An 82,614-nucleotide genomic window follows, 5' to 3' on the forward strand; every position below is an offset into this window, starting at 1 on the left:
GGGCAAATATCATGGGTGAATTGCAGAGAAAGCTGATGCTTTAAAAAATGTTCAATGTTGATCCATTCATCCTTAGAATTTCGAATGGATTTGCAGGAAGCGCAGATGGGGATTAACTCTTGTGTTGGCTGACATGTCGAACAGATGCTTGTGATCCCCGACATCTTAGTTCCTTCTATAAATACACCCAAATCATATAGAGAAATTATAAAAGCAGCTTCTAGGTAATAATCAGAGAGCAGCGGATAGATTTCCAAACGAAAGATTCGCGTCCCTTTATAGGCGGTTTGTATGATGAACTCAGAGGTATAAATCTGTTGCTCTCTGCGGAGTATAATTTTCACCGAATCATAAAGCTTGGCCCATTGATCGGAATCGATGATCACATCTTGCAGAAGCTCCGAATAATAAGCTCCAATCCATTGTTTGTGAGGGGAGAGGCCATATTCATGACTAAATGCTTTCCACTTCCTGTTGGTGAACTGGATAACTCCTTGGCTGTTGATGACCACTGCATTGTGTGGCAGATATTCAAGTGAATGGATAATGGAAGATGATAAGCATTTTGACAAAAGTCACCGCTCCCTCCTAGAGATCCTTCGGGATGACATGCTAATTAAGGGGGTCAGACGGCATTACATCAGACACTTGTCACCTGAGTCGCCTCTTATCGTCACTCTAGCCATATGATATAATCGGATAATACATAGTAACACCAATTATATACTTTTTTGCGTTATTTTGCAATAGGTAATTACTTAAATAAGTCTTTTTTTATTTTTTTGTGAAGGGCGGTTTACGGATGCAGACCATATACGAACGTATAGAGTACTTAATTAAGCAAAAAGGTCTCACCAAGAAATCATTCTGCGAGCAGCTAAATATAAGCACAGGTAATATGGGAGATTGGAAGCGGGGCAAATCTACTCCGGGAACACATAAATTAATTGAGATCGGCGCTTTTTTTCATGTAAGTCTGGACTGGCTTATTTTAGGTAGAAATACATCTGAAATATTGAAAGAGAGCAATGAGGACTATGATTTCGGAGAAGCGAAGTTGAATGAAGATCGAACGAATGAATTGCTTCCAGAGGAAAAGGAATTCATTAAAGAATACTTAGCATTCACTGAATATCGTAAGCAGAAATGGGCCGACGAAAATTCTTAAATCAACGCCTTTACATTTTGGGGAAGTACATTTATAATAATGAATGTTGACCTCAAACAAAGTTTTATGTTTTATCTCACCGCGCGGTAGTGGTGGAATGGCAGACACGCTATCTTGAGGGGGTAGTGGGTGTATACCCGTGGAGGTTCGAGTCCTCTCTACCGCATACAGAATGACGAAAGAAGCCTTGCGATGCAAGGCTTCTTTTTTAGTGCTTAACGAGCAATCAAAAAGCTGTATTTTCGTATAATGGATAATGACAAAAAGGATACTGACCGCATATCACCTGGTGGGCTGAGTGATGTGGCCAGTATCCTTTTTTAAAATTCTTATTGAATGGATTATTTCAGAAGCTTGGAGATATAGGATTCGATCTGCTGAGGAGTAGTTTTAGGAGCAAAACGCTTAAGGACACGGCCTTCTTGATCCACCAGGAACTTGGTGAAGTTCCATTTCACGCTTTTTGAGCCTAGAACACCAGGAGCTTCCTTCGATAAGTATTTGAATAATGGGTGTGCTTCATCGCCTTTTACATCAATCTTCTCGAACATTGGGAAAGTTACCCCATAGTTAATCTCGCAGTATTCTGCAATTTCATCACTTTCGCCAGGCTCTTGGCCAGCAAACTGATTGCTTGGGAAACCAAGTACTTCGAATCCACGATCCTTAAATTTCTCGTACACTTCTTGAAGCCCTTTATACTGAGGCGTAAACCCACATTTGCTAGCTGTATTCACAACAAGGAGTACTTTACCTTTGTACTTGGACAATGATTCTTCTGCACCCCGAAGAGTGTTGACCTCAAAATCATAAATACTCATGGATGCCACCTCCTTTGTAATTCCTAATTTTAATTTATCACAATTTAATTTTACACTATTTATGATGGGGAGCCAAATAAGAAAAATCTATGATTCATTAACGCCCATTCGGTTTATCAAATCACAGCAAAATGAATGATCATAAATTAAATGTATCTGTATATATTTTATGGAAATAATGACTGAATAAAGGCGTTGATCAGAAAAGAGCAATAAATAGCCTCCGTGTTAGGCGTCTTTGGTTGACATCACTCTTAAAATTCTTTAATATGTCTAAGTATCTGAGAATATGTTGCGTGTGCAATTTACAACCAAAAATTTAAATAATGGGTGATGAAGATGTCTTACAGACCGAATATTACGAATGTGACCAAAGCCAGCAGCAACGATAAGGAAGGATTGTACGAGTTCATTATCAAGCTTGCTGATGGAACGGAGTGCCGTGCGTTTTATAATCGGTTTCCGGAATGGAAAATGACGAACATCAGCCGCCTGCTTAAAACTCCATGTCCAATTTGCCGCAAAGATTTCATCTGTAAATGCATGGAGGCATTCACTGCTGATTTCGAAGGACAAATGATCGGTGATCAATGGATTGAAAAGGCAATTGCTGAATAATTAAAGAACGGTACATGTTGGCGCGGGATTCTATCCCGCGTTTTTGTTTACCCAAAATATGCGATACACTTATCTTTATAGGGAGGGGGAGCTATGAACGAGGAGCTGAACATTATGCAAAATAAGTCCATTGTGTTGATTGATGGGGTGTGTCATCTTTGCCAAGGTTTGATTCGTTTCATCATCCCGCGTGATCCCAAGGCTAAATTTCTATTCGCCCCTTTACAAAGTGAAATTGCCGCTAAGCTAATGAGTGAGGCTGGACTTCAACCTGGGCAGTTGAACACAGTTGTATTGCTGGAGAACGGTGTGTATTATACAGAGTCGGCTGCTGTACTGCGGATTGCACGTAGATTGAGATGGCCTTGGCCTGTTGCGTATTTCTTCATTATAGTGCCGCGCCCAATACGGAATATCCTTTACCGCTATATTGCAAGGAATCGTTACCGTTGGTTTGGGCGCGATGAGCAGTGTCTGCTTCCGACACCGGAGATCAAACAAAGATTTTTGTAATCCGGGATTTGGTTAGATGTTATAATGTAACCATAATTTGGTATATTTAAGGACATTTAGCGAGGGGTGAAGGGATGTTGCGAAAGGCAGGGCTTTATCTATTAATAGTTATGCTAGTTTCTTTAGGTACGATGGGAACGGTATCTGCAGATGCTAAGCTCAAGGTAATGGTGAATAATTCGAGCGTGAATTATGGCGTGCAAATCGTCTCTGGACAGACGATGGTTCCGCTGAAGGCTTTTGAGAGCTTCAAGAATACTTCTATTCAGTGGGAAGCCCGTACAAAGCAAGTAACGATCGTTAGAGACTCCATGAAGATTAAGCTTGATGTAGGTTCTCGAACGGCGTGGAAGAACTCTGAATCTGTACAACTGGATGCGACTGCTAGCATCATGGATGGAAGAGTTACGGTGCCGCTGAGATTTATTGCGGAAGCTCTTGGAGCAAGAGTAACGGTAGATACTACTACGAATACTGTCTGGGTTCAGGAACGTGCAAATACGAAGCTTGTACAGAATTATAATAGTAGGGACTTGGTTGTTTCCCGCATTGCTGCTTTACAATTCCCGGTTGATGAAAGAGAACCGTCTCGATTAACAGGTGATAATGAAGCGTTGTCTATGTCGTATTATTTTCCTGAAGGCAGATCTGATGGATATTTCATAATCTATGGGCATTTTGTATCGTATTATGAGATTAAAGACAACATTAGAACAGTCGTATGGGAAGCAGATTTGGACAATTCGAAAGAGGCTGATAAAAAGGATTTTACCGCGATATTCGGACACCCCATTGCGAAGGAATATGGTAAAGCCCCTGTTTTAGCCCCATCCTATGCCTATTATTATACGAGTGTATGGGGAAGTCAGATTATTTGCGGAATCGATAATGCGGATGGAACGACTAAAGTATCAGGGAAGTCGCTGAACTGGGAGAACAACAAGCCCTTTATCGTGGCTATTCCCGGCGAGACCAAGCTTTAAGCGCTCTACAAGTCATATAAAATATGGAGATGAATTATGAATAAAGGGAAGCCCAAGGGATTTATGTTGTTCAAGAGATACGTGATGATGGTGCTTTAACGGTGCCATTGTTGTTATTCGGTATGTCCTTATGCTTACTTTTTGCGATTACAAGAATTCGTATATATGCGACAAAAAATCAGGATCGCGTGGTGAGAGTGGAAGAGCAGTTTCGCTATTTCCGTCTGACGGGCAAAGCTTTGAATCCAGAGCTTGAAATAGCCCAAATTATAGCGCTACGCTATGCGGGTGATGATGAGTTTCCAGCACTGTGTCAGCGGGCGGTGAAGGAGAAGCTCAACCCTGCCGATATTCGGTCTGCCATTAAGAACTGGCGCGAAGATAAGATGAGAGTATAGTATCCAGCTAGTGTGTGAAAAAACTTATTGCTGCCTTCTTATATATATGCTACTATAGCTGTAAATTAAAGGAATAGTAACGGAAGCACCGTTCAATTACCGTATCCACGGTTATTGTCGGTGCTTTTTTTGCTGTCTTTTTTTGAGGCAATAATGGATTTCTTCTTATCGAAAGGAGCGTGGTTTCATGGCGGCAAGGATTGTGCTCGCAGTGCGTGAAAGTCAATATATCGAACCATTATTGCACTATCTTCATCACAGTGAGTACGGAGAAATGCTGCGTATTACGGCTTTTAGCCGAATGGATGCTTTTATCGAATTTATGAGGGGAGAGGACATCCCGGATGCTGTTGTGGGGGACTCTTCTTTTATTGAGGCTTGGCTAGTAGAGGGGAAAAGCACCGTTCCATGGGCAGTTTTGAGTGAGGATGGAGGTTATCTCAGTAAGAGGACTAAGAGTCTGGGAGGGGGAGTAATGATTGACAAATATCAGTCGCTTCCTTCCCTCTTGGGAGCAATTCTCCAGTTATGTGAAGTCCAAAGAGGTAGAGGAGCTTCTGTGCTAGATGAAACGCTGTTGCTGGGGGTTGTCTCTTCTAGCGGCAACATGGGCAAAACGACGATAGCATTGAATATGGCGAAGCAGCTTGGTGAAATGGGCCTTTCGGTGTTTTATCTGAACCTTGAGAGTGTAGACAGCAGTGGGTTGTTTCTCCGAATCCCTGCAGGTCATACGCTTGGACTAGAGCGGCTGCTATATGAAATAAAGGCCAATCGAGACAAGGATGAAGCGGATACGATCGAATTAGGACAATACTTCATTAGATATGATCACCTCCGAACTGCTGCTTTCAGACCAGTTATTAATGTGAAGGAAATGCTACAGATGACTTTGCAAGATACGCTCGATTTGTTAGAGCGGCTGGTTGCGGAGAGAAGCTTTGATGTTGTTATTGTGGACACCGGCAGCATCGAGGAAGAGCGTGCGAAAGCTGTGTTACAGCGAAGTGGGATTCTACTTTGGGTCCTGAAAAATGATGATGTAAGCATGTGTAAGACTATGAGATGGCTGTCGCATTGCACCAATCCTAACTCTGGCATGTCCCCCCATGTGATGGACAAGAGTAAATTTGTAGTGAATTTTGCAGTGGATAGTTTGGAAGAGTGGGTGCCTCCTGAAGGAATTATCATTGAAGGCGTATGTCCCTTTATCCCATCATGGACGCTGCAACACCGTGAGGAGCTCTTTTTGAACTCTCCACAATTTCAGCGGGAAATCTTACAGTTGTGCAAGCGGATTGTAGAGCCAGCACTCCCATTAGTTTTTACCGGGAAGAACTTGCATGAATGAGGAGATGTTCAGGGCGCTGCGTAGTGAGATTCGTGCAGGGCTTGATGTGACTTCTGCAGTAGGGAACCGTGAACTTACTGGGTTTATCGAACGAACGATTCTAGAAAGTGAAAGTCTCCGTTATTTAACGGCGCAGGAAAAGCATGAGCTAGTGAAGAGATTGTTTGATTCTTTCCGAGGATTGGATGTGCTTCAGCCATTAGTAGATAATCCGGCGATCACGGAGATTATGATCAATAGTCATACTGAAATTTTTATAGAAGAGGAGGGTCAGATTCGTCGTCTTCCTTTGGAATTTGAGTCCAGCAGCAGGCTGGAGGACATTATCCAAACGGTAGTATCCGGTGTTAACAGGGTAGTGAATGATTCCTCTCCTATCGTTGATGCTCGGCTGAAGGATGGATCCCGTGTGAATATTGTACTTCCGCCAGTCTCGCTGAAGGGACCAGCGATGACCATACGTAAATTCCCGGAGAAGCCGATGACGATGAATGAATTGGTGAGCCGTGAAGCTTTAAGCCGTGAAGCAGCAGAGCTTCTTCAAATCTTAGTAGCAGCTAAATACAACATTTTTATAAGCGGCGGAACGGGCTCGGGAAAGACCACCTTTCTAAATGCGTTATCTCAGTTTATCCCTTCACAGGAGAGGGTCATCACAATAGAAGATTCTGCTGAACTTCAGATTGTAACGGTGCCAAATCTTGTTTCCCTGGAGACTAGGAACGCGAATACGGAAGGTAGAGGGGAGATTTCCATTCGAGATTTGATTCGTTCTTCACTGCGGATGAGACCCAATCGAATTGTTGTGGGTGAGGTACGGGGAGCGGAATGCCTCGATATGCTACAGGCGATGAACACTGGACACGATGGAAGCTTGTCCACAGGGCATAGTAACAGCGCGCACGATATGGTCAGTCGACTGGAGACGATGGTGTTAAGTGCTGCAGACTTGCCGGTAACGGTTGTTCGTCAGCAAATCTCATCGGCGATTGATATTTTCGTACATTTGTCCAGGCTCCGTGATCGTTCTAGGCGAGTGATGGAGATTAGTGAGGTTGCGGGCCTAAAAGACGGAGAAGTGGTTTTGAACCCTCTATATGAATTTCAAGATTCCGGTGAGCGAGAAGGACGGGTACAAGGGGGGCTAGTTTCTTGTGGAAACCCGCTTATGCATACAGCAAAACTTAGAATGGCTGGTGTAACCTCCTACCCGTTATCACAGGCTGAATTCTGAATTCTAAAAGGGGGAAGAGGTAGTGCTGAAGATTAAGTTTGCTAATGAAAAACCTAAGGAAGCTGATTCCAGAGGCCATTCATTATTGCCGGATTATACGGTATACGAGTTGACCTTGGTACAGAAAACTTTGGCTATTGCAGTAGGTGGTTTGCTGCTGTTTGGAGTGGGATATCTTTTTTATCATCATTGGATACTGTCGTTACTACTTATGCCGGGTGGACTGTATGCACCTCGTATGCTGCGTAGTTATTTGCTGAAAAGACGCCGGAGTTTGCTTAATTTGCAGTTTAAACAGACGTTATTTTCATTGTCTTCCTCACTCTCAGCAGGGCGATCGGTCGAGAATGCTTTCCGGGAAGCGGTCCAAGACTTACGTATGCTGGACCCGGAGGGGGGCGGCGATATGATCTCGGAGCTAAATATTATCTGTACGCGCATGGAATACGGTCAGCCAGTGGAGGAAGCGCTTCGGGATTTCAGTGAAAGAGCAGGAATGGAAGATATTGAGCGGTTCGCTGACGTGTTCACTGTATGTAAACGTACAGGCGGCGATCTGGTAGAAGTTGTGCGCCGTACGTCTACGATTATAGGAGAGAAGCTGGATATTCAGCAAGATATTGCTGTAAGCATTTCACAGAAGAAACTTGAAGCGAAAGCGCTGTTAATATCTCCACTAATCATGGTGATCTTTATGAGTTTGACTGCTGGAGACTATATGGAACCTATGTACACGGGGGCAGGTATAGCGATATCAACGCTTGCACTAGTAGCTTTGTTTTTATGTTATCTCTGGACTACTAAAATAATGGACATTCCGCTGTGAAGGGGATGAAATCATGCGATGGCTATGTGCAGTAGTCACTATATTTTTACTTGTTGTCTGGGCTCTGTTACGAATTAAATGCGGAAAAAGATATGAAGGATTAAGAGAACTTCCTATGGAAGGATTACGACTTCGGAAGCTGGGTGAACCGCTGCTGCTGCTCATTGAGAAAAGCGGCATCGCCAGTCGTTTTCCATCATTGATGTTCAGGATTCAACGTTCCCTGCAGCGAATTTATGGGATGCGTTACAGTGCAGAACGGACCCTGCTGTTCATGGGTGAGATGCTTAGCTACAGTTGGTTGTTACTTGTGGGTGGAAGTTTGATCACAGGGTTTAGCGGCGATCAGACAGGTCTGATTCTAGGTTTTTTCTTGGCGGTAGCTCTACCAGCTGCTATGGTGAGTGATTTACATAAAAAGGTGAGGGCGAGAGAGCAGAATATTATGCTCGAGCTACCAGAACTTCTGAACAGCATTGTATTGCTGGTAGGAGCAGGTGAGACCGTACAGCGGGCGATTATCCGCTGTGTGGAGAGCCACCGAGGTGATGTTAATCACCCATTGTATAAGGAGCTTAGGATCATGACCAGTGAATGGGAAGGAGGGTATTCATTTCAGCAGGCATTCGAGAATTTCAGCAAGAGATGTGCAGTGCAGGAGGTATCGTTGTTCACGACGACGGTTCTTCTGAATTATCGCAGAGGTGGAGCGGATTTTGTGTTATCGCTACGCGATCTCTCGCGGATGCTGTGGGAAAAACGGAAAGCTATCAGCCGAACGCGAGGGGAACAAGCTTCCTCTAAACTAGTCTTTCCGATGGTAGTTATCTTTTTAATAGTAATTGTACTGGTGGGAACGCCAGCATTCATGATGTTAAAAATGTAGGAGGGTGAAACTAATGATGACGACAATGTTGGGTAGTGTGAAGAGTTTTTGGGAGGACGAGGAAGGTCTGGGGACACTGGAAATGATTCTGATTATTGCTGTGCTGATTGCGGTCGTTCTTTTGTTTAAGGATAAAATTCAGGAAGTAGTGGAGGCTTTGATTAAAACTGCGGGAGAAAAGAGCCAGGAAGTATTCGAGTGAATAAGCTTAAGGACGATCGAGGCAGCTTTACTATTGAAGCTTCAATTCTATTACCAATGGTCATGTGTATTACAATGCTTCTTCTGTTCTTCTGTTTGTATAGCTACCAGAAGTCTATGCTCCTGCAAGTGGCCTCAGGGGCTACTGAGCGTGCGGCTTACAATTGGGACAACAGCCATAAAGAGGTTTCTGGCTCCTATGCTGCTGGTGAGTATGACTCCCTTTATTGGAGAATTGGAGACGATGCTTTGCTAGCCTCTTTATTCGGCGGAAAAGCTGGAAGTGATGGCGCGACAGTAGAGCTACCTGGTGAAGTGTCAGAGGAAAGTGATCTGCCAGTGCTTAAACTCAGACATTCGTCCTCTATGATTCCGAATAATATGCCGGGGAATTTGAACTACGCATATTCACTTGCCGGACGGAAAGTAAGCGCTGAATTAAATCGTCTACTGCACTTACCTGTACTTGATGAAGTTTTGTCTGATGAGGCAAAGCCAACTGTAAAAACTCAATCTATCATCGCTGAGCCTGTTGAGTTTATCCGTACGGTCGACCTGATGCGTTACTTCGGGGCTAAATTCAAGGGAGGCTCAGAGGGTACTAGTGGGTCTGGAGTCCAAATGGAGAAGAAGGATGCATCCGCGATGATGACCAAGCTTCAGGGTAAGTGAATATTTCCTTGCTAGTGGATCATGTATCTATTGAAGGTTGGATAAGGAGGGAGGTTTTGATGAGGAGCATCTTTACTAGTTGCCTTGTTAACTGTAAGAGTCGAAAGAAACAGAGGCAGGGTAAGGGCAAAACGGAAGGTTCAGTCTCAATTTTTTTAATCATGGTACTGGCTTTCGTCTTTCTATTTACCGCTGTGCTGATTGACTATGCGCGGATTGCAGCCTTCAATGTTCAGGAGGAACGTCTAGTGAGGGCTAGTGTTCGCTCTGTAATGTCATCTTACGATGTTGAGCTACGAGAAAAGTATGGTTTATTCGCCTTTGGAGAGAGTGACGGGGATATGCTGCTGTCTCAGGTCCTCAATGATAATATGCATAAAAGTGGTAGGAGTGACGCATTTAATCTTGTACCCTTCGCATTGGAATCGTCATCTTTGGAATGGAGCAGGCCGCTGGGTAGCTATGATGTTGTGAGTCGACAAATACTGGAGGAAATGAAGTATAAGGCTCCGGTGGATTTTGCTTTGGAATTGGCAGGTAAATTCAAGCCGATGTCAGGAGTAATGGCAGAGGCCTCACGGGCTACTGAATTACTCAGTAAGCTACAGCCGTTATATGACGAGCGGGAAGAGGCTTTGGATCTTATGTTAGAGCAGAGAAGCCAGGCTGCGGAAAGTGGAAGAAGGTTACATCAATGGATTATGAATCCGCCTGCAGAGTCCATTTCTGCCAGTTCACTCGGAAGTATGCAATCGGCGGCGGATATTCCCGCACAGTATAGTGACTATCTGGGGAAATATTACGATGATCTTTATCGTGATAGTAAAAAGCCTGCAAAGTACACCTATCAATTGTCTCTCTACCGGAGTCGGACTACTGAGATGTTATCGCGGCTTCCTACCATATTAACGGCTTTTCGTGAGGATCATGAAAAATCAATGGAAGGAGCGAAAGAAGCATTAAAGAAGGCACAGCAATTAAATGACGAGATGAGAAATGTATTGGAACAGTCACGAATGAAAGGGGTGGATCTATCAAATGATCCTGCTAATGACTGGGATATTCCGGCGAGCTCAGGTGAGATAAGCTCAGACCCGCTTAAAAAGCTGCGTGAGCAGGAAGATGCACTGATTCTCTCTTCAACTGATTTAAGTCAGATGGAGAATAGTATATCCACGCAGCAAAGCGCTTACAAGGCCATTGAACCGATCGTAGCAGGAATGTCGGGTGTGCTGTATGAAGCTTTGAGTGAATATGGTGACTCCTATCAAATGATCTCTTCTGTTCTTGAAGCTTCACGCGTAGTGAATAACTATCTACAGAATTACGGTAAGAAGGGAAGTATTATCGTTAGTGATTTGGCTTTAATCGAACAGCACCGTAGCTCAGATAAAGAGCGTAAGCAATTGGAGAGAGAAGCAAAATCGAAGCTGGGTGAAGCGAAAGCATTGCTTGATAAGATTCGAATGATGGGTAACGGAGTGACAGATTCTCTGAAAAGCTATCAAACACTTCGTCAATATTACGAGGAGAATATTGCTTTTAATAAGGAATTAGTATCAGATCCACTTGTTAAATCTGAAGTAAGCACTAACCCATATACTGCTGGGAGTTCGGCGATGGAGGATATGGACGGAATCTATGAAGCGATGGGTGGCATTATGGGAGGAGCTAGAGATAGACTTTTTCAAACGGAGTATTCTGCTCTCTATTTTCAACATTTTGACGTTTCTAAGTTAGCTACTCTAGCACAAGGTTCTGAGGGCACAGCTGAACTTACAGACCAGCTAAAACCACAAGCACAAGAGCTGGAATACATTCTTTATGGATTCCATAATCCCGCAGGAAATGTAGCTGCAGCGTATGCTGAAATATTTGCCATGCGGCTGTCTATTCGAACGATGGAAGGTTTTATTGAGAAGGCAAGCTTAGGAAACCCATTGGCCGTTCTGGCCGCGGCACTGTTGTATGGTATACAGCAAGCTATTCAGGATATGTTGCTACTCTGTGAGAAAGATTCGATTCCTTTGTCCAAATACTTGCCGGCGCAGCTGACTTATCGCGATCATTTGCGTCTGTTCATGATGCTGCATGGAGGCGGGAATGTTCAATTATCTCGGATGCTGGCTCTCATTCGACTGAACACAGGAATAAATCCAGATGAAAGAAGTACGTATGTCTCATCGAATATTAAGCTTGGAATGCGGCTATGGTTTCTGCCGGGTATTGTGAAGCTATTGGATTATAGCGCTGGGTATTCTGGAGAAGTGCAAGGTAGTACATATATGAGAGCAGTGCAGGCTGATTTTTCATACTAGCAGGAGGTTGGTAAGGATATGGGGGACGGGTACCGTATTAGGGGGAAGACGAAGGAAGAAGGCAGCATGGTAGTAGAAGCGGCAATGGTTCTTCCGATCTTCCTGCTGTTTGTTTTGTTCCTAATTTCTATCGTACAGATGACCTTGTATTCGACAGCCTTACAAAGCACGGCATCCGATACTGTAAAATCTATTTCAACGCATATGTACCCGGCAGCTTTGGCAGTGCAGAAATGGGGAGCAACAAGCGAAGCTGGTGCTGATCCTGTGAAGGGTGGCTCGGATCTATCCTCTGGCAATCAAGCTGAATCAAATTGGACGATTCCTCGCTTGTCACTTACAGATTGGGGCAGTAGTTATGCAATGTCATTACCTAAGCCGCTGAATGAGTGGGTCATGTCAGCTTTAGAGAAGGGCGAGGGACCTCTGCAGAAGCTGCAGGCTGAGACCTCTGAAAGTGTACTGGATCTAGCGGTTAAACCCCTATTAAAGCCGTATCTGTCATCAGACTTGTTGGATTATGATCGAATTCATGTATCCAATATTATCGTGCCTGAGTTAAAGAAGGGTACCCGACCTTACTTTGGATTGGTTGTTAGCTATGAGCTACCAATGAAGGTTCCCTTTCTAAACCAATGCATTGTACTTGAGGCAAGCGCTGTTGAACGTCTTTGGATCGGGGACACAGGAGAAGGTTCGAATAAGGGCAACGACGGCACTGGTAAACCAGAGGATTTCATTACAGTTCTGGAAAAACCAAATCCAGCTGTAGCCAATAAGCAAGGTAAAGTTCGTGCCAAGATTCCGCCGAATGCTTCCGCTAGCTTATCCGTTTTTTATAAAAGCGGGGGAAGTACTGCTAAATATTTAGGCTGGAAACAAGCGGATGCGGAAGGATATATCGAGTGGGAGTGGAAAATTGGTGTGAATACCACACCGGGTTCGTGGCCATTTGTAATTCAGCTCAATGACGGTAGATCTATTGAGGTGATGTTCACAGTAGTGAAATGAGTGAAGGCGAAAGGAGTGTAATCCATGGTGGAGTGGGCATTCTGGGGATGTATGCCGTTCCTGGCAGTTGCATTTATTACGGATATAAAGTCGATGAGAATACCAAACTGGATCACTGTCTCAGGCTTGCTTGCTGGTCTGCTTACTCAAGCGCTGATGAACGGCTGGGATGGACTGCTGAAGGCTGGTGTGGGTGCCGCTGCAGGATTTGCAGTGCTTCTGTTCATGCATTTGATAGGGGCGGTTGGTGCGGGCGATGTTAAGCTTTTTGCCGGGATCGGGGCGTGGACAGGAACACTGTTTACATTGCAGATCGTGATGTACTCCGTTTTGTTTGGGGCTTTAATAGGCTGGCTAATTGTCTTAAAGAGACGGGAGACAGGCAGGCGTACGCGTAAGATCTTTAACACAATTTCCGGATTTATATTATTGAAGAGTTCATTCCTAGTAAGAAATAAAGATAGTGAGCTGTTGAGATTTCCCTTCATGCTGGCTGTAGTCCCTGGTACCATTTGCGCTTATCTTTATTTTTAAAATAGGAGGTGATGATGCTTGTTGTACGGATTATCCCGTGACTTTATGCAGCAGGACGGTATATATATGATGCTTGGCGAACCAGAAGGGATGCCGGTGGGTAAGCTTAATATGGTTCAAGCTCGTATGCTGATGAACACTGATATTCCTCATCATTTAAGGTTGTTACTTAGGGAAATTGATTTAAAGGTTACGATGGAATATGCTGTTCTGCGTAAAAAAATGCTCAGTCATTTGCTCAAAAGTGAGAAGTTGAGCATGACCTCATTTTTTGGATTACTTCTGCAAATTGCGCAAGGGATGGAAGATGGCAGGTTATATATGCTTCGGGCGGATCAGTATGCTTTGCATGAAGATTACATTTTTATTGAAGGGTCATTGCAGAGTGGTAAGGTATATCTCACCTACATCCCTGTTCAGGGGAATGAGCCTGCTTCTAGGCTGAGAGAGTCCATCAAATCGCTGATCATGGTGATGATGGCTTCTATCACAGAGCTTACTGGGAGTGGTGTTCAAAGAGTACTGCAATACTGTGGGGAAGAAGAATTTACACCAGCGGGCTTAAAGGGTCTTCTCTCAGAGCTATTGACAGAGGGCGACTCTAGTAGAGGACAATTCAGTAGGAACGCAGAAATGGCATATTCATCACCTAAGATGACAGAAGTACGTCCGGCAGAGCCGGAAAGACGAATGCAAGAGAGAGTAAGGGAACTGTTTGTGAACGAGGTAGCTGCTCCCCTGAAAAGAATAAGTGAGCGGAACGAGGAGGAGGGTCTGCATACGCAGCAGAACTCAGCTCCGTGGTTAACCAGCTATTCCAGTACGAATCTTAGGGTGAAAGAAGAGGAGGGGGCTCTCCGGTCTACAGATGATAATGAGTTGACGAATTCACAACCCTCAAGCTCAAGAACCTATGTTATTCTAGGGTGCTTATTGGGTGATGCATTACTATGGAAGTTCCTATATCTGAATAACCCAAAACCGATATGGCTAGCCGTTTGTGGGATCGCAACGATTGCCTTGGCTACTTTTAGCTGGATGGTATGGAGCGAAAGGATAAGATTTGGAAGTGGTGAAGAAAAGGAACATACGAGTGAGGATTCTGAAGATACAAACCGGAGTCCAACTCGAAGAGAACTGGAGTGGAATTTCGGTAGGAATCCTGTGACCTCTGCGCGTCCTGCAGCAACGATTCCAAAGGTAGATCAGTATCCATCTAACCCATTATCTAACATTCCGTCTGTGCGATCTGAATCAAGGAAAGAGGAGGATAGTTCTGTAATACCACCAGGTCCAATAGCCCCAACCGCTTTATTATCACGGGAGGAAACACCTGAGCAAGACAAACGCAAGGAGAAGCTAGCTCGAAATGTTCCTTATCTCAAAAGAAGCGATGAGGAAGAGGCGGAGTCGGAAACCATTACGTTAAACCGAACTAGCTTTATCATTGGCCGATCGGCAGAAGTAGCTCAGTATGTAGAAAGATCGGAAGGAGCTTCAAGAGTACATGCGGAGATATCTAGAAGCCCAAGCGGATACGTACTAAAGGATCTCGACTCCAGAAACGGAACGATTTTTCAAGGGGAAGCCATGATCCCTTATAAAGAGTACCCGCTGTCAGAGGGGACCGTATTCAAAATTGTAAAAGGAAGCTACACATTCCACATGGGATGAAGAGCGCAAGCAAAGAGTGTTGTTTCTGCTATTTTTGGCCTTTCAAGTCTTCTAAAGCGGTTTGAAGTGTAGGGAAGGTAAAGTTAAAGCCCTGTTCTAATGCCGCGGATGGAAGGACGCGTTGTCCTTTGAGCAAGATCTCAGACAATTCACCTACTGCTGCTTTTAATAGGAAGGCAGGTAGTGGGAACCAATGTGGCCGTTTATACACTTTGCCAATCGTTCTCCCGAACTCTTCGTTCGTAACCGGATGTGGAGCAGTCGCATTAATAGGTCCGGAAATTGCGGGATTCTGAATACAAAAATCAATCAGACGGACGATATCAGTCAGGTGAATCCAGGAAACCCACTGGTTTCCCGTTCCGATGTTACCACCAAAGCCTAGTAAGTAAGGTAGCTTCATTTTTGGGAAGGCACCGCTTTCATTGCCAAGTACAACACCGGTACGCAACTTGATCATACGGATACTCTTGTATGCTTCATCTGAAGCTTCTTCCCATGTCTTAACCACGTCAGAAGGGAAGTCCATGACAAGGGCTGGTGATGATTCATTAAAGGTATCTTGCAAAGAGGTTCCGTAAATAGCCACAGCTGACGCCTGAATGACTACAGGAGGTTTGTAATTCAAACGGGCGAGTAGCTTAGCTGCAGCGGAAACGGCCCAAAGACGGGATTGCATAATTGCTTTTTTGCCGCTCTGACTCCAACGTTGGCTGAGAGAAGCTCCAGCAAGATTGACCAAAGCATCCGCATTTTCCACGGGTGTTGAATCAGCGTTAAGGCTGTCCCATGTGTGGTAACTTAGCTTAGGATGATATGGGGTAGCTTTAGGTAGATTGCGACCGATGATTGCAATTTCATTTCCTGCCAGTAGCCAGTATTTTGTTAGTTCACTGCCAATAAAACCGGTGCCGCCACATATTACATATTTCATAAGGTTGGCCTCCGTTCTGAACGCAACATCAGATTATCAATCACTTTAACAAATGGTGATAAGCAGAGTAGTCGATTTTATTCTTTTCAAGAAAATTGACGAGGAAACGATTGTCACGCCGCGGTGTGGCGACTATGTAACCTTTAATGCAGTGATCACGAGTAACCTCTTTCGCATTACTTTCCACAGCGATCTTACCGATCTCGGCAGCAATAGAATGCTTGGCAATATCGCGAAAGGGACTAGGCACAGGTTGAACAAGCTGGTCTAAGAAAGCTTTTGATTCATCACTCCAGAGTGAACGGCTGCGTTCCACCCAGTAATTTTGCCAGTCCAGCTTTGATTTTCCATCGGCTTTCGGTAATACCTTTAGGAATTTCCGGAACATAAAAAAACCGCCGATACACATGGAACCCAGCAGCATAAATGTCCAGAAAGCGATAGAGTTCATGAACCAATTGCTCGGTGTTGCGGATAATAAACCAAGTCCTGATTGGATAGACATGCATACACCACCTTTTGGCAATGAGTATTCTCACATAATTTAATCTCATATTAAAGTATAGCTTATTTCCAAAGTTTTGCGAAGCAGAACCCAGCATATTGACCTTGTCTAGATTTATTTTTCTGATCACGGTAGAATAGGGGGTAATTCGTGAAGGAAAGAGGGAAGAAGTATGCTGAAAATAGGTTCACACGTGTCTTGCTCGGACAAGGGTCTTTTGACCGCAGCAAATGAAGCAAATGAGTATGGTTCCAGCTCATTTATGATATATACAGGAGCGCCACAGAACACGCGCCGCAAGCCGATTGATGCCATGTATCCCGTTGAAGGAAAACTAGCAATGAAAGAAAACGGTGTGGAGGAGATTGTCGTCCACGCACCTTACATTATTAATCTCGCTTCCTATAAAGAGAATACGTATCAGTTGGCCGTTGATTTCTTACAAGAGGAAATCCGCCGTACGCATGCGCTTGAGGTCAAGCATATCGTATTACATCCGGGTGCATTCACTGATAAGGATGCAGAATACGGCATCCAACGGATTGCAGATGGACTTAATGAGGTTCTTGGGGGAACAAATGAAACTGAAGTTCATATCGCCCTAGAAACTATGGCTGGTAAGGGAACAGAGATCGGGCGCAGCTTCGAGGAGATTGCTTCTATTATTGATAAGGTTGAACATAACGAGCGTTTGTCCGTATGTCTTGATACTTGTCACATTCATGATGCTGGCTATGATATTGTTAATGATTTGGATGGCGTTCTAAACAAGTTTGATGAGATTATCGGCTTGAATCGTCTTGGGGTTATCCATATCAATGACAGCAAAAATCCATGTGGAGCAGGTAAAGACCGTCACACTCCAATTGGTTCGGGGTGGATCGGCTTTGATACGATTAACAAAATCGTCCATCATGAGAAATTGACAGGTCTGCCATTCATTCTTGAGACGCCATGGGTTGGTAAAGATGCGAAGAATCAGCGTCCGATGTATGAGGTAGAGATTGCTTTGCTCCGTGGTAACGTAGCTGAACGATTTGGACCGGAGTTTATAGAAGACGTTGAAAAACTGCGTGAGTTTTTTGCTAATAAGGAGATCGATTCCCGTCAATTTGTGCTTAATGTCTGGGAGATGCTGAAGAACGATGCCAAGGCCAAAAAAGCTGATCCACGTGAACCGCTGGAGCGTCTATATGATGAAGTCATCGCTGCCGAGCTGTTCCCGCAATTGAGCGAGGAAGCCATTAATCATCGCTTGATTGCATGGTTAGCAGGCAAGTAAGTGCTCGTTCACGCATAAGTTAGACTTCAGATTGCACATGTAGATGAGAGGATGGGATGAGAATCATGGAATTACACGTAAAAAGAAACAATTCGTCAGGTGTTGAGTCTTATTCCAACCGGGCGCGTATGCTCATTTCTTGTCCTGACGGACCGGGAATCGTGGCGGCTGTATCACACTTTTTGTATCAGCATGGCGCGAATATTGTGCAATCGGATCAGTACACAATGGATCCAGATGGCGGAATGTTCTTCATGAGAGTTGAGTTTGACCTTCCTGAATTAGGAGATCGTCTGGAAGAGATACGTTCTTTGTTCGGCGGTGTGGCTGAACGTTTCAAAATGAACTGGAAAATTTTTAATGTTCGTCATAAGAAAAAATTAGCCATATTTGTCTCTAAAGAAGACCATTGTCTTGTGGAGCTGCTCTGGCAGTGGCAAGCTGGTGATCTGGAAGCCGACATCGCTCTCGTCGTGAGCAACCATTTGGATATGAAATCGTATGTCGAGTCCTTCGGAATTCCTTTTCATCATATTCCAGTTACAGCTGATACTAAGGCTGAGGCGGAAAAACGTCAGCTTGAGGTCATCGGAGACGACATTGATGTTATAATTCTGGCCCGGTATATGCAGATTATCTCGCCGTCGTTTATTGAGCACTATCGCCACCAAATTATTAATATTCATCACTCCTTCTTGCCAGCCTTTATTGGAGGTAATCCTTACGCTCAAGCGTACCAACGCGGGGTAAAGATTATCGGAGCAACTGCTCACTATGTTACAGAAGAGCTTGATGGTGGCCCGATTATTGAACAGGATGTACAACGGGTTAGCCACAGTGATGATGTTATCGAGCTGAAGCGGATTGGACGCACCATTGAGCGGGTTGTTCTGGCTCGTGCGGTGAAATGGCATATCGAAGACCGGATCCTCGTCCATCAAAATAAGACAGTAGTGTTTAAATAGAGGGTTATTTTCCGGTGAGAGCCTATGGTATGAACCTGAGTGCTTTTACAGGAAACTCTATAATCTAATAGTTTCTAAATTTCTACAGGTAAAAAAGCATTTTACCAGCAGCTTGGCTATTTACGCCAAGTTGCTTTTTGTCGTTTTTCAAAACTGTGTTTTTGAGGAGGTGGAAGGCTTGGCTTTACAGCGTAGGCAACTGTTGAAACGCAATTATTTCTTCGCAAGTCTCATATTGATTACTGGAGTCGGAGGACTGCTAGGCTATGATCTCTACTTCAAGCCCTACGTATTATCCCGAACTGTGGTCAAAATCAAGGTGGAAGGCGGGGAGCTTCTTCCCAAAAACTATGAGCTGAAAGCAAGTGATTTATATCTGGATTCTGTTCAGACCAAGGATATACCTTCAGGTGTAATTACAGAAATCGCACAGGTGGAGCACAAAATTACGAATGTAAATCTGACCAACGGAAGTATTTTGACCGCATCCTTAGTGGATGTTAGTGATTTAGAACCCCTAAAGGATGAAGGGATCTTTCCTATACCGAAGGAGGCCATCTACGCCATCAATGGTTCACTGCGCAGCCGGGATAAGGTAGATATTTATCTTGTTGATGGAGACCGGGAGAGGCGGAGTGAATCGCTTAGTCCAAATAACAAGAAGAAAGAGGAAGAACTGATCGTGCAGAGCCCAATTAGCGAACCTGCAAAGGAGGTGTTTATATCTGGAGTCACCGTGAATTATGTGCGAACCGAAGACAATAATGATGTGCTGGATTCAGAAAAGGGCAATAACAATAATCGTTTCACTTCGACTGGCAAAGTGGCGACACCAGAATTGAAGTTGAAGAAAAGTGATGGCGAGCGGCTTGGACAATTTTTGGAGCAGGGAAAGAAGCTGTGGATCGTACGGGTCGTCGAGTAGGAGGGAAGCGTCTTGAAAATATTTAGTTTAGGCATAGATCAGTTAACCATTAATGATATCAAAAATGCAGGATTTATTGTAATCACACAAAGTGTACTTCCTGATCCATCTCATGCAGGAGGGCATATGCTAATGGTTACCAGTGACCAGATTCAAGCTCAGTCACTTAGCGAACTGCGCCGGAATTATCCGAGCTCAACGATCCTATATGTATATTTGCAAAAGGGAATCAGTGGTTACCAAGCTGTACATATGTTGTGTGAAAGCTTAGGAATCTATTTTATCCCTCCTCGTTCTACCTCGTCAGTAGTGATAGAGAAGATTCGCTTTATTCTAGACGAGGATGGGGAGGAACGAAGTAATCTGGTTGGTTTTTTTGGATCTGGTCCGGGGATCGGCTGTACTAGTGTAGCCAAACTGTTCGCAAGACGAATTGCCGCGGCAGGCTTTCGTGTTATTGTCCTTGGACTTGATTTATATGATCCCGGATATGACCGCAAAGCGACCATTAGTCTGGATAGGCTTCGATCAAGGCTTACAGGGAAGATGATTCATGATGAGGATTTTGAGCAATTGATTAAGCAAGATGGTTACTCGTATCTCCCAGGCAATTACGATTACTTGAGTGCACAAGATTATCAGGAGGATGAGATTGAATATTTTTTGGCTAGGGCGGGGGCAAATGCAGATGTTGTTATTGCTGACTTCGGCTCTATTCCGGAAAGTGCTGCATGGTATGTCGGAATGCACAAATCGGCACTGCGTATGATCGTCACTCATCCAAAGCATGAATACAGACTTGAACCTCTACTAGAGCTTGCTGGGCATATGGATCTACGTCCACATGATTTTCAACTAATTATTAACCGCAATAATGTGGAAGAAATATCTTCTCCTAAAAATCTAGCGCTTCGCTTTGGGACTGAAATCTTGCTGGAGCTACCGTATTACCAGCCCTTGCAGGAAAGCTTACCACTAGGCAAAAAAGAGCTGCAGCATGTGGATGATAAGGTACATTCTCTGCTCGTGTCCATGAGCCTGGCGCCAGAAGCTAAAAAGAAAGGTATATTCCTATGAATGGAAATCAACTGAACCGTCCGTTGTTCTCTCTAAAACAAAGTATCCTACGCATGAGCAAACCGGGCAAGGAAGACTTTTATGCATTTTTGCAAAAAATGAAAAACGATATGAACGAAGGGCTGGAACGTGAGGATGATGCTTACTTCGAGTTAAATGCGAAGGCGCTAATTGGCGATCCGCAGGCGGTTAGCTTTTTTATGAATGAGATAGAGAAGTACTTGCGGAAGACACCCTTTACGGGCAAGGTTCCTGAAGCATACCGAACGGCGGCAGAAGCGCTTTATCATGAGTGGAAGGGCTTTGGTCCGGCGTATCGTTGGTTTACTGATCGTGCCTACAGTGAGTCAACCGGACTACAGATGATCGGAAAGCAGATCTTTTATAACCACAAAGGCGAGTTTGTAGCTTATCCATATGAGATGCCTTCACTAGATCGGGTTGAACAGTTAAAGCGCTCCTTATTAAAAAGTGATCCCAACAAAAAGCTGAACAAGGACAACCCTTCAGTGGAGTTTAAAATGGATGACCCGCTCTGGCCTGGTCGATTTATTAGGCTTGCCATTTGGGTATCCCCGAGAGTATGGGATGGCTTCACCACAATATCGTTACGGCGGCAGGTTGTAGAGTTTCTGAGTCTAGAAGATCAGGCGGGTACGGAATGTATTCCTGCGGAAGCGGTTGAAATGATTCGGGCGTTATCATCTACCTTTCGCAATACCATTATTGCGGGCGCTGTAGGCTCGGGGAAAACAACCTTTGCAAATACAATCGTCGGCGAGCAATTGCTTGGATCTTCATCATGTATGGGTGTAGTGATGATAGAGAAGCATCCAGAGTCGATTTTACCTTACCAGATTAAAGGTCACCGAATTATTCCAATCCAGGCTGCGAATGAGGAATTGATGGAGGTAGGGGTAGAGTCACTGCGGCATGACCCAAACATTTTGTATATGACGGAAATGCGTTATAACGAATGGGAATTTTATCTATGGAGTGGGGAAAAAGGGTATGACGGCATCACCGGAACCTTCCACACCGTTGATTCGGAGGATATTCCTTATCAAGGCGCTTTTGCCGTGTCGACAAGGATTGGCGGGAGCCTTAAGGGGCATTTGATCTCTGCACTGAAATCATGCGAGCTGGTCTTTATTTTGGAAAGTGTTCCGAACGGGAAGAAGCGGTTAACGCGAATATCGGAAGTCTTTTATGACGAGGAAAAGAACTCTGTATTTGCGAATGATCTGATGCGCTGGGAACTCCAAAAGATGTGTTGGTCCTATAATGACAAGCTGACGAAGAACCTGATTCTGAAGATGACTAGGAAAAATGAGCAGGCAACACAGTTGCTCCAGAAAGAGCTGGGACGGCTTGCAACAGCACAACCAATGGATCAGCCTATCAAAGAAAGCTTGAAATCTAAGATCGTTCTTAACGAGTGAGGAGGTGAAACCGTGAATTTATTATTGTATATTCTTCGTTTTGTCCTTCATTTGTTGATTGTGTGGGGAATGTGGCTGCTCATTAAACCGCTAATCGAACGGCATTTACGGCAGGTAGGTCAGAAAGTCGATTTTCGTATCAAACATAAAATGGGTATTTTTGGTAGAAAAGTTAGCTCGGTAAAAAAAAGGCTGTGGCTCTACCGTCATCTAGATAATCTTTTATATTTTGTACACCGAAAGTATGAGCCGGGAATTAGCGTTATGCGTTTTATCATGCGTACAGCAATAGTGTTTATCGCGGTTTTTCTATCAGGACTACTGACGCTAAGCGAGCTTCCTGGGCAACTGAGTTTTAACAATCCTTTTCTGGAGGGGATAACTTTTAATGAAGGGCGTTCGATTCAAGGGGCTTGGAGATTTCCGCTTTTTATGGCTGTGATTTTTGCGACGATTCCTTATTTCCGTATGAGATACATCTACGCACAGAGGAAGGTGCATGGAAGCTATGATTTACTCGATGTCGTCAAAATCTCCACCAAATTCACTCACTTGTCGGTAGATTCCGTTCTCGATCGGACAGCGGATTTTCTTACGGATAAGAATGTGCTGAAGGGTCCCTTGAAGCTGCTAGGGGCTGCATTTTCCAATTACAGTAATGAGAAGGAGCTTGTTGAGGAAGCCGGGAGATTTTCTAATGCGATTGGCACTACCTTCGCCCTAGAATTTATATCGGATCTGCTCTATGCGGAGAAGGAAGGGACCCGTTATTTAAAAAGCTCGCTGATGCTATTAAACCGTTCTATGGAGCAACAGAGGGAAACGATTTTGACTGTGAAAGCGGGAAGTAGAGATGCGATTAGCCTTGGCTTATACGGTAATCTTCTGGTGCTGGTATCAACGGTTGGAACCTTTATGTACATGCTGAAGCCTGATATCTATTTCCAATTGCAGTTTGAGACTACAGTAGGACTTTCTTTTTTGATGGTGATCGTCTCCGGTCTTTTTATTTCTTTTGTGATCAGCACTATTCTCGCCAGACCTAAACTGGACTACCACTAAGGTGATGAGCTATGGACAGATTGTTACTATTAGTTACTGTAATCGGGATTGTATATGTCGCATTACTTGTCTTTGTAAGCAGTAGTAGTAAACAGGAAAGATATCTTGTCCGATTAGGACTACGGTGGAATAAGCTTGGGGAACGGGTGCAGGGGGATAGACTTCAGCAATTATTGAATGATTCTGGTTTATCGATTTCGGCCCGTAAAATTACGCTTTTCCGTTACTCAGCAGCGCTGATTTATTTAATAACTCAAGTCGTCAGTGATTTCATTCGTTCTAATTCTTTTTCTATCTATGCCCCTCTAATTGCTCTACTTATTCTCATAATTAGCAGTCCGATGCGCTACCTTCCGTTTGGCTGGGTGCTTGCATGGCTTCATCAAAAAACGGTTATAAAAAAAGACGGTGAGCTGATCTCTTTCATCCGTCTATACGAGAATAATCGGCTACGCAAGCGCGGATATGCGCAATTTGGCACTTTTTGCGGGAGTACGGCTGGACATTTTCAATATATACGTCAGGACTTGTACGAGTTGTCAGAACGAGCAGTAGATGAGGGTGTGGAGGGGGCGATTGAATGGTTTTGTGCAAAGTTTCCGGATAATCATAGTTTTATTAATGACATTCGGTCCATTTTGCTGGCTACTGAGGGTATGGACGACGACACAGAAGCGGCGAATTATTTGCGTGAGCAAGGTAAGATTATCTCCAAAATCTCCAGTGATCAGTATTTGAAAAAGTGGTCTTTTATCGGTGATCTATCTACGATCATTAATGTTATCCCATCGATTGCTACTTTTTTGATGATCGTCGCGATGGCGATGCAGTACATTTTACTGATCAAAGGGAATTTTAATGGGGTCGGCATGTTCCAGTGAAAAATTGTATATTCAATATTATTTAAAAAATATAAAATAAAAGGGAGATTTTAACATGAAAAAGGATGCTATTTCTACAGGTTTGTTTATCGCTATCGGATTTTTGTGCGTGGCCATCGTAATTGCCGTTTTGATTCCTGTAGTTCGAGAGGTAATTGATGCTACGGATGATAATAAACCGACGATTCCGGGTGTGACATTTATTCAACCGCTGGATTCCAGCCAAACTGCAACTGCTCGGGTCTTAACCCATACTTCGGTTTAATTCGATTATGAAGAAAGACTCTATCTCCATAGCAATGTTTCTGGCTATTGGCTTTGTGATCGCAGGGATGTTTATCACAGTAGCTACGCATATCATTGGCAGCAGTCAAGACGATATCATCACACATACTAAGCAAGTAGAGCAATATTAGAAGGAGGCGTTTCTATTGAAGGAGACCGTCCTCCGGGCATTATTCATGTGGCTTGTCCTGTTTATTATCCTGCAGCCTATTTTCACCTATATCGATTATCTGCTAGATTTGCAGGTCAAAGCTAATACGTCCTACATCACACAAAAAGCTGCAACGGAGGGGATGGTCACAGCGTCTATGCGGAACGAAGTGATTTCAAATCTGAAGGCGATTGGGTTCTCAGAGGGTTCTATAGAAATTACAAGTAGTACGGATACCATTCAAGAACGCAAACAACGAATTGATGTGTATGTAACAGCACCGCGGATAAATTTGTTTCCTTATAACTTTTCCACAGTTTCGCAGCCTACCCGATATTATGGGCATGGGTCAATTATGAGTGAATATCTTGATTGATTAAGGGATGATCCTAATTTATGGATTACATTATTAAGCTGGCATTTGTCCTACTGATCTTTATCTACTCCTGGTTCTTTCAGATCCAGAATCAGGAGTGGGACATGCTGCGCAGCATGCTAAAAGATGCAAACAATATCGCTGTTCACGATGCCGCACAGGAATTAGATGAAACTGAACTCACACGAGGTCGTCTAATTATCGATCCCGCGCTTGCTTACGATAATTTTCAGCATGCCTTGCAGGCGAATCTTGGGCTTGATAACGGTCTTTCTCCCCAAGTAGGCAGCCGTTTTAAGAATCAAGTAAAGATCGTGAAGTTCGATATTGTTGATGATTCCGATGGAGTGACTTTTCCACTTTTATACGAGGATAGTGAATATGGCATTACCAAATACATAAAGGGTCCCTCGGTTATTGCCGTCATTGAGACGGAACATCCGCTGCTGATCTCCAGAGCCAAAACACAAGAGCCAATCAGAGTACCTGCAGTTCAGGAGTATAAGTTCAATAAGTAGGAAAAATCCAATTGAGACTAGGGAGAGATTTGGGATGAAGAAGAGAGTTGTAAAGGCGACTTTGGTATCGGCAATGTTATTTAGCGTGGTTTTGGGGCAGGGAGTGGTTGCAAAAGCGGAAACGGTTACATCTGTAGTTACGGCTAAGCCAACAGCGACCGTGAAACCTACAGCAACGCCGGCGCCTATTTTGAGGGATAACCTGTTTAAATTTGGTCTAAAAAAAGAAATGGATCTTCCAGTAACAATCAGTGCTGGAGGATTAACGTACACGTTAGAGAAGCTGATGTTTTACGATGTAAAGTCTAAAGAAGCACAATCTCTAATGAAGATGTATGGTTATTCAGATCGAATTTATAAAACACCTACGAAATATATGGTATGGACTAAACTTACCATTGAAAATAAGGGCAGTAAAATCATTCAATTAAGTGCTAATGATTCGAGTCCAAAATGGCATTTTAAAATAGATGGTTATAATCTTCTTACACCTTCACCTAAAAATAAAATGCAACAATTTAACAATAAGGAAGCATTGTGGAATTGGGTGTTGAAACCAGGTGAGAAGCTATCTAGCTATCAGATGTATGGATATATTAAAGACCCTAAAGAAATTTCTATATATCTTAATGTTGGAGGCAATTTTGAAGAAAAATACATTGTTAAACTTTCAGGGGAGTAGTTTATATGAAGAAAACTTGGATTGTATTGCTTACAGTTATACTTATTTTTCTATATATTCCACAGAACATTAAGGCTGCTAATTCACAAAGTAAAACAGTGGCAATACCTTCAGAAGTTCTTAATGGGTCTGCAAATGCTCAAAAATCTTATTACTTAGATCTTCCAAGTGGAGTATCCAATTCGGCAATTGATGTCTCTTCTCTTAAATATAATGGCTCTAATCAAAAAGTTGCTCTTACAATGGAGAACGGGAAAATAAAGGTTACTTTAAAGGGCGTTGAAGCAAAACAACGAATAGATAATTTACTCGGATATTATGGATCGTTTAAGACCCTTTTTTTTACGAATCCTGGTAATTCTATTTGGCGATATTCAGACGGTGTAAGATGGCAGATAAATGAATGGGACCCATACATTAATGGTCAAAAACATTACGATAAAAATGGACAAGGTAGTGGTACACCTAGAAATGATCCACCTGATATGACGGTGGTAACTCAATCAGCAGTATCACGTTCAGGAATTAAATGGTACGACCAAAACGTGAATTCGGTAATAGATTCATCTCAAATCATAGAATCAACAGTCAAAATAGTTGTGCCTAAAGAAACACTTTCAGAAACATATGTTAATCATAATATTGTAAATGGGAATCAATTTATTATTTATTACAAAACTGACGCAGCTATGCAAAATTATAATCTTGAACAATTAAGTCCGAATTTTGACAAAAGTGGTTATGCATTGGGTAGACGTTATAAAACGGACTTAAGCTACTACTTTACAGGTTCGGCTAATGTGACTACGTATAAGTATAGTGGAAATGTCTCATTTGACTACACCCTCCCAACAGAACCGACCCTTACTGGTACGGTAACTCTAAATAAACCTAATCCCAATCCAACAAAATTGGGAGATAAAGATGAACCCGTACAAATTTCATTAGTGGGGCAGCTGCAAGGTTACAATGATGCTTCGAACATTGACGAGTGGGTGTTCTATGCTAAAGAGAAAGACAGGAACAATACACTCAAAACGAAAAAGGAGTCTGCTAAGACATTTAACGTTAGTACTTTGTTTGACTTTGAGATCAAAAAGTCGAGTGTAACGGGCGAACATTTTACTCAGGAATATGCTTTAAACGTTCTCGTCCGCTTTAAAAAGCCAATCGTCACAAAGAATGGAACCATCACCTCTCTGGAACAGCCTCTACAGATTTCAGCAGGTGTTTATAAAAACAATCCTCAAGTTACTTTTCCTCCCAATCCAACCATTCCAACAGAACCTGAAGGAAAGCCACCTATTGCAAGAATATCAACAGCTAGATACATAAAAGCAGGGTCTGATATGCTCGTTAGTGGAAATGCTTCCTATGATCCGGATGGATATATCACTGACTATGCTTGGAGCACATCTGGAGCCCAGGGAGAAATCGGAAATGTCCCAAGGGGGTATGTATGGTATACCATAGAGCAAGTTGGAGAGACATTTCCTATAGCTCTCACAGTCGTTGACAATGATGGACAAATAGGTAGTACAAGTACAGAAGTTACCGTCATTGAGCCCAAACCAGCAGCAATTATAAATATAGAAGGAATACTTAAACAAAATCGTAAAACGACATTGTTCAATAGAAGCCAGAGTCCAACACGCTTTCCGTTAATACCATCGAAAACACGAGTTACCATCACTGCTGTATCTGGCGGTACGAATGCAGATATTAAATATAGTGGTACATTATCTGAACTTGAAAGCAAAGACATCTTATTAAAAAAACCTGGAAAATATAAGGCTGCGATTTATGTGGAAAATACGCTTGGGTATTCTGATAGTGATGAGATTACTTTTGATATTGTGCCAGATGAAGCGCCGTACAACTATTTTACTCTGCCTGGAGTGGTATATCGAAGTCCTGATTACGGTAATAAAGCGGTGGTTTCATTGGATGATATCTCCTATTCGCCTGATAAAGATGTAGTGGGTCGGAGACTCTGGGAGTATCGCTATGATTCGAATAATGACGGGAGTTTTAGCGGAGAAGCATGGGTGATTTTCAGTAATGAGAACAAAGACCGCTTAAATTTAGAGCTGAGCGAGGTAGGAAAATATGAAGTCCGACTTACTGTGTTTGAAGAGTTTGGTCAACCAACCATTGATGAGTTTGTGACAGAAGCTGATCGGAAATCTACAAATTCAGATGGACAAAAGTTAAGCTCACGGATTGTAGAAGTGAAAAATCGAGCGCCAGAAGTTGATTTGTCCTGGTAGGAGAGGTGCTTAAATGAAGAAAACAAAAGAAATACTTTCACTAGTAATTATAATCTCTATCCTATTCGGAGTTTTTCCTAGTCAGGGAGTGTATCTTCAGACAGCAGAGGCTGCGACGGGTGATCCTAATTTCATCACTTATAAAGATATAAATATACCCGCTGACGGTTCGTATACTGATGCCGGTTGGCAATATGGTACTCTTAGTGGGACAATAAATAACCAAAAGCTAACGAATATTAAATTTAATCGTACCACTAAGCAACTTACATTTGACCTTAGTTCGGATGCAACATTGACTTTAGGAGTAAACTTGACTCCTTCACAAAGTGCTCTAGATTTACGTGTCGTTCGAGCAGATCTCTGTGTATCGGCAATTCCAGAGGGAAGACCATTAGATTTACCACTCCACGAATATGGTTGCCCGAGCCACTGGTCTAGTCCAAATACAAATTGGGACCCGTTGTATAAGAGTTGGTTTAAAGGACCGTTTTACCCGAATACATTTGAACATACATTTAATCTAGTGACAGATGTTCCTTACTACAACTATACGGGGACTTTAGGTTACGGTGAGCTTCCAATAGGATTAGTAATTAACTACAGTTTTGGTGCAGGTCAACAGGATTCATTTGGTGGATTTAATCCAGATAAAGGATATGGAGGTCCGTACATTGGTCATAGTTTTCAAAGAGTATTTCCTTTGATACCTAATAGTCCACCTACCATTTCGTTAAATACACCTAATAATCAAGTCCTGCAGAACGAGCCTGGACGAAACACACTTAACATCGAGGGATATGTCCACGATCCAGATAATGATGATCTTATTGTAAGCGCGGAAATACCAAATGTATTTTATAGGAAGACGGTAGTCTCTCAAACGAAAGGATATCAGTATTTCTCTATCCCTGTAGACGCTGTAGCTGATTCGATACCGCCAGGTAATTACACGATGACTGTAAAAGTAGCGGATCCTTCAAATATGTCGGAATCCGTGAATATGACCTTTAAAGTTACAAACAGACTGAAGCGAAACGCTTTTGTTCTCGTTAATAGTCCTATAGAGAATAGCGGCACCACCTATGAAGATTATGAGTGGGATGCTAAGTACACTGATCGAGTGAGATATGATCATGATCCGAATTATTTTGATAACTCAATGGGGATTATAGGGGATTCGGGACTATGGAGGACGAGCCTTTACACTTCATTTCCGTATACCGGACAATATGTAGTGAGTTATCAAGCTAAGGATATACCGAAACAGGATGCTCGCTTTGCTGAATATCAGATGTGGAGTAAAGATGCCGCATCTACGATGAGTTTTAAAGTCCATCGCAAGCCAATCGCGCTTTTTTCAGCCAGGCTTATCAATGGAAATGTTCAATTAATAGATTCGTCCTACGATTTAGATCATATTACAAGTTCTGATAAAGGGATTATGCAGTGGCAATGGCAATATAAAAAGAGTGTTGATGAGATGTGGATCGACGGGCAGCCACCTGGGGGAGTTTTTGAAAAGGACAGTTACGACATCCGTTTAAGAGTCCGTGATGTGGATGGAGATAATGGAATCGGTGTATGGAGTGATTGGTGTCAACGTACTGTGGGGAATGCGTCTGTTAATCTACCACCCGTTGCGTTATTTACCGTTGATCCCAATATCGTTTCCTATCGTAAATCTACGACCATTATAGACAAATCTTTCGATCCAGATAATGATCCATTAGATATATATTACTGGACTGTAATCAAAGACGGATGGAATAAAGTATGGGAACATTGGGGTGGGGCGACAACACCGCCGAATATCGCATCATTCGGTGAAGGCAACTATCAACTCAATCTACAAGTACATGATAATCGTGGTTTGTGGTCGGATTGGTACAGTCAAAATGTACAGGTAGTCAATCATCCACCAGCTGCAGCATTTACAATGCCTAACGAAATTTACCGCGATACGATTATCACGATGGATAATTTAACACCAGATCCGGATGAAGATGGAGATGTTTTATCTTATGCCTGGAATGCAAAGTTTAATGACTCTCCTTACTACTGGGCGGGAAACAACCGTTATCAATCTATGACCATTCGGGATCTTATTAATCGTAACGGTATCTCACATAAAAAGGCCATTTCTGATGGCTGGGAAATGCAGCTTCAAGCTTCTGATGGAAGGTTAAGCTCTTATGCGACCCGTACATTTATGGTTAAGAATCATGTTCCTGTTGCTAAGATTAATGGACCTTCATCCGTAAATCAGTATGATACAAAACAATTTACATCAGGGGATATCGATGAGGATATATCAGATCAAGGTTCTTTAGAATACTACTGGAAAGTAACGAACAGTACTGGTGAAGTGAAATCATATCTTACTCGCGATATTATGCTTACCTTCTCAGATCCAGGGGTATATACGCTAGAACATTGGGCAATCGATCAGATAGGAGATAAGTCGAATATCGCTGGATTGCAAGTCCAAGTGAAAGAAAACTTGGCACCTACTATGACTTTAACTAGCCCTACAGGTACAGCAACAAACCCATCTGTGATTGATTCGGAACAAGGCGATCCATTAATTAAATGGACTTACGCAGATCCGGAAAATGATTCACAAGAGAAATACAGGTTAGAGTTCTTTACAAAGGATGGTCTATTGGTCTCCACGATAGAAAATCCGGATCCTACTGGACTGCTCAGACAATATCAAATCCCAAATAATACATTTGAACGGTTTGAATACTTTACAGTGCAAGGTCGAGCATACTCCAAATTTTCATGGTCAGATGTATCAAATGAAAAAACATTCATCATCGATAACGCACCTAAGCCGGGATTCACTCTGATCACAGATACTGGTAAAGATTCGACTAAGGTACCGATCTACCGGACGGACGTTCTGAATATTAAGAGTACCGCAACTGATCCAGACGAACCAAAAGGAGATACATTAAGCCATAAGTATTTCATAAAACAATCAAGTGGAACAGAAGCCCTAGCAAGTACTCAAAAGGACTTCACGAAGCAGTTTAGTAGTAATGGTGTATTCACCTTTAGACAGCTTGTAACCGATTCTCTGGGGCTGTACCGTGAAATTTCACATAGTGTAACAGTCGTGAATAGAATTCCAACAGTTAATATTACGTATCCAACCAGTACGGACTCGTCAAAACCAACGATCGCAAGTACACTCACACCGATCATTAAATGGGATTATCAAGATGAGGACGGAGACCTGCAGCAACGTTATAAGGTGCGAATTATTAACTTGGCCACCGGTGCAATCAAGGTACAATCTGGTGAGCAAGTATCAAGCGCTAAGCAATGGCAGATTCCAGCCGGTTCTCTGATTGAAAACGAGAAGTATGCTGTAGAGGTTGAAGTTTTTGATGGGTTCAGCTGGAGTAATGTTTCTGCGCGTAAATACTTCATGGTGAATCTATTAAGTATAAAAGGTGGAGTGAAGCATACCGAAGAGTGGAATAATAACCGCAAAGGTTATAACTTGAAAAAGAGCGGCAATGAGGAGAGTCCAAGAGGATACAACGTTTTTTGGGCAGGAGAACGTTTTGTTCTGCAAGGTACAGCAACAGGTCTCCCGGATACTGTGCAAGTAACCATGAACGGAGGGTTCACTACGCAGCTCAGCCCGACTAACGACGATAAAACCTTCTGGACAGGTGAAATGTATGATAGCTCTTTTGAAAAGCTACTAGATGGCCCTGTTACTTTTACCTTTACGGCTCAGAATGCGTACAACACCAAAACGGATACAGTTACCGTTGTTATATCATCGGATTGGTCGGAGTATTTCCAGAGTCATCGAATTAAGTAGAGTAGGAGCCTATATCACCCCATCTTTTTTGCGTGACTTCACAGGATCATGTTAATGTTGAAGCATTGTATCAAACATTATAGGGGTAGGAGATATGATTCGAGAGTTAACACCAGCGGAAATGAAATCAATCTTGAATTCGATGAATAGGGAACAGCATTTTTTATACTATTCATATCTAACAGCTCGTAAGCATAATTCGGTACACTATGGACATTTTACTGACCAGGGGGAGCTGCTGGGCGTATTGGCCTTTTTAAGGGGGCTCCCATTCTATGCTTTTTCCGTATTCCCTGTGGAGAAGTCATTTTGTCTCCGGTCCGTGCTTTCATTTATGAAAGCACAACTGAATTTACCTGACAATGCTGTCGGTAATGTAATCGTGAATGAAGAAGTTATGCCTGTACTCGCTTCACAGCTTGAGCTTGTTAAGTCTCCCAAAAAGCTGCTTTTAATGAAGCATATTCATCAAGAAGCGTTGCCGCCGGTGGATACAAGCGTTTTACATTTGGGTTCCCCTTATTTTGAACTCATTGAGTCGAAGATGGCCGATTTAGATACAATGGCTTTTTCAAAAGAAGAATTACAGTATTCGTTCTATGGTGTGATGGAACAACGAGAGCTGATTGCGGTAGGTGGATACCATATTTATAGCGAGGATTACGTTGAATTGGGGAACATTGGAACGGATATAAGATGGAGAAGGCAAGGCTACGGAAAAAAAATCTGTGCCGAGCTCACCCGAGCGGGGAGAAGGGTTACCTCTAACGTGTATTTGAATGTCCTTGAGGAAAATGTAGGAGCAATTTCTTTATATCAATCCATCGGTTATGAGCTCATGTGCAAACAGAACATGGTTGAATTTGTTATTTGATGGTTAATGAAAAAGGACTAAGCGGATTTAAATCCGCTTAGTCCTTTTTCACAAGTATAGAACCTTTTATACGACCCCTTCAGTCCGGTCTTCATTCATTCGCATCATTCGTGAGGCAACCGAAGTAGTATGTAATGGTAAAGAGGATGGGCGCGCAGATGCTCTCTGAGCTCTACGTAAATAATAGGATAGCTTGCCAGTAAAAATCTTATGTGCACAGAGTGAAAGAGCGAAATCTTCCGGTGTAACGAAGCAGGAAGGCTTATTCACAGGCTGAACTGCAGTTTCTTCAAATAAAGAGGCAACGAAATGGGAACAAAAATAAGCATTTTCTCTATCGATTTTAATATTCAGAAGCACACCGATTAATCCCAAAAGATGGTATTTATAGCGTTCCTGATTTTGCATCATCCCTTGGACGTGATTGTACATCGTATCGTATTCCTCAGCGCTAACACGCAACTGATAGATGGAGCAATTAGCGCTGCTATAAAAAGGGTCGATAAAGTTCTCCTGGATTAGTCCTGCCACGAATGGATTGTGCATTTTTTTTCTTCCGAAGCTGTATACCTCCCGCAGTTCACAGTCAAAGGCGATCGAAGCATGATTCAGATCGGCTTTTGTAAACCACTTAATAAAACCACTAAAGGCCGTACCTGTACCGGTAAGCACAATAAAAATGTCCTTATTCGAACTCATGTTCAAAGTTCCTTTCCACTAGGAAATGTTGGGTAATGAATGAAAATTATGCTTAACTAACTCCATCTTACTGCATATTTGAGCATTATAAAACAAACTTTAGTCGTATTTAAAAACTAGACCATAGACTAGTGCAACTTTGGCTTGTCTGATAGTTCTTGTGTGTATATAAATACGTCGATATTGCAAAACATAAGCTGTTCAAATAAAGAGTTTTTAAAAACAATTGGAATTGCTTCCACACTAATGATACAATAAGAGTCAAAATGACATTCTTGAGATTTCAGAGGAGGAACTATTAAATGAGTGAACAAGAACAAGCGATTCAAAAGGAAGAAAACTCAACTGTAGATAACCTGTCCATTACAACGATTCGTACTTTGGCGATTGACGCCATTGAAAAAGCAAACTCCGGCCACCCAGGTATGCCAATGGGTTCTGCACCAATGGGTTACCAATTGTTTGCAAAAACAATGAAACACAACCCTGATCATCCGATATGGGTAAACCGTGACCGTTTTGTATTGTCTGCAGGACATGGTTCTATGCTTCTGTACAGCTTGTTGCACCTTAGTGGTTATGATCTGCCTATGGAAGAACTGAAAAATTTCCGTCAATGGGGCAGCTTGACTCCGGGTCACCCAGAAGTAGGTCACACCGCTGGTGTTGATGCTACAACCGGTCCACTTGGACAAGGTATTGGTATGGCTGTTGGTATGGCTATGGCTGAAGCTCAATTGGGAGCTACCTACAACAAAGATGAACATAAAGTGATAGACCACTATACTTACGCTATTTGTGGTGATGGTGACCTAATGGAAGGGATCTCTTCCGAGTCCGCTTCACTCGCTGGTCATTTGAAACTGGGCAAATTGGTTGTATTGTATGATTCAAATGATATTTCCCTTGATGGTAAATTGAACCTTTCCTTCTCCGAGAACGTGGCTCAACGTTTTGATGCTTATGGTTGGCAAGTACTGCGCGTTGAAGACGGAAATGATCTTCCGGCTATTGCCAAAGCGATTGCTGAAGCGCAAGCTGAAACTAGCAAACCGACTTTGATCGAAGTGAAAACTGTAATTGGTTATGGTAGCCCTAATAAACAAGGTAAAGGCGGCCATGGCGGTACTCACGGTTCCCCACTTGGAGCTGAAGAAGCTAAGCTGACCAAAGATTTCTACAAATGGGTATACGAAGAAGATTTCTATGTACCTGACGAAGTTCGTGCTCATTTTGCAGAAGTGAAGAAAAACGGAATCGCAGCTAACAAAGCTTGGGATGACAAATTTGCGGCTTACAAAAAAGCATATCCAGAGCTTGCTGCACAATTCGAAACAGTAATCAACGGCGATCTTCCAGAAGGCTGGGATGCTAACCTTCCAACTTACACTACTGAAGATAAAGCAGTATCGACTCGTGTAGCTTCCGGTAGTGCGCTTAACGGTTTGACTGCTGGTGTTCCTCAGCTTGTGGGCGGTTCTGCTGACTTGGAAAGCTCCACAATGACGCATTTGAATGGTTTGACATCGTTCACACCAGAATCTTATGATGGCCGCAACATCTACTTCGGCGTACGTGAGTTTGGTATGGCTGCTGCAATGAACGGTATTGCACTGCACACGGGTCTTAAAGTATTCGGAGGAACATTCTTCGTGTTCACAGACTACCTGCGTCCAGCCATCCGTTTGGCTTCGATCATGAAATTGCCAGTAACCTATGTACTGACACATGACAGTATTGCAGTTGGTGAAGATGGTCCTACGCATGAACCAATCGAACAATTGGCTTCCCTGCGTATCATCCCAGGTCTGACTGTTATTCGTCCGGCTGATGCTAACGAAACTTCTGCAGCATGGGCTTATGCAATGGAAAACAAAGAGAATCCGGTTGCTTTGGTTCTGACTCGTCAAAACTTGCCAATTCTTGCTGGAACAGTTGATGGCGTTCGTGAAAACATCAAACGTGGTGGTTATGTTGTCTCTGATTCCAAGAATGGCACTCCACAAGCACAACTGATCGCTACTGGTTCTGAGGTACAATTGGCTGTTAAAGCACAAGCTGCTTTGGCTGAAGAAGGTATCGATGTTCGTGTAATCAGCTTGCCAAGCTGGGATCTGTTCGAAAAACAAGATAAAGAATACCGTGATTCCGTAATTCTTCCAGGTGTTAAGGCTCGTCTTGCAATCGAAATGGCACAAACCTTTGGCTGGGAACGTTACACTGGTGACCAAGGCGATATCCTCGGCATCACTACTTTCGGCGCTTCCGCACCTGGAGACAGAGTAATGAAAGAATACGGCTTTACTGTCGAGAATGTAGTTAGCCGTGTGAAGGCACTTCTGTAATTAACTGAATAATCATTAGGGGGAGAACAAGTAATGAGTCAGTTTAACAACGCAACGATTGAAAAAGCAGCCAATGTATATTATGGCGGACAAGTAACAAGCCGTACGGTAATTTTGCAGGATGGAACTAAGGTCACACTTGGTATCATGTTGCCTGGTGTATATGAATTTGGTACGGATGGTCCTGAAATTATGGAGATTCTGTCCGGCGATCTTAAAGTGCTGCTTCCCGGCACTGAGGTATGGCAGGAGATTAAGGGAGCGGCAACGTTCAATGTTCCTGGCAACTCTAAATTTGCGTTGGAAGTATTTGAAGTAACTGATTATTGCTGTTCTTACCCGGCTCTATAGGTTTTTGAAAATCATAAAAAACAGCAAAGCGGCGGTTCTCCTGTTATTGGAGAGTCGCTGCTTTTTGTTTTTGGTGGTGATACAGAGTCAGCTGTGTCCGATAGTGATGACTGTGTTTTTGTGCTGCAAAAGTCACTCTAGCATATTTCCTTTAACAAACAAATGCATGTATAGAAAGAACACCTCACACATTTGAATAGTCATGTTTGAGGTGATCGTAAATGTTTCTAACTAGAGTAGGTTTTAGTTTTGAATTTATTTATCGGATACAGTAGAGCCCATTTTTTGTCCGATCCACTCTTCATAGCATTTCACTACAGCGGAGAGATCTTCATCGCCATAGCCTTGGGTAAACCCAGCTTGGAACATGCTTTTGGCTAGTCCCAGCATTGGAGAAGGGACGCCTGTGAAATCGCTGTGGGCGGAGGCTAACTTCAAATCCTTTAACATTAATGCAAGGGAGAACTGATTGCTGAAATCATTTTCTATGATTTTACGGCCTTTAAGCTCTGCTTGTTTGCTACCCGCAGAACCAAGCTGCACTAGTTCAAGGAACTTGTCAGCTGGAACACCTGATTTTACAGCGATAGCGAATCCTTCAGCCAGGGCAACGTTGTGAATGCCGACCATAGCATTATGAGCCAGCTTGGCTACAGCACCACTGCCATTCTCACCCATATGTATCAGCTTTTTGCCCAACGTATCGAAGATATCGCGATGCTGTTCTATGACTTCAGCACTGCCGCCAACCATGAACACCAGGGTTCCTTCAATAGCTGCCGGCTTGCTTCCAGTCACTGGCGCGTCTAGGAAATGTCCACCGCGAGCTTCTACAGCAGTGGCAATTTCGTGAACTAGTCCTGGAGAAATTGTGCTGGAATCAATAATTAAGCCGCCTGGCTTAAGCGCATCTAGAATACCATCCTGACCGTAAAACACTTCACGAACCGAATCATCATTACTGATCATGGTAATAATAACATCCTTACCTTCAGCGGCAGCACGTGGCGTAAGGGCAGTCTGGGCACCTTCTGCTTCAAGAGGTTTACATTTAGCTGTAGTACGGTTGTACACCGTTACCTGAAAGCCGCTACGAAGCAAGTTGGAAGCCATCGGAGCTCCCATTGTTCCAAGTCCGATAAAACCGATTTGTTTCATTTGTATAGCCACCTTCCGTTTTCTTCATTCTATCACGGCACTTAGGCTAGCACCACAGCTCAGCCATGCCTAATGATGCGGGAAACGCTTCCATGAAACTTTCGAAAACTTGGTTCTAAAGCCCGGGATGTGCCCTAAGACCTTGCCAGTCAAGGCAAATTAAAGTATCCTAATTATAAAGTTGTAACAAGCGGTTTCAAATTTAAAGAGATAAACAGGAGGTTTCCATTACCGATGTCTAAGAAGATTAATTTTGACTACACCAAAGCCCTTTCATTCTTCAACCAACAAGAAATTGACAACCTTGCCGCTCCAGTTAAGTTAGCGCACGAACAGTTGCATAATAAAACTGGTGTAGGTTCCGACTATCTTGGATGGATTGATCTTCCATCAGCTTATGATAAGGAAGAATTCGCACGCATTCAGCAAGCCGCAAAGAAGATCCAGAGCGATTCCGAAGTACTGATTGTAATTGGTATTGGTGGTTCTTATCTGGGAGCACGCGCAGCGATTGAAGCGCTCTCGCATTCTTTTTACAATAACCTTTCTAAAGATAAGCGCAAAACTCCAGAAGTTTATTTCGCTGGTAATAACATCAGTTCTACATACATCACGCATTTGCTTGATTTAGTAGAAGGCAAAGACTTCTCCGTGAACGTAATCTCCAAATCAGGAACTACGACTGAGCCAGCCATTGCTTTCCGCATTTTCCGCGCAGCTTTGGAGAAGAAATATGGTAAGGAAGAAGCTCGCAAACGTATTTACGCTACTACAGACAAGGAAAAAGGTGCCCTTAAGGAATTGGCTACTGAAGAAGGCTATGAATCCTTCATCATTCCAGACGATGTAGGCGGACGTTACTCCGTATTGACACCTGTAGGCTTGCTTCCAATTGCTGTTGCAGGTATTAACATTGAAGAGATGATGCAAGGTGCTGCTGCCGCTGCGGATGAGTTCAATAATCCAGATGTAGCTACTAACCAAGCTTATCAATATGCTGCAGTTCGTAATGCTCTGTATCGCAAAGGTAAGACAACTGAAATCCTCGTGAACTATGAGCCTTCCTTACACTTTGTATCGGAGTGGTGGAAACAATTGTTTGGCGAGAGCGAAGGTAAGGATTTCAAAGGAATTTATCCTTCTTCCGTTGATTTCTCTACGGATCTACACTCCATGGGTCAATTTATCCAAGAAGGTAACCGTAATATCTTTGAAACGGTAATCCAAGTAGATCAAGTGGCTCATCATGTGACCATTGAGAACGATCCTGACGATCTGGATGGCTTGAACTTCTTAACAGGAAAGACTATGGATTTCGTAAATAAGAAGGCTTTCCAAGGTACAATGCTTGCGCATACAGATGGTCAAGTACCTAACCTTATCGTTACTATTCCTGATCAAACACCATACACATTTGGTTATTTGGTTTACTTCTTTGAAAAAGCTTGCGGCATCAGCGGTTACCTGCTCGGTGTTAACCCATTCGACCAACCAGGCGTTGAAGCATACAAGAAGAATATGTTTGCGCTACTTGGCAAACCGGGTTACGAAAAAGAAAAGGCAGAGCTGGAAGCAAGACTTACAGAATAGTATTGCAGCAGTATTTTAGAGACCATTCATACTAGTGTAAGTCACCAGGAGCAGTCCATAGGTAATCCAATACCGGGACTGCTCCTGACATTATATGAAGATATCATATGTATATAAGGACTGGAATAATTATGTTAGAACAATATCGAACGGTGCGCTCTTCCGGTTCCAAGGAAGTCGTAATCCGCAAATCTCGCTTCATTGGTTATGTTATGCCAGTTGAGAATGAAGAAGAAGCATTGTTGTTTATCGAAGACATCAAGAAGAAGCATCGGGACGCAACGCATAACTGTTCTGCTTATGTGATTGGGGAGAGAGACGAAATCCAGAGGCAATCGGATGACGGGGAGCCGAGTGGAACAGCCGGCAAACCGATTTTGGAAGTAATTCGCAACCAGGGAGTTAAAAATGTCGCAATTGTTGTTACCCGTTATTTCGGAGGCATTATGCTGGGTGCCGGAGGGCTGATTAGAGCTTATACGGATGGGGCAGTGCTTGCGCTTGAAGCAGGAGAAGTAATCACCCGTGTGCTAAGACGAGAGGTATTCGTAGAAATTGATTACACTTGGTTAGGCAAGGTTGAGAACGAACTTCGGGGAAGAGGTATTCAGACCGGCGAGACTTTGTTCACCGATAAAGTAACGTTGTTATGTTTACCGCGAAATGATGAGGGAGACGCATTTATGGCATGGATAACAGATCTAACCCAAGGGCAAGCCTTGGTAACAGAAGGGCGGCGGATTTACTACAGCGAAGGGGATTAGGTATATGGCAAGGAGAGCAGTGGAGCAGGAGTTGTCGAGGGAAAGAATATTAGAGGCCGCTAGGCATCTGTTTATTACCAAAGGGTATCGAGCGATTTCAATGCGAAGCATCGGTCAGCATTTGGGATATAGCCACGGCTCTCTCTATTATCATTTCAAAGAGAAGGCGGAATTGTTCTACGCCATTGTTGTCGAAGATTTTAATCATGTAGCTACTTTGCTTGGCCAAGTAATGAATAAACCACCTGAAGAAGGTATGACTCGAGTAGAGCAGCTAATCATGGAGTTTATAAGGTTTGGAATAGATCATCCTTATCAGTATGAGATTATGTTCATGATTCGTGATGAAGAGCTGCTGGCTTATTGTAGGGCAGAGCAGGGACGATGTTTTGATTTGTTCTCAAGTATTGTACGCCGTCATATGAAGGAAGAGGGATATGTGTCCGAGGATTGGCAGAACGTGCCGCTAACCTTGTTCCTATCCGCTCACGGATTTATATCTTATTATATCCAAGATAAAGTATCATTTGAGGATGTAAAAGAGGCAGCATCAGCTCATATCAAGGTTTTATGTCGCAGCCTTTAACATGCTGTTTTTTTTATAAGTTCACACTTTAAAGCTGTGCATTGGTATAACGCTACTTCTCTGCTTGATCAAAGTAATATTTAATTCTAGTTATATTTTAATGGCCGCTCCGTAGCAATAACGGAAGCGGCCATTAATTGTTTATCCCTCAATAATTTTTAAGAAACATTGTCTACGTCTAGGTCCATCAAACTCACAAAAATAAATACCTTGCCAACGTCCAAGTAATAGTTCGCCATCATGGATGATTATGCTCTGGGAAGGTCCGGATGTAATAGACTTAAGGTGGGAGGCAGTATTGCCTTCAGCATGTCGATACTTCGGATGCTCCCAAGGGTAGACTTCATCCAAACGCATCAGAACATCATGCCTCACATCAGGATCTGCATTCTCATTGATTGCAATTCCTGCGGTGGTATGTGGACAATAAACTACGATTACCCCGCTACGCACCCCGCTTTTTTTCACAAAAGAAATGACTTCACGAGTAATATCCCGTAATTCATCCCGTTTCGTTGTAGTAATCTCCAGTGTATGCAGCATAATCATTCTCCTTCCTGTGATGTGCCACTTTTTCCTAACCTGTGTTATATATATTTTACCCCAAATTCACTTGAAAGTAATTGACGACAACGAGAAGGATTTGGTAAAGTAGTAATAATATAAAACCAAGTATGTAAATAGGAATAATTAATGGAGATGGTGGTTAGTATACCGACCGGTTATCCGGAGGTGGGAGGGCAAAATCATTGAATTCGCTGCTTAGACACAAAGGTTGGACTTGGGGTTTCCGAACTACAATTTTGCTCTATTTTGTAGTATTGATCGTGCTGCCTATACTTGGGGTCTATTACAACTCTTTTTCACTGGGTTTCGGTAATTTTGTGGAAAGCATAAGTGATCCGATTGCCTGGAAGTCGGTGCTGTTAACCTTAAAGCTGGCGATCATCGCTACTTTAATTAATGTCTTTTTAGGAACAATGATTGCCTGGGTTCTTATTCGTTATCAATTCATTGGTAAAGCATTGCTTAATAGTCTTGTGGATTTACCATTTGCACTGCCGACGGCAGTTGGTGGTTTGATGATTTTGCTCTTGCTCGGACCTGGTAGTCTTATCGGCAAGGCTGCAGAAGCGCTTGGTTTTGAAATTGTTTTTCATCAACCAGCAATCGTAATTGCTATGGTCTTCGTAACCTTTCCTTTCGTGATTCGGGCGGTTCAGCCCTTGCTGGAGGAACTTGATCCTTCCGAAGAGGAAGCGGCATATACAATGGGTGCCAAGGGAACTAGAGTCTTCTGGCATGTTATTCTCCCCTCTATGGCTCCTGGGATGATCAGCGGTGGAATGCTCGCCTTCTCGCGGGCGCTTGCTGAATTCGGCGCTGTAGTCCTCGTAGCAGGCAATATTCCAGGTCGTACACTCGTATCTTCTGTTTTTATTTTTGGTGAAGTTGAAAGTGATAATCCGGTTTCCGCAGCAGCGGTTTCTGTCATTCTCTTGACCTTATCTTTTCTCATTCTTTGGCTCATTACTATGCTGCAGATGCGGGGGAGACGCTCATGAGAAAATTGTGGATCGGACTCACCTACTTGGTGTTTTTTCTGCTAATCGCTGCACCGCTAGGGAAAATGGCTATAGGTGCCTTTAGTGAAGGATTTGGTGGTTTCTGGAATGCTCTGACTAGGCCTGAAGCGCTGCATGCGCTTATGATGACTGGGCTTGTTGTGATAGTAGTTACGTTATTAAATACATTGTTCGGAATTATGATGGCGCTGTATCTTGTCCGGGCGAACTGGATAAATAGACGTCTAAAGGGCTTACTCAACAGTATTGTTGATTTGCCTTATGCTGTGTCCCCTGTCATTGGCGGGCTGATGATTGTCCTGTTGCTGGGACCAGATAGCGCCTTGGGTGCGATTTTTGAAGGGATTGGGCTGAAGATCGTCTATGCGATTCCCGGAATGATCATTGCCACCTTGTTCGTAACCTTTCCTTTAATGGTGCGTGAGGTAATGCCGGTGCTTCAGGAGATTGGTTCACAGCAGGAGGAGGCTGCTTCTACACTGGGCGCTCGTGGCTGGACAATTTTTTGGAAGGTGACTTGGCCTTCAATTCGTTGGGCGGTTGTGTATGGGGTCATCCTTACGGTGGCTCGTTCACTAGGAGAGTTCGGTGCAGTGCTCGTGGTCTCGGGTAACATTATGAACAAAACCCAGACGGCGACGACGCTAGTCTATCAGGATGTTGAGAATTTTAATGTAACGGCTGCAGGAGGAATAGCGCTAGTTCTGGCTGCATTTTCCGCAGGTCTACTGTTGTTGATGGAATGGACCAAGAGAAGAAAGGAAGTGCAGTAATATGCATGTTGAAGTGCGGGGATTAAATAAGCATTTTGGAGATTTTCATGCGGTCAAAGACGTCAATTTCACCATTACAAAAGGTCATCTGATCGGACTGCTCGGTCCGAGTGGTGGCGGTAAAACCTCGATTCTTCGTATGCTCGCAGGGCTGGAGACACCGGATAATGGCGAGATAATTTTTCATGGTCAGACAGTTAACAATCTTCCTCCTCAAGAGCGCGGGATCGGCTTCGTTTTTCAGAACTATGCATTATTTAAGCATATGACTGTTTTTGATAATATTGCTTTTGGATTAAAAGTTAAAAAGGCCAGCAAAACTGCCATTCGTGACCGTGTTATGGAACTGGTGGAGCTTACCGGGTTAAAAGGCTTCGAGAAGCGTTATCCGCATCAGCTATCTGGTGGACAACGTCAGCGTGTGGCCTTTGCCCGTGCACTTGCGCCTGAACCACAGCTACTGCTCTTAGATGAGCCGTTCGCAGCAATTGATGCGAAGATCCGGCAGGAGCTGCGCGCTTGGCTACGTGAGCTGATTGAGCGTGTTGGCATCACTTCCATCTTCGTAACGCATGACCAAGACGAAGCGATTGAAGTCGCGGACGAGATTATGATCATCAACCAAGGACAGTTGGAACAAAAGGGTACACCTTGGGATATTTATAAGGAGCCTAAAACACCATTTGTGGCAACCTTCATCGGAGAGTCGACACTGATTGAAGATGCATCTGAGGTGAAAGGCTTTAAAGGTGCTGGAGACGGTAAGCCTACCAAAGCACTTATTCGTCCTGAGTATATTGAAGTGGGTAACCTGCATGAGTTCAAGATGGCTTCAGCTACGGAAAAAGGCGTCGTAAAGCATCTGCATTTCCGTGGAAGCGAATGGCTCGTTGAGGTTGAGGTTAATGGTCATAAGCTGGTTACTTACCGTTCCTTGGAGAAAGAAACATTGCAGCCGGGACAGGATATCTCAGTCCTTGTGCACCGCGCTTACCTGTTTAATGATGAGCGAAGCTGGATCCAGGAGAACAACCTAAAAGAAGATCCGATGCCGATTTTTATTTAAAAATAAATAAAATGATTTTCAATTTTTTTGAAGAGTAGCGAATGTGATGAGGAAGGATTAGAGGAACTGATGTGAAGGTATGAAGTAATGAAGTGGAAGTTTGGAACTGTAGGAGCGGAGCGACCGCCTTTGGTTCCGGATTTAATCCGCTGAGGATATAAAATCAATAAATCTGGGAACAACAGCGGCCGAAAGTCCAAACATTCCGCGTAATTACGGCAAATACCGAACGTTGGTTATTAGAACTTGGCTTAATCTTTGGAGCTACTTTCAAAGAAATATTTAAAATCATTATCTCGAAGGATGTGGGCCGCAATGAATTTCAAAAGGAGCAGACAACTGCACGGATGTTTTGCTGCCCTAATGCTGGCCATACTCACGCTGGCAGCAGTCGGTTGCGGGAATGAGAAGGCGATTACGACGATGGCAGATCCTTCGAAGCAAGGGGATGTCACGCTGGTCGTTGGCGCATACAGTGTGGCTAAGGATGCGATGGAAGATATTTTGCCGTTATTTGCAGCGCAGTGGAAAGCGGATACTGGGCAGGAGATTAGTTTTCAACAGTCTTATGAAGCCTCCGGAACACAGGCACGTGCAATCGTAGGCGGGTTCGAAGCGGATGTTACACTGTTAGCCATGGAAGGTGATGTCGAGAAGCTGGTTAAGGCTGGACTCGTAGCGCCAACGTGGAGAGAGCAGGGTGAACAAGGCATGGTGACACGTTCGGTAGTCGCACTTGGTACCCGTGAGGGAAATCCCAAAGGAATTCACGATTTTGCGGACTTAGCCAAGCCAGGGGTTAAAGTATTATACCCAAATCCCAAAACATCCGGTGGTGCGCAGTGGGATATTAACGCGATCTATGGGGCTGGTCTGAAGCTGTCAGAGGAGCAAGAGGGCGTTAAGGATCCAGCAGCAGCCAAAGCTTTTTTAGAAAGTGTACATGCCAATGTGGAGTCTCTGGATAAGAGCGGACGTGCATCCATGGCTGCCTTCGAGTATGGAGTGGGTGATGTCATTGTCACCTATGAGAATGAACTGCTGGCCCGGATTGCTCAGGGTGTTAAATATGAAGTCATTATTCCTAAAAATACAATGCTGATTGAGAATCCAGCGGCTGTCGTAGAGAAGTACGCGGATAAGCATGGGACACGCGCGGCAGCAGAAGCATTAGTTGATTTCTTGATGACACCACAGGCACAAGAGGTCTTCGCAAAATATGGATTTCGTCCCGTAGATAAACAGGTCTATGCGGAGAACAAAAGCCGTTACCCCGATCCAGCGGGTCTCTTCGATATCCATTATTTAGGGGGCTGGGATGAGGTGCGAAGCACACTTTATTCCAAGCGGGGGATTTGGTATCAGGTACTTGCCGGAATATAGGCAGAGGTGTATGAAAAGAGTCATCCTAGCAGGTCTTCTGCGCAAGGGATGGCTTTTTTTGGTGAGCATCTTTAAGATAGACATATGGTAATTTAAGACTTCCTTGATGGGAACTGAAGGAGAGATAGATTATGGATACGTTGGTGTTTTTGGGTACTGGGGATGCCATGGGTGTTCCTCGGGTATATTGCAGCTGCGAGACCTGCACAGAAGCAAGGGAGCATGGGAGCAATACAAGGCTGCGTTCCTCTGTACTTATAGATAATGGCAGTGACTTTCTAGTGATTGATTGTGGGCCAGATTGGCGACGTCAGATGGAGGCGCAGGGAGTACGGAATATGCGAAGACTGCTGGTGACGCATGCTCATTTTGATCATATTGGTGGGCTACCGGAATGGGCAGATGCTTGTCGATGGACGGGCATTAAGGGTGAACTTTATACTCCAGCAGAAGTTATTCCTATTATCGAACGGCAATACCCTTGGCTGCGAAATCACATCGAGATGATTCCCTGTGATGAAGGGATAGAATTGGACGGCTGGAAGATAGATACCTGGAAAGTAAATCATGGCAAGAATGGATATTCGTACGCTTTTCGGCTAGAGAAGGAGGACTACAAATGGGTGTATTGCCCAGATTCCATATCTCTAGGGGCTGAGGAGACACGCCTGATGCACGGAGCTGATTTGCTGGTGCTTGGTACAAGCTTCTATTACGAAGCGGCGGAGCTATCCACTCGTTCTGTGTACGATATGACGGAGGCTGCGGAGCTGCTGCAAATTGTGAAGCCTAAAAAGGCAGTATATACGCATATGTCACATGATGTGGATCTGAGAAAAGCATATATTTTGCCGGAGAATGTTACACTGGCACAGTCTGGGACGAGAATTCCACTATACAAAAACCCATTCTCTTCACTTTAGAAGAGAATGGGCAAGTAGAAATAAACGGATTAAACAGTTAATTGTTCTGGTTCATTTAAAGGGTGACGTCCGCTTACCCCAAGCATGACTAAGGAAATAATGATGAGTATTAAACAGAGTACAAATGAATACCGGTAACCTACAATACTGGCTAAGCCCCCGCCAACAAGACTCCCAATCAGTCTACCGATCGTGGATGAATTAGAATAAAGCGTGGATGCATACCCAGGCATGTTTGGGAGCAGATCCTGGATGTAGCTAATGCCAATCGCTGATATCACAGCAACGAAAACGGCGAGTAGAACTTGGGCTGCAAGCATCTGCCACATCGCGCCTGAGAAAATGACAACGAGATAATATGCTCCTCCTAAAATGGCCCCACACATCATCAAGGCTCGGTTACTGTACTTCGCACTGAGTAGACCGAGCATAATCATAAATGGAATTTCCAGCGCAGCACATATACTGCTGACTAGACCGACATCACTTGTCGATCCCCCTAGATTGTTTGTAATAAAGAGGGCCGTATTGATGCTGCTCGTCCAGTGAGCTACATACATGAGTATCAGAATCAGAAAAGGCAGCAGAATATTGCGGTTCTGACTGAGCCGGAAAGTTTTCACTTTTACTTCAGCCTTGTTGCTGCTCAGCTCTGTATCTGTATTTGATTTGAGAAATAAGAAAACGAGTAAGGCAACAAGCAGGAATACTCCGATCGTACCCGTGAAAATCCCCTTAAAACCAACAGCAGCGATTAGCAGAGTACCGATTAAAGGACCTGTAATAAAGCCGAGAGAGAAGGCAGAACGTAAGGTGGAATTAGCAAACGCAGTATCCGTAAAATTGCTCTTATTCACTGCTTCTCTAGCGATGGCGAACAATTGAGGCATCCCTGGTGCACCGAGGGCGGTGAACACAATCATGTAGATGAACAAGATCGTGAAATCCTGAATGAGCAAGTACCCGCTATAAGCCAGCGCATTACAGAGTGTGGCCACAAGGTAAATGTTTTTTCGATTTAAGCCGAGGTCAGAGCGTCTCCCGATTAGTGTACTGATCCATATTCCGGCAATTAACGTGGTGGCTAGAAAAACGCCAAACAATCCGACAGATACGGCAAGCTGTTCCGTGAAATAAATGGATAAGAAGGGTGAACTGAGTGAAATCCCCATACCCTGAAGTAACATACATAAAAAGAGTAAGGCATAAGAGGGAATTGAAAATAGTGCAGTAAGTCTTTTGATCATGTTGTAAAGTTACTCCTCTATTTTTTGTTAAGATAGTCAAACTGGTTCTAGTATACATGAAAAAGAAAACAACAATCAGCCTGTTGATGTCCCTTTTGTGATTTCTATTTCATCCTGTATTCAGAAGCAGGTATATGCTTTATAATCAGAAAGTATTGCCGTCTTATATTTACATATATAGAAATTATCAACGATAGGAAAGGGAATGTTAAGTAGCTAATAGGGGAGAGGATTGATTTTTTTGAAGCAGAAAGGTGTTTTCTCAAGATTAAGTACATACATGTTAAGGCACAAGCTCTTATATACGGTTTTATTATTTACTACTTTATTTGGGATTGTTCTGGACTTAACAATTGCTTGGCTGCTCTCAGTAATTACGGATGCGGCAGTTAGACTTGATGTGAAAGCTTTTAAAGGGCTGGTTATATTCGGATTAATCTACTTATTAGTGAGCGCAATTAATGGTTTCATCGATCGATATCTCAAAAATAAAATTTCGGCCAAGATCAGAAATGAGCTGCGGCTAGATATGATGCGACATGCTTTAGCTCTTCCTCAGTCTTATTTTGACCGGAATCACTCCGGGGATTTGTTGTCCCGCTTTACTAATGATAATCAATCTGTGGGTAATGCTACCGGTGAGGTAATGATTGATTTAATCCGTAACCCTTTGCTTGCTCTCGCGGCTTTTGGTTATTTGCTCTATATTAACTGGCTACTGGCATTGATCTGTTTTGCAATGGGGCCTTTGATGTTCCTTACGGGAAAAATCTTCGGTTCAGCGATGCGTGAGAACAGTGTGAAGATTCAGACTAATATGAGCAAGATTACTTCCTTTTTGCATGACATTTTAGGCAGTAGTATGGTGTTTAAATCCTTTAGCATCGAACGCAAACTAATGAAGCAGTATCAGGAACATAGTGAGAATATCACTTCCGAAGAATTAAAACGGGGAAGAATTGAGGGAGCTACTGGCTCGTTCTCCTCTTTTCTGGGAAACTTTACGTTTCTTCTGGCGTTGGTCGTTGCTGGTTATTTTGTGGCAAAAGGATCACTTGAGGTCGGTGCGATGATTGCTTTCATCCAGCTCATGAATTATTTAGTGATGCCGTTCTCGGCATTGCCAGGACTGATCAATTCGATGCAGCAATCACTTGGGGCGGCGGGACGGATCTTTGAAGTGTTGGATAGCCCTGTAGAAGTGGAGGCTTTACCCGAAGCAGCTACGAAGCAGCCTGAATTTGAGCGTATGGTCATGTCCTCGGTATCCTTCTCTTATCCGGGAGCGGAGAGACATAGTTTGAACAAAATCAGCTTAGAGCTTCATAAAGGGGCTCAAATGGCAATTGTGGGACCGAGCGGTGGAGGGAAATCTACGCTTTTTAAGGTACTGCTTGGGTTATATGAACCTGATGAGGGTGAAGTATTTATAAATAATGAGAAGACAAGCGAGATGAGTTTAGCTAAACTTAGGAGTCACTTCTCTTATGTTCCACAAGATTCCGGGCTGTATACAGGAAGTATCCGTGATAACATCCGGAATGGAAATCCAGATGCAGATGAACAAGAAATTTTGGAAGCTTTGCGACAAGCGAACGCTTATGATTTTGTAATGGAGTTGCCGGAGGGCCTTGATACAGATATCGGTGAGGAAGGTTCGCGCCTGTCTGGTGGACAACGCCAGCGACTATCGATTGCAAGAGCGATTCTTAGGAACTCTCCTATTCTATTGCTGGATGAAGCTACTGCTGCGCTTGATAATGAATCGGAGAAGCTGGTGCAGCAAGCGATTCGTAAATTAATGGGAGACAAAACCACACTAGTTATCGCTCACCGTCTATCAACGATTCAGAACGCTGATGTCATTCTAGTGATGGAGAACAGTGAAATTGTGGAGAGTGGTACCCATGAGGAGCTGCTTGCGGCAGAAGGAAGATATCATGATTTGTACTATTCTCAGCTGGAAGAGGAAGAGGCTGGGGAGGGTGAGCAAGAGTCATTGGAGTTTGCATCTACAGGAGTACCGAGCTTGCTGAAATAACAAAAGGGTGCTGTATCGTCATATATCATGACGTTACAGCACCCTTTTCTTAAGAAAGTGAATTTATATAGATTGAACTTTAACTCTATATAAGTTGAACGGAGGGGAAGTTTGGAACTGTAGGAGCGATAGCGACCGCCTTTGTCACCGGATTTCAACCGTGAAACACGGTATATAATCAAAGAAATCTGGTGACAACAGCGGCCGGAAGTCCAAACATTCCCCGCAGTCACGCACTTACCTTAATAGAAATATCTTAAGTTTAACGTATATAAAACTATTAAGTTCAGCCGATTTAGTTCACTTTATTGAGAATGAACTTATCAATCGCGTATTTTACGCCATCTTCATTGTTGCTTAGGGTTACGAAATCAGCGATTTCCTTCAGAGCAGGAATAGCGTTCGCCATCGCAACGCCAAGACCAGCAGCCTCGAGCATCTCATGGTCGTTCCAAGAGTCACCCATAGCCATAGTCTCGGAGAGATCACAACCAAAATGATTGGCTAGGAATTCAAGCGCAATTCCCTTGGTTCCTTCATGATGCATGATTTCTAGGAATTGTGGTTTGGATTTGGTAATATGCACGGAATCGCCGAGCAATTCACGCAGAATTGGAGCCAGCTCATCCAAGAAAGCAGGATCATCGATAATCAGCATTTTTGGTGTTTTTTGTGGGACAAGCTTCTCCCAATCTGGTTCAATATAATATGGCGTTTTGTTCAGGTCTGTATAATCTTTGATCTTCTGGTTGTCTTCACGGGCATACAGCTTGTCGTCAATGTAAGTTTGCAAATGCAGATTATGCTCCACGCAGTAAGTGAACAGCTTGTGTACCGCATCCTGTGGTACGTAACGCTCATATAGTACTTTTTCATCGAGCAAGTTCTTAACGAGTGCGCCTTGGTAAGTGATGATTGGCACGTTAAGTCCAGTTTGACGGGCAATGGCTTGCGCAGAAGCATAAGCTCGGCCTGTAGCAAGGGTTACAACAACGCCAGCGGCTACAGCCTCTTCAAGCGCAGTCTGTGTAGCGGGTGTTACTTCCTTGTCATCGTTAATTAGAGTGTCATCAATATCAATCGCGATCAATTTGTACATTTGTCTCTCTCCTTATCTCTTTCTAAATAAATGTAATTTGGAAAAATAATTCTTCTTATGTTGATTCTGACCCGGTTCCGGACACAGCTCTGCCATAAGCATAGCTCCCAGAATACAACCACAACCGAGCAGAGCGGACATACCAAGCGTTTCTCCGCCAAAGGCTAAGCCTGTCAGAACAGCGAATACAGGTTCTGTGGCATAAATAATGGCTACCCGGGAAGGCGTTGTGTACTTCTGGCAGGCGGTTTGAATCCAGAAGGCAAAAGCGCTGGTAGGACCAATAGAAATTAAAAGTGCCCAGAGAACGTCCGGCTCCTTGATAAGCTCTGCGCTGTGTGCCAGCGGTGCAGCTCCTTCAAAGATAAGCGAAGCGACAATGCTGAACAGTCCAACGAAGGCGAGCTGCAAGCTTGCCAGCGGCAACGCTGGATAATGAGGTGCATAAACGCCAGTATATGCGACTTGTAGCGCAAAAGCTATGGCGCAGAGCAAGATCAAAGCATCGCCTTTATTCAGGGACAAAGCAGAGCCGGTGAAGGTCAGCAGATAAAGACCTACTACGGCAAGCGCCGCGCTGAACCAAGTGTAACGTGAAATGGCATGCTTTAGTAGCGCCAGAGAGAGAAACGGAACCAATACGACCGATAGACCGGTAATAAACCCGGTATTGGAGGTGGTTGTATATAGAAGTCCCATGGTTTGGAAGCCATAGCCCATAAACAAAAAAAGGCCTAGCAGCAAAGAATCGCGTACCATGCGGAAACTTAACTGTTTCCACTCCTTGCGGTAAAAAATAAAAGTGATTAGAGCCAGCAACAGGGCAGCACCTGTAAAGCGGATGCTGTTAAAAGCGAGTGGAGGGAGCACTTTGACAGCATTTTGAACTATCAGAAAGGTGCATCCCCACATCATCGCCACGAGTAGCAGGCTGAAATCGGCCATACGGGAACGCTTCACTTCTTAGGTCATCCTCTCTTCGGCAAATGCCGTCCTTGTAAGAACGACAAGGTCAAGTTGTCCAAATTGTATCGTATATTCATGGGGAGGACAAGATAGGAATCGCTCAAAGGCTTATATTTAAAGGGATTTAAGGGATTAGGCTAGACAAAAAAACAAGGTCTTGATATACTTCGATAACCGCACATTTGTTCTTGTTTTTCGCATCTTAGAAAGGAGCGGTTTCACCATGATGGGTAGATCCCATTTAATAATCAGCACTGGGGTTACCCTATCTGTAATGAGTTTGATGTCACACGAGATTACGATTCCAGTTATTGCGGTCGCAGCGTTAAGCTCTTTGCTGCCTGATATCGATGAACCGAATTCGCTGCTCGTTCGCAAGGCGATTCCAGAATTTCTATTAAGAGCGCTGCAAATTGCTTTGATAGGCGCGGCGATCTATCTCTATTTTGCCGGAATCGTGGAACGTCCTTGGAATATTGTGCTTGCACTGCTAGTCGGAAGTGTCTCTTTCCTGCCTAGTCGAAAGCTGCGCCATTTGGTCATGATCTTGATTGCCATAGCACTCTTTGCGTTCGGGGAAGCCTATGATCCATGGAACTACATTGCAGCGTGCGTGCTTGTAGTCTCATCGGTTGTTCCTCATCGTGGACTGACACATACCTTGTATGGAGTTTCGGGCTGGAGCGCCTTATTGTATTTTGCCTCAGCGGGTATAAATGATGGTGGCAGTCTGTGGATAGCTGGCGGTATGTCGTATGCACTTCATCTACTGGCAGACTCCCTTACTCAAAGAGGAATTACACCATTGCCGCCAATACCCTTTAAGCTGCGTCTAAAGCTAATGAGTACAGGCACGAAAAAAGGTGGAGCCGTAGAGAATATCTGCATCATGCTGACTCTAGCGTTCGTTGTCTATGTATTTATACTTTCTCCTTGAACTAAAATGAATATGAAAGAGGGGCTTGTCTATTCTTTACGCAAATTGCGCATAGGATAAGCAGGCCCCTTTATTTTTATCGCTTAAAAGCTTGTAAGACTATTCTTCTAAGAAAACCAGTCCGATAAAGTCCTCCGGCTCAATACGTCCGAAATAATGCTTCAAATCCAGATCAGCTAATGCGTCTCTAACCTCTGCCTCATTATAACGTTTGCCGCGAAGTGCATTTTCAACATCTACTACGTCACCAACCCCAAAGAAGTCACCATAGATTTTAATGTCCTTAATGAGGGAATCCTCAATATCCATGCGAATATCAATAATTCCAGCAGGGAATTTGCGTGTGTGTTTGACATTACTTTTTGGTGACAGACCGTAGTTCCAGTCCCAGTTTTGGTAGTGCTCTTTGGAAATTTCGTGGATTTTGTCCCAGTCGGCTTGTTGCAGCTTGTACTGAGGAACTTCTGAAGGATCCATACCAAAGATCGAACGCAGCAGGCCGGAGCGGAACTCTTCAATGGTCATGTCTGTACCTAGCAGCTCTTTGATGTTCGCTACGCGACTACGTACGGATTTGGTGCTTTTGGATTTGAATTTCTCTGGATTTACTTTCAGTGAGGCTTGTACATTATCTAAATTGAGATTGAACATCAGTGTTCCATGGCTGAACATGCGTCCACGTGTGGAGAATTGAGCGTTTCCGGAAATTTTTTGCTCGCCAACTTGAAGATCATTCCGGCCACTAAGCTCAGCGTTAACACCCATGCTTTGTAAGTAGTCGATTACCGGCTGGGTGAATTTTAGGAAGTTATGGAAGGATTGGCCGTCGTCCTTAGTAATGAAGCTGAAGTTTAAATTTCCGAGATCGTGATAGACCGCTCCACCGCCAGACAAACGCCGTACAACCTTTATATCATTCTCTTTAACATATTCCTGATTGATTTCTTCAATCGTATTTTGATGTTTACCGATGATGATAGATGGGCTGTTAATATAAAAAAGCAGGTAACTCTCGTCCATCGGCAAGTGTTTCAGCGCATATTCCTCAATCGCCAAATTGATGGAAGCGTCAGTAATCCCTGTGTTATCAATAAAAATCATAGTGAATTCCTCCGTTGCAGCAAAATTGATTACAGTTCTCATTTTAAACCAAAAGCAGTTTTTTAACAAAAGAGATCGCTTCGTGTTTCGGTGGAAATAAAGTATTTGACTGGATTCGTTGAATTAATGCGATTTTTATATTGAAGAATTTCAACAAATCTTTTGCATTTCTCCAGCCCATGCGTTACTATTTTTATATTGACAAATTTGCAGGTCTAAATAAGGAGGTTACACGCTATGTGCCCCCGTACCAAAGAACAAAATGAGCTCATACGCATACAGCGCAAAGAACAGATCCTGGACGTCGCCGCGCGCTCCTACTTTCGCACGGGCGGCAGCTTTGATATTCGCGACGTCGCCCGCGAGGCAGGGCTTGGTTACGGCACAGTATACCATTATTACCCCAACCGGCATTTATTAATAGAAGATGTGTTAGAAAGCGGCTTTGAACGATGTGAGCAAGTTATCGCAAAATGGGCGAATATCAGTGGCAGCCCACCGGATGACTGGCAGTTGTTGATGTATTGTAAAGCGCTGCTCCAGCTGTGGCAGTCGGACGCCCGCGCATATCTCGTCTACAAAATGGCGGCGGAACATTATGCAGGTTTGCCTGAAAGGTATCGACACCACGCCAAAAGAAAATTTATGGAACGCCTGTACGTTCCACTCCAATCGATCGCCCAGTGCGAAGACGACAGCGTCGACCATATGCTTGCCGTGCTGGTCGGTTGCTGTGGGCTGCACTACTATGCGGGCAATTCCGATCTGAACGTCGATCGAATCGCCCGACTCGCTATCCAAGCTATTACGAAGGGGTCCTGATACGAACATGGTCATTTTAAAAAGCAAGCATGAAATTGAGGCTATCCGCAAGGCATGCCAAGTGGTGGCTGAATGTCATCGTACAATCGCCCCGCTTATCAAACCGGGTATTACCACCAACGAGATTGAGCGCATATTCGAGGACATTATGTTGAAGCACGGCGCAAAGCCATACCAGAAAGGCTATAGGGGCTATCAATATGCGACTTGTGCCTCCGCCAACGATGTGATCGCACATGGCTTCCCTAGCAATAAGCCACTTGAAGAAGGCGATATCGTGACGATCGACACGGTCGCTGAGCTCGATGGCTGGCTCGGCGATTCGGCTTGGAGTTATGCGGTCGGGCAGATCTCGCCGACGGCCGAGAAGTTGATGCGTGTTACGAAGGAATGTCTTGACCTGGGCATCGAGCAGGCTCAGCCCGGCAATCGACTCGGCGACGTGACGAGCGCGATTCAGCGGCATGCGGAATCACACGGTTTCGGCGTCGTGCGCGACCTTCTCGCCCATGGCATCGGCCGCGACCTGCACGAGGAGCCGACTTATATGCATGTCGGCAAGCCTGGAAAAGGCTCCCGTATCAAGGAAGGTATGGTGTTCACGATTGAGCCCATGATCACCGAAGGTACATACTTCATGACAATCGATCCGGACGGCTGGACCGCACGGACGATGGACAACAAGCTCGCCGCCCAATACGAGCATACGATCGCCATCACGGCTGAAGGTCCACAAATTTTGACCGCTCAATAGAAAAAATTAGAGGTCGACCAACGAAATGGTCGACTTCTTTTTTTCGTATTCGGCATAGCATCTTTCTTTATTCGTACAGGTGATTCCTTTAGTGAAGCATTGACGTATTTCCGGCAAAGACGCAATAATGGTGGCAAAGACATACATATTGAGCAGGAGAAAGTTGATAGAGGGAGTGTAAATATGCTTGAAAAATACGGCCACGGCGGTGATTTGCTAACGGCTGCGGAACTTTATGAGGAAGCTGGCGGCAGATTTCTCGATTTCAGTGCCAACATTAATCCACTCGGGCCTCCGCCAGCCGTCTTGGAGCTACTTAGAACGGCATTGTCTACGGTGGTTGCCTACCCGGACCCTGGACATCGACGCTTCAAAAGTCTGCTGGCAGAGGATCTTGGTATACATAGTAGTTGGTTGACAGTAGGCAACGGAGCCGCAGAATCTATGGCATTGTTGCTGCTTGCGATTGCTCCGCAAAAGGTAGGTATTGTAGAACCTTGTTTCTCCGAGTACCGGCAGCTATCTGTACAATTCGGCGCAGAAGTATTATCTGTTCAGGGGACAAGGGAACAGCACTTCCGGGCTGGAGTGAATGAGATTGTCGGGCTGCTGGAGAAGGTTGAGCTGCTGTTCCTTGGACAGCCGAACAACCCCAATGGCGTTCAGTATACTGTGGATGAACTGCGATTGTTAGCGCAGAAGGCAGAGAGCTGCGGAACTTATTTCGCTGTGGATGAAGCTTTTATTGATTTTATTCCAGAAGCTGAACGGAATACGCTGCTGCCGGAGCTGGATCAGTTCCCGCATACGATATTGGTGCGGTCGATGACGAAATTTTATGCGATTCCCGGATTGCGTCTCGGGTTTGCCATTTCGCATCCGGAGCTGGCAAAGGCGATGACCGGAAAGCAGGTTACCTGGAGCGTGAATGGTTTGGCGCTGCTGGCGGGCGAAGCCTGCCTTGGTAGCGGGCGCGAGTATGAACGTCGCACACGCGAACTGATCGCCACGGAACGGGAACTGCTGCGGCAAGGCCTTATGCAGCTAGGCTGCGATGTGCCGTCAGGCGAAGCCAACTTTCTGCTCTGTGGCCTGCCTTCGCCGTGGAGTGCGGCTGATATGCAGACCCGTCTTGGGCGTGTCGGTATACTGGTCCGCAGCTGCGCTATGTACCCCGGTCTAGGGGAAGAGCATATCCGGGTTGCTGTTAAGGGACATGAGGATAATGTCCGGCTGCTGATACGGATGAGGGAAATTCTGGCGGATATGTGACCTGTGTAGTGTAGGGGCCGAAAGTTTACTGCTTTATCGATTCATGTTGCGCAGATAGTTGGGAGTAGGGAAGATAGTCATTTGCTGAAATAGAGAATTAGGTAGTTTCTAAGTGAGGCGGTTTGGGAGAGAAGGAGCGACCGCGAAGCTGGTTGGATGAATGGATAAAAGTAATGTGCTGTGGAAGGAGCAGGATCGAGATATGGTGCAAGTGAAGATTCCATTTAACCTCGCAGGAGGCGTAAAAGAGTACCATTCGGCCATCTGGCCAGGGCTTACTTTACAGTGGAAGGGAAACCATCTGCTACTAGAGCTGCCTGCTGAAGCAGATGGTTTATCGAGTGCGTTCTATGGTGGAGGAATGAATCGGCTAGAGCGGGCTGTCAATTTATATGTTGACCGCAATTATGAATGTAGTGATCCTGTTCAGGATATGGAGAATAAGCTCCGCGAGTGGGGTTATTCAATGTCTGGCTGCGCCGGTCTGATGACGGCTGTACCGCTTGAACATGCAGCGGTAGCTGAGGAGGATACTGGCTCAGCGGGGATTTTTGTTTGCGTTACAGCCGCCGCAGGAAATGCTGCGCGCGCGGGTGTGGAACGCAATGTGCTGGCTGTTTATCGGCCGGGTACGATTAACATAATGCTAGGTATTAATGGCTGCCTGACACCGGCGGCCATGGTCAACGCCGTGCAGACAGCTGTCGAAGCCAAAGCTGCTGCTCTGGCCGATCTCGGGATTACCGATCCCGAGAATGGCCTGATCGCAACCGGAACAACTACGGATGCGATAGTGCTCGCTGTGAGCCAAAGTGGGCGATACAAGGCAGAGCATGTTTACGCCGGAACCGCTACCGACCTTGGAGGTGCTATCGGGCGGCTTGTATATAGCGCTGTGACGGGTAGCTTACTATCGGTGCAAGCAAGGAAGGACAGCTAATGAGAATGGATAGCTGGAGAAACAGAAGATTGTTCAGAGGTGATCGCCTGTGACAATCGCTTTGGTACTACTTGCGGCTTATGTAATTGATCGGATCCTAGGTGATCCGCGTAGCTTGCCCCATCCCGTAATCGGTATGGGCAAAGTAATCACGGCTCTGGAGCGGGTGATCCGCCGGTTATGGTCCAGACCGCAAAGCCTGCAGAGAGCAGGAGTTTTACTTCCGCTGTGTGTGGCGGGCGGTGCTTGGGCACTGACAGCCATCCTATTATGGCTACTGTCGTTCATCTCACCTTGGCTCGTCTGGATAGCCGAGGCTTGGTTGATTTCGACGACGATTGCCTCTAAGGGACTGAAGGATGCAGGGATGGCGGTGTACGTGGAACTCCATAAAGGCGATATTCCTGCTGCGCGCAAGGCACTGGGCATGATCGTGGGGCGTGATACGACTTCGCTAGATTCCCCGGAAATTGTGCGCGGCACGGTAGAGACTGTAGCAGAGAATATCGTCGATGCGATTATTTCTCCATTGTTCTATGCGCTAATCGGTGGCGCGCCGCTTGCTATGGCTTATCGAGCAGTAAACACGCTCGATTCCATGGTGGGATATAAGAATGATAAATACCGAGATCTCGGCTGGGCATCCGCTCGGCTCGATGATGTCGCCAACTTCATTCCGGCGCGGATAACGGCATTGCTCTTGGCATTGTGTGCATGGCTGCTTCGTCTGGATTGGCGCAATTGTCTGCAGATGGTGAAGCGGGATGCGCGACTTCATCCAAGCCCGAATAGCGGCTATCCAGAATCTGCTGTTGCAGGCGCACTTGGTATTCGTCTCGGAGGAGAAAACGTCTATCATGGTGTCGCTTCTTTCCGGGCCTATATGGGGGATCCGGTACGACCGATGGAGCCGGACGATATTATTCAGACTTCGCGGATGATGATGCTCTCCTCTTCAATTTTTGTAGGCTTATGCGCGGTTGTGGCATGGATATGGATCGGGGGCTAATGCTAGACATGGCGTTTCCTTCTATAGAGCTAGAATTAGTACTTGTTCGCCACGGGCAAACTCAGTGGAATGCTGAGCATCGTTACTTAGGACATACGGATCTCCCATTGCTATCTAGTGCAGTAGAGCAGCTATCTCAGATTAAGCAGCAGTCTGAAGTATCGAATGATTTTTGGTGTGTATTTTGCAGCGATTTACTTAGATGTCGAGAGACTCTAGCTTACATTTCACCTTCTTTAGAGAAGGTGGCTGTCTACGATCAGCGCCTGCGTGAAATGAATTTTGGTGCTTTTGAAGGCTGTACTTATGAGGAATTGAAGGATAACTCACTGTATAGAAGCTGGATTGATAATCCTTCCACAGTTACTCCACCGGATGGTGAAACATGGGCGCAGTTTGACGAACGGTTGCGTAGCTTCCTGTCAGATCTGGGGCGAGCGGCTGAGGATACATTTGTGCAGGCTGCAATTAGTGAAAAAAAGGCTGAGGCAATAACAAACAGGGTGTTGGTAGTCACACATGGTGGGGTTATCCGGAATTTCCTTGCACAGTTAATTCCTGGTGTCACATTCTACAGCGCAGTTGCACCTTCTCCGGGAACAGCAATGGTACTCAGGCTATTTTGGCAGAACGGGCAATGGTCGGCAGATATTTCGGGACATTGATGAGAAAATCAAATGAAAAAAGGGTTCCACATATTAGCCATACCTAATATGTGGAACCCTTTATGTTTAAACTATCGTTCGCCCTCAGCAGAATAACGTAGTTAATTAGATGTTAGGTAACCATTCCTTATAGTTATCTGCACGTGATTGCAATTCATTATACAACATGCTGGCATGGTAACCGTCGCAAACAGCATGGTGGAATTGCCCCGATATTGGTAATCGTATTTTTTTGTCTTGTTGAAAATATTTTCCTAAAGTAAAGATGGGAAGTAGGTAGGTTCCCTCGTTATACACGTTCAGGTTAAAGCTCGTGAAGCTGACCCACGGAATACTAGAAATAGGGAAGGTGTTCGGTGGTTCGTTTGCTTTAGCGATAAATTGTTTCACACTTCCGTACATTTTCATATCATCCAGATAACGGTTATAGAAATCATTAAAATTTTCACCGTACGAAGTCCAGATGCTTGAGAAAGTCTTATCATCATCATGGAAAATGGTAAAACTAGGTGACATGCTATCCCAATAACCTAATCTACCTTCAGAATCAAAGCATGTGCGGAATTCACTGTGACGGTTTACCACCGTAGTTATCATGTGGATTAGCGCTGGGTACAGCTTAATTCCCTTATGCTTAAGCTCTGACAGTAGAAGGGTAATGTCAATATTTACGGTCATGCTATAGGAGCATCTAACATTGTTTAAATAATGTTCAAAATAGGGTTTTCTACTCCAGTTATCAATGACAATCGGGTTAAAAATCATATATTATGACCTCCTAAAATTATTTCATTTTTCATTTTAGGAGGTCTGCTGGACTGATTTCACCATATCCTTATCACAATCCTTTGAGAAAGTATTTTGTAACGATGAGTATACCATCATTATAGCCGTAATTAAAAATATATTTAATGAAAAATAATATAGTAGACTGAGGTCATTCTTATTTAACCGAGTCCTATTAATAGCATGAAAATAATCAAATTTATGAGTCTGTCCTCTCATAGAACCACAGCCGGATTAAAATCCCATGGCTGTGGTTCTTTTTTTAAGCGAGTGATTGTGCCATGATAGTCATGGGGGCGATTGAGAGATGTTTAAGGATTTCAAGCTCATAGCCGGACGGCCGGTGTATATACAAATTAAAGACTATATGAAGCACTTAATCATAAAAGGCGGTCTGCAAGGGAATCAAAAGCTGCCCTCCACAAGAGAGCTCAGCACACTGCTTAAGGTTAGCCGTAACTCAGTAATCTCTGCGTATGCAGAGCTTGAGGATGATGGATTTGCGTATGCCGTGCAGGGTCAGGGAAGTTATGTGGCACCTACACCTCCCGGCAGTGAAACAATCTCTTCCTGGACGATGGACTGGAAGACGCGTATCAATGATCATGCGCGGCTGGCGGAGGATCTGGATATCATGAAGCGCGGCATACGAGCGGAGAAGGGTACGATCTCCTTCACGAGCATCGCGCCTGATGAGAGTCTTTTTGATCTAGATAATGTGAAACGCTCCTTTATGGATCGTATGTCGGTGGAAGGCAACGTCTTACTAAATTATGGATATGCCAAAGGGTATAAGCCTTTAATAGACTATTTGAAGCAGTACATGGAGCACAAAGGCGTTGAAATGAAAGGCAAGGATATATTGATCACCAATGGCTTTACAGAGGGATTCGATATTGTGTTGTCTGCACTTAGCAAAAAGAATGGTTCGGTCATCTGTGAGAATCCAACGCATCATACGGCGATCAAAAATCTGAAGCTGAACGGCTTTGAGATCACCGGGATTCCTATGGAGCGTGATGGAATTGATCTGGTTGAGCTGGAGAAGGCATTGCAGGAGCAAGCTTTTGACTGTGCCTACTTTGTCCCTTCTTATCATAATCCGACCGGCATTGTAATGTCTCCAGAGAAAAGACAGAGGCTAATGAAGCTGATGAATCGGTACCAAATACCAGTGATCGAGGATGGTTTTAACGAGGAGTTACGCTATTCGGGCTCACATGTGGCTCCACTTATCGCAGCTGCAGGTAGCGGCAACAGCGTGATCTATCTAGGTAGCTTCTCAAAAGTACTATTTCCGGGACTACGCGTAGGTTGGGTGCTGGCAGATCAGGAGCTGATCTATTCTCTCGAAAGCGTCAAGCGCGCACGTACCATTCATACCTCTACGCTGGATCAATCCATTTTGTATCAATACTTATTAGGTGGCCATTTAGAGAAGTATTTGAAAAAAGCTAGAGCGGAATATAAACGAAAATATGAATTAACCCTGCAATGCTGTAAGGAGTTTATTCCTTATACGGCGTTATCAGGGGATGGCGGATTGCATCTTTTTGTAACCTTCGCGGAGGGCTTTAATACAAGGACGCTGCTGGCGGCCTGTCATGAGCAAGGGGTTATTTTTACAGCAGGAGATATATTCTTCACAGACGGTAAAGGTCAAAATACGATACGAATCGGTTTCTCCAGAGTGACGGATGAGGATATCCGCAAGGGGATCGAAATTATTGGCAGATCAGCACGACAACTAATGGGATAAAGGGGTGCTTGAGATGAAGATGAAGGTAGGCGTAATTATGGGCGGGGTGTCCTCAGAGTATGAGGTATCCATGAATAGCGGTAGAGAGATTTTGAAGAATCTAGATCCCAATAAATATGAGGTTACTCCAATAGTGATCACCAAGCGTGAAGAACTTATTGAGCAGGCAAAAGGAATCGATATCGCGCTGCTTGCGCTCCACGGAGCTTACGGAGAGGACGGTACGGTTCAGGGGACGCTGGAGACGATGGGGATTCCTTATACGGGTAGTGGCGTTTTGTCTAGCAGTATTTGTATGGATAAAGATCTTTCCAAAAAGCTTATGCGCTGCTCAGGCGTCAACACGGCGGATTGGCTGTGCTGGGATAGTATGAAGGATTATTCTCAAGAAGCAGTGGAGCAGATCGGATATCCTGTTATGGTGAAGCCATGTTCAGGCGGTTCGAGTATCGGTATGGAAAAGGTGAGCAGCAGCGAGGAGCTGTTGAGCGCAGTACAGAAGGCTTTTGCTTGTGATCAGTCGATTCTGATCGAAAGCTACATTCGAGGCCAGGAAATCACTTGTTCTATTCTAAATGGTGAGATGCTGCCCGTTTTGGGGATTACCTCGGCACATGCGGAGTGGTTCGATTATAGTGCAAAATACGAAGATGGCGGGGCAGACGAACGCGTCATTAAACTACCAGCTGAGGTGTATGAGCGAGTACGTGATGCAGCCTTAACTTGCTACAAAGCACTAAAATGCAGTGTGTACGCAAGGGTGGATATGCTCATTAAGGATGGTATTCCGTATGTGCTGGAGGTGAACACGTTACCGGGCATGACGAAGGCGAGTCTTTTACCAAAAAGCGCGCAAGCGGCAGGTTACACCTTCAGCGGACTGCTGGACGAGATCATTTCCCTTTCCCTAACAGAAAAGAGTCCGAAAGAAGAGGTGCTCAGTCATGCATAATGAATGGATTACTCCGCGTGTACGGGAGATTGCTCCCTCGGGGATTCGGGCTTTTTTTGACCTAAGTACAGGGAATCAGGATATTATATCGCTTGGCGTAGGCGAGCCTGATTTCGTTACACCGGAGCATGTAAGAGCTGCCTGTATTCGTGCTTTGAATAATGGGGAAACGATGTATACACCAAATTCCGGTTTGTTGGAGCTTAGAGAAGAAATCGCCTCTTATCTGCACACAAGCTTCAATCTCCGCTATGAGCCAACTAACGAGATTATGGTTACAGTGGGAAGCAGTGAAGCCGTGGATTTGGCTCTGCGGGCCTTTATTACACCCGGGGATGAGATTATCGTCCCTTCTCCGAGCTATATTGCGTATTCGCCGATTACTCATTTGAACGGTGGGGTTACGGTTGAGGTTGAATCTTCAGCCGAGCAGGGTTTTAAGCTTACTGCTGAAGCGTTGCGGCAGGTGATTACCCCGCGTTCCAAGATTCTTATGGTTAATTTTCCGACTAATCCTACAGGAGCAGTAATGACTTACGAGGATTGGCTACCCATTGCACAGATTGTAAAAGAGAATAACTTACTTGTCATTTCAGATGAAATCTATGCCGAGCTAACCTATGATAGTCACCATGTCAGCATTGCCTCACTTCCTGGGATGTTGGAACGAACGATTGTCATTAGTGGCTTCTCCAAAGCTTTTGCGATGACTGGCTGGAGAGTAGGTTATGCTTGTGGTGATCAGGAATTAATTGCTGCGATGCTCAAAATACATCAGTACACTGCGATGTGTGCTCCGATACTAGGTCAAATCGCTGCCATTGAATCGCTGCGGAACGGTATGGAACATAAGGAACATATGAAACGATGCTTCGATGAGCGAAGAAAGCTGCTGGTTAGTGGATTTCGATCCATGGGTTTGCCTTGCCACGAGCCGGAGGGCGCATTTTATGCCTTTCCTTCCATCGCTAATACCGGATTGAAATCAGAGGATTTCGCTTTGCAGCTGCTCAAGGAGGTTGGTGTTGCTGCGGTTCCTGGGCATGTGTTTGGAGCTGGTGGAGAGGGTTATATCCGCTGCTCTTATGCAGCATCTCTACAAAAATTGGCAGAAGCGCTGGAGAGAATCGAAGGTTTTATGAAAGTGAAGTTGTAATTCTAGTGGTCCCCATCTATCATAGATGGGGCTTTTCAGTGTAGATAAGATAGAATAGGTTATACGGATATACTTAATTGGAGGTTAAAATATGATTTCAACGATTCAAGAAGTAATTAAACGAATCACACCAGCTGATGAACAATCTTTCCTCAAGGCAGAGCACCGCCTGAACATTCTAACCAAACCACCGGGCAGCCTGGGTCAATTGGAGACTTTGGCCGTTAAGCTCGCTGGAATTTCGGGTACGGAGCAGCCTAGTTTCACCAAACGAACGGTAGTTGTAATGGCTGCAGATCACGGTGTATGCTGCGAGGGAGTTAGCGCATTTCCACAGGAAGTCACAATGCAGATGGCTTATAATTTTCTCAGCGGAGGAGCAGCTGTGAATGTACTGGCTCGCCAAGCTGGGGCTGAGGTAAAGTTCGTAGATATCGGTGTTAACGGCGATCTTAGTCATGACGATCTGATTGATCGTAAAGTGCGCCGGGGAACGGATAATATGGCTGTGGGACCTGCGATGAGCCGTGAGGAAGCGATGAGTGCTGTACTTGTAGGGATAAGAGTCGCACAAGAAGCGATTGAGAACGGGACGGAGATTTTTATTACAGGTGAAATGGGCATAGGAAATACAACGGCTAGTGCTGCAATTTTGTGTGCTCTGAAAGGAATAGCACCTGAAGTAGCTGCTGGAAGAGGAACGGGAATTGATGATGAACGATTATTACATAAAATTGCAGTTGTGGAACGCGCTTTAAAGGTGAATCAGCCGAATCCTGCAGATCCGCTGGATGTATTGTCCAAAGTTGGGGGACTGGAAATCGCCGGTTTGACCGGTCTGATTCTTGGCGCAGCCGCTGCCAGGATACCTATCATTTTGGATGGTTTTATTTCGGGTGCAGCAGCTCTTGTGGCGAAAGCACTTGCACCAGAATCCATTGCCTATATGATAGGTTCCCATGTATCAGGCGAACAGGGACATAAGCTGATGCTAGAGAAGCTTGGACTTGAACCGTTGTTTAACCTTGGTCTTCGTTTGGGTGAAGGAACCGGGGGCGTATTGTCTCTTCATTTAATTGAGGCGATATGCCGTATTTTGAGCGAAATGGCCACCTTTGAAAGTGCAGGCATCTCTGGAGCTGGGAAACAATGAGTATTCTTGTAACAGGAGGCGCGCGTAGCGGGAAAAGTGGTTTTGCAGAAAAACTGATGTCGTCACTGACAGATCAAGCCTTCTATGTAGCAACCGGACAAGCGTTTGATGATGAAATGAAGGAACGGATTGCACTGCATCAGCATCAGCGTTTGGCAAGCGGATATGCTTGGGAGACATTAGAGGAGCCTTATGATTTGCCAGATCTTCTTAAGCGTTTATCTGGTGAAAAGGCGGTTCTCGTAGATTGTCTAACGTTGTGGTTATCGAATGTACTGCTAGCCATGGAAGGATTTGCGGATAGGCAAGAGTTGATTGAGAGCGAGATTACAAGACTTGAAGACAGTGTGAGTTCATTTCAAGGGAATCTCATTCTAGTTACTAATGAGGTTGGAGACGGTATTGTTCCGGAGTATGCGCTTGGCCGATTGTACCGTGATCTGGCCGGACGTATGAACGCGCTGCTTGCTCGGCAATGCGAGCAGGTTTTTCTAGTGACTGCTGGCATACCAATTGAACTTAAGAGCAGGGAGTATCGTCTATGAGGGAACGCAGGGATGCTGCCGCAGCTGCCTTTCAGTTTTTGTCTCGGTTTCCAGTAAAGAGTGATCCCGGATTTTCTCCTGAGCTACTGCGTCGAAGTGTGCTGTTCTATCCCGTGGTGGGTGCAGCTATCGGACTGTGCGTAGCTGCTGGAGCAGCTTTGACGGGCCTAATTTTACCTGCTTGGCCAGCAGCTGTCATTACCCTCATTCTATGGGTGGGACTCACCGGAGGTCTGCATCTTGATGGCTGGATGGACAGCGCGGATGGTCTGCTTAGCTACCGACCGAGGGAACGGATCCTGGAGATTATGAAGGACAGCCGAGTGGGTGCGATGGGTGTGCTCGCCTGCGTGCTGCTCTTGCTGTTAAAGGCTTCTTTAGTGGCAGCATTAATCGAAGGCTACGCCTATTACGAGCTGCCACTGCTCTTGCTGCCAGCGATCTGGAGCCGCTGGTATATGGTGCGGGCAATGGTGCATTATCCCATTGCCCGAGGAGACGAGGGGCTGGCCGCGAGCTTCGCCGGCCTCGCTCCCTCGCATGAGCGGCGCGCGCTGGCGATAGCCGCGCTGCTCTCGCTAGCCGTAGCCGCCGCGCCTCTGGCGCTCGGCGCTGGCTTAGCCGCGTGGCCGCTGCATCTGGCGGCAGCGTTACTGCTGCCGGCTGCGGCCTTGGCCAGCGGCACCGTGGCTGCGCGGCGGATTAGCAGCCGGCTCGGCGGGCTCACCGGCGATGTGTATGGCGCGCTGAATGAGCTGCTAGAGGCTGTGCTCCTACTAGTATTAGTGCTGCTCCAGCACAATTTCATGTGAGTGGCTCCTGCGGGTGACGCATAGCAGCCAGCTTGCATCAATCTGGTTTTATACTCTATTGATGCTTGTGGGTTCAGCTGTTTGGCAGCCCAGATGCTTGCTAACCTAGATGAGGTTGAATCATATTTCTGCGAATCATTTAAATATTTTAGAGTTCAATTGGGAAGAGGGATGACATGGTTGCTGCCATTCTACTATTTGTAATCGCCGGCCTTGCTGAGATTGGAGGCGGATACTTAGTATGGTTATGGCTAAGAGAATCACGACCTCTCTGGTACGGTTTGGTAGGTTCTTTGATTCTGATTAGCTATGGCATTATTCCTACGTTGCAGAAGTTTCCGTCCTTCGGAAGAGTGTATGCAGCCTATGGCGGGGTTTTTATCGTGCTCGCTGTGTTATGGGGCTGGCTTGTTGACAAGAAAACACCCGATGTATATGACTGGGTCGGTGCTGTTATTTGTGTAATCGGCGTATCGGTCATTCTTTGGGCACCAAGACACTAACAAAACAACCCGTTCAACACTTTCGTATGAACGGGTTGTTTTTATTTAAGCCTAAGCTTTAGATCTTAAATTGTTGCACAGCTTCCTGAAGCTTCTTAGCCTGCTCATATAGATGCTGCACGGTTACTGCATGTCCTTCAAGCTCTATACGCTGGCGTTCTGAGTTCTCGGATAGTGTGTCCGCACTTTCTTGGGATCTTGAAGTGATTTGTGCGGTTTCCTCGACGGAAGCACTGACTTCTTCCGTACTTGCTGAGATTTGCTGCGTAGCCGAAGATACGGATTGAATATTCTGATTGATGCTCTGGATTAGAATCAGAAGGTGATTGAAGGCATCGCCCGCTTCTGCCACCTTGCCTACCCCGGAGGCTACCTCAGAATTCACATGGTTCATCTCAGTAACGGAGCGATTCATATCTTCCTGAAGTCCGAGTAGGAAATCACGAATCTGCTCATTCGCATTACGGGATTGTTCGGAAAGCTTGCGTACTTCTCCGGCAACAACGGCAAAGCCGCGTCCATGTTCTCCTGCACGTGCTGCTTCGATCGAAGCATTGAGCGACAGCATTTGAATTTGCTTCGTAATTTCAGTAATACTATGAACGACTTCTCCGATCATTACTGAACGTTCGTTCATAACTTGTAATTGCTCCAGCGACTGCAGGGAGGCACGTTCAACCTGGCGCATTTGCAGAACGGCGCTTTGGGCAATCTCATTACCGCCAATCGCTTCAGCGGAAGCTTCACTGATCTGCTCAGTGACTTCGGTGGCTGCTGAAGCAATATGCTGAATGCCGAAATTGATTTCTTCCATAGCTTTTGAATTATCTAGAGCGCTGCTCGCAATGGTCGTACTACCTTTGCCAATTTCTACAACAGATGTACTAGAGTGGTCTGCCATTTCATTTAGGACCTCAACACGTTCTCTTAAAGAATTGGAATCGGTGACCACAGTATTTGAGGTGACGAGTACATGTCCAATCATTTCTTTTAGGCGTAGGGTCATTGCTTGGAAACTTCTTGACAGTTGAGCTACCTCATCACTGCCTTTAATCGTTAATTCCTCTGTGAAATCTCCCTCTGCGAGACGGGCACTGTAAGCTGCAAGCTTTGAGATAGGACGAGTAATCCGCATGCTCATAAACCAGGCACCAGTTGAGCCTATGATCAGCGTCAGCAGAGTGATCCCGGCACTGGTCCATAGAATGCTGTTTGTTTTTTCTTGAATAAAGCTTACATCACTGCTGATTCCGATAACCATCGTACTTCCGGGAATTCCGATATAAGCTGACTTATGTATACCATGGGCGTCCCTGTATGTATCGCTCAGTCCGCTCTTTCCTTTAAGAGCTTGCTGCATTGCAGAGGATACCTTGACAATTTCCTCCGGCTTTAATTTTGCATCATGATCTACGGCCAGAACCTCTGCTTCCTTGCCTTTTAGATTGAGCAGAAAAATAGTCTCAACCCCATGCTGCTTTCTCTTATCCTGAAAATAGAATTCAAGATTGGTGGCTGCTTGTTCGTTCTTCTTTAGTGCTTGCTGAGCATGCATTGTATTTATATTCTTATATACGTCCTGAGCAGCTGCAGTTAGAATTTGATTGATTTGTGGCATGACATAGCTGTTAAAAATACTGGTGGATATAAAGTAGAAGCTGGTACTTAACAAAAGAGACGTGAGTAATAGAACTACAAATAATAATCGCGTAAATCTGCGACTAATCGACTGCTTGAAACGAAACAAATTGTTCTCCCCCTTTTTATGGACAGCGAAGCCCTATTTGGTTTTTGGAATAAATCCAATATCCCTACCGACTGTTAGTGACTGGCAACCTGCAATATATTCCATAGTTATGTAATATATCAACTAAATGGATCGGGAATGAAGTGTTTGATACTATTCTATAGAATTAACCTCTGGATGAATAGTGAAAGTTTTAGTTTATAGAGCATATTTTTCTGAAAAAGATGAATTATTACTGACATTTTTATTTCTTGTTAAAAAATGGGTATAAATGACCCATTTCATAAATTGTTTATTTTTATGGATTGTTTGACGACAGTGTGATAGAGTATTAATGTTTTGTTCCAAAACTTAATGTAAGCCGCGGTTCGTAACCATCCCGCGTAAACAAAACTAGGAGGAGTTTAAGTAATATGTTTAATTTGATGTGGGGAGTTTTATTTGTTATTGTCAATTTTGCTTTTTTTCTACTCTGTTACCGCCTATTTGGCAAAAGTGGAATGTATGCCTGGGTAGGTATCGCTACTGTAATTGCTAACATTCAGGTAGCTAAGACGATTGCTATGCCATTTGATATTGTGATGACACTCGGAAATACGATGTATGTCACTTTATATATGACCAGCGATTTGCTTAATGAGAAGTATGGAAGAGCAGAAGCACGTAAAGCGGTTTGGTTTGGCTTCTTCACTCTGCTTATGACGACAGTCATTATGCAGATGGTACTAGTATTTAAGCCGCAAGAGACCGATATCGCTCAGTCTTCTTTGGAGACGATCTTTGGGCTGATGCCTCGACTAGCGTTAGGTAGTCTTACTGCTTACTTCATTAGTCAGTTCCTAGATGTTCGGTTGTACTCCTGGATTCGCAAATATTACAGCACTTCAAGTCAGTTGTGGATTCGTTCCAACGGCAGTACGATGATCAGCTCCTTTGTGGATACACTAATCTTCTGTACCATTGCATTTGCTGGTTTGTATAACTGGAGTGTGTGGCTTGAAATTTTGCTTACAACGTATCTGGCGAAATTCTTACTAACCGCAGTAGGCACACCTATCTTATATATCGCCCGAACTTTTACTTTTGCTGAAGATGGAACACCATCATCCGCTCAAAAGAAGGAATAAACAACAATACAGCCAGCGCGTACCGATCATAATCGATGCGCGCTGTTTGATTTTTCCAGTCGTAAGAGGGCTTAATCGTTCCATATAAATATGTACATAAAATAAATATAAAGCTAAAATAAGCTATCGTAGCAATGCTAATAGTATTCCCATGCAATTCGACGAATAGGTGTGATGAAGGATGAATCTAGTAGTTCCTATACTGCGTCATGCAGCACAGCAGCCCGACAGCATTGCCTTAACCCATGACCATGTCAGTTATACCTATGCAACATTAGTACAAGCGATGCGGAGAATTGCGAATGGTCTACAGCAAAAGGGTCTGAGACATGACAAAATAGCTATTCTATCTAGGAATCGCATTGAATTTGTCGAGGTTTTCTTGGGGGCTATTTATGCTGGCTGTGTTCCCATTCCTTTAGATCCAAAGTGGAGTGCCAATGAACTGCAGGTTATTATAGAACAGTGCCAGCCGGCAATGATTTTTGCCGAGCCGGAAGCTGCAAAGAATGTGGTCTTCAAGGACCAAGCGATCCCAACACTGACTTTCTCAAAAGATCGAACAGGCTCCTATGACCAGTGGCTGGATGCGTTAAATCCAGAAGCTGAATTGGATGAGACGAACGAGTTATTATTTATCGGCTTTACTTCAGGCACAACTGGGCTACCCAAAGGATATATGCGTACCCATTTATCGTGGTTAAAGAGCTTTGAGGTATCGAATGCTGCCTTTGAATTGGACCACATGAAAGATGTTTTGGCACCAGGTCCGTTTGTGCATTCGCTGTCCTTATTCGCTGTAATGCAGAGTCTGTATGGAGGAGCAAACTTTCATATTACGCAAAAATTTAGCGCCACACAGGTGTTAGAGCTGTGCAAGCAGATTCCGGGTGTGGTGTTGTTTGTTGTACCGACAATGCTTGAATCCATGATGCAGCAGGCTGTTCCCGGGCAGACGCAGATTGATGCGATTATTAGCTCAGGTGCAAAGTGGTCTTGGCTGTCCAAAAAAAGGGGCATAGAAGTGTTCGCTGGAGCGCGCCTCTATGAATCCTACGGTTCCTCAGAAGCGAGTTATATTAGTTATTTGGATGTTCTGAGAGAGCATAATCCGAACTCTGTCGGCAAGCCCTATCCCGGGGTGCAGATTTCCATTCGTGATGAACAGTTCCGGGAAGTCCCTACGGGGGAGATTGGGCAGTTATATGTACGTAGTGATATGATATTTCTAGGCTACCATCAATTGCCGAACGAGACCGCAGCAGCTTTTCGAGATGGATGGATTCTGTTGGAGGATTATGTTTATCAGGATGAAACAGGTTATTTATATCTGGCAGGTCGCTTGAAAAATAGAATCATCACCGGTGGGCTGAACGTTTATCCAGAGGAAATAGAGCGAGTACTGGAACATCTTCCGGAAATACAAGAAGTAATGGTGCTTGGCGTCCCTGACGATTATTGGGGAGAACAGCTGGCTGTCCTTGTGAAATGGAATGATGATAAGCATTTATCTATAGACGAAATAAAGAATTATTGTCGCCAGTATTTAGCAAGTTACAAAGCGCCGAAGCAGCTGCTGACAGTTGATGAGTTTATCTATACAAGCAGTGGCAAAATTGCCCGGCAAGCGATGAAAGACTATGTGAAAAGAGCGATGGTATGATAGAAGCAGTAATTGTTATGGCAAAACGTACACCGATTGGCAGGATGGGCGGCTTATTAAGTACATTTGAGCCGGAAGCATTACTGGCGCCGCTTATTCAGCATATTGTGGCAGAGACGAACCTGCCCGTAGATATGATCGATGATGTGATTATTGGAAATGTGGTCGGTCCGGGTGGAAATATTGCCCGGGTAGCTGCGCTTGAAGCGGGACTGCCTGTTTCGGTTCCGGGCGTTACTGTGGATCGGCAGTGCGGTTCTGGGCTAGAGGCCATTAATATAGCAGCACGGCTTATTCAAAGCGGCGCAGGTGAGATTTATTTAGCGGGCGGCGTTGAGAGCACGAGTCGTGCCCCTTGGAAAATGGCTAAGCCCCAAACCTTGATGGGGGTTCCACAGCTATATACCCGTGCTCATTTTACACCTAGCGCTTACGGTGATCCGGATATGGGGATTGCTGCGGAAAATGTAGCGCGGAAATATGGGATTTCGCGAGAAGAGCAGGATCAATATGCCTTGAAAAGTCATCAGAAGGCCGTTCATGCACAACAAAGTGGTAGGTTTCAGCAGGAGATTGTACCTCTTCTGGTTGAGGGGGAGTGGGTGAATACCGACGAATGTCCAAGGGCTAATACGAGCCTGGATAAGCTGCGAAAGCTGCCTTCAATCTTTGAAGAAAAGGGTACCGTCACCGCTGGAAATGCCTGTCCTATTAATGATGGTGCGGCGCTTCTATTAATGATGTCCCGTGAGAAATGTCGGCAACTTAAGCTTAAACCTATCCTGCGTGTCGTAGATGCGCAAGCAGCAGGTGTAGATCCGAATTATTTAGGTATGGGCCCAGTTCCAGCTGTACAAAAGGTGTTACATCGTCAACAGTTGACCATAGCCGATTTAGATATCGTAGAGTTTAATGAAGCCTTTGCTTCGCAAGTTCTAGCCTCACTGAATGAGCTTCAGATCCCACAGGAAAAGGTCAACCGTGGAGGAGGCGCATTAGCTATAGGTCATCCATATGGGGCTTCAGGAGCTATTTTAATGACGCGTTTATGTGCTGAAATGCAGCATACGCCTTATAAAAGGGGACTTGCCACTTTGGGAATTGGCGGCGGGTTGGGGCTGGCTACGCTTGTGGAGGTTACGGAATGAACAGTGTCCGACATCAGATTCTTATGACTGCTGAGTGGATATCAGATTACGCACAGAGTATTGAGGCACCCGTGCAGACGATGAATGGCAATCTGATTGCTCCTTCTACGATGCCTATCATTTTTTGGCAGGCCTTCGATATTCCTTGGCTTAGCATGGGAGAGCCTTTGCTTCATGGTACTCAGAAATTCTCATATCAAGCTCCGATTACGGCAGGGATGACGTTAGATTGTGAATTAGCATTAACGAGCAAGGTGCAAAAAGATGGCCGGCAGGGCAAGCTGACCTTTTACACACATACGCTGGTTTGTAAATGTGAGGACGAGCTTATAGTCACCGCAGAAACAGTGTTAATTCGGGTAGGTGATGATCATGATGAGAAAATGTATAACGGCTGAGGCCATCCGGCAATATGCAGCAGCTTCCCAAGATCTGGCCGCTATTCATCTAGCTGAGGCTGCTGCAGCTGAGGCTGGATTTAGGCGGCCTATCGCGCATGGAATGTATCTAATGGGATTAGCCCAATCCTTGTACATTGCGGAGCATCAGGCACAGTGGATCACTCAATATGATATGAAATTTCATAAGCCTATAGAGGTCGATAATGTCGTGATTTTTGATTTTGCGGAGGATGACTGCATGGTTAAAGTGACCCTTACAACAGAAGCTGGGGATGTTATTGCTTCGGGAGCTTTTTCAGTGAAAGAGGTGTAGTGATGAACAAAGTAGCCTTAATTACTGGAGCAACCAGAGGGATCGGGCGCAGTATTGCCGTGCAGCTCGGCAAGTCCGGTTATATAGTGGTTGTAAATGGCACAAAACAAGTCTTAATCGATGAGGTTGTCCACGAGATTCGTCAGACGGGTGGTGAGGCGTCAGGATACTCTGCTAATGTAGCAGATCCAATTGCGGTCACTGCAATGGTGGATGAGGTTATTACACGATATGGCCGTATTGAGGTATTGATAGCTAACGCTGGGAATTTGCAGGATCAGAAATGTCTACGGATGACGGATGAAGAGTGGAAGGCTGTGCTGGATGTGCATTTAAATGGGGCCTACTACAGCATTCAACGCGTACTACCCTATATGCGCCAGACAGGTGGCGATATCCTGTTGATGACCTCTACCGCAGGACTAGAAGGTTCTGTCGGTCAGGTGAATTATAGTGCAGCCAAAGCTGGAATACTTGGAATGACGTGGACACTAGCAGCGGAGCTGAAACGTGATCAAATTAGAGTCAATGCGATTTCGCCAGCCGCTTTAACCGATATGACCAGACCTGTCATTGATCATTTGAAAGCGAAACATGCCAGTCGTAATGAACCGTTCCCGGAGTTCTGGAAAATAGGTGCTCCAGAGGATATTGCTACCTTCGTAAATGCATTATTGAGCGAGAGCGATGCGGATTTAACCGGTGAAATCTTTGCCGTGAATGGATCAAAAGTGACGAAATGGGTGAAGCCTGCGCCTGCATTTTCTGAGAATAGCATTGAGGCATTTTTCGCTACTTGGCACCGTCAAAAGGGGAGTGAATAAATGCTTACCTTCGATCAAGTTCATTTTTATTATAAAAAGGGTCAGCCTGTCCTAGAGGATATCAGCTTTACGATAAATGCAGGTGAGTTTGTGGCGATTGTTGGCGCGAATGGCTCTGGCAAATCCACCATTGCAAAGCTCATGGACGGATTGCTGCTGCCTCGAAAAGGGTCGATACAGTTTAAGGGCCTAGACACCGCAAATCCAGCTGAACTTTCGGAAATTCATCAGCAAATCGGCTTTGTTTTTCAGAATCCAGAGGATCAATTTATCACCACAACCGTTATGGATGAGGTGCTTTTTGGTTTAGAGAACATTCGTGTGCCAAGGGAGGAAATGCACAGCCGATTAGAGCATGCCTTGCAGGCTGTACATATGGAGGATTATCTGGATGCTATGCCCCATCAGCTCTCTGGAGGTCAGAAGCAACGTGTCGCTATTGCGGCTATAGTGGCGATGCGCCCGCAAGTCATTATTTTTGACGAAGCCACCTCTATGCTTGATCCTCAGGGAAGGCAACAGGTGCTTGCCATTATGCAAGAGCTGCATCGTCAAGGTTTGACCATTATTCAGATCACTCACCATATGGAGGAAGTACTTTCAGCAGAACGATTATTACTCCTGCATCAAGGGCGACTTGAGTTTGATGGTGATCCACTGGCTTTTTTTGAGACGATGCCTGTTGCGGACTATCAATTACAACTACCCTTTGCCGTGCGCATACATGCATTGCTCCATTCAGTAGCGCCGCCAACGGCCGATTGGAAGGGGATAATTCGATCACAATGGTCTACCAATTAGATAATTTAAGTGTAAACTATGCTGATCATATGGCTTTACACAATATAAACTGTACTATTACTGCGGGCAAATGGATTTCGATTATCGGTCCCACGGGCGCAGGAAAGTCTACCTTTGTCAAAGTGCTGAAGGGCTTGATTCCCACCGTAAAAGGAGACTACTCCATTGATCAGCAACCTGCTCCCAGAGATGCCAAAGGACAATTAAAGGTCGTCCCGGAGCTGGGCTTTGTTTTTCAATATCCGGAGCACCAGCTATTCGAAATCACGGTGCAAAAGGAGCTTGCTTTTGCTCTGAATCTGCAGGGTGCTTCACGCCAGCAAATCACGGAGGCGATTGAAAGGATTTTGCCGCAAGTGGGTCTACCAGAAGAGATTCTCCCTTTAAATCCATTCCAACTAAGCGGTGGAGAAAAGCGCCGTGTAGCTCTTGCCTCCGTGCTGATGACGAATCCGAAGCTGCTAATTTTGGATGAACCGACAGCGGGACTAGATCCTGCTAGCCAAGTATCTTTGCTGAAGCTACTGAAGACGTGGCAGCAACAAAACCAGCGCACCATTCTCTTCGTTTCGCATCAGATGGAGGATGTTGCCGAGTACTCGGATGAGGTTATGGTTTTTCATAAAGGTCAGCTAACAGGACATTTTGACCCCAGAACATTATTTTTAGAAAAGGAACAATTATTGATGGAACTGGGCTTGTCCATACCTGAACCCGTACAGCTTTTGAAGCTAGTAGAGGAATTATCCGGCCAAAAAATAGAGGTTTCTAGCTGTAAAGAGCAGGATATCTTTGATGCTGTTCTGCCAATTTGGCATTCGAGGGGGCGTCAACATGACTGATTCCGTAATTGTGGGTCAATATGTGGAGACGCATTCGATTTTCCATCGTTTAGATCCTCGTACAAAACTTGTTAGTATCGTGATTCTCATGCTTAGCTTTCTGATACTTGGAACATGGTTTAGCTATGCAGTTGCAACTTTTTTTGTAATCGGAATTTTGCTGCTGTCTAAGGTTCCTATTCAATTCTTTTGGCGGGGGTTACGGCCGCTATTATTTATTTTGCTGTTTACCTTCTTGTACAATGCCCTGTTCTCCAAAGGAACGATCCTCTGGTCTTGGTCATTTATTGAGGTAACTGAAGAGGGACTGCGAACAGGATTACGTTTCGTTTGGCGTATAATATTGCTCATCTTATTAGCGTCAGTATTAACGTTAACGACTAAACCGCTAGACTTAGCGTATGGTCTTGAAAAGCTGCTTGCTCCTCTATCCAAATTGGGGGTACCCGTAGAACAGTTCTCTTTAATGATAGTGATTGCGATCCGGTTTATTCCTACCATTATGGAGGAGCTTGATCGTATTCTTCTCGCACAAAAGGCTAGAGGTTATGATCTTACAGCATTATCACTGCCTAAACGGATATTTGCTTATATCCCGATCATTATTCCTTTGCTCTTCACGACGATTCAACGTGCTGAACAGCTGAGCTATGCGATTGATGCGCGTGCTTATGGAAATGGTAAAGGGAGAACTTCTTATAGGGTTTTGCAATTTCAGCAAATGGATTATCTGGCAGGAGGAATTGTTCTTTTATTTGCTGTGATTCTGCTGTGCTTAAAGATAGGAAAGGTGTAGATGAAGATGAAATGGAACACCCGTATTACGGAGTTATTGCACATAGAGTATCCTATTATTCAAGGTGGACTTGCTTATTTAGGTTATGCAGACCTCGCAGCTGCCGTTTCGAATGCCGGTGGATTGGGTCAGGTTACAGCGATGAGTCTTCCGAGCGCAGAGGTTTTACGTTCAGAAATAGAACGGGTACGTACTTTGACGGACAAGTCATTTGGCGTTAATTTTGCCATCGGTGTGCATGGCATCGGTTATGAAGATCGGGTGCAGGTCGCTATCGACGAGCAGGTTCCCGTAGTGAGCCTCACCGGTGGGAATCCAGCCCCTATTCTTGAAATGTTACAGCAGACTGATATCAAAACGCTCGTGCTCGTCTCCTCACGCAGACAAGCCCAAAAAGCTGAACAATTAGGCGCTTCCGCGGTTATTGTTGTTGGGCAGGAGGGAGGAGGCCACTTGGGACGTGATGATGTAGGGACTATGGTGCTCGTTCCTCAAGTAGTGGATGCTGTTGATATTCCTGTGATTGCTTCAGGCGGGATCGGAGATGGCCGCGGATGGATGGCGGCCCATGCACTGGGGGCTGAGGGAATTGAAATGGGCACACGATTCGTTGCTACGGTTGAATGTGTTCATGCGGCTGCTTCTTATAAAAAAGCCTTAGTAGAAAGCTCAGAGTCAGATACAGTCGTAATCAAACGCTCTATCGGAGCGCCCGCGCGAGTGTTGCGTAGTGAGTACATAGATAAGATTCTTGAAATTGAGCGTGTGACTCCAACCTATGAAGCCTTAAAAGAATATATTAGTGGTGCAGCCAACATGCGCTGGATTTATGATGATGTCAAAGAAGAGGGCATCGGCTGGGCAGGCCAAGTGACAGGGATGATCCATGATATTCCTACAGTCTCGGAGCTAATGGGCAGGATGGTCAAAGAGGCAGAGTCGATTCGCGGGATGTGGGGAATGCAGGCGTGAGGATGCCAGCAGGGCATTTGTATCCAAAAGCTGAATTAATGAACTGGGGAAGCCAAGAGTGGGTAAGCTTTTTACTGACTGCATTACGCTAACCTGAAACGTTAGTGGAATATCGATTGCTTCGGCAGCCGTTTTTATTTGCTCAACTAACGGGCAGGTTTTGGGATTAGCAATCCATAAGAAACAACCCAAGTTGAATTCTGCTAAAATGTAGTTAATGTATAATGTAGATATCCCTCATGAACAAAGGAGAACTGAAAATGAGAAAACTCGTTCTATTTCTTCACGCATCGCTTGACGGTTTTGTAGAAGGGCCGAATGGTGAAATGGACATTAGCTGGGTTTCCTACGATGCTGATTTGGAGAAACATGCGAAAGAAATTCTGAGTACTGCCGACACTGTCATTTGGGGACGTGGGACTTATCAGATGATGCACAGTTACTGGCCATCTGTGCCTTCGAACCCGTCAGCTTCGCAGCATGAACGGAATCATGCCGAGTGGATCGAAAAGGCAGCCAAAATCGTTTTTTCCACGACGCTGGAGAAAGTCGAATGGAATAATTCCAGACTCGTGAAAGAAGATGTCGAGGAAGAGATCAATAACCTCAAACAGCAGCCAGGCAAGGATATGGTCATCCTCGGCAGTCCTAGGTTCGCACACCACCTTATGCAGCTTGATTTAATTGATGAGTATAAAATTACGGTTTCTCCTGTCCTGATCGGTAAGGGATTGCCGTTATTCCAAGGTCTCAAGGAGAAGGTCAATCTTAAGCTAATCGAAAACAAGACCTTTGATTCTGGAGCCATAGGACTCGTTTACAAGACGGTAAGATAACCTTGTCACTTAAGGTGATTACGCTAACAGGAAATGATAGGTTCTGTATCTGATTGATATCTCACTTATAAAACAAGAGTTTGAAAGGGATTAAGGATTTGAAAAGGTCTGGACAAGTCGAGTATGGTACGGGAAAAAGAGAAAGCCCATCACAGTAAGTTGAAAATGATTCTTTTCTAACTTATTAGGGATGGGCTATCTTTGATTCTAATATTTTTCGGATACTCTTGTTATCAATATTGAGCACACATGAACTACGTCTATATTTTCTTTTCTACAAATGAAGAATAGTCAGTTCCTTAGGGAAGCTTGTTAAGGTCTCTGCACCTTCTGCAGTAATAATCAGATCATCTTCGATACGCACACCCGCTAGTCCAGGCACATAAATCCCTGGCTCAACAGTGAACACATTGCCGATCTCGATAATGTCATCGTTCTGTCCATGGAGTGACGGATATTCATGAACATCCATACCCAGTCCGTGTCCGACACGGTGCAAGAAATATTCTCCGAATCCGGCTTCCTCAATCACATCACGCGCAGCTTTGTCGACAGAACCGAAGGGAGCTCCAGGATTGGAAGCAGCGATTCCAGCTTCGTTGGCAGCCAGCACGGTGTTATAGATCGTGATTAGCTTGTCGTCCACGGATTCAATAGCAAAGGTACGTGTAATATCAGAAGCATAACCATCAGCATACACCCCAATATCAAACATGAGGAAGTCGCCTGGCTGAATGACCCGGTTGCCTGGAACACCGTGAGGCAGGGCAGTTTTCGGACCAGAAAGAACCATAGTGTCGAAGGAAGGGCCGGAAGCGCCAACCTTTTTCATTAGATATTCCAGTTCCGCTACTAAATCGTTTTCTGTAACGCCTGTTTTTACATGGGTAAGCACGCGGCGCAAAGCTTCCTCAACTAGCTCAGCGGCATGTTTCATGCGCTTAACTTCATCTGGGGTCTTTTTGGAGCGCATGCTGCGCAGCAATGGACCAATATCACTAAATCGTTCCGCTGGAACGGCTGCTGTTAAATGTTCAAAACGAGCTACTGAGAAATGTTCCTTCTCTATACCAAGAGTACCTAGTTTGCTGCTGCCGAAACAATCTTTAAGCAGGTTATAGGGATTATCGGTGTCATTATGAGTTAGGATTTTGGTGACCGAAGAAGCTGCTTGAGCCGCTTCTGCATCCAGTGCGGGTAGAATGAGTATTGGCTCTTCTCCGCGTATCAACAACAGACCAAGAAAACGTTCATGCGGATCGCTTGCGAATCCGGTTAAGTAGTAGACATGTTTGGGATCTGTTACGAGCAGGGCATCAAGGCCTTCGCCCGCCATTTGCTGCTCTAGGCTTGTCAGAGCATTATTCATAGTTGGTGTTCCCCTTTCAACTTCACGATTAGAACTGCAATATTCCTATTATAGATCAAAAATAGACTAGACGCACGAGACGAACTACATCTATCGTTGGCTAATCATAACATGCCTATTCGCAAGCTTTCCGTAAACAATGATGCATATTTGATCACCTATACTTTTAAAACCTGACAAGAAGCTTTTCTTGAGCCTACTAGTTGGTGTAACATAATCTTAAATATACTTCTCGTAAGGTTAGGCGGTAGCTTATTGGGGTACGGTTGTTGAGAGAGGAGTGATTCTTGGGATGAGAGGTAAAATTGCACTTGTAACTGGAGCAAATTCCGGTATGGGGCTAGCGACGACAGTTGAACTGGCTCGAAAGGGAGCCAAAGTAATTATGGTATGCCGTAATCGCCAGCGTGGAGAGGAAGCACTGGCTGCCGCCAAGCAAAAGAGCCACTCCGAGGATATCGAGCTGATGTTGTGTGATCTGGCCTCGCTGGAGAGCATTCGCAGTTTTGCGGAGGAATTCATCCGGATATATCCGGTTCTAGATATACTCATCAATAACGCTGGGGTAGTCACGATTAAGCGTCAGCTTACGAAGGACGGCTTTGAGATGGATCTTGGCGTGAACCATTTGGGTCATTTTTTGCTAACGAATCTGTTACTGGAGCCTTTAAAAGCAGCAGAGCAAGGGCGTATCGTTGTGGTTGCTTCCGGTGCTTACAAAATAGGTGCACTTCACTATGAAGATCCAACCCTCGCACGCCGTTTCAATCCCGCAAAAGCCTATGCTCGATCCAAGTTAGCCAATATACTGTTCACGAAAGAGTTGGCAGCACGCCTTCAAGGGACAAGAGTAACGGTGAATTGCGTGCATCCAGGAGCAGTGGGCACAAATATAGGTGTTAACCGGGAGACAGGCTTTGGCAAGTCGATCCTTAAGCTGCTTTCATACTTCTTTTTAACTCCTGAAGAAGGAGCTGATACAGCGATCTATTTGGCTACAGAACCGGATTTGCAAGAGGTAACCGGTCAATATTATTATCGACGAAAGAATCAGGAGCTGACTCCCAGAGCGCAGAATAAACAAGAGGCGCAGCGGCTATGGCAATGGAGCCAGGAGCAGGTCGGCCTAAGTAATTAACACATTTGGAGGAATCAAGGGATGAAATGGGAGAATAGCAGGATTGAAGATGCAACACCTGCAGACTTAGTAGCTATTGTGGAGATTTATAACTCAACGATTGCTGGACGGATGGTAACTGCGGATCTGGATCCTATTACTATTGCAGACAGAGAAAAATGGTTCAATGAGCATAACAGCCATCATCGTCCTTTATGGGTACTCAGGCAGGGAGATGAGATTGCGGCATGGTTCAGCTTTCAATCCTTCTATGGTCGTCCAGCGTATAATGCAACAGCAGAAATTAGTGTATACGTGAGTGAAAAGTTCCGTGGTGGTGGAGCCGGTAGAATTCTTTTGAAAGAGGCCATAAAAAAAGCACCTAGTCTCGGCATTAAGAATCTAGTTGGTTTTGTGTTCGGACATAATGATCCAAGCCTTGGTTTGCTAGAAAAATTCGGTTTTAAACAGTGGGGATTACTACCCGGTGTAGCTGAATTGGATGGTATAGAACGTGATTTAGTGATTGTTGGACTTAAAATCTAACAGTCGCAATTAAAACGCTTACATTTCGGGTGTTGAGCTTACGCTATTTGTGTCACAATCAATCCATATTTTTGACCAACGCTGCAAATCTCGGATAACTGTCTCTAGGGCAAGTCCTTTATCCGTTAAGGAATATTGGATTCGCACAGGTGTCTCAGGGAATACTTCTCGAAGGACAATCCCTTCCAGTTCCAGCTCTTTAAGTCGTTCGGAGAGCAATCTTCCGCTGATAGGCAAGGCTGCTTCAATCACATTGAAACGTTGCGGTCCTTGGAGGAGCTGGTAGATAATTAAACCTGTCCAACGCCTGCCGATAATATCCATACTTTTTTGTAGCTGGGGACATAAATCAGTGGACTTCATATGGCTCACCTCTTAGTGAACATTATAAACGAAGAGACCAATAATTTAAACAAATTCCAATTTAATTCATTACTAGAAGGGATGATTGACAGTGGCTAAAAAAAAGAAAATGCCTACCACTCCGCGTCCTGCTGCGACCGATGGACCAGCTACGCTAAAAGACCTGCTAAGCAGTGATGTTCTTGGAAAGCTGAAGGCGCAATCTGATGCGTTGAAAGCAGAAGAGAATGACCGCAAGGAAGCTGCTAAAAAAGCGGTTGAAGATCAGCGAAAAGCTGAGCAAAAGCGGCTTGAGAATGATTTTGCACATCTGCTTGAAAACAGTAATCAGGATTGGCATAAATATAAATAACTGATATAGCAAGCGAAAAAAGATTAGGAGATAAAGAGATGCCCATTGAAGTGCTCCCTGTCAAGTGGACAGTCTAAAAAACAAAAATAGTTAGTTTAGATACCTCAGCTCGTATTACCAGAGCTGAGGTATCTTCGTTATGCAGCACGTCGGTATTCGTTAGGTGCCAAGCCATCCAAACATTCTACGTAGCGGTAATTATTGTAGTAGTAAATATATTGGCTAACCTCTGTGAGGATATCTTCATAGGTGTCATACTTTGTAAGATAATAGCTTTCTGACTTGTAGGTACCCCAAAATCGCTCAATAGGTTGGTTGTCCAGGCATCGGCTCACACGAGACATGCTTTTCTTAAATCCGTATTTCACATGAA

At 44.6% G+C, this 82,614-nt stretch carries 85 protein-coding genes, 1 tRNA gene and 1 riboswitch (1 of these 87 running past the window's edge); of the genes, 70 read left to right on the forward strand and 16 right to left on the reverse strand.

Annotation, left to right across the window (positions count from 1 at the left end):
* On the reverse strand, positions 1 to 572 hold the 5' portion of the coding sequence (locus L1028_RS03955; protein WP_076284053.1) for a nitrogen regulation protein NR(II). Its footprint begins 52 nt before the window's first position; only the first 572 of its 624 coding nucleotides appear in the window; the start codon lies at positions 570 to 572; its stop codon lies beyond the left edge, outside the window.
* A 230-nt stretch (positions 573 to 802) separates the two neighbouring features.
* Between L1028_RS03955 and L1028_RS03960 the strand changes: the two genes are divergently transcribed.
* Together L1028_RS03960 and L1028_RS03965 are read left to right on the forward strand one after the other, a co-directional pair.
* Positions 803 to 1,168 carry a helix-turn-helix domain-containing protein gene (locus L1028_RS03960; RefSeq protein ID WP_149645200.1) on the forward strand — a complete coding sequence of 122 codons (366 nt, stop codon included), beginning with the start codon at positions 803 to 805 and terminating at the stop codon, positions 1,166 to 1,168.
* Positions 1,169 to 1,251: 83 nt separating this feature from the next.
* A tRNA-Leu gene (locus L1028_RS03965) sits at positions 1,252 to 1,334 on the forward strand.
* 175 nt (positions 1,335 to 1,509) lie between these two features.
* Here the strand turns inward: L1028_RS03965 and L1028_RS03970 are convergent.
* Positions 1,510 to 1,989: a glutathione peroxidase gene (locus tag L1028_RS03970; RefSeq protein WP_042124801.1), complete on the reverse strand. Its 480-nt coding sequence runs from the start codon at positions 1,987 to 1,989 to the stop codon at positions 1,510 to 1,512.
* A 339-nt stretch (positions 1,990 to 2,328) separates the two neighbouring features.
* Here L1028_RS03970 and L1028_RS03975 point away from each other — a divergent pair, with 339 nt between their 5' ends.
* From L1028_RS03975 to L1028_RS04040, 14 genes are all read left to right on the forward strand, one after another.
* Positions 2,329 to 2,607 (forward strand): hypothetical protein, encoded by a 279-nt coding sequence (locus L1028_RS03975; protein ID WP_042124803.1) that lies wholly within the window; start codon positions 2,329 to 2,331, stop codon positions 2,605 to 2,607.
* 93 nt (positions 2,608 to 2,700) lie between these two features.
* On the forward strand, positions 2,701 to 3,120 hold the full coding sequence (locus L1028_RS03980) for a thiol-disulfide oxidoreductase DCC family protein (protein ID WP_234531520.1): 420 nt from the start codon (positions 2,701 to 2,703) through the stop codon (positions 3,118 to 3,120).
* Positions 3,121 to 3,230: 110 nt separating this feature from the next.
* Entirely contained in the window at positions 3,231 to 4,103 is an 873-nt protein-coding gene (locus tag L1028_RS03985) for a copper amine oxidase N-terminal domain-containing protein (RefSeq protein WP_234531522.1), read from the forward strand.
* A gap of 59 nt (positions 4,104 to 4,162) precedes the next feature.
* A complete protein-coding gene (locus L1028_RS03990; RefSeq protein ID WP_279306832.1) occupies positions 4,163 to 4,501 on the forward strand; it encodes a DUF6526 family protein in 339 nt (112 codons plus the stop codon).
* A 187-nt stretch (positions 4,502 to 4,688) separates the two neighbouring features.
* Positions 4,689 to 5,852 (forward strand): P-loop NTPase family protein, encoded by a 1,164-nt coding sequence (locus L1028_RS03995; RefSeq protein WP_234531526.1) that lies wholly within the window; start codon positions 4,689 to 4,691, stop codon positions 5,850 to 5,852.
* Positions 5,845 to 7,086 carry a TadA family conjugal transfer-associated ATPase gene (locus tag L1028_RS04000; RefSeq protein ID WP_234531529.1) on the forward strand — a complete coding sequence of 414 codons (1,242 nt, stop codon included), beginning with the start codon at positions 5,845 to 5,847 and terminating at the stop codon, positions 7,084 to 7,086. The genes L1028_RS03995 and L1028_RS04000 overlap by 8 nt, the downstream gene beginning before the upstream one ends.
* A gap of 25 nt (positions 7,087 to 7,111) precedes the next feature.
* Entirely contained in the window at positions 7,112 to 7,912 is an 801-nt protein-coding gene (locus L1028_RS04005; RefSeq protein WP_234531746.1) for a type II secretion system F family protein, read from the forward strand.
* A 10-nt stretch (positions 7,913 to 7,922) separates the two neighbouring features.
* Positions 7,923 to 8,798: a type II secretion system F family protein gene (locus tag L1028_RS04010; RefSeq protein ID WP_423803012.1), complete on the forward strand. Its 876-nt coding sequence runs from the start codon at positions 7,923 to 7,925 to the stop codon at positions 8,796 to 8,798.
* 13 nt (positions 8,799 to 8,811) lie between these two features.
* Positions 8,812 to 9,000, forward strand: coding sequence for a Flp1 family type IVb pilin (locus L1028_RS04015; RefSeq protein WP_234531537.1), 189 nt, complete (start codon positions 8,812 to 8,814; stop codon positions 8,998 to 9,000).
* Positions 8,997 to 9,671, forward strand: coding sequence for a TadE family protein (locus L1028_RS04020; protein ID WP_234531541.1), 675 nt, complete (start codon positions 8,997 to 8,999; stop codon positions 9,669 to 9,671). Before L1028_RS04015 ends, L1028_RS04020 begins: the two co-directional genes overlap by 4 nt.
* A 161-nt stretch (positions 9,672 to 9,832) precedes the next feature.
* Entirely contained in the window at positions 9,833 to 11,989 is a 2,157-nt protein-coding gene (locus L1028_RS04025; RefSeq protein WP_234531543.1) for a hypothetical protein, read from the forward strand.
* Between the two features lie 18 nt (positions 11,990 to 12,007).
* Positions 12,008 to 13,000, forward strand: a complete 993-nt coding sequence (locus tag L1028_RS04030; RefSeq protein ID WP_234531545.1) for a TadE/TadG family type IV pilus assembly protein — start codon at positions 12,008 to 12,010, stop codon at positions 12,998 to 13,000.
* Between the two features lie 24 nt (positions 13,001 to 13,024).
* Positions 13,025 to 13,534, forward strand: coding sequence for an A24 family peptidase (locus L1028_RS04035; protein ID WP_234531554.1), 510 nt, complete (start codon positions 13,025 to 13,027; stop codon positions 13,532 to 13,534).
* A gap of 18 nt (positions 13,535 to 13,552) precedes the next feature.
* Positions 13,553 to 15,208, forward strand: coding sequence for a DUF6382 domain-containing protein (locus tag L1028_RS04040; protein WP_234531555.1), 1,656 nt, complete (start codon positions 13,553 to 13,555; stop codon positions 15,206 to 15,208).
* A gap of 28 nt (positions 15,209 to 15,236) precedes the next feature.
* Here L1028_RS04040 and L1028_RS04045 read toward each other — a convergent pair whose 3' ends face one another.
* Positions 15,237 to 16,142 carry a TIGR01777 family oxidoreductase gene (locus L1028_RS04045; RefSeq protein WP_234531556.1) on the reverse strand — a complete coding sequence of 302 codons (906 nt, stop codon included), beginning with the start codon at positions 16,140 to 16,142 and terminating at the stop codon, positions 15,237 to 15,239.
* Positions 16,143 to 16,182: 40 nt separating this feature from the next.
* Positions 16,183 to 16,647 carry a DUF2621 domain-containing protein gene (locus L1028_RS04050; protein WP_234531561.1) on the reverse strand — a complete coding sequence of 155 codons (465 nt, stop codon included), beginning with the start codon at positions 16,645 to 16,647 and terminating at the stop codon, positions 16,183 to 16,185.
* A gap of 172 nt (positions 16,648 to 16,819) precedes the next feature.
* Between L1028_RS04050 and L1028_RS04055 the strand changes: the two genes are divergently transcribed.
* The 15 genes from L1028_RS04055 (at position 16,820) to L1028_RS04125 (ending at position 33,281) form a co-directional block, all read left to right on the forward strand.
* On the forward strand, positions 16,820 to 17,929 hold the full coding sequence (locus L1028_RS04055) for a deoxyribonuclease IV (protein ID WP_234531563.1): 1,110 nt from the start codon (positions 16,820 to 16,822) through the stop codon (positions 17,927 to 17,929).
* A 65-nt stretch (positions 17,930 to 17,994) separates the two neighbouring features.
* Positions 17,995 to 18,894 carry a formyltetrahydrofolate deformylase gene (gene purU, locus L1028_RS04060; protein ID WP_234531569.1) on the forward strand — a complete coding sequence of 300 codons (900 nt, stop codon included), beginning with the start codon at positions 17,995 to 17,997 and terminating at the stop codon, positions 18,892 to 18,894.
* A 178-nt stretch (positions 18,895 to 19,072) separates the two neighbouring features.
* Positions 19,073 to 19,819 (forward strand): SAF domain-containing protein, encoded by a 747-nt coding sequence (locus L1028_RS04065; RefSeq protein ID WP_234531572.1) that lies wholly within the window; start codon positions 19,073 to 19,075, stop codon positions 19,817 to 19,819.
* A 12-nt stretch (positions 19,820 to 19,831) separates the two neighbouring features.
* Positions 19,832 to 20,896: a CpaE/TadZ family protein gene (locus L1028_RS04070; RefSeq protein WP_234531574.1), complete on the forward strand. Its 1,065-nt coding sequence runs from the start codon at positions 19,832 to 19,834 to the stop codon at positions 20,894 to 20,896.
* On the forward strand, positions 20,893 to 22,338 hold the full coding sequence (locus tag L1028_RS04075) for a P-loop NTPase family protein (protein WP_234531576.1): 1,446 nt from the start codon (positions 20,893 to 20,895) through the stop codon (positions 22,336 to 22,338). The genes L1028_RS04070 and L1028_RS04075 overlap by 4 nt, the downstream gene beginning before the upstream one ends.
* A 12-nt stretch (positions 22,339 to 22,350) precedes the next feature.
* Positions 22,351 to 23,400, forward strand: a complete 1,050-nt coding sequence (locus L1028_RS04080; RefSeq protein ID WP_234531578.1) for a hypothetical protein — start codon at positions 22,351 to 22,353, stop codon at positions 23,398 to 23,400.
* Positions 23,401 to 23,411: 11 nt separating this feature from the next.
* Complete coding sequence (locus L1028_RS04085) at positions 23,412 to 24,281, forward strand: hypothetical protein (RefSeq protein WP_234531579.1); 870 nt, start codon at positions 23,412 to 23,414, stop codon at positions 24,279 to 24,281.
* Between the two features lie 55 nt (positions 24,282 to 24,336).
* Positions 24,337 to 24,546, forward strand: coding sequence for a hypothetical protein (locus L1028_RS04090; RefSeq protein WP_234531581.1), 210 nt, complete (start codon positions 24,337 to 24,339; stop codon positions 24,544 to 24,546).
* Between the two features lie 7 nt (positions 24,547 to 24,553).
* Complete coding sequence (locus L1028_RS04095) at positions 24,554 to 24,697, forward strand: hypothetical protein (RefSeq protein ID WP_156113062.1); 144 nt, start codon at positions 24,554 to 24,556, stop codon at positions 24,695 to 24,697.
* A gap of 15 nt (positions 24,698 to 24,712) precedes the next feature.
* Positions 24,713 to 25,093: a hypothetical protein gene (locus L1028_RS04100; protein WP_076284074.1), complete on the forward strand. Its 381-nt coding sequence runs from the start codon at positions 24,713 to 24,715 to the stop codon at positions 25,091 to 25,093.
* A gap of 20 nt (positions 25,094 to 25,113) precedes the next feature.
* Positions 25,114 to 25,611 carry a hypothetical protein gene (locus tag L1028_RS04105; protein WP_234531583.1) on the forward strand — a complete coding sequence of 166 codons (498 nt, stop codon included), beginning with the start codon at positions 25,114 to 25,116 and terminating at the stop codon, positions 25,609 to 25,611.
* A 34-nt stretch (positions 25,612 to 25,645) separates the two neighbouring features.
* A complete protein-coding gene (locus tag L1028_RS04110) occupies positions 25,646 to 26,293 on the forward strand; it encodes a hypothetical protein (RefSeq protein ID WP_234531585.1) in 648 nt (215 codons plus the stop codon).
* A 5-nt stretch (positions 26,294 to 26,298) separates the two neighbouring features.
* Complete coding sequence (locus L1028_RS04115) at positions 26,299 to 28,563, forward strand: PKD domain-containing protein (protein ID WP_234531586.1); 2,265 nt, start codon at positions 26,299 to 26,301, stop codon at positions 28,561 to 28,563.
* Between the two features lie 13 nt (positions 28,564 to 28,576).
* Entirely contained in the window at positions 28,577 to 32,407 is a 3,831-nt protein-coding gene (locus L1028_RS04120) for a hypothetical protein (RefSeq protein ID WP_234531587.1), read from the forward strand.
* Positions 32,408 to 32,501: 94 nt separating this feature from the next.
* A complete protein-coding gene (locus L1028_RS04125) occupies positions 32,502 to 33,281 on the forward strand; it encodes a GNAT family N-acetyltransferase (RefSeq protein WP_234531588.1) in 780 nt (259 codons plus the stop codon).
* A gap of 66 nt (positions 33,282 to 33,347) precedes the next feature.
* On the opposite strand, the gene L1028_RS04130 is transcribed toward L1028_RS04125, so the two are convergent.
* Positions 33,348 to 33,980, reverse strand: coding sequence for a hypothetical protein (locus L1028_RS04130; protein ID WP_234531589.1), 633 nt, complete (start codon positions 33,978 to 33,980; stop codon positions 33,348 to 33,350).
* Between the two features lie 302 nt (positions 33,981 to 34,282).
* Between L1028_RS04130 and tkt the strand changes: the two genes are divergently transcribed.
* Positions 34,283 to 36,325, forward strand: a complete 2,043-nt coding sequence (gene tkt / locus L1028_RS04135; RefSeq protein WP_234531590.1) for a transketolase — start codon at positions 34,283 to 34,285, stop codon at positions 36,323 to 36,325.
* A 33-nt stretch (positions 36,326 to 36,358) separates the two neighbouring features.
* Positions 36,359 to 36,676 carry a pyrimidine/purine nucleoside phosphorylase gene (ppnP, locus tag L1028_RS04140; protein ID WP_234531591.1) on the forward strand — a complete coding sequence of 106 codons (318 nt, stop codon included), beginning with the start codon at positions 36,359 to 36,361 and terminating at the stop codon, positions 36,674 to 36,676.
* A gap of 255 nt (positions 36,677 to 36,931) precedes the next feature.
* Here ppnP and L1028_RS04145 read toward each other — a convergent pair whose 3' ends face one another.
* Positions 36,932 to 37,834 carry an NAD(P)-dependent oxidoreductase gene (locus L1028_RS04145; protein WP_234531592.1) on the reverse strand — a complete coding sequence of 301 codons (903 nt, stop codon included), beginning with the start codon at positions 37,832 to 37,834 and terminating at the stop codon, positions 36,932 to 36,934.
* A 234-nt stretch (positions 37,835 to 38,068) separates the two neighbouring features.
* Between L1028_RS04145 and L1028_RS04150 the strand changes: the two genes are divergently transcribed.
* From L1028_RS04150 to L1028_RS04160, 3 genes are all read left to right on the forward strand, one after another.
* Positions 38,069 to 39,424: a glucose-6-phosphate isomerase gene (locus tag L1028_RS04150; RefSeq protein WP_234531593.1), complete on the forward strand. Its 1,356-nt coding sequence runs from the start codon at positions 38,069 to 38,071 to the stop codon at positions 39,422 to 39,424.
* A 131-nt stretch (positions 39,425 to 39,555) separates the two neighbouring features.
* Entirely contained in the window at positions 39,556 to 40,188 is a 633-nt protein-coding gene (locus L1028_RS04155; RefSeq protein WP_234531595.1) for a YigZ family protein, read from the forward strand.
* Between the two features lie 4 nt (positions 40,189 to 40,192).
* Positions 40,193 to 40,774, forward strand: a complete 582-nt coding sequence (locus tag L1028_RS04160) for a TetR/AcrR family transcriptional regulator (protein ID WP_076284085.1) — start codon at positions 40,193 to 40,195, stop codon at positions 40,772 to 40,774.
* A gap of 141 nt (positions 40,775 to 40,915) precedes the next feature.
* Here L1028_RS04160 and L1028_RS04165 read toward each other — a convergent pair whose 3' ends face one another.
* Positions 40,916 to 41,317 (reverse strand): secondary thiamine-phosphate synthase enzyme YjbQ, encoded by a 402-nt coding sequence (locus L1028_RS04165; protein WP_042185590.1) that lies wholly within the window; start codon positions 41,315 to 41,317, stop codon positions 40,916 to 40,918.
* Between the two features lie 206 nt (positions 41,318 to 41,523).
* On the opposite strand from L1028_RS04165, the gene cysT reads away from it, so the two are divergent.
* The 5 genes from cysT to L1028_RS04190 all read left to right on the forward strand — a co-directional run bounded on the left by cysT (position 41,524) and on the right by L1028_RS04190 (position 46,505).
* The gene (gene cysT / locus L1028_RS04170) at positions 41,524 to 42,339 is read left to right on the forward strand and encodes a sulfate ABC transporter permease subunit CysT (RefSeq protein ID WP_234531597.1); all 816 of its coding nucleotides are present in this window, start codon (positions 41,524 to 41,526) and stop codon (positions 42,337 to 42,339) included.
* Positions 42,336 to 43,133 carry a sulfate ABC transporter permease subunit gene (locus L1028_RS04175; protein WP_042124938.1) on the forward strand — a complete coding sequence of 266 codons (798 nt, stop codon included), beginning with the start codon at positions 42,336 to 42,338 and terminating at the stop codon, positions 43,131 to 43,133. The genes cysT and L1028_RS04175 overlap by 4 nt, the downstream gene beginning before the upstream one ends.
* A gap of 1 nt (position 43,134) precedes the next feature.
* Positions 43,135 to 44,199, forward strand: a complete 1,065-nt coding sequence (locus L1028_RS04180) for a sulfate/molybdate ABC transporter ATP-binding protein (RefSeq protein WP_042124940.1) — start codon at positions 43,135 to 43,137, stop codon at positions 44,197 to 44,199.
* Positions 44,200 to 44,514: 315 nt separating this feature from the next.
* Positions 44,515 to 45,582 (forward strand): sulfate ABC transporter substrate-binding protein, encoded by a 1,068-nt coding sequence (locus L1028_RS04185; protein ID WP_234531600.1) that lies wholly within the window; start codon positions 44,515 to 44,517, stop codon positions 45,580 to 45,582.
* Positions 45,583 to 45,713: 131 nt separating this feature from the next.
* On the forward strand, positions 45,714 to 46,505 hold the full coding sequence (locus L1028_RS04190; RefSeq protein WP_234531602.1) for an MBL fold metallo-hydrolase: 792 nt from the start codon (positions 45,714 to 45,716) through the stop codon (positions 46,503 to 46,505).
* A 29-nt stretch (positions 46,506 to 46,534) separates the two neighbouring features.
* On the opposite strand, the gene L1028_RS04195 is transcribed toward L1028_RS04190, so the two are convergent.
* On the reverse strand, positions 46,535 to 47,752 hold the full coding sequence (locus L1028_RS04195; protein ID WP_234531604.1) for a sugar efflux transporter: 1,218 nt from the start codon (positions 47,750 to 47,752) through the stop codon (positions 46,535 to 46,537).
* 280 nt (positions 47,753 to 48,032) lie between these two features.
* Here L1028_RS04195 and L1028_RS04200 point away from each other — a divergent pair, with 280 nt between their 5' ends.
* Positions 48,033 to 49,793: an ABC transporter ATP-binding protein gene (locus L1028_RS04200; RefSeq protein ID WP_234531606.1), complete on the forward strand. Its 1,761-nt coding sequence runs from the start codon at positions 48,033 to 48,035 to the stop codon at positions 49,791 to 49,793.
* A 295-nt stretch (positions 49,794 to 50,088) separates the two neighbouring features.
* On the opposite strand, the gene L1028_RS04205 is transcribed toward L1028_RS04200, so the two are convergent.
* Both L1028_RS04205 and L1028_RS04210 read right to left on the reverse strand, forming a co-directional pair.
* Complete coding sequence (locus tag L1028_RS04205; RefSeq protein WP_042124947.1) at positions 50,089 to 50,892, reverse strand: Cof-type HAD-IIB family hydrolase; 804 nt, start codon at positions 50,890 to 50,892, stop codon at positions 50,089 to 50,091.
* 12 nt (positions 50,893 to 50,904) lie between these two features.
* Positions 50,905 to 51,852 (reverse strand): DMT family transporter, encoded by a 948-nt coding sequence (locus tag L1028_RS04210; RefSeq protein ID WP_234531608.1) that lies wholly within the window; start codon positions 51,850 to 51,852, stop codon positions 50,905 to 50,907.
* Positions 51,853 to 52,081: 229 nt separating this feature from the next.
* Between L1028_RS04210 and L1028_RS04215 the strand changes: the two genes are divergently transcribed.
* Positions 52,082 to 52,795 carry a metal-dependent hydrolase gene (locus L1028_RS04215; protein WP_234531619.1) on the forward strand — a complete coding sequence of 238 codons (714 nt, stop codon included), beginning with the start codon at positions 52,082 to 52,084 and terminating at the stop codon, positions 52,793 to 52,795.
* Positions 52,796 to 52,894: 99 nt separating this feature from the next.
* On the opposite strand, the gene lplA is transcribed toward L1028_RS04215, so the two are convergent.
* Complete coding sequence (lplA, locus tag L1028_RS04220) at positions 52,895 to 53,896, reverse strand: lipoate--protein ligase (RefSeq protein WP_234531751.1); 1,002 nt, start codon at positions 53,894 to 53,896, stop codon at positions 52,895 to 52,897.
* Positions 53,897 to 54,133: 237 nt separating this feature from the next.
* Between lplA and L1028_RS04225 the strand changes: the two genes are divergently transcribed.
* From L1028_RS04225 to L1028_RS04250, 6 genes are all read left to right on the forward strand, one after another.
* Positions 54,134 to 54,718 carry a TetR/AcrR family transcriptional regulator gene (locus tag L1028_RS04225; protein ID WP_234531621.1) on the forward strand — a complete coding sequence of 195 codons (585 nt, stop codon included), beginning with the start codon at positions 54,134 to 54,136 and terminating at the stop codon, positions 54,716 to 54,718.
* Positions 54,719 to 54,725: 7 nt separating this feature from the next.
* A complete protein-coding gene (map, locus tag L1028_RS04230; protein WP_234531634.1) occupies positions 54,726 to 55,472 on the forward strand; it encodes a type I methionyl aminopeptidase in 747 nt (248 codons plus the stop codon).
* 183 nt (positions 55,473 to 55,655) lie between these two features.
* Positions 55,656 to 56,744, forward strand: coding sequence for a pyridoxal phosphate-dependent aminotransferase (locus tag L1028_RS04235; RefSeq protein ID WP_234531636.1), 1,089 nt, complete (start codon positions 55,656 to 55,658; stop codon positions 56,742 to 56,744).
* 160 nt (positions 56,745 to 56,904) lie between these two features.
* On the forward strand, positions 56,905 to 57,684 hold the full coding sequence (locus tag L1028_RS04240; protein ID WP_234531638.1) for an adenosylcobinamide amidohydrolase: 780 nt from the start codon (positions 56,905 to 56,907) through the stop codon (positions 57,682 to 57,684).
* 49 nt (positions 57,685 to 57,733) lie between these two features.
* Positions 57,734 to 58,693, forward strand: coding sequence for an adenosylcobinamide-phosphate synthase CbiB (cbiB, locus tag L1028_RS04245; RefSeq protein ID WP_234531640.1), 960 nt, complete (start codon positions 57,734 to 57,736; stop codon positions 58,691 to 58,693).
* On the forward strand, positions 58,672 to 59,358 hold the full coding sequence (locus tag L1028_RS04250) for a histidine phosphatase family protein (protein ID WP_234531642.1): 687 nt from the start codon (positions 58,672 to 58,674) through the stop codon (positions 59,356 to 59,358). The genes cbiB and L1028_RS04250 overlap by 22 nt, the downstream gene beginning before the upstream one ends.
* Before the next feature lie 105 nt (positions 59,359 to 59,463).
* On the opposite strand, the gene catA is transcribed toward L1028_RS04250, so the two are convergent.
* Positions 59,464 to 60,123 carry a type A chloramphenicol O-acetyltransferase gene (catA, locus tag L1028_RS04255; protein ID WP_234531643.1) on the reverse strand — a complete coding sequence of 220 codons (660 nt, stop codon included), beginning with the start codon at positions 60,121 to 60,123 and terminating at the stop codon, positions 59,464 to 59,466.
* A gap of 328 nt (positions 60,124 to 60,451) precedes the next feature.
* Between catA and pdxR the strand changes: the two genes are divergently transcribed.
* The 7 genes from pdxR to L1028_RS04290 all read left to right on the forward strand — a co-directional run bounded on the left by pdxR (position 60,452) and on the right by L1028_RS04290 (position 67,024).
* Positions 60,452 to 61,903: a MocR-like pyridoxine biosynthesis transcription factor PdxR gene (gene pdxR, locus L1028_RS04260; RefSeq protein WP_234531644.1), complete on the forward strand. Its 1,452-nt coding sequence runs from the start codon at positions 60,452 to 60,454 to the stop codon at positions 61,901 to 61,903.
* Positions 61,904 to 61,922: 19 nt separating this feature from the next.
* Complete coding sequence (locus L1028_RS04265) at positions 61,923 to 62,855, forward strand: D-alanine--D-alanine ligase (protein ID WP_234531753.1); 933 nt, start codon at positions 61,923 to 61,925, stop codon at positions 62,853 to 62,855.
* Entirely contained in the window at positions 62,848 to 64,011 is a 1,164-nt protein-coding gene (locus L1028_RS04270) for an aminotransferase class I/II-fold pyridoxal phosphate-dependent enzyme (RefSeq protein ID WP_234531648.1), read from the forward strand. The genes L1028_RS04265 and L1028_RS04270 overlap by 8 nt, the downstream gene beginning before the upstream one ends.
* A 91-nt stretch (positions 64,012 to 64,102) precedes the next feature.
* Positions 64,103 to 65,164 (forward strand): nicotinate-nucleotide--dimethylbenzimidazole phosphoribosyltransferase, encoded by a 1,062-nt coding sequence (gene cobT / locus L1028_RS04275; RefSeq protein WP_234531649.1) that lies wholly within the window; start codon positions 64,103 to 64,105, stop codon positions 65,162 to 65,164.
* Positions 65,161 to 65,709 carry a bifunctional adenosylcobinamide kinase/adenosylcobinamide-phosphate guanylyltransferase gene (gene cobU / locus L1028_RS04280; protein WP_234531650.1) on the forward strand — a complete coding sequence of 183 codons (549 nt, stop codon included), beginning with the start codon at positions 65,161 to 65,163 and terminating at the stop codon, positions 65,707 to 65,709. Before cobT ends, cobU begins: the two co-directional genes overlap by 4 nt.
* Positions 65,706 to 66,521 (forward strand): adenosylcobinamide-GDP ribazoletransferase, encoded by an 816-nt coding sequence (gene cobS / locus L1028_RS04285; RefSeq protein WP_234531651.1) that lies wholly within the window; start codon positions 65,706 to 65,708, stop codon positions 66,519 to 66,521. The genes cobU and cobS overlap by 4 nt, the downstream gene beginning before the upstream one ends.
* A 176-nt stretch (positions 66,522 to 66,697) precedes the next feature.
* Complete coding sequence (locus L1028_RS04290) at positions 66,698 to 67,024, forward strand: YnfA family protein (protein ID WP_042185628.1); 327 nt, start codon at positions 66,698 to 66,700, stop codon at positions 67,022 to 67,024.
* A 58-nt stretch (positions 67,025 to 67,082) separates the two neighbouring features.
* On the opposite strand, the gene L1028_RS04295 is transcribed toward L1028_RS04290, so the two are convergent.
* Positions 67,083 to 68,771 (reverse strand): methyl-accepting chemotaxis protein, encoded by a 1,689-nt coding sequence (locus L1028_RS04295; protein WP_234531652.1) that lies wholly within the window; start codon positions 68,769 to 68,771, stop codon positions 67,083 to 67,085.
* A gap of 357 nt (positions 68,772 to 69,128) precedes the next feature.
* Positions 69,129 to 69,174, forward strand: a riboswitch (PreQ1 riboswitch).
* A 10-nt stretch (positions 69,175 to 69,184) separates the two neighbouring features.
* Here L1028_RS04295 and L1028_RS04300 point away from each other — a divergent pair.
* The 11 genes from L1028_RS04300 to L1028_RS04350 all read left to right on the forward strand — a co-directional run bounded on the left by L1028_RS04300 (position 69,185) and on the right by L1028_RS04350 (position 78,494).
* On the forward strand, positions 69,185 to 69,898 hold the full coding sequence (locus L1028_RS04300; protein ID WP_234531660.1) for a queuosine precursor transporter: 714 nt from the start codon (positions 69,185 to 69,187) through the stop codon (positions 69,896 to 69,898).
* Between the two features lie 181 nt (positions 69,899 to 70,079).
* The gene (locus L1028_RS04305; RefSeq protein ID WP_234531665.1) at positions 70,080 to 71,561 is read left to right on the forward strand and encodes an AMP-binding protein; all 1,482 of its coding nucleotides are present in this window, start codon (positions 70,080 to 70,082) and stop codon (positions 71,559 to 71,561) included.
* A complete protein-coding gene (locus L1028_RS04310; RefSeq protein ID WP_234531666.1) occupies positions 71,558 to 72,709 on the forward strand; it encodes a thiolase family protein in 1,152 nt (383 codons plus the stop codon). Before L1028_RS04305 ends, L1028_RS04310 begins: the two co-directional genes overlap by 4 nt.
* Positions 72,706 to 73,107, forward strand: a complete 402-nt coding sequence (locus L1028_RS04315; protein WP_234531667.1) for an FAS1-like dehydratase domain-containing protein — start codon at positions 72,706 to 72,708, stop codon at positions 73,105 to 73,107. Before L1028_RS04310 ends, L1028_RS04315 begins: the two co-directional genes overlap by 4 nt.
* Positions 73,082 to 73,423, forward strand: a complete 342-nt coding sequence (locus tag L1028_RS04320; RefSeq protein WP_234531668.1) for a MaoC family dehydratase — start codon at positions 73,082 to 73,084, stop codon at positions 73,421 to 73,423. Before L1028_RS04315 ends, L1028_RS04320 begins: the two co-directional genes overlap by 26 nt.
* Positions 73,424 to 73,425: 2 nt before the next feature.
* Positions 73,426 to 74,247, forward strand: a complete 822-nt coding sequence (locus L1028_RS04325) for an SDR family oxidoreductase (RefSeq protein ID WP_234531670.1) — start codon at positions 73,426 to 73,428, stop codon at positions 74,245 to 74,247.
* Positions 74,248 to 75,048 (forward strand): energy-coupling factor transporter ATPase, encoded by an 801-nt coding sequence (locus tag L1028_RS04330; protein ID WP_234531681.1) that lies wholly within the window; start codon positions 74,248 to 74,250, stop codon positions 75,046 to 75,048. It abuts the gene before it with no gap.
* On the forward strand, positions 75,033 to 75,890 hold the full coding sequence (locus tag L1028_RS04335) for an ATP-binding cassette domain-containing protein (RefSeq protein WP_234531683.1): 858 nt from the start codon (positions 75,033 to 75,035) through the stop codon (positions 75,888 to 75,890). Before L1028_RS04330 ends, L1028_RS04335 begins: the two co-directional genes overlap by 16 nt.
* The gene (locus L1028_RS04340; RefSeq protein WP_234531685.1) at positions 75,883 to 76,686 is read left to right on the forward strand and encodes an energy-coupling factor transporter transmembrane component T family protein; all 804 of its coding nucleotides are present in this window, start codon (positions 75,883 to 75,885) and stop codon (positions 76,684 to 76,686) included. The genes L1028_RS04335 and L1028_RS04340 overlap by 8 nt, the downstream gene beginning before the upstream one ends.
* 6 nt (positions 76,687 to 76,692) lie before the next feature.
* The gene (locus L1028_RS04345) at positions 76,693 to 77,658 is read left to right on the forward strand and encodes an NAD(P)H-dependent flavin oxidoreductase (RefSeq protein WP_234531694.1); all 966 of its coding nucleotides are present in this window, start codon (positions 76,693 to 76,695) and stop codon (positions 77,656 to 77,658) included.
* Positions 77,659 to 77,918: 260 nt separating this feature from the next.
* Positions 77,919 to 78,494: a dihydrofolate reductase family protein gene (locus L1028_RS04350; protein WP_234531696.1), complete on the forward strand. Its 576-nt coding sequence runs from the start codon at positions 77,919 to 77,921 to the stop codon at positions 78,492 to 78,494.
* Between the two features lie 274 nt (positions 78,495 to 78,768).
* Here the strand turns inward: L1028_RS04350 and L1028_RS04355 are convergent, their stop codons facing one another.
* Positions 78,769 to 79,863 carry a M24 family metallopeptidase gene (locus L1028_RS04355; RefSeq protein ID WP_234531698.1) on the reverse strand — a complete coding sequence of 365 codons (1,095 nt, stop codon included), beginning with the start codon at positions 79,861 to 79,863 and terminating at the stop codon, positions 78,769 to 78,771.
* 292 nt (positions 79,864 to 80,155) lie between these two features.
* Between L1028_RS04355 and L1028_RS04360 the strand changes: the two genes are divergently transcribed.
* Both L1028_RS04360 and L1028_RS04365 read left to right on the forward strand, forming a co-directional pair.
* The gene (locus tag L1028_RS04360) at positions 80,156 to 81,001 is read left to right on the forward strand and encodes an SDR family oxidoreductase (protein ID WP_234531700.1); all 846 of its coding nucleotides are present in this window, start codon (positions 80,156 to 80,158) and stop codon (positions 80,999 to 81,001) included.
* Between the two features lie 21 nt (positions 81,002 to 81,022).
* Entirely contained in the window at positions 81,023 to 81,526 is a 504-nt protein-coding gene (locus L1028_RS04365) for a GNAT family N-acetyltransferase (protein WP_234531711.1), read from the forward strand.
* 18 nt (positions 81,527 to 81,544) lie between these two features.
* Here L1028_RS04365 and L1028_RS04370 read toward each other — a convergent pair whose 3' ends face one another.
* Positions 81,545 to 81,889, reverse strand: coding sequence for a winged helix-turn-helix transcriptional regulator (locus L1028_RS04370; RefSeq protein ID WP_234531712.1), 345 nt, complete (start codon positions 81,887 to 81,889; stop codon positions 81,545 to 81,547).
* A gap of 91 nt (positions 81,890 to 81,980) precedes the next feature.
* Here L1028_RS04370 and L1028_RS04375 point away from each other — a divergent pair, with 91 nt between their 5' ends.
* On the forward strand, positions 81,981 to 82,241 hold the full coding sequence (locus tag L1028_RS04375) for a YqkE family protein (RefSeq protein WP_423803008.1): 261 nt from the start codon (positions 81,981 to 81,983) through the stop codon (positions 82,239 to 82,241).
* A 137-nt stretch (positions 82,242 to 82,378) separates the two neighbouring features.
* Here the strand turns inward: L1028_RS04375 and L1028_RS04380 are convergent.
* Positions 82,379 to 82,614: IS3 family transposase (locus tag L1028_RS04380; RefSeq protein ID WP_234531715.1), on the reverse strand; the 236-nt coding region annotated here is incomplete at its 5' end.

This window comes from Paenibacillus pseudetheri (assembly GCF_924513355.1).
GTDB classification, from domain to species: Bacteria; Bacillota; Bacilli; order Paenibacillales; family Paenibacillaceae; genus Paenibacillus_AQ; species Paenibacillus_AQ pseudetheri.

What these genes read in the sequence shown, in the direction of transcription:
- L1028_RS03960 (WP_149645200.1), top strand. Translation starts at nt 803, where the DNA reads ATGCAGACCATATACGAACGTATAGAGTACTTAATTAAGCAAAAAGGT.
- L1028_RS03970 (WP_042124801.1), bottom strand. Translation starts at nt 1,989, where the DNA reads ATGAGTATTTATGATTTTGAGGTCAACACTCTTCGGGGTGCAGAAGAA.
- L1028_RS03975 (WP_042124803.1), top strand. Translation starts at nt 2,329, where the DNA reads ATGTCTTACAGACCGAATATTACGAATGTGACCAAAGCCAGCAGCAAC.
- L1028_RS03980 (WP_234531520.1), top strand. Translation starts at nt 2,701, where the DNA reads ATGAACGAGGAGCTGAACATTATGCAAAATAAGTCCATTGTGTTGATT.
- L1028_RS03985 (WP_234531522.1), top strand. Translation starts at nt 3,231, where the DNA reads ATGCTAGTTTCTTTAGGTACGATGGGAACGGTATCTGCAGATGCTAAG.
- L1028_RS03995 (WP_234531526.1), top strand. Translation starts at nt 4,689, where the DNA reads ATGGCGGCAAGGATTGTGCTCGCAGTGCGTGAAAGTCAATATATCGAA.
- L1028_RS04000 (WP_234531529.1), top strand. Translation starts at nt 5,845, where the DNA reads ATGAATGAGGAGATGTTCAGGGCGCTGCGTAGTGAGATTCGTGCAGGG.
- L1028_RS04015 (WP_234531537.1), top strand. Translation starts at nt 8,812, where the DNA reads ATGATGACGACAATGTTGGGTAGTGTGAAGAGTTTTTGGGAGGACGAG.
- L1028_RS04025 (WP_234531543.1), top strand. Translation starts at nt 9,833, where the DNA reads ATGGTACTGGCTTTCGTCTTTCTATTTACCGCTGTGCTGATTGACTAT.
- L1028_RS04030 (WP_234531545.1), top strand. Translation starts at nt 12,008, where the DNA reads ATGGGGGACGGGTACCGTATTAGGGGGAAGACGAAGGAAGAAGGCAGC.
- L1028_RS04035 (WP_234531554.1), top strand. Translation starts at nt 13,025, where the DNA reads ATGGTGGAGTGGGCATTCTGGGGATGTATGCCGTTCCTGGCAGTTGCA.
- L1028_RS04045 (WP_234531556.1), bottom strand. Translation starts at nt 16,142, where the DNA reads ATGAAATATGTAATATGTGGCGGCACCGGTTTTATTGGCAGTGAACTA.
- L1028_RS04050 (WP_234531561.1), bottom strand. Translation starts at nt 16,647, where the DNA reads ATGTCTATCCAATCAGGACTTGGTTTATTATCCGCAACACCGAGCAAT.
- L1028_RS04055 (WP_234531563.1), top strand. Translation starts at nt 16,820, where the DNA reads ATGCTGAAAATAGGTTCACACGTGTCTTGCTCGGACAAGGGTCTTTTG.
- purU (WP_234531569.1), top strand. Translation starts at nt 17,995, where the DNA reads ATGGAATTACACGTAAAAAGAAACAATTCGTCAGGTGTTGAGTCTTAT.
- L1028_RS04075 (WP_234531576.1), top strand. Translation starts at nt 20,893, where the DNA reads ATGAATGGAAATCAACTGAACCGTCCGTTGTTCTCTCTAAAACAAAGT.
- L1028_RS04085 (WP_234531579.1), top strand. Translation starts at nt 23,412, where the DNA reads ATGGACAGATTGTTACTATTAGTTACTGTAATCGGGATTGTATATGTC.
- L1028_RS04090 (WP_234531581.1), top strand. Translation starts at nt 24,337, where the DNA reads ATGAAAAAGGATGCTATTTCTACAGGTTTGTTTATCGCTATCGGATTT.
- L1028_RS04095 (WP_156113062.1), top strand. Translation starts at nt 24,554, where the DNA reads ATGAAGAAAGACTCTATCTCCATAGCAATGTTTCTGGCTATTGGCTTT.
- L1028_RS04105 (WP_234531583.1), top strand. Translation starts at nt 25,114, where the DNA reads ATGGATTACATTATTAAGCTGGCATTTGTCCTACTGATCTTTATCTAC.
- L1028_RS04110 (WP_234531585.1), top strand. Translation starts at nt 25,646, where the DNA reads ATGAAGAAGAGAGTTGTAAAGGCGACTTTGGTATCGGCAATGTTATTT.
- L1028_RS04115 (WP_234531586.1), top strand. Translation starts at nt 26,299, where the DNA reads ATGAAGAAAACTTGGATTGTATTGCTTACAGTTATACTTATTTTTCTA.
- L1028_RS04120 (WP_234531587.1), top strand. Translation starts at nt 28,577, where the DNA reads ATGAAGAAAACAAAAGAAATACTTTCACTAGTAATTATAATCTCTATC.
- L1028_RS04125 (WP_234531588.1), top strand. Translation starts at nt 32,502, where the DNA reads ATGATTCGAGAGTTAACACCAGCGGAAATGAAATCAATCTTGAATTCG.
- L1028_RS04130 (WP_234531589.1), bottom strand. Translation starts at nt 33,980, where the DNA reads ATGAGTTCGAATAAGGACATTTTTATTGTGCTTACCGGTACAGGTACG.
- tkt (WP_234531590.1), top strand. Translation starts at nt 34,283, where the DNA reads ATGAGTGAACAAGAACAAGCGATTCAAAAGGAAGAAAACTCAACTGTA.
- ppnP (WP_234531591.1), top strand. Translation starts at nt 36,359, where the DNA reads ATGAGTCAGTTTAACAACGCAACGATTGAAAAAGCAGCCAATGTATAT.
- L1028_RS04145 (WP_234531592.1), bottom strand. Translation starts at nt 37,834, where the DNA reads ATGAAACAAATCGGTTTTATCGGACTTGGAACAATGGGAGCTCCGATG.
- L1028_RS04150 (WP_234531593.1), top strand. Translation starts at nt 38,069, where the DNA reads ATGTCTAAGAAGATTAATTTTGACTACACCAAAGCCCTTTCATTCTTC.
- L1028_RS04155 (WP_234531595.1), top strand. Translation starts at nt 39,556, where the DNA reads ATGTTAGAACAATATCGAACGGTGCGCTCTTCCGGTTCCAAGGAAGTC.
- L1028_RS04160 (WP_076284085.1), top strand. Translation starts at nt 40,193, where the DNA reads ATGGCAAGGAGAGCAGTGGAGCAGGAGTTGTCGAGGGAAAGAATATTA.
- L1028_RS04165 (WP_042185590.1), bottom strand. Translation starts at nt 41,317, where the DNA reads ATGCTGCATACACTGGAGATTACTACAACGAAACGGGATGAATTACGG.
- L1028_RS04175 (WP_042124938.1), top strand. Translation starts at nt 42,336, where the DNA reads ATGAGAAAATTGTGGATCGGACTCACCTACTTGGTGTTTTTTCTGCTA.
- L1028_RS04180 (WP_042124940.1), top strand. Translation starts at nt 43,135, where the DNA reads ATGCATGTTGAAGTGCGGGGATTAAATAAGCATTTTGGAGATTTTCAT.
- L1028_RS04185 (WP_234531600.1), top strand. Translation starts at nt 44,515, where the DNA reads ATGAATTTCAAAAGGAGCAGACAACTGCACGGATGTTTTGCTGCCCTA.
- L1028_RS04190 (WP_234531602.1), top strand. Translation starts at nt 45,714, where the DNA reads ATGGATACGTTGGTGTTTTTGGGTACTGGGGATGCCATGGGTGTTCCT.
- L1028_RS04195 (WP_234531604.1), bottom strand. Translation starts at nt 47,752, where the DNA reads ATGATCAAAAGACTTACTGCACTATTTTCAATTCCCTCTTATGCCTTA.
- L1028_RS04200 (WP_234531606.1), top strand. Translation starts at nt 48,033, where the DNA reads ATGTTAAGGCACAAGCTCTTATATACGGTTTTATTATTTACTACTTTA.
- L1028_RS04205 (WP_042124947.1), bottom strand. Translation starts at nt 50,892, where the DNA reads ATGTACAAATTGATCGCGATTGATATTGATGACACTCTAATTAACGAT.
- L1028_RS04215 (WP_234531619.1), top strand. Translation starts at nt 52,082, where the DNA reads ATGATGGGTAGATCCCATTTAATAATCAGCACTGGGGTTACCCTATCT.
- lplA (WP_234531751.1), bottom strand. Translation starts at nt 53,896, where the DNA reads ATGATTTTTATTGATAACACAGGGATTACTGACGCTTCCATCAATTTG.
- L1028_RS04225 (WP_234531621.1), top strand. Translation starts at nt 54,134, where the DNA reads ATGTGCCCCCGTACCAAAGAACAAAATGAGCTCATACGCATACAGCGC.
- map (WP_234531634.1), top strand. Translation starts at nt 54,726, where the DNA reads ATGGTCATTTTAAAAAGCAAGCATGAAATTGAGGCTATCCGCAAGGCA.
- L1028_RS04235 (WP_234531636.1), top strand. Translation starts at nt 55,656, where the DNA reads ATGCTTGAAAAATACGGCCACGGCGGTGATTTGCTAACGGCTGCGGAA.
- L1028_RS04240 (WP_234531638.1), top strand. Translation starts at nt 56,905, where the DNA reads ATGGATAAAAGTAATGTGCTGTGGAAGGAGCAGGATCGAGATATGGTG.
- L1028_RS04250 (WP_234531642.1), top strand. Translation starts at nt 58,672, where the DNA reads ATGGATATGGATCGGGGGCTAATGCTAGACATGGCGTTTCCTTCTATA.
- catA (WP_234531643.1), bottom strand. Translation starts at nt 60,123, where the DNA reads ATGATTTTTAACCCGATTGTCATTGATAACTGGAGTAGAAAACCCTAT.
- pdxR (WP_234531644.1), top strand. Translation starts at nt 60,452, where the DNA reads ATGTTTAAGGATTTCAAGCTCATAGCCGGACGGCCGGTGTATATACAA.
- L1028_RS04265 (WP_234531753.1), top strand. Translation starts at nt 61,923, where the DNA reads ATGAAGGTAGGCGTAATTATGGGCGGGGTGTCCTCAGAGTATGAGGTA.
- L1028_RS04270 (WP_234531648.1), top strand. Translation starts at nt 62,848, where the DNA reads ATGCATAATGAATGGATTACTCCGCGTGTACGGGAGATTGCTCCCTCG.
- cobT (WP_234531649.1), top strand. Translation starts at nt 64,103, where the DNA reads ATGATTTCAACGATTCAAGAAGTAATTAAACGAATCACACCAGCTGAT.
- cobU (WP_234531650.1), top strand. Translation starts at nt 65,161, where the DNA reads ATGAGTATTCTTGTAACAGGAGGCGCGCGTAGCGGGAAAAGTGGTTTT.
- cobS (WP_234531651.1), top strand. Translation starts at nt 65,706, where the DNA reads ATGAGGGAACGCAGGGATGCTGCCGCAGCTGCCTTTCAGTTTTTGTCT.
- L1028_RS04290 (WP_042185628.1), top strand. Translation starts at nt 66,698, where the DNA reads ATGGTTGCTGCCATTCTACTATTTGTAATCGCCGGCCTTGCTGAGATT.
- L1028_RS04300 (WP_234531660.1), top strand. Translation starts at nt 69,185, where the DNA reads ATGTTTAATTTGATGTGGGGAGTTTTATTTGTTATTGTCAATTTTGCT.
- L1028_RS04305 (WP_234531665.1), top strand. Translation starts at nt 70,080, where the DNA reads ATGAATCTAGTAGTTCCTATACTGCGTCATGCAGCACAGCAGCCCGAC.
- L1028_RS04310 (WP_234531666.1), top strand. Translation starts at nt 71,558, where the DNA reads ATGATAGAAGCAGTAATTGTTATGGCAAAACGTACACCGATTGGCAGG.
- L1028_RS04315 (WP_234531667.1), top strand. Translation starts at nt 72,706, where the DNA reads ATGAACAGTGTCCGACATCAGATTCTTATGACTGCTGAGTGGATATCA.
- L1028_RS04320 (WP_234531668.1), top strand. Translation starts at nt 73,082, where the DNA reads ATGATGAGAAAATGTATAACGGCTGAGGCCATCCGGCAATATGCAGCA.
- L1028_RS04325 (WP_234531670.1), top strand. Translation starts at nt 73,426, where the DNA reads ATGAACAAAGTAGCCTTAATTACTGGAGCAACCAGAGGGATCGGGCGC.
- L1028_RS04330 (WP_234531681.1), top strand. Translation starts at nt 74,248, where the DNA reads ATGCTTACCTTCGATCAAGTTCATTTTTATTATAAAAAGGGTCAGCCT.
- L1028_RS04335 (WP_234531683.1), top strand. Translation starts at nt 75,033, where the DNA reads ATGGTCTACCAATTAGATAATTTAAGTGTAAACTATGCTGATCATATG.
- L1028_RS04340 (WP_234531685.1), top strand. Translation starts at nt 75,883, where the DNA reads ATGACTGATTCCGTAATTGTGGGTCAATATGTGGAGACGCATTCGATT.
- L1028_RS04345 (WP_234531694.1), top strand. Translation starts at nt 76,693, where the DNA reads ATGAAATGGAACACCCGTATTACGGAGTTATTGCACATAGAGTATCCT.
- L1028_RS04350 (WP_234531696.1), top strand. Translation starts at nt 77,919, where the DNA reads ATGAGAAAACTCGTTCTATTTCTTCACGCATCGCTTGACGGTTTTGTA.
- L1028_RS04355 (WP_234531698.1), bottom strand. Translation starts at nt 79,863, where the DNA reads ATGAATAATGCTCTGACAAGCCTAGAGCAGCAAATGGCGGGCGAAGGC.
- L1028_RS04360 (WP_234531700.1), top strand. Translation starts at nt 80,156, where the DNA reads ATGAGAGGTAAAATTGCACTTGTAACTGGAGCAAATTCCGGTATGGGG.
- L1028_RS04365 (WP_234531711.1), top strand. Translation starts at nt 81,023, where the DNA reads ATGAAATGGGAGAATAGCAGGATTGAAGATGCAACACCTGCAGACTTA.
- L1028_RS04370 (WP_234531712.1), bottom strand. Translation starts at nt 81,889, where the DNA reads ATGAAGTCCACTGATTTATGTCCCCAGCTACAAAAAAGTATGGATATT.